The following is a 111770-nucleotide window of genomic DNA, read 5'->3' as shown; positions in this document are numbered from 1 at the left end:
TCAACTCGGCATGGTGACGCCCGAGGCGCCGCTCTTGGTGCACGCTGATGCGCGCGCGGTGAGGCGCATACTGATCAACACGGTAGGCAATGCGATTAAGTTCACACCGGAGGGCGGGCGCGTGATGGTGGTGGCCGAAGCGCGTGATGGTGCGCTGGTGCTGGACACGATCGATAATGGGCCGGGGATTCCGGAGGAAGATCGCGAGAAGCTTGGGCAGGCTTATGAGCGCGGTTCAGGCGGCGCGCGGGCGGAAGGCACGGGCCTTGGCCTAGCGCTGGTGCGGGCGCTGGCGACTTTGCATCGCGGCACGCTGAGCTTTCACGATGCGCCGGGCGGCGGCGCCTTGGTGCGGGTAACGCTGCCTGTGCTGCGCTCTAGCGGCGAAGCGTAAGGAATGCGCGCGCGGCGGCGATATCGCCGACTTCCACCAGCAAACGCTGCGTGGCGCGGCCGTTTTGAACTTCAATCGCTACGGTTTCGCGCGGATCAAGCGTAAGCAGGTCGCGAAAGGCTTCGTCGGGGAACGAAAACGCCGCTTGGCTGCGATTGGCGTCGAGGCGCTCGATGCTGCGTGTCGATGGGATTTCTCGTTGCGCTGTTTCCGGCGCTTCGCCTGCTGACAATCCATAGGCGACGCGCTGCGGCAAGCTGATCTCGGTGGCGCGGGCGCGTGATTGGTCGCGCATGATGAGGCGCGCGGACGTTGGCGCCGGCGCGCCACGTGCGACGGGGATGGTAAGCGTAAGGCGCTGCGCGGCGGCTTGCTGGCGTACGCCGAAGGTGGCGGCGAGCGGTGCGTCGATGCTTTGGCTGATGCGCCAGCCTTCATTGCCACGGCGCGCGGTCCAGTCGCGCTGCCAGCCGGGGAATTGCATCGTGCCCGCATTGGCCCAGGAGGCGAAGGAGCGGTTGGCGTTCGCGACCGCTTCGCGCGAGCGCGCGTCGTTGCACTGGCGCGATTGCGCGGCGGCGACAACGCTCTGCTCAAGCTGTCGGACTTGCGCCGTCGACCAGCCCTCGCGCAGCAACGAGCCGCGCGCTTGGGTGAGGCCGACTTGCAACGCATCGCGGATAGAGCGCTCCAGTACGCGGCATTGATTGTCGATCTCGATCAGGCCGCGGCGCTCAACATAAGCTTCGCGTGCGTTCGGCCCCGTCTGCGCCGAGGCGGCGGCGGTGAGCGTGGCCGTTAAGGCGGCGGCAAGAAGCAGGGCGCGCATGAGAGTGAAAGAGGTTAAAGGAAGCTCGTTGCGTTCGAGTGAACGAGGTGCCGCATGGACGAGCTAAAGACGGACTTTTGGGCCAGCGCGCTCATCCGTCGCGCCCAAATTGGCGGCGCGTTCGCGGGCGTGGTGCGCAAGGGCGACACGGACGCGGGCGCTGTGATGGTCAAAGTGGCGACAATGGACGGTAAAGCGCGGCTCTATGGGCCGGCGCGCAATGGCGAGGGCGAGCGGATTTGGCTCGATCTCTCGGCCGGGCCGCTGGGAGATGTCGAGGCAGACGTGGACGCCCATATCCGCAAGCGCGCCGATACCGATCCGGACCTCTGGGTGATCGAGGTCGAGGACAAGCACGGCCGGCATTTTCTGCAGGAGCCGGTGGATTCTAAGGCCTGACCTCGCCGGGTTGCCCCTCCCAGCCCTTCGGCGTAAACGCGCCGCTTCACTTTTAGACCGAGATTCATGTCCGCCGACCCCGCCACCGAGGCCGCCCGCCGCCGCACTTTCGCGATCATCTCGCACCCCGACGCCGGCAAAACGACGCTCACTGAAACGCTGCTGCTTGCAGGCGGGGCTATCCACTTGGCTGGCGCCGTGGCTGCGCGCGGTCAGGCTCGGCGCACGAAATCAGACTGGATGAAGATCGAGCGCGAGCGCGGCATCTCGGTATCGAGCTCGGTGATGATGTTCGAGCACGATGGCATGGTGTTCAACCTGCTCGACACGCCGGGCCACGAAGACTTTTCGGAAGACACCTATCGCACGCTGACCGCCGCTGACTCCGCGATCATGGTGCTGGACGCGGCGAAGGGCATCGAGCCGCAGACGCTGAAGCTGTTCGAAGTCTGCCGCCTGCGCGACATCCCGATCACAACCTTCATCAACAAGATGGACCGCGAAGCGCAGGATCCGTTCGCGTTGCTGGACGAAATCCACTCCAAGCTCGCGATGGATACGGCGCCGATGTATTGGCCGGCGGCGTCCGGTCAGCGTTTCGCCGGCATGCTCGATCTGACGACCGATGAGTTCGTGCCGTTCAAGCGATTGGAAGCGGGCGAGCAGGGTTTTGCGAGCCAAGAGCGACAAAAACGCGGCAGCGCGGATTTCCTTGAAGGCGTCAGTGACGACGTGCGCGTGGAACTGGCGGAGACAGCGGAGCTGGCGCGCGACGGTCTGCCAAAGTTCGATCTGCAGGCCTTCCGAGAAGGGCATCTGACGCCGGTGTATTTCGGTTCGGCGCTGCGCCGTTTTGGCGTGTTGGAATTGCTCGCCGGCATTGGCGCGCATGCACCGGCGCCTGCGGCGCAGAAGGCTATCGCGAAAGGCGTGGATACCGACATCGAGCCCGGCGACGATCGCGTGACGGGCTTTGTGTTCAAGATCCAAGCGAACATGGACCCGAAGCACCGCGACCGCGTGGGTTTCTTCCGCGTCGTCTCCGGACGCTTCAAGCGCGGCATGACGCTGAAGAGTGCCATCGGCAAATCGCTGAACGTGCACAATCCGCTGATGTTCATGGCGCAAGAGCGCGAAATCGCGGACGAAGCGTTTCCAGGCGATGTGATCGGCATCCCGAGTCATGGCGGCTTGCGCGTGGGGGATTCGCTTTCTGAAAACGGTGACGTGTCGTTCAAAGGCATTCCGAACTTTGCGCCGGAAATCCTAAAGCGGGTGCGCGTACGCGATCCGCTGAAGCAAAAGCATTTGCGCAAGGCGTTGGAGTCGCTGGGCGAAGAGGGCGTGACGCAGGTATTTAGACCTGTCACGGGTGGTGATCTGGTGGTTGGCGCCGTTGGTCAGCTGCAATTCGAAGTGCTCGATGAACGGATGAAGGCCGAATACGGTCTTGAAGTGATGTTCGAGACCTCGCCTTACCAGGCCGCGCGCTGGATCAGTGCGGATAGCCGCGCCGATCTCGATGCGTTCATGGAGAAATCCAAGATGCAGATGGCCGAAGATGTGGACGGCTCGCCGGTGTTTCTGGGCAAGAGCGATTGGGAAATCGGCTACGTGCTCGACAAGAACCCAAATATCCGTTTCGCCACGCGCAAAGAACGGACTTAGGCGGCGCGCGCGCCGTCTGCGCCCTTGCGGACCTTGAAGAAGCGCAATGCGCGCTGCGCGGCCTCGACCGGCACCGAATTATACATTTTGCCGAATTCCTCGGCCTTGGCCATGGCTTCATCGCCGCCGCAGGTCAGCACCGCGAGGGTCACGAAGAGCGGACGCTCGATGTTCGAGGCGCGGCAGATCATGGCGAGCCCGTCGATGTCTTTGCGCTCAAGCAGATCGGCGATGGTCTGGTGGTCGATGCTGGTGATCTCGGCCAGACCGTAGAGGAAGTGCATCTGCTTGGCCTCGCGATAGAGCGAAACCAAAAGGCGCGCATTGAGCTCGCCGGCGTTCTTCTTCGACATAATGAAGTTCATCGCGTTCTTGGCTTCGGCGCTCAAATCGGCAGCGCTCGTGCGCATACGCTCGCGCGCTTTGGCAAGGGCCGCATCGAGCGTCGCGGGATCGACCTTGGCGTTGCGCTCCATGATTTGATCGCGCAGACGGGTCTCGACCACGAAATACATTTCGTTGAGCAGATCGAGCGGCATGTCGGCGCGTCTCACGACGCCTTCATGCAAGCGCTCGTTCTTGCGCGCGCGATCAACGGCTGCTTCCATGCTGGTGCGGGAAATGCGGGCGCTGTCGTTGCGGATGAGCGTGTCGAGCGCATTGTCATCGCCAAAGCGGACGATCGCGTCGGAGATTTTTTCGCTGACTCCCTCGCGTTGGGCGACGGCTTTGATGTGGTTCTGGCTCTGATAATTGACCACATGCAGAAGCGTCTGCTCGTCGAGCGCTTTGCTGTTGCGCAGAACCGGCCCTGCAATCTCATAAGAATGGTTGGCGAGATCGCGCATGAGACCGGTCGGGGCGTCGTCGGCGTTGGCGAAACGCTGCGAGAGTTCGGCCAGCACTTCGTCCTGCATCTCGGCGGCGACCAGCTGCATCACATCGTCGAAGAGGGCGGATTCGCGATCCGTCCGCGTATCCGAGGTCGCAAAAAAGAGGTCGGTGACCTCGCGCAGAAGCTCGCGACGTTGATTACTGTCCGGCGTCTTGGCCAGATCGATCAATTTGGCGAACCGCGATTGCGTCATGGGTCGAAAGTCCTGAATCGCGGGCACCATAAGGCGCTAGCGTAAACAAACCTTACTGAGGCGATTAACGTCGGACAGTTGTGTCGAATTTTTCGTCCGGCCCGCCGAGGAGAAGCATTGCCGTTTCAACGGGTTCAGCGGCGCGCGGCGATGGCGGCGAAGCGGACAAGACGGCAGGCGCAGCCGGAATTGGCTCGCTCGGCGCGGAGGTGACGGCTTGGCGCAGAATCTGCGGCGCGCGGGCGCTTAGGCCCGAAACAGGCGACATATTTTGCGGGACGTTGGCGCGGAGCGCGCAGAGATTTTCCGCGTAGGACCACGACATACAGAGCGTATCGGCCGCGCACATGCGGGCGCAGGCTTCGCCATTTGCTGTCGGAAGCGACGAATAGGCGCCCGCCGCGCGTGGCGCGTCGAAGGCGGCGAGGGTGAGGGCGGCCGCCATCGCGGCGACAATTGATACAAGGCGCATGGCGCAATGTTCGCGCCGCTTTGGTTAACAGAGGATTCACTCCTCAGCTGAAAGCGCCTCGCGCTTGAGCTCAATTTCGAGCCATTCGGCCTCGATGGCGTCCCGCTGGGTGCGGGTCGCCTCGATGCGGGCGATCGTTTGCTCGAATTTTTTCGGGTCGCGTGCGAATAGCTCGGGATCGGCCATTTGCTGTTCGAGGGTTTCGATTTCTTGGCTGAGCTTAGGCAGCAACGCATCGATCTCCGCGGCGCGACGCTCGTCTTTGTAGCTGAGTTTGGTTTGGCGCTTGGGCTGTGCTGGCGCGGCGGCTTGCGGTTTGGCTGCGGGGGCTTGGCGCTTGGGCGTGACGCCGCCGTATTCGCGCTCGAAATCAGCCCAGCCGCCCGGCGTCTCCGCCCAACGGCCATTGCCGAGCGGACCGATCACTTGGGTGGCGACCCCGTCGAGGAAGGCGCGGTCGTGGCTGACGAGGATCACAGTGCCGTCGTAGCCGGCAAGCATGTCCTCCAACGCGTCGAGCGTATCCATGTCGAGATCGTTGGTCGGTTCGTCGAGCACCAGAACGTTGGCGGGCTGCGCCAGCGCGACGGCCAAGGCGACGCGATTGCGTTCGCCGCCCGAAAGCGCAGAGACGGGCTGGCGTAATTGTTCGGGGCCGAAGAGAAAGTCTTTGGCGTAAGCGGCGACGTGGCGCGGTTTGGTGTGCACTATCACTTGGTCGCCGCCTTGCGGCACGAGCGTATCCCAAAGTGTGGCGTTGTTATCGATCAGTGCGCGCGCTTGATCGACGTACGCGATGCGCAAATTCTCGCCGAGTTTCACGCTGCCGCTGTCAGGCTCGCGACGGCCAAGAAGAATTTCTAGCAGCGTCGTCTTGCCGGCGCCGTTCGGGCCGACGACGCCGAGGCGATCGCCGCGCATAAGGCGTAAACTGAGATCGCTGATGACGACCTTCTCGCCGTAGGTCTTGCTGATCTTCTTCATATCGATCACGAGACGCGCAGATTCGCCGCCGCGTTCCGCTTGAATCGCGGCGGATGCGCCGCCGATTTCGGATTTGCGTTCACGGCGCTCGGCGCGCATCGCCAGGAGCTTGCGGCGACGGCCTTCGTTGCGCGAGCGGCGCGCGGTGACGCCGCGCTGCAGCCAATGCTCCTCGGCGCGCAAGTGCGTTTCGAGCCGCGCCAAAGCGCGCGCTTCTTCTTGTTCTACGGCCTCGGCCCATTGTTCGAACGCGGTATAGCCACGATCAAGCTTGATGAGGCGGCGTTGGCGCAGCCAGAGGGTTGCTGTCGAGACGCGTTCGAGGAAGCGGCGATCGTGGCTGATGATGAGGGCCGCGCCTCGGAATTGCGCGATACGTTTTTCGAGGTCTTCGATCGCTGCGATGTCGAGGTGGTTGGTGGGCTCGTCCAGCAGCAGCACGTCGGGATCTGCGGCAAGCGCGCGGGCGAGTGTGGCGCGGCGGGCTTCGCCGCCGGACAGGCGAGTGGGCGCTCGGTCTGGATCAAGACCGAAGCTTTCGAGTGCGGATTCGGCGGCGTGCGCCGGCGTCGGCAGTGTGCTGCCGCGTAAGCTTACCGACGGCGCGCACGCATAGTCGCGCAACGTGGTGAAGCCGTCGAACTTGGAGTCCTGCGGCGCCATCGCAAGCTTGACGCCTGATGCGTAGCCAATTTCGCCAGCGTCCGGTTCGGCAACGCCCGCGAGCATCCGCATCAACGTAGATTTGCCCGCGCCATTCGCGCCGATGAATGCGACGCGCTCGCCCTTGTGCAGCACGAATTCCGCACCGTCGAACAACGGCGCTGCGCCGAGGCTTAGGCGCAAGTCTTTGACGTGCGCGAGCGCTGGTCCTGTAGCGGCCATGGTGTTTAGTTGAAGATGTCTTCAAGGCTAGGAAAGTCGACGCCGGAATCGCCGAACGCGCTGGCCAGATCATCGAAGAAGCTGGACATCTCCACTTCACGGGGCGAACGCACGGGTTGTTCTATGCCGGGGAGCGGGTGGTCTTCGACGCCGTTGTGCGCAACACGCATCGTGTCGGACCAAATCTGCGCCGGCAGCGTGCCGCCTGTGGTGCGGCCCATCGACGTGAAATCGTCGTGGCCGACCCAGACGCCGGCGGTGAAGTCGGCGCTGTAGCCGACGAACCAGGCGTCGCGCCAATCCGAGCTGGTGCCGGTTTTGCCGGCAATGTCGCGATCGCCGATGCGCGCGCCTGTGCCCGTACCGCGTAGCACGACGGCGCCCATCATCGAATTCATCTGATGCACGATCGCTGCATCGAGCACGCGTTGGCCTTCGTAGGCGGGGCGCACGTAAAGTTCTTGGCCCGACGAGTTCGTTACGCGTGTGATGATGTGCGGGTCGATGCGCACGCCATTGTTCATGAACACAGCGAAGGCTGACGTCATATCCCACAGCGTCGTCTCAACTGAGCCGAGCGCGATTGAGGGCGGCACGAAGGCGTTGCGCTCCGGCATGCCGCGCACGCCGAGGCGGCGGGCGACATCGGCAACACGTTGGGGGCCCACTTCGTAGCCGACTTCGGCTGCAACCGTGTTGATCGATTGCGCGAAAGCGGTGCGGAGTGTCACGGCGCCGCGATATCCTTCGTCGTAATTGCGAGGCCGCCAGCCATCGATGACGACGGGTTCGTCGTAGCGCACGTCCTCGGTGCTGAGCCCGCTTTCGAGCGCCGCTGTGTAAACGAACGTCTTGAAGGTCGAGCCCGGCTGACGTTCAGCCTGCGTAACGCGATTGAACTTCGACGCGCTGTAGTCGGTGCCGCCGACGAGAGCGACGATGCCGCCTTGGCGATCGACGGCCATGTAGGAGGCCTGCAGCGGGCGGCGGCCGAAAGCGCGATTGCCGAGGCGACGGCGGATCGAATCCGAAGCGGCGGTCTGCACCTCGTTGTTGATCGTCATCTGGATGACGAGGTCGGGCACTTCGCGGCCGACAGCGGCGCGGGCTTCTTCGACGGCAAGGTCGAACGCGTAGCCCATCGTGCGTTCGAAGTTCGGGCGGTCGATGATGCGGATACGCGCTTCGCGCGCTTCGTCGCGCTGCGCCTCGGTGATGAAGCCGGCATCGACCATCGCTTGCAGAACAACGTGCTGACGCGCGATGGCGTCTTCGAGGTGTGATGAGGGCGCAAGATCCGAGGGCGCTTTCGGCAAGCCAGCCAGCAACGCCGCTTCAGCGAGCGTGAGTTCGGTCGCGGGATGGCCGAAATAGCGGCGCGAGGCAGCATCAACGCCGTAGGCCTGATCGCCGAGATAGACGCGGTTCAGATAGAGTTCGAGAATCTCGTCTTTCGTCAGCCGCCGCTCGATGCGCGACGCGAGCACCATTTCGCGGAGCTTGCGATTGATCGTTTGGCGCTGCGTGAGGAAAAGATTGCGCGCGAGCTGCTGCGAGATCGTCGAGCCGCCCTGCACGGTTTCGCCCGCCTGTACGTTGGCGAGCAGTGCGCGGATCACCGCCATACGGTCCACGCCCTCGTGCGAATAGAAACGGCGGTCCTCGATGGCGAGGAAAGCTTGCGGCACGTGCTCGGGCATTTCGCTGAGCGGCGTGCGCCGCGCGTAGTACGGCCCGCGCATGCCGAGAATGTCGCCTTCGCGATCGACGAACATGATCGAGTTCTGGCGATTGAGCGCCCAGATCGATTCTGCGTCCGGCACACGGGGCAGGCCCCAATAGATCCAAACCCACAGGCCCAACACGAACGCCAACGCGCCGCCCGCGGCGATGCTCGCGACTGTGCGCCACGTGATCTTGCGCCGTCCGGCGACCATGTCCGCGATGTGCTGCTGCGCGGCGGCCGCGCGCAGCTTCGCCCAGTCGATGCCGCGGCGAAAATCTGGACCGTTTGGACCTGTGTCGGACAAGTGCGTCTCCGGAAGGGTGTGTCCAATAGAGGTATGGCCGAATTCTGGCCAGGGGGAATGGGGGATTTGGGCGCCCGCCATCCACGCGGATGGCGACCGCGCGCGTTGGAATCGTTCGTTTTTGCGAACTCTATTCGACCGACACGGCGCTGCGTTCGTTTTGGCCATCGTCGAGAAAATCGGGTTTGAGAACGGGACGCGGAACAATGGGCGGCGCACAGGCGCTGCGCGCGCTGCTGGATGAGGCCTACGCCGCGATGCGCGATGGCGAGGCGGCGGAGGCCGAGCGGCGCGCAGGCATTTGCGTTCTCGGCGGAAGATCCCGCGAGTTTGCGTGGGCCGCAATTCGACGCGGCGGGGTGTGATGAATTGTGCTTCTGGTCCTACCCGGAGCAAACTTTGGAGACATTGGAGCACGCGCTGCGGCTGGGTGAGCGTCCGCGTATGTTGGTGACGACGACGCCACGCCCGATCCAAGCGCTGAAGCGCTTGATCGTGGCGCCCGATACGGTCGTGACGCGCTCGAGCATTTGGGAGAACCAAGCGAATGTCGCGCCGGACTTTATCAACGCGCTGCGGCAGCGTTGGGCGGGCGCTGCGCGGCAGCGTCAGGAATTGGATGGCGAACTAATCGAGGATGTTGAGGGCGCCTTGTGGCGTCGCGCGGATTTGGAAGCGCTACGCGAGCGAAGTGACGGACCGTACGAGCATGTGGTGGCGGCAGCGTTCGCCGGTTCGAGCGCGACCCGGTGAGTGGTGGTGCGCCGATCTTTCATTTGAAAATCTTCAATCCAATGGATGCGCGGCCGCATCCGGCGTTTCCAGCGCGTGCGGATGTGTGGGCCGATGGCGCATCGTGGCGTTTGGGGCATTGGCTGAATGGTCGCGCAGGGCTTTCCGGCTTGGGCGAGGTCGTGCTGGATGTCTGCGCGCGCGCCGGCTTCACTGACGTGGATCTGACAACATTGCGGGGCGCCGTGAGCGGCTATGTGGTCGATGCACTGATGAGTGCGCGCGACGCGCTTGAGCCCTTGATGGCGGCGTATGATTTCACCGCGGCCGAGCGCGAAGGGCGCGTGAGTTTCTTTCATCGTGAAGCGCGCGATGCCGTTGAGATCGACGCTAACGATATGTCCGCGGCGAGCATCGGCGAGCCGTACGCCCAGCGTGGCGATGCGCAAGAGACAGCAGTGGAAGCGCGCGCACGAAGGGGGCGAGGCGCTGGAGATTGTGGCGCCGCCAGCCGGCGGTGCTTCGACACACAATCGCGCCGCGCGCTTTGCAGTGACGCTGCCGCACGCGGCGCTGCGCCCGTGGGCGCCCGCGCATGTGCGGGCGATATCGCGATCTCGTGGGTGCGGTGTGCGCGCGTTGGGGGCGATTCTTGGGGAGCGGGCGAGCCGCCGCTCGGGGAGCCCGCGGAAACGTACCTGCTGGAGGTTCTGGATGGCGGCGGCGCGGTCGTCCGCACCGCCGGGGCGTTAAGCTCTCCGTTTATTTATACAGCCGCCCAGCAGAGCGCCGATTTCGGTACGCCGCCCGCCTCGTTGCGGATTCGGATCGCTCAATTGGCGTCTTCCGGGGCGCCAGGGTTGAATAAGGAGTTAACCATACCCCTATAGTGCGGCAGGCCAGAAGGCCGGCACTCTGATTCCCTGCTTGGAATTGGCTGCGCCGCTGCCATCATTCTGCGGAAGCCGGAGCGCAGTCTGTCATCGTGAGTTGGGACCCGTACGCATCCCTGGGCGTCAGCCGAACCGCCACCGCCGACGAAATTCGTCGCGCGTACCGCTCGCTCGCCAAAGAATTGCACCCGGACGTGCGCCCGAACGACAAGGTCGCGGAAGACAAGTTCAAGCGCGCCACGGCGGCGTTTAATCTGCTTTCAGACCCGGTGACCAAGCAGCGTTTCGACCGCGGCGAGATCGACGCCGACGGCAACGAACGCATGGCGTTCAACTCGCGGCCAAGACAACAAGGCGCGCGGCAACACGCGGGCGCCGGCGCTGGTCCGGGGGCTGGCGCTGGGGCGGGACCCGGCGCGGATGCGTTCGATCTCGGCGATATCTTCTCTGATCTTTTTGGGCCCGGCTTTGGCGGCGCCGGCCGCGGCGGCTATGGCCGCATGCGCGGGCGCGACATGCGCTTCACGCTCGAAATCGATTTCCTCGACTCTATCAATGGCGCACGCCGGCGCATTTCGCTGGCGGAAGGCCGCACGCTCGACGTTGCTATTCCGGCTGGCGTCGAGACCGGGCAGGTGCTGCGTCTCAAGAACCAAGGTGGTCCCGGCGTCCAGGGTGGCCCTGCGGGTGACGCGCTGGTGGAACTCAACGTCCGCCCGCACGCCTTTTTCCGCCGCGAAGGGCAGGATGTTCACATGGATCTGAACATCTCGCTGACCGAGGCTGTCGAAGGCGCGAAGATCCAAGCGCCCACGCCGGGTGGCCCGGTGACGCTCACCATCCCAGCCGGCTCCAATACCGGCAAGACGCTTCGGCTGAAGGGAAAAGGTGTTGCAGGTCAAGGGGATCAGTTCGTCCGCCTGCAAGTCGTGCTGCCGGAGAATGTGGACGACGACCTGAAGAAGTTCGTCAAGAAGTGGCCCAAGCGGGACTACACGCCGACCCGGCCTGCTGGTTAATGTGAAGTACCCGTTACATTCAGGGGGCATTCAGTGCGGCTCCCGTACACGGGTCGCGCCATGTGGGCTAAATCACTCCTCCTTTCCGCGTTCGTCGCGACCGGCGCCATCGCTGCGCCCGTAAGCGCCCAGCATGCGCAATTCGTGCAGCCGCAAATGGTCATGCCCGTGCAACAGCGCGGCGGCGGCCAGCAAGATATTCGCTCTCTGCGCGAAGTCGTCGACGAAATCCGCTCCCAATATGGCGGTGAGTTGATCTCGGCTCGCCTTGAGGACGGCGGCCGGCCAATTTATGTGCTGCGTTGGCGAATGCCGGACGGCCAGGTGCGCGATTTCCGCGTGAACGCCGCCCGATAGGGAAAGACGCGCATGCGGTTGCTGGTGGTCGAGGACGACAAGAACCTGCGGGAGCAGCTTGCATCTGCGTTAGGTGACGCCGGCTATACGGTGGATACCGCGGACAATGGCGAAGACGGCCAGTTCCTCGGCGAAACCGAACCCTATGATTTGGCGATCCTCGATCTCGGCCTACCGAAGGTGGACGGGCTCACGGTGCTCAAGGCATGGCGCAAAGAGGGGCGCTCCATGCCGGTGCTGATCCTCTCCGCGCGCGATCGCTGGAGCGAGAAGGTCGAGGGCCTGGATCTCGGCGCCAATGATTATGTGACCAAGCCCTTCCATATGGCGGAGCTGCTGGCGCGCGTGCGCGCCAATGTGCGCCGCACGACGGATCATCAATCGGCCGTGCTTGAAGTCGGCGATCTGCGCCTCAACGCAGCGACGGGCCAAGTGACGGTGAACGGCGCGCCGGTGAAGCTCACCGCCTACCAGTACAAGGTGCTTGATTACCTGATGCACCACGCTGGCCGTATCGTCTCGCGTGCTGAACTCACTGAGAAAATCTACAGCCAGGATCACGAGCGCGACTCGAACACGATCGAAGTGTTCATCGGCATTCTGCGCCGCAAGATCGGCACCGATCGCATCATCACGGAAAAAGGTCTGGGCTACAGGCTGATCGATCCCGCGGACCAGCAGTGACGCAAAGCGCAAACTCCTCACCCGCTCGCGGGGGAGGTGGCGAGCGAAGCGAGCCGGAGGGGGAAAGTCTGTCACACGACGGCGCATCCCCCCTCAGCCAGCACGCTCCGCGTGCTGACAGCTCCCCCGCAAGCGGAGGAGCAGTTAGGCGCTTCCGCGAGCTGATCCGCCGATCGCTGGCGGCGCGGCTGATTACGATTGCTTTCGTCAGCGTGATCGGCCTCGTCGGCATGGGCTGGGTGGCGTACGCGCAATTCAATGCGCAGATGCTGCGGCTGCTGATTGATCCAGAGCTTGAGAGCGTCGCCAACAATCTCGTCGGCAATGCTGGGCCTGGTCTCGCCGGCGAATTGGCGTTGCAGGATTTGCCGTATGACCCGCGCTATCTTCAGCCGCTGAGCGGGCGCTATTACCAGGTCGCGCGCATCCACGATGACGGCTTGCTCGAAGTGCAGGTGATTTCGCCGTCGCTGTTTGACGTAGCGATCCCGCTCGATCCCAAAGTCCAAGCCAATCTCATCGCACCGGATGCGCCACGCACGGCGCAATTCCTCACCATTGAGGGCCCGGACCAAGAGAAGCTGCGCATCGTCGCGCGCGTGGAGCAAATCCCGCAGCTGGAAGGGCGCTATCTCTTTCTTGTCGGCGTGACGCCTGATGCGATCCTGGCGCCAGCGGCCGGCGTTGTGGGGTTTGCATTCGCGCTGTTCGTGGCGTTCTGCGCGATCATGGTTGCGGTGGTGTCGCTGATCCAAGTGCGCGTTGGGCTTGAGCCTTTGCACGCTTTGCAGCGCGACATCGCCAGTGTGCGGCGTGGGGATGCGGAGCGTCTCGGAAATAACTATCCCGCCGAACTCCAGCCTGTCGCCCAAGAACTCAACGCGCTGGTCGATCACAATCGTGAAGTCGTGGAGCGTGCGCGCCGCCACGTCGGCAATCTGGCGCATGCGCTGAAGACGCCGATCGCGGTGCTGAAGAACGCCGCGAGCGAAGGGCAATCGGCCGACGGCGTCATGCGCCAGTCGATCGAGGAGATGGAAGCGTTCGTAGAACGCCAACTTCGCCGTGCGCGTGTCGCGGCGCGGGCTGAGGCGCGGGCGGGCGCGCAGGCGCCGACGATCGCGTACCGCACGCCGGTCCTCCAAAACCTCGAAGACCTCGTCTTCATGATGGAGCAGAAATACGACCATCTGAAAGCGGTCGATATTTCCATCGAAGCCGAAGGCGACGTGACTTTCCGTGGCGAGCGCGAAGATTTGCTCGAAATGGTCGCCAACCTTGTCGATAACGCCTGCAAGTACGGCAAGAGCCAGGTGATCTTGCGTCTGCTGCCGGCGTTCGAAAGCAACGGCCTGTTCGAGATCGTGGTCGAGGACGATGGCCCTGGCCTATCGGACGAGGAGCTCGCGCGCGCGATGGCGCGGGGCGCGCGGCTGGATGAGGCCGCACCCGGACAGGGCCTCGGCCTCTCGATCCTCAAAGAAACCGTCGATCTCTATGCTGGGGAACTGCTTTTTGAGCGCGGGCAATTGGGCGGGCTCAAAGCGCGCCTGAGGTTGCCGGCTACAGACTAGGCTGAAGCAGCCTGCGGCGTCCGAACGGATTTCGCGCGCGGGCAAACAAGGCTAGTGACGCTCCTTGTGTGGACACAGATTGCAGTTCTGGCGATTGCAGCCGTGCTGACGGCTGGTGCGGCTTTTTGGGCGCTGCGCGCCTACCGCCGTGCGGGCGGCGGCGTGGCTTCGCCGATACCGGCCCTGGTGGTGTGCGGCGCGGTCGCAGTTGCTGCGCTCGGCACTTATCTTTTCCTCGGTCGCCCCGAACTACCCGACGCACCGTACGCGGCGCGCCTTGAAGCGCTGAAGGATCGCGACCCTCGCAGCTATACAGTCGATGAGGCGCTTGCGATCCTGAATGAGGCGTCGCGCGAAAACGCCAACGACCCACTTCCATATTTTTACACAGGCCAACTCTTGCTCGATCAGGGGCGCGCCGAAGAAGCGGCGCGCGCATTCGATATGGCGCTGCGGCGCGACCCTTTGATGGCCGAGGCGTTGCTCGGGCTTGGACGCGCGCTTGTCGGTATCGAAGGTCGCGTGACGCCGGAAGCGTTGGCGGCGTTTCAACAGGCTGGCGCGCTCACCAATGATCCAGCGCCCTGGATTTATCAGGCGATGGCGGCGATGGAAGAAGGTCGCGATGCGCGCACGTTTTGGAGCGAAGCGTACGTGCGCATGAATGAAGATGATCCGCGTCGCGAAATGGCGCGTCGCATGAGCAGCGGCGAGGGAGCGGAATAATGCGCCGTCGTGATCAACGCTTGATGATGATCGCCGCCGCAGGCGCTCTGCTGGTCGGCGCGATGACGCTGACGTTTGTGGGTTTGCGGGACTCTGTGACGTTCTTCGTAGCCCCCTCAGAGCTGGCGGAGCGCGCGCAGCCGGGCCAGCGCGTGCGCTTGGGTGGCTTAGTGGTGGAAGGCACGGTGCGCCGGGCGCCGGACGGAGCGAATATGTTCACCGTCACCGATGGCGGCGCCGCCGTTGAGGTGCGTTACGATGGCATCCTTCCTGATCTATTCCGCGAAGGCCAAGGCGTGGTTGCGGAAGGCACTTGGTCGCCGGGGCAGCCCTTCGAAGCCGAGCGTGTGCTGGCCAAGCACGACGAAACCTATATGCCGCGCGAAGTCGCCGAAGCGCTGAAAGAGCGCGGCGAGTGGAAAGGCGACACGCCGCAATGATCGCTGAGATTGGCGCATTCGCGGCGGCGCTGACGCTGGCGCTGAGCCTGGCGCAAGGCGCGCTGGGGCTGGTCTCGACCGGCCACAATGAACGCGGGGCTGCTGCGGCGGCGATCGCGCAAGCGGCCGCGTTCGCGTGCGCGCTGTCGTTTGCGTGCCTGATGTATGCGTTCGTGACGTCAGACTTTTCCGTCAGCGCCGTCGCCGCGAATTCGCACATCGATAAGCCGCTGATCTACAAAATCGCCGGCACCTGGGGAAACCACGAGGGCTCGATGCTCCTGTGGTGTTTCGTCTCCGCCTTGTTCGGCGCGATCCTGGCGATGCGCCGCGGCGAGCAGAGCTTTGGGCTTTGGTCGCGCGCGATTGGCGTGCAGGGCTTCGTCACCGCTGGCGCGCTCATCTACACGCTCTTCCTCTCAAACCCGTTCGCGCGGCTTGATCCGGCGCCCATGCAGGGCAGCGGGCTTAATCCGCTGCTGCAAGACCCCGCGCTCGCGGCGCACCCGCCACTTTTGTATCTCGGCTATGTCGGTTTGAGCGTGCCGTTCTCGCTGGCGATCGCGGCGTTGATTGAAGGCCGCGTGGATCAAGCCTGGGCGAAAGCGTTGCGCCCGTGGACGCTTGCGGCGTGGACGTTTCTGACGCTTGGCATCGGCTTGGGTTCGTACTGGGCCTATTATGAACTCGGCTGGGGCGGTTGGTGGTTCTGGGATCCCGTTGAGAACGCGAGCTTCATGCCGTGGCTCATCGCCTGCGCCTTAGTGCACTCCGCAATCGTGACCGAGCGCCGTGGTTCGATCGCGAGTTGGACGATCCTCCTTGCGATCATGGGCTTTGGCTTGGCGTTGCTCGGCACATTCCTCGTGCGCTCTGGCGTGCTGACCTCCGTGCACGCATTCGCCGTCGATCCGCGTCGCGGCATTGCCGTGCTCGTGTTGTTGGCGATCGCGCTGGGCATTGGATTCACGCTCTACGCCTGGCGCGCGCCGAAATTGGCGCAGCCCTCGGGTTTTGCGGCCGTGAGCCGCGAGAGCATGCTGGTTTGGAATAATTTCGGCCTCGCGGTGGCGGCGGGCGTGGTGCTGATTGGCACGCTTTATCCGCTGCTTGTGGAAGCAATGGGCGGCGGGCTGATCTCGGTCGGTCCGCCCTTCTTCAACTTGACGGTCGCGCCATTGCTCGGCGCATTGTTCTTACTGCTCCCGTTCGGGCCGATGCTGTCGTGGCGCGTTGGTGATTTCCGCGAGTCTGCAAAGAAGCTCGCGCCAGCGGCGATCCTTGCGATGCTCACGCTTGTCGGTGCGCTCGTGTTCGCGAGCGGTCGCGCCATTCCGGCTATTGGGTTGGCGCTCGGTGTGTGGCTGATCGCCGGTGGCTTGATCTATCTCTGGACGCGCGTGCAACGCGGCGAAGGGCAGGCGCTGCGCAAGCTGGCGCTGCTGCCGCTCGCCGTGTGGTCCATGAGCATCGCGCATGTTGGTGCGGGCGTACTCACGCTTGGCGCGATTGCAGAGACAGCGTTTCGCAAGGAGCAGGCGGCTGTGCTCAATCCGGGCGAGAGCGTGGATTTTATCGGCCGGCGCGTGACGCTTCTCGAAGTAGGTGAAATCGAGGGCGCGAACTATGCCGCCACGCGCGCGAATTTCCGCGTCGAACGCCCCGGCGAAGTGCAACGCATGTCAGCCGAGCGGCGCTTCTATCCGACCTCGCCGATGCCAACGTCGGAAGTCGGCATCCTAAGCGGCCTCGATGGCGATCTCTATGTGGCGCTCGGCGATGCAGGACGCGACAATTCCGGCTGGACGGTGCGGCTCTACTATAACCCGCTTGTGCATCTCATCTTCATTGGCGTGACCATGATGGGGATCGGCGGCGCGTTGAGCTTGCTCGCCTTGGCGCGGCGAAGGAAACTGATGCCGTCATGAGCTTCGCGGCCATCCTTTTTGCCATCGCTGCGCCTGTCGTTCTGGGGAACCCGGCGCAAGAGGCGCGGGCGCATGCGCTCGAAATGGAGATCCGCTGCGTCCAGTGTCAGAACGAGCCGATCGCGCAATCCACGTCCGAGATCGCCGCCGACATGCGTACGCTGGTGCGTGAGCGCGTCGCTGCTGGGGATAGCGACAGCGAAATCCGCGCATTCTTCCGTGAGCGCTACGGTGACTTTGTCCTCTTCCGCCCGCCTGTGGACGCGCGCACCTGGGCGCTTTGGGGGGCGCCGATCCTCCTTTTGCTCATCGGCCTGTGGGCAATTTTCTCGACCCGGAGCCGCGCGCAGCCAGACGCCGCGGTGCTGACGCCCGAAGAGGGTGAACGGTAAACGTCGTATTTGAGGGCGTGTTCGTCGCGCCCGGCGTCGTTCGGCCGCAAAAAAGGCGCCTGTCCTCGCCTCAATTGATCGCAACTTCGCCCAAAACCACCCTTACGGGACCGAGAGTTGAGCCTATGTTGAAGCTCGGAGCGGGCCTTGGGCCGGCTTTGGGCTAAGCTCTTTTGACGTCCTTTCGAGGGTCTCCATGATTGAAGCAGGTACCGTGAAGTTTCTCCGCCGCACACTGATCGCCGGCGGGAGCACTCTTGCTCTTTTCGCGGGCTTCGCCGCCGCGCCGATGGTTTTCTCCAACGGCGCCAACGCCCAAGAGATAAATCCCACCGCCATCGCCCCGCCCAACGGCGCGCCGATGAGCTTCGCCGACCTGATCGAACGCGTGCGCCCGGCGGTCGTCTCTATTTCCGTGCGCCAGCGCCCGGACGCCGCGACCGGCCCGCAGGTAGAAGGCCTGCCGCCGGGCTTTGAGGAATTCTTCCGTGGCCGGCCGGGTCGTCCGGGCGGCCCCGCGCCGACCGCGCTCGGCTCCGGTTTCTTCATCGACCAGAGCGGCGTAATCGTCACCAACCACCACGTCATCGAGGGCGCGGAAGAGATCACCATCCGCACCAGCGACGGCCGCGACATCCAGGCCGATATTGTCGGCTCCGACGAAGCCACCGACATCGCCGTGCTGCGCGTGCGCGGCGGCGGGCGCTTCCCGTATGTGACCTTCGACGACGCGCGCCATGTACGCGTGGGCGATTGGGTCGTCGCTGTCGGCAATCCATTCGGCCTCGATGGCACGGCCACGGCCGGTATCGTCTCGGCGATGGGCCGTCGCGACGCGGGTTCGTCCGCCTATGTCGATTACATGCAGATCGACGCGCCGATTAACCGGGGCAATTCGGGCGGCCCGACCTTCGATCTTGCCGGCAACGTCATCGGCGTGAACAGCGCGATCTTTTCACCGACGGGCGGCAACGTTGGGATTGGCTTTGCCATTCCGGCGCAAACCGCCAACAGCATCGTCCAGCAAATTCTGCAGAACGGCCGCGTCTCGCGCGGCTGGATCGGCGTCTCGATCCAACCGCTCGATGAAGACATCGCCCGCAGCCTCGGTCTCGACGAGCCGCGCGGCGCGCTGATCGCAAGCGTGGTGCCGGATGGCCCGGCGGCGCGCGCTGGCTTGCAGCAAGGCGACGTGATCCTGACCTTCAATGGTCAGCGCATCGAGGATAGCCGCGACCTCACACAACGCGTGGGCGCCACGGCCATCGGCAACAATTCGCGCGTAGAAATTCTGCGCGGCGGCAATCGTCGTACGCTGAATCTGCGTCTGCAGGAACGCCCATCCGAGCAAACGCTCGCCGCGGCAAACCCTGCGCCGAACGCGACACCGCCTGAAACGCCGGATGGCGCGCCAGGTGTGGCGCAAAGCTCGTTGGGTCTCTCTGTGCGCCCGGCGACCTCAGAAGATCGTACGCGCTATGAACTTGGCGCGAACGAAGCAGGCCTCGTCGTCACCGCTGTCGAGCCGGACAGTGATGCCGCGAGCAAGGGCATCCGCGTCGGGGATATCATTCTGCAGGCCGGTGGCCGCAGCGTGCGCACCGCTGCGGAGCTCTCCACTGCCGTCGACGCGGCGCGTCGCGCGAGCCGTCCGCTGCTCTTGCAGGTGGATGGTCGTGCGGGTCGTCGCTTCATCGCGGCGGAAGTCGCCGAGTAAAGGGTGAGGGAGAACGTATGCGGGTACTTCTCGTAGAAGACGACGCCGATATGGCGGCCAGCCTGAAGGCTTCGCTGACGGCCGATGAACATGATGTCGAAATCGCCGGCGACGGTGAACTCGGCGAGTCGATGGCGCTGAACGGCGGCTTCGACGTGATTGTGCTGGATCGCATGCTGCCGAAGAAAATCGGCACGGACGTGATCAAGGATCTGCGCGAACAAGGCTTGTCGACGCCGGTGCTGATGCTGTCGGCGTTGCATGACGAAGATCATCGTGTTGAAGGCCTTGAGGCTGGCGCCAATGATTATCTCGGCAAGCCGTATTCGACGCGCGAATTGCTGGCGCGCGTGAAGGCGCTCTGGAATGGCCGCGATCGCGATGCCCAAACGCGTTTGCAGGTCGGCGATCTCGAGATGGATTTGCTGGCGCGCACCGTGAAGCGTGGCGGCAAGAAGCTTGATCTTCAGCCGCGCGAGTTCCGCCTGCTTGAGTACCTCATGCGCAATTCCGGTCAGACGGTGACGCGCAAGATGCTGCTCGAAAACGTGTGGGATTATCATTTCGACCCGCAAACGAACGTGATCGACGTGCACATTTCGCGTTTGCGCTCGAAGATTGACCGCGATTTCGGGCAATCTCTGCTGCACACGGTGCGAGGTTCAGGTTATCGACTGGAGGCATGAGGCCAAGCCTCGCGCTTCTCCGGACCACGACCTTCCGGCTTGCCCTGGTGCAAGCCGGCATCGTGCTGCTGTTCGTGGTAGCGCTGCTGATTTACCTCTATGTGGCGACCATTGGTCAGCTCAACGCTGACTCTGATGTACTCGCCGAACAGGAATATGCAGCGCTTGAGAGCGCGTACGGCGAAGGCGGCATGCGCCGCTTGAACCAGGAAGTGGTGGAGCGCGCTGCCCGCCAGGGGCCGCTGCTCTACGTGCTGGCCGAAAGCAACGGCACGGTCATCACCGGCGACTTTCCGCAGCTTCCCACCGTGCCCGTGGGCGAAGCGATCGAACAGGTCGATTTCAGTTTCGAGCGCACCGATGAAGGCGGTGGCGGGGAGCGCGGTCGCGCGCGCGGGCAAGTGGGCCGTTTGCTCAACGGGCCGATCCTGCTCGTGGCGCGCGATCTCGGCGACACCGCGCTGATCGCGGGGCGGATCACGCGCGCGCTGTGGACGGTGGCGGCGCTTGGTCTGATTTCATCGCTGGCGATCGGCCTCATCGGCGCTTGGCTCGCGTCGCGCCGTGTCGAAGCGCTCACGAATACGACGCGGGACGTCATGGCCGGCGATCTCACGCGTCGCGCGCCGGTGCGCGGCGATGACGACGAATGGGATGAACTAGGGCACGCGATCAACGCCATGCTCGATCGGCTTGAGCGCTTGATGCATATCTCGCGCACGGCCGGCGATGCGATCGCGCACGATCTGCGTTCGCCGTTGACCCGCTTCCGCCATCGCCTCGAATCCGCGCTCGACGCTGAACCGGACACCGATGCCGATCGCGAAGCCTTGCGCAAAGCGTTGGAAGAGGCCGATCGCTTGCTCGATATGTTCGCGGCGGTGTTGAAGCTGGCGCGCGTGGAATCCAACCCGGATTGGCGCTTCCAGCGGATCGACGCGACCGAGCAATTGCGCGAGCTTGTCGACTTCTATGAGCCCGCCGCTGAGGAGCAAGGTCGCACCCTGCGTGGTGAGGTCGCGGACGGTTTGGTGCTGAATGGTGAACCGGGGCTCTTTGCGCAGGCGGTGTCGAATTTGATCGAGAATGCACTCAAATATACGCCAGAAGGCGGGCGAATCGAAATTCGCGCCGTGCGCCGCCAGGATGGCCGCATAGAGATCACGGTGTCGGATGACGGCCCAGGCATTCCGCTAGCGGATCGCGAGCGCGTGCTGGAGCGCTTCGTGCGGCTCGAAAGTGCGCGCTCCACGCCGGGCGCGGGCCTTGGCTTGAGCCTTGTCGCGGCAGTTGCGCGTCTGCATCGCGGCGGTCTGCATCTGCGCGATGGCCTGGGCGACGACAATCATCGCGGTCTAGGCGCAGCGCTCGTGCTGCCGGCCATCGACGCAGCGGCGGCGCGCTGATGCGTTCGGTGTCACCCGCTCTGGCGAACATCGCGCCGCCCACGCCATTCGCCGATACACCTTGGGCGCAAGCGGCGGCATCCGCTGCGCAAAATGCGCCCTATCTGCGCCGCATCATGGAGCGCCGCCCGGACTTGCTTGAAGGCGCCGATGCGGAATGGGCCGAACGCTTGCTTCGCGAAGCGCTTGCACAGGCGCATGAGATTGCGCTGGCGCCGCCACCGATCGAAGACGCAATGCGCATCCTGCGCCGCGCCAAGGATGCCGTGCACCTGGCGACGGCGCTCGCTGATCTCTCGCGCACGTGGCCGCTCATGCGAGTCACGGGCGCCATTACCGATTTCGCCGACGCCGCTTTGCGCGCGGCGCTCGCTGTGGCCGGTCGCGAAAGCGAGCAACGCGGCGACCTCACGCTCTCCAGCTTTGACGGCGACGAAGGCCCTGTGCCGGGGCTCATTCTTGTTGCGATGGGCAAGATGGGGGCGGGCGAGCTCAATTATTCAAGCGACATCGATTTTTCCGTTTTCTTCGATGCCGAATTGCTCCGCACCACCAATGCGCGCGAGCCACGCGTCGCGGCGGTGCGCTTGGTTGCGCCGCTGGTGCGCACGCTGGAGGAGGTGACGGTCGATGGTTACGTTTTCCGCACTGACCTACGCTTGCGGCCTGATCCGGGCTCAACGCCTGTCGCGGTGTCGGTCGCGTCCGCCGAACACTATTACCAGAATCTCGGACAAAACTGGGAGCGCGCGGCGTTCATCAAAGCGCGCGCCGCGGCTGGTGATCGCAAGTCCGGTCGCGATTTCCTTGCCTCGCTGGAGCCCTTCATCTGGCGCAAGCATCTGGATTTCGCCGCTGTCGAGGACGTCCATTCGATCAAGCGCCAGATCCTATCCGCGCATAAAAGCGCCGAGCTCGGCGAGCCGGTGTTCGATGTGAAGCTCGGGCGCGGCGGCATTCGTGACATCGAATTGTTCGCGCAGACACAGCAGCTCATTCTCGGCGGTCGCAATCGTAAACTCCGCGCGCAAGGCACGCTTGCGGCGCTGGATGCCTTAGTGGAGGCTGGGGCGATTGCACCTTCGGCGCGCGACGCGTTGCACGAGGCCTATATCTTCTATCGAGAGATCGAGCATCGCATCCAGATGCTGGAGGATGCGCAGACACATCACGTCCCACGTGATGAAGACGCGCGCGCGCGCGTGGCGGCTCTGGCGGGCTTCGAAACACTGGCCGCGTTCGAGATGGCATTGGTCGAGCGGCGCAAGATCGTCTCCGACATCGACCATCAATTGTTCGGCCGCGGCGAGAGCCTCGCCGATCCGATGGGCAGCCTCATCTTCACGGGCGTCGAGGATCATCCCGAAACGCTGAAGACGATTGAGAAGCTCGGCTTTAAGCGCCCCGATTATGTGAGCCAAACCATCCGTGGCTGGCACCACGGCCGCATCCGCGCGATGCGCTCGGAACGCGCGCGTGAGGTGTTGACGCGTCTCACGCCGCGCTTGTTGCGTGCGTTGGCCGCGTCCGGCGATCCAGATCAAACCTTCGCGCGGTTCGAGACCTTCTTCTCCGGGCTCATCGCCGGCGTCCAGGTGCTCTCTCTGCTGGAAGCGCGGCCGTCCTTCCTTGATCTGTTGGCGCGCATTCTCACGCTCGCGCCGCGTTTGGCGGAAGCGTTGGCGCGGCGCCCGGCTTTGCTCGATGCGCTGATCGAACCGCGTTTCGCAATTCCCTTGGCCCAGGACGAACCGGGCGCGCTGGCACGGCAGCTGCAGGATCGTTTGCACGACGCGGACAGTTTCGAGGCCAAGCTGAATGCCGCGCGTCGCTTCCAGCGCGAGGAGGCGTTCCGTATCGGTGTGCAGGTGCTGGAGAACATCGCCAACGCTCAGGATGCCGGTGCGGCTTACGCCGATCTGGCTGAGGCGTGCGTACGCGCGATGGCCGATGCGGCATTGAGCGAGGTGGAGCGCATGTACGGGCCGCAGCCGGGCGCGTTCGTTGTGCTGGCGCTTGGCAAGTTCGGTGGTCGCGAACTTGCCGAAGGCTCCGATCTCGACATCATGCTCGTCTATGATGCGCCGCAGGAGTCCGGCGACGCGAAGCTTACCGCCGGTGAGTTCTATGCGCGTCTCACGCAGCGCCTGATCAGCGCGCTGTCGGCGCCAACGGAAGAAGGTTCGCTCTACGAGATCGACACCAAGCTGCGCCCATCGGGATCGAAGGGCCCGGTGGCTGTGCGCTTCTCTTCGTTTGAGCGCTACTACGCAGAAGAGGCGTGGACCTGGGAATTGCAGGCGTTGACGCGACTGCGTGTCGTGGCCGGCGACGATGCGCTCGCCACGCGCGTGGTTACGGCGACGCAGAACACGCTGGCGCAAGAGCGGGATGCGGCCAAGGTGCGCGCCGATGTCGCCAATATGCGTGGATTGATGGAGCGCGAGCGCGCCGGGCGCAGCGTGTGGGATTTGAAGCTCGCTCCCGGCGGCTTCGTCGATATCGAGTTCATCGCCCAAGCGCTGCAACTCACGCACGCCGCCTTGCATCGTGAGGTGCTGGCCGCGAACACGGGTGATGCGCTGATCGGCTTGGCTAAGGCCGGCGTGCTTTCGGACAAAGCCTACAAAGACTTGATCGATTCCTGGCGGCTGTGGAGCGATTTACAGCAGGTGCTGCGCATCTGCGTCTCGGGCGAGTTCGAGGCAGAAGTCGCGCCGCGGCTCATGACAATCGTGGGCGTTAACGACCTCAATGCCTTGGAAGATGCCATTCGCACCACCCAGGCTGCGGTGCGTGCCGTCTTTGTGCAGATCGTGGGGCCGCTGGGCGACGGAAGCCAGCCGCTCAGCCGTTAGATCGGGCGAACGGAGTTTTTGATGCAGGTAAAGTACGTGCTCTTGGCCATCGGGCTCACGGCGAGCCCGGCCTATGCGCAAGCGGGCGGCATGGCCGAACGGCTATCGGCGCTTGATCTTAACCGCGACGGCTCGATCACGCGCGCGGAGGCGCGTGAGGCGCGTCTTGCGGCTTTCACACGGGCCGACGCTAACAACGATGGCTATCTCAGCGAGGCGGAACGTAACGCGGGCGGCAACAATGGGATGCGCCAAGGTTTGGGCGCCGCTGATACGAATAACGACGGTCGCGTCGGCCGCGACGAGGCGCTTGCCGCGCCCTATCGCGGCTTCGATCGACTCGATGCCAACAATGATGGCGTGATCAGCAGCCAGGAAATGCAGGCGGTGCGGCGCTTCGGCGGCTGATGGAGCGAAGGAGGGCTGATCGCGGATGATCGATCCGGACGCAGAACTCGTCCGGAACGCGGGGGCTGGAGACGCCCGGGCCGCGGAAGCGCTCGTGCGCCGTCATTTGCCGAGAATGGTTGGCCTTGCGCGGCGCATGTTGAACGACGGCGCCGAGGCCGAGGATGTGGCGCAAGAAGTTTTCTTGCGCGTGTGGCGCGAAGCGCCGCGCTGGAAGCCGGGTGCGGCAAAATTCGAAACTTGGATGCACCGCGTAGCACTCAATCTTTGCTACGATCGCTTGCGTCGCAAACGCGAAAAATCCGATCCGGACGCCGGACTCTACGTAGCCGACAATAAGCCGATGGCGAGCGATCTGTGGCTGGCGCGGCAGCGCGAAACCAAGGTGCATGCGGCCCTCGCGGATCTGCCGGAGCGGCAGCGCGCAGCGCTCGTGCTGGTGCATTTTCAGGAACTCAGCAACATTGCGGCGGCGGAAATGCTGGAGATCAGCGTTGAAGCTCTTGAATCGCTTCTGGCGCGCGGGCGACGCGCGCTGAAGGCGGCTCTGGCGGACGTCGCGGCGGATTTGATTGGCGACGCGGATGGCGTCTCGCGGATGTGACGAAGGATAGAGCGATGGACCGTACACGGTTCGAGGCATTGCTGGCGGCTTACGGCGCGGACGTGAGCCGCTGGCCGGAGAGCGAACGCGCGGATGCTCAGGCGTTCGTCGCAGCGCATGGGGGTGAGGTGAGCGACTTGCGCGAAGAGGCGCGTGAGATCGACGATATGCTTGCGCACGCTTCTGTGGCTCCGAACACTGATGCGCTCGCCGCGCGCATTCTCGCTGCAGCGCCCAGGCGCGCAGAGGTGTTTGATCGCCGCGCGCTTTTGGCCTTAGCGGCATGCGCGGTGTTTGGCGTTGTGCTTGGCTATGGTGGCGGCTTGCTGGCGCCTGCGCCGCTTGAGGACGATTCCTATTTCGCGATGGCGTTCGAAGCGCCGGGAGAGGAAGGATGAGCGAACAGCGTTTTCCTTGGCGCACGCTTCTGTTTGTTTCCGTCGCCGTGAACCTGCTGGTGATCGGCGGCATCGCCGGCGCGCTGGCGTCGGGCGTGCGGGTGCAACGCAACGATCCCGAAGCGATCGTTGCGCGCATGCCTGGACCGCGCGCGTTCATGGCGGCGTTGCCGGCGGAGACGCGTGTGAAGCTTCGTGCTGAGCTGGTGGATTCGTGGGTGGAGACCCGCCAGGCGCGCATTGAAGCGCGTGAAGCGCGGCGCGCGGCGTTTGCGGCTGCCGCCGAAGAGCCGTTCGATGGCGTGCGCGTGAAAGCTGCGTTCGCGCGGCTGCGTGCGGCGGATCAAGCCGCAATTGGCGTCTTCCATGACAACATGATCGATGCGTTCGCGGAGCTTTCTCCGGACGAGCGCGCCGCTGCTTTGGACGCATTGCGCAACGCCGCGCCTGCGACGCGCCAGTCGATTACGGACGATGATGACGCGACGCCCCGCCCCGCGCTTTCGCCCGAGACGCGTGAGCGCGTGCAGGAACTTCAGAACATGAGCCCGGAAGAGCGGCGCGAGCGCTTCCGCGATCGTATCCGCGAGCGGCGTGAAGAGCGCCGCCAGCAGCAGAACGCGACGCCGTAATTATTCGGCGGCGGTCGCTTCCGCTTCGCGCTGGCCGCCAAACGTGCGCGGCAGCGTTACCGTTACGATCGTGCCGCGGCCGACCTCGCTCTGGATCGCGAGCTTGCCGCCGTGCATTTCCGCGAGCGATTTGGTGAGCGCCAAGCCCAAGCCCGTACCGTGATTGTTGCGCGTGAGTTCTTCTTCGACCTGCTCAAACGGACGCGCGAGGCGCGGCAGGTGCTCGGGCGGGATGCCGCAGCCGGTGTCGACCACGCGCAGCGTCAGCCCCGTCGTCGTGCCGCGCGCATGCACCATGATCGCGCCTTGGTCGGTGAATTTCACGGCGTTGGAGAGCAAGTTCAGCAGGATCTGCTTAACCGCGCGATGGTCCGCTTCGATCTCGGGCAGGTCTTCGGCGTCGACGACGATGGAGAGGCCTTTTTCCTCGGCCTTGCGCTTGGTGAGGCGCACGGCTTGTTCGATGGCGACGCTTGGATCAAGCGGGCGTGGCGAGAGCGTCAACTTGTTCGCCTCGATCTTCGCCATGTCGAGGATGTCATTGATCAGATCGAGCAGGTGGTTGCCGCTCTCGAAGATGTCGGACGAATATTGCTTGTATTGATCGTTGCCGATCGGGCCGAACAATTCCTTCGACATGATCTCCGAGAAGCCGATCACGGCGTTGAGCGGCGTGCGCAGCTCGTGGCTCATGTTCGCGAGGAACGTGCTCTTGGCGCGGCTCGCTTCTTCGGCCTTCTGACGCTCTTCGTGCGCCTCGCGCGCCAACGCCTTTATCCGGTATTCTTGGCTTTCGGCGCGGGTCAGCGCATCGGACAAGCGCTTCTCGTTGCGCGCAAGTTCCAGCTCTTGGCGCTTGAGCGGCGTGATATCGACGCCCACGGTGATAAGGCCGCCATCGGCAGCGCGGCGCTCCACGATGTGCAGCCATTGGCCGCTTGCGAGTTCGATCACGCGCACGTCCGGACTTTCCGGCTCGTGCTTTTCACGGCGGATCGCCGGAATGGATGCGGCGGCGATCGCTTCGTACGATGCACGCTGACGCAGGATTTCCGGGCCGAGCTTGAAGGCTTCGGCGAAGCTCTGGTTCCAGAGCAGCAAGCGACGGCGCGTATCCCAGAGCGCGAACGGGCCAGAAAAGTTCTCAATGGCCGCGCGCAGTTGGCGTTCAAGGTGCGAGACGCGCTGTTCCGCTTCAAAGCGCTGTGTGGCGTCGATGATCGTGCCGAACACGCGCATCTCGGCGCGGCCGCTGGAATCTTCAACGGCGGCGCCGCGGACCTCGATCCAGGCCAAGCCGCCATTGCGCATGACGCGGAAGCGCGCGTCCAGCATGCCGGCTTCTCGCGTGCGGCGGAAATCTTCTTCAACGCCGAAGCGGTCTTCAGCAACCACGAGTTCCAGAATGTCGCGTAGGCTCAAGGTATCGCTCGGTGCGCCGAGGAGGCGCGCGGCTTGCTCCGAGAGTTGCACCTCGTCAGCGCCAGGGCGCCATTCGATCACGCCGACCTTTGCGCCGTCCGCGGCGATGCGGAAATGCGTCTCAGCGCGGGCGGCTTCGGCTTCGGCCAAACGCGCGCGCTGACCGTTTTGGCGCATCAGCAGATAGAGCACGGCGATTGCCGCCAATGGCGCCGCAGCCACGAGCGCAAAGCTAAGCAGCGCCCCCAGCCAGAGCTGCAAATTGTTCGGCGCCGGCGAGGCGACCATGACGCGGAAATTGCCGATCTGCGCCGAAGCTTCGGCGGCGGCCCAGGTTGCGCCGTCGCCCGCCTGGATCAGTGCGCCGCCTGCGTCACCGCGTGTTGCGCTCAAGATTTGCTGTTGGGTGCGCACGCCGGCGCTTTGCAGCGCCGGTGAGGCGTAAATCACTTGGCCCTCGGGCGAGGCGACCAGGACGCGCGCACTGGCGTCCAATTCCGGCAAGAGGCGCGCCGCGTCGATCACGGTCACCAGCGAACGCTCGCCGACACGCTGGACGAGCACGGGGGCTGTCGGCAATTCGCCCATCGTCGGCGCGCCGGCCCAGGCGCTGCCGCCAGCGGCTTGCGCGGCCTGCACGGCGGCAATGATGAGCGCGGTGTGGTTCGAATTGGTGAGCGCTTCGATGTCGCCGTTGCGTGACACGACAGCGGCGGCGGTGGCGGCGGGTGCGCTGGCCGCAGCGGTGGCGATTGCGTTCGCATCGCCGACGCCGCCATTTACGGCCAGCTCGGCTGCGCCGTTCGATGCGCCAGCTGTGAGCGCGATGTTGGCATTGACGCGTTCGGCGACGAGGCCGGCGGTTGAGGCTTGCGCGGCAATGATCGTTTCTGCAGCGGAGTCGTGGTGCGCTTTGATCTGCGCGCTCATCGCGGCGAAGAATGCCGTGACGAACACGAACACCAGCACAATAAAGGGCCGGCTGGCCTTGTCGGGCGAAGCGCCCGCGGCCGTTATAGTTTCAGCACTGGACACAAGACTTCCTTCGGCCGCCCCGAATCGCCGTTCGGAATTCTGAAGAGCGCAAATCGTATAGAAGGCGTAAACGTTCTGTCGAGCCGGCTGGGCGTTCTACTCCACCAGCTCGGAAAGTGTCGCCCGAAAGCGTCACATCGATTACGCCAGGGTGCGTTCCACCATTTCTCGCGTGTTCTTCGAGAGATTTGTTAACGCGGCGAGCTGTTCCAACGCGGCGCGCGCATGGCTTTGTCGTGGTGCGTCGAAGCGTTTCCATGATTCGAATGGTGTCAATAGGCGTGCTGCAAGCGCGGGGTTGAGCGGATCGATCTGTTCCACAAGCGACGCCAGGAAACGGTAACCGCCCCCATCAGAGCTGTGGAAAACGCGCGGGTTGCGCATCGCGAACGCCGCCGCCAGCGCGCGCACGCGGTTTGGATTCTTCAGATTGAAGTCCGGATGCGCACGCAGGCGCTCGGCGCGGGCCAACGCATCAGCACGTGGCGACGAAGCCTGGATAGCGAACCATTTGTCGATGACGAGCGGGTTGGCCTTCCAGCGCTCGTAGAAACGCGCGAGTGCGGCGTCGAACGCATCGCTGCCAGAGGCGCCAAGCGCCTCCAGTGCTGCCGCGCCTTCCGTCATGCTACGCGCAGTGTCGAAAACTTCGAGGAATGCATCGCCTTGTTCGGCGCCGAGCGAGGAAAGCATGTCGAGTGCGGCGGCTTTGAGTGAACGTCGGCCTGCGGCGTCTGCGCCCGGCGAGAAGGGCGTTTCGCTTGGCGCCGTGGCGAGCGGCGTGAGCTTGTCGCGGAGCGTGGTGGCGACGGTGCGTCGTAACGCTTCGCGTGCGGCAAAGAGCACTTCGGGATCGGGCTTCTGCGCGGTGAGCAAGAGCTCGTTCAGATCGGGCAGGCGCAGCGCGAGTGCGGCGAACGCTGGGTCTTCCTGCGCGCGATCCAGTTCGCGGCCGAGCGCGGTCGCCAGTGCGGGAGCTGCATTGGGCGCCTCGCCGAGCATGATCGCGCGCGCAATCGATTGTCCGGCCTCCCAGCGCGTGAATGGATCGGGATCGTGCGCCATTTGTGCGAGGCGCTCATCGATCGTGAGATCATCGTCTAGCGTGACCGGCGCCGAGAAACCCCGCAGCACCGCGGGGATTGGCGGCTCCAGAACGTCGGAAAATTTCAACGTCGTCTCTTCGCCTGTGATGACAAGCTTGTGTTCGACGCGTGAGATGGTGTCGCCCTCAAGCTTGGAAGCGATGATGGCGCCGTCCTTGGCGATGAAGCCGATCTGCAGCGGGATCGGCAGCGCTTGCTTGGTCGGTTGGCCTGGCGTGGGGGCCGTGCGTTGGCTGAGCTTGAGCGTGTAGGTGCGCGCCGCAGCGTCGTACGTCCCGCGCACCGTGAGCGACGGCGTGCCGGCTTGCTCGTACCAGCCCATGAAGTCCTTCAGGCTCTTGCCCGAAGCTTCCTCAAAGCAGGCGACGAAATCCTCTACAGTGGAGGCTGTGCCGTCGCGGCGCTCGAAATAGAGCTGCATGCCGCGTTCGAACGCTTCAGCGCCAATCACGCGCTTCAGCATGCGAATGACTTCGCCGCCTTTTTCATAGACTGTGGCCGTGTAGAAATTGTCGATCTTCTGATAGCTCGACGGGCGCACCGGGTGCGCGAGCGGGCCGGCGTCTTCGGAGAATTGGCGGCCGCGCAGGCGCTTTACGTCCTTGATGCGTTGCGTCGGGCGCGAGCGTTGGTCGGCGCTGAATTCCTGTTCGCGATAAACCGTGAGCCCTTCCTTCAAGCAGAGCTGGAACCAATCGCGGCAGGTGATGCGGTTGCCTGTCCAATTGTGGAAGTATTCGTGGCCGACGACGGCTTCGATCGCTTCGAAATCGGCATCGGTCGCAGTCTCGGCGTCAGCCAGGATCAGCGACGAATTGAAGATGTTGAGGCCCTTGTTTTCCATCGCGCCGAAATTGAAATCGCGGACAGCGACGATGTTGAACACGTCGAGATCGTATTCGCGCTGGAAGACTTGCTCGTCCCATTGCATCGAACGCTTCAGCGCATCCATCGCGTAACGTGCGCGTTCGGAATCGCCTGGATCGACATAGATGCCGAGCGCGACATTGCGGCCGCTCTTGGTGGTGAAGCTGTCGTGGATCGACTCGTATTTGCCGGCGCAGAGCGCAAATAGATACGAGGGCTTTGGGTGCGGATCGACCCAAACGGCGAAGTGGCGATCGCCGTCGAACTCACCGCTTTCGGTGAGGTTGCCGTTCGCCAGAAGTGTTGGGTAGGCGGCTTTGTTCGCTTCGATGCGCACGGCATAGCGTGCGAGCACGTCGGGGCGATCGAGCGCATAAGTAATGGCGCGGAAGCCTTCCGCTTCGCATTGCGTGCAGAAGCGGCCGCCGGACATATAGAGTCCTTCAAGGTGCGTGTTGCCGGCCGGATTGATGCGGGTGACGATGTCGAGCCGGAATTCCGGTGGCGGATCGAGGATGATCAGCTTGCCCGGCTCTTCGCGATATTGATCGGTGGTGAGCGGCGCGCCGTCGATAGCGATGCTCTGCAGCTCAAGCCGTTCGCCGTTGAGCACCAAAGGCGCAGGCGCTACGCCAGACCGGCGCACATGGCTGCGCGCGGCGACAAGCGTGGCTTCCGGTTCGAGCGAGAACACCAAAGCGATCTCATCGATCTGATACGCGGGCGGCGCATATTCAGACAGACGGATCGTTACAGGTTCGGCGTCGCGCATCGGGGAGGTCTCCTAACGGAAGACCTGACATGAGCCCCGCAACGGCGAAAATCAATGTTGCTCATTCAGCCGCGAGCACGGTCGTCGTACGCGGCGCGGTGTCCTTGTAGATCGCCGCCAGCACCATCTCGGCCTGCGTCGCAAGATCCTGCAATTGCGCGGGTGTCTCGTGCGGATGATCAGTCGCGAATTCCGTCAATTCACGGGCGACGCGCATCAAACGCTGCGCGTTGGCCATCACGCGGGCTTGGTGCTCGACGCGTGCTGGATCGCGGTCATATTCAGCCATCGGCACACGCCAGCCGCCCCAGTCTTTCTCATCGGTCACGACGACCGGGAAGGTGCCGGGCTCTGGGTGACGCGGGTCGCGGGAATCCGCCGAGAGGCGGTTCACGGCGCGCAGCACGCGCCAGTTTTCCGTGGCGATCAGATCGGGCTTGGAGGCCTCGCGCTCTTCGGCGGCCAATTCGTGCGCCTGGAATTCGCGACCGAGGCCGACTTCATAGGTCACGCGCAGAGGTTCCTCGACGCCTTTGACCCATTGCGGGTTGACGCGCTCAATCGCCGCCCAGGTGCCTACCGGACGCACAAACACGCGTTGGCCCTTATGAAAGACCGCCTTCGCCATTGGTTACTCACCCCGTAATTTTGGCCAATGCTACCGCAACGCGCTTTCGCCTTCGTGAACAGGGATTGACGCCAAGACACTCTTTCGTCGGACCTGACGGGCGCGTTAAGCTGGCGGCAACCAAGAAACGCCGTCCGCGGGAGGACATGACGTGAATTTTGACTTTTCCGACGACCAAAAGAGCCTGAAGGACGAGGCGCGAAAATTCCTCACCGACAAGGCCGGCGCCAAGGTCACACGCACCGTACTGAACGATGCGGCGATCTCGTATGACAAGGCCTTGTGGAAATCTGTCGCCGAGATGGGTTGGCTGGGCGCTGCGATCCCCGAGGAGCATGGCGGCCTCGGATTGGGTCGACTTGAACTCTGCGTGCTGGCTGAAGAGCTTGGCCGCGCGGTGGCGCCGATCCCGTTTTCTTCGACCGTTTATTTCTTCGCTGAAGCTTTGATGCTCGCGGGCAGCGATGCGCAGAAGGCGGCGCATCTGCCAAAGGTCGCGAGCGGCGAGACGATCGGCTGCTTTGCGCTGTCCGAAGGGCCAGGCGCGCCGACGGCGGCGAGCATTCAAGCCAAGTTCGATGGTTCGACGCTGAACGGCGTGAAGATCCCGGTGACGGATGGTGATGTTGCGGGCTGGGCTGTCGTCGTCGCCAAGGAAGGCTCGGGCGTTTCGCTGGTGCTGGTTGATCTCAACCAAGCGGGGGTGACGCGCGAAACGCTGAAGACGCTCGATCCCACGCGCGGCCACGCCAAGCTTGAGTTCAAGAACGCAAAGGCCGAGCGTTTGGGCGCGGCTGGTCAGGGCTGGGAGCTTTCGGAGGCGGTGCTGGATCGGGCGGCCGTGCTGCTCGCGTTCGAACAAGTCGGCGGCTCGCAAGCGTGCCTGGAAATGGCGACCGACTACGCGAAGAACCGCTACGCCTTCTCGCGTCAGATCGGTTCGTTCCAAGCGATCAAGCATAAGCTCGCAGACATGTACGTCGCTATCGAGGTCGCGCGCTCCAACGCCTATTACGGCGCCTGGGCTCTCTCGACCGAGGCGGCGGAATTGCCCTTCGCCGCTGCGGCCGCGCGCGCGGCTGGCAGCGATGCGTATTACCTCTGCGCCAAGGAAAACATCCAAACGCATGGCGGCATGGGCTTCACCTGGGAAGTCGACTGCCACCTCTTCTATCGCCGTGCCAAATTGCTCGCGCTGCAAGCGGGCGGTCCGGCGGCTTGGAAAGAAAAACTCGTGAAGCGTCTCGAACAGCGCAACGCAGCCTGAGGATTAGGACGATGGATTTCAACGATACCGCTGAAGAAGCCAAGTTCCGCGCCGAAGCGCGTGCGTTCCTGGCCGCCAATTGCGCGCCGAAGGGCTCCGACAAAGAACGCCTCTCGCGTCGCCTTTCGACGGATGAATATGTGAAGGCCGCCAAAGCCTACCAGAAGAAGAAGGCCGAAGCCGGTTTTGCTGGCATCACCTGGGCTAAGGAGCAGGGTGGCCGTGGCCTGCCGCCGATTTACGCCGTCATCTTCAATCAGGAAGAAGCCAAGTTCGACGCTCCCTCGCAGCCGTTCGCCATCGGTCTCGGCATGTGCGTGCCGACTGTGATCGCTTTCTCTGACGACGCTACGAAGGATCGCTACGTCGCGAAGGCGCTGCGTGGCGAAGAAATCTGGTGCCAGCTCTTCTCGGAGCCGGGTGCAGGCTCGGACGTTGCCGCGTCGAAGACCAAAGCCGTGCGCGATGGCGACGATTGGGTGATCAACGGCCAGAAGGTTTGGACGACTGGCGCGCATTTTTGCGATTTCGGCATCGTGCTCGTGCGCACGAACCCGGACGTGGAGAAGCACAAGGGCCTCACCATGTTCATCGTGGACATGAAAGCGCCCGGCGTTGAAGTGCGCCCGATCCACCAAGCATCGGGCGGGCGCGAATTCAACGAGGTTTATTTCACCGATGTGCGCGTGCCGGATAAAAATCGCCTCGGCGAACCGGGCATGGGCTGGAACGTCGCGCTCGTCACGTTGATGAACGAGCGCCTCGCCGTCGGTGGTTCAACTGGTCCGGACTACGCGGAAATTTTCGAACTCGCGCGCAACATGCCGGGGCCAACAGGCCAAGGCACGCTCGCGCAAGATGAGGCTTTCCGCCAAAAGCTCGCCGATTGGATCGTGAAGGCTGAGGGCTACAAGCTCTCGAAGTTCCGCACCATGACGGCGCTCTCGCGCGGCCAAACGCCAGGGCCGGAAAGTTCGATCGGCAAAGTGATCAACGCCAACCATCTGATGGATATCTGCAACACGGCCATCGAGTCGATGGACCATTACGGCATCATCAATGACGGTGAGTTGGCGCCGATGGAGGCTGCGTTTCACCAAGGCTATATGTGGGCGCCAGGCCTGCGTATCGCGGGCGGTACGGATGAGATCCTGAAGAACATCATCGCCGAACGCGTGCTTGGTCTGCCACAAGACGTGCGCGTCGACAAAGGCGTTGCGTTCAAGGATCTGCCGAGCGGGCGCTAGGATGTCGGGTTTCGACGCAGCCCTCGCGCTCGCAGGGCCGTTGCGCAAGCCGCGGCAAATGTTGGCTGATCAAGAATACGGCGGGCATAGCTCGCTGCACGATGATGCGATGGCGGAAAAGCTCGGGTTCAAGGCCGGGCCGATCGAAGGGCCCACGCATTTCAGCCAGTTCGCCCCATTGCTAGGCAAGCTCTGGGGCAAGGAATGGTTCGAGCGCGGGTGCTTCTCCGCGCATTATCAGAACATGGTGGTCGAAGGCGAAGCCGTGCGCGCCTTCGCCGCCGTTCCTGCTGATGGCGCAACATCCACCCGCGTATGGGCGGAGAAGGCGGATGGAACGCCTGTGCTTGAAGCGAGCGCGAGCGTCGGCCCTGGGCGCACATTGCTGGACGAGCGCATGGCCGCGCTGAAGCCGCCGGAGAAATTGGTCATCCTGTCGAAGCTGCACGTCGGCATGCGGGGCGCTGTCGAAGAACGCGTGCGTATGGACGCAGACCAGCACATGGGCGCGCTCTATCCGTTCAGTTTGAAGCAGAAACTGGCTGCCATCACCGAGAATTCGCCTTGGTATTCGGACGCCGCCGCATCGCCATGGGGCCGGCCGATCATTCCGCTCGAAATGGTCAGCGTGTTGGCCGAGTACACAAGCGCACAGGCAGCATTCCCGACGAAAGGGCCGGCTGTTGGCCTCTTCGCGGATCAAGAAATTCGCATGGTCGAGGGACCGCTCTTCGTCGGCGAGGATTACATCTTGCGCCGCGAGATCGTCGCTTTGTCGGAGAGCAAGCGCACGGAATCTTTCTGGGTGCGCACGCGCATCTTCGATGCGACAGGCAAGCGCCAAGTCGCGGAAATGCTTCTCAATCACGCGACGCTGAAGCATTCTTACGCGAATTATGATGCAGAGCGTGCCGCGATCTAAGCCAATTCTTCAAACAGCAGCTGCTCTTCCGCGCGCCAGCCCTCGATTTCCAAAAGCTTAAGCTTCGTCGCGATGCCGCCGCTGGCGGAGAATCCAACAAGCCGATCATTCGCCCCGACGACGCGGTGGCAGGGCACCACGATTGCGAACGGATTGCGACCTAGTGCTTGGCCGACAGCGCGCGCCGCACTTGGGTCGCCGATGGCGCGTGCGATCTCGCCATAGGTGCGTGTCTTGCCTGGCGCGATGGCGCGGGCGGTTTCATAGACGCGCGCGTTGAAGGCCGGCACGCGGCTCATATCGAGCTGTAGCGTGCGCAGGCCTTTCTTCTCGCCGCGCAGCAGACCAGCAATCTCCTCAATCGCACGCGCGATCTGTTTCGGTGGATCGACCTCGTCAGCGTTCGGGCAATGGCGCATCAGCCGCGTGCGCGTTGTGCCCTCGCTGCGTTCGGGCAATTGCACGCCGACAATCCCGCGTGGCCCCCAAGCAAGGCCGCAGCGGCCAATCGAAGTGTCGAACAGCGCATAGGCGTACATGGCGACCCTTGCCGAAAGCGACTCGAAGGATTAGAACATATAGAGAACATGAGTCCGCGTCCAGCCCTCCCGCATCTCGTTTCGGGTTCCACGCTCGAAACCGGCTTTGCCGCCCAGGCCGGGCGCATGGCCAAGGCGGCTTTGCACGAGATTGGCCCTGCCGGGCCTGGCGCTGAGGCTGCCGCGATGGGGTTTGCCCTCGCGCTCACCGCTTCCTGGAACCCGCCAGCGATCTTCTGGGCGGGTGAAGAGGCTGCCTTCTCTGAAGAAGGCGCGCCTTACCCGGTGGGGCTTGCCCAATACGGGATCGACCTTAGTCGGCTGATCGTGATCCGCGCTAAAAAACGCGAAGAGACATTGTGGGCGGCCGAACAGGGGCTCGCAGCGCCCGGCGCTGTCGTCCTCTGCGCGCTCGGCGCACGCGGCAAAGCGCTCGACCTTAAAGCCAGCCGCCGTCTCTTGCTGTTCGCCGAACGCAATCGTTCGCGCTGTTTGTTGCTGCAGCCCGAAGCCGGGCCAAGTGCTGCGTGGACGCGCTGGCGCATCGCATCGGCGGAAAGCGATGGAATTGACCACGAACTCGGGGCTCCTGCCTTCCGCGCTGAACTCGCACGCAGCCGCGCAGGCCCTTCCGGCCAAACTTTCCTTCTTGATTGGAATGCTCATGCCCGCGCTCTCGCAGAACGCGCGCTGGCTGGCGATTTATCTGCCGCGACTCGCGACGGATCGTTTGAAGCGGTCCGGGCGCGCGCCGGGCGATGATCGTCCGCTTGCGATCTATGCCAAGCAAGCCAACGCCTATCAGCTGACGGGCGTCGATAAGCGTGCGAGCGAGTTGGGCTTGCACTTGGCGATGTCGCTCGCTGATGCGCGTGCGATCCAACCGAAACTGGAAGCCGTTGAGGCCGAGCCAGAAGAAGACGCGCGCGCCTTGGATGCCATCGCGGCTTGGTGCGAACGCTTTACGCCGATTGTCGTGATCGATCCGCCGGAAGGGCTGTTTCTCGATATTACCGGCTGTGCGCATCTGTTTGGGGGTGAAGACGCGCTGCGCGATATGATCGTCGCACGTTTGTATGCGCAAGGCTTTGGCGCCCGCGCGGCTGTTGCGCCAAGTCCTGGCGCGGCGTGGGCCTTTGCGCGCTACGTTCGCAAGCCAAATGCCGATCTAGAAGCGCTCGCCGCTTTGCCTGTGGAAGCTCTGCGTCTCGATCCGCAAGCGGCCGCGCTGTTGCGCCGTCTCGGCATGAAAACGATCGGCCAATTGAAGGACGCGCCGCGCAGCGCCTTCACTGCACGCGCCGGCGAGCGCGCCATGTTGCGGCTCGATCAAGCATATGGTCGCGCGCGTGAAGCGCTGACGCCGCGCCGCCCGCCGCCGCCTGTTTTTGCACTGCGCCGCTTTCTTGAGCCGATTTTCACCACGGATGCGATCTTGCATGTCATGCAGGATCTGTGCGCGGACGTAGTCGAAAAACTCGACATTCGCGGCGCCGGCGCGCGACGTTTGGCATTGGTGCTGTTCGGTGTCGATGGTCGCGATCGGGTGATTTCGGTTGGCGTGTCGCGACCCGAGCGCGAGGTGAAGGCGCTGATCCGGCTTTTCCGTGAGAAGCTCAATGTCGTCGCCGAGAATATCGACGCGGAGTTCGGCATCGAAGCCGCGCGGCTCGATGTCGTCCATCTGGCGCCCATCGCTGAAGCCGCGCGCGAACTCGTTGTTAGCGAAGAAGGATGTGCGACGCCGGAGCAAATCAGCGGCATCGCCGACATTTTGAGCGTTCGCCTTGGCGCCAAGCGCGTGCTGCGACCGCAAGTGCATGAATTGCACGCGCCAGAGCGAGCAAGCGGTTGGCGCTCTGCGTTGAGTGAAACGAAGGATGCGCAAGCGCTGAAGCCGCCAGCAGACGGCGTGCAGCGCCGACCCATCCGTTTGTTCTCGCCCGCGCAACCGATCGAAGCGCTTGCCACTGTGCCTGATGGTCCGCCGATCCGTTTTCGTTGGCGGCGTGTGCTGCGCGAAGTCGCGCGCGCAGAAGGGCCGGAGCGGATTGGTGGCGATTGGACGGAAGGCGACGCCACGCGCGATTATTATCGCATCGAAGATCGCGAAGGGCGGCGCTATTGGCTCTACCGTGAAGGCCTCTATGGCGAAGCCGATACGCCGCGCTGGTATGTGCATGGGCTTTTCGCATGAGCTTCGCCGAACTCTGCGTCACCACGAACTTTTCCTTCCTTCGCTCAGGCTCGCACCCGGAGGAAATGGTGGAGCAGGCGTGCGCGCTGGGGCTTGTCGGCATTGGCGTCGCCGATCGCAACACGCTCGCGGGCGTCGTGCGCGCGCACGTGAAGGTAAAATCGCTGAAGGAAGAGGGAAAGGGCGATATCCGCCTAATCGTCGGCACGCGTTTGGTGTTTCGTGGTGGTACACCTGATCTGATCGTCTATCCCAAAGATCGCGCCGCCTATGCAAACCTCACGCGCTTGCTCACGATCGGCAATCGCCGCGCGCCGAAAGGCGAATGCTGGCTCGATTTCGCGGATTATCTGACGCACGCGGAGGGGCTGCAGACAATCCTGATCCCGGCATTTGATCTTGGCGAAACGCCTGAGGCGATGGCTGCATATCTCACCCAGATTAAACAAGCGACTGGCGCGGCATGGCTTGCCGCGTCCTTCCAATTCAACGGCGAAGATCGCCGCCGTATTCGTCGGCTTAAAGCACTCGCCATGCAAACCGGTGCGCGCCTCATCGCCACCACCGAGCCGCTCATGCATCACCCCGATCGGCGGCCGCTGCTCGATGTCGTGACCTGTATTCGCGAAAAGAAGCGCCTCACTGACGCTGGTGCGTTTTTGTCGAAGAACGCTGAGCGTTATCTAAAGCCCGAGCAGGAGATGTTGCGGCTTTACAGAGACGCCCCGGAAGCTGTCGCAGAAAGCGCGCGCTTTCTGGAAGGCGTGAGTTTCTCCATGGATCAGCTGCGCTATGAGTATCCAGAGGAGACGTCAGCGGGCTATGCTAACCCACAGCAAGCGCTTGAGGCGCGCACCTGGGCGGGTGCGGAGAAGCGCTATCCGGAAGGCGTTCCCCAGAAAGTACGCGATGCGCTCGTACGCGAACTCGGCATTGTTGGCCGTAAGCAATACGCACCATATTTTCTAACGGTGGCGGATATCGTTGAATTCGCGCGCTCTGGCTTCGACAAGGACGGGAGGCCGGTGAAGCCGATCCTCTGCCAAGGCCGAGGCTCCGCCGCCAATTCCGCGATCTGCTATTGCCTCGGTGTCACCTCAGTCGATCCCGCCAAGAACCAGCTCCTGTTCGATCGCTTCGTCTCCGAAGAGCGTAACGAACCGCCAGACATCGACGTCGATTTCGAACACGAACGCCGCGAAGAGGTGATCCAATATATCTACAAGAAATACACCCGCGAACGCGCTGGGCTTGCCGCCACCTTGATCTGCTATCGCGGCCGTAGCGCCGTGCGTGAGGTCGCCAAGGTGTTCGGCTATTCCGAGGACGCCATCACCTCGCTCTCAAAGATGCTGCATTGGTGGTCGCGCGGCGTAGATGAGAAGGATTTGCGCGAGAACGGCTTCGACGTAAACGATAAACGGCTCATGCAATGCATGGCGCTCTCGAACGAGTTACAAGGCTTTCCACGCCATCTTTCGCAGCATGTCGGCGGATTCGTCATCACGCGCGAACAACTGCACGACGTCGTGCCAATCCAAAATGCGGCGATGGATGATCGCACGGTCGTGGAATGGAATAAGGACGATCTGGAGGATTTGGGTATCCTAAAGGTCGACGTGCTCGGCCTCGGTATGCTCACCTGCTTGCAGAAGGCGTTCGATCTCTGCGCCAAGTATTATCCAGGTGAAGAGCACGTCACGCTGACGTCGCGAACAGACGACGAGCGCGTTTATAAAATGCTGCACCGCGCGGATTCGATCGGCGTATTCCAGGTGGAGAGCCGCGCGCAAATGTCGATGCTGCCGCGGCTTCAGCCGAAAGATTTCTACGATCTCGTGATCGAAGTCGCGATCGTGCGACCGGGGCCGATCCAAGGCGGTATGGTGCATCCTTATCTGAAGCGGCGCCAGGGTATCGAGAAGGTGACGTATCCATCAGAGGCGCTACGCGAGGTTTTGAAGCGGACGCTCGGTGTCCCGCTATTCCAAGAACAAGCCATGCAGATCGCCATCGTCGCCGCCGGGTTCAGTCCGCCCGAAGCCGACAAGCTCCGCCGCGCCATGGCGACGTTTCGGCGTGTCGGCACGATTGGGGCGCTCAAGGACAAGTTTATCAGCGGCATGATCGACAATGGCTATGAGCGCGCCTTCGCCGAAGCGTCGTTCTCGCAAATCGAAGGTTTCGGCGAATACGGCTTTCCCGAAAGCCATGCGGCGAGCTTCGCCATCCTCGTGTACGCCTCGTCTTGGCTGAAATGCTATTATCCCGACGTGTTCGCGGCGGCACTTCTCAATGCGCAGCCGATGGGCTTTTACGCGCCGGCGCAGATCATCCGCGACGCCGCCGATCATGGCGTGGAAATCCGCCCGATCGACATCAATCATTCCGATTGGGACAACACGCTTGAGCCTGGCCCTGAGGCGGCCAAGCGTGTGCATCGCAATCATACGGAGATGGTTGGCGACATTCGCACCACGCACGCAATGCGCATGGGGTTTCGTCAAGCCAAGGGGCTAGATCAGAGCGAGATCGAAGCGCTCGTCTCCAACAGGAGAGCCGGCTACGATTCAGTGCGCGATGTCTGGCTGCGTAGCGGCTTGTCGATCTCGACCATCGAACACCTCGCCGACATTGACGCATTCCGCTCGCTTGGTCTGGATCGCCGCGAAGCTCTGTGGGCGGCGCGCGGGCTTAATCGTGTGGGCGGACAGGAGGATTTGCCACTGTTTGCGCAGGCGCATGATCCAACGCGGGAGCCGGATTTTGATCTTCCGTCGATGCCGCTCGGAGAGCACGTGGTGGAAGATTATCGCACGCTCGGGCTTTCGCTGAAAACGCATCCAGTTGCTTTGATCCGAGATGATCTGACCGACCGCCGCGTGATCAAAGCAGAGACATTACGGCAGATGCCGAATGGTCAGCGCACACGTGTGGCCGGGCTCGTGCTTGTGCGCCAGCGCCCAGGCACGGCGTCTGGCGTGATCTTCATGACGCTTGAGGACGAAACCGGCATCGCCAATATCGTCGTCTGGCCCAAAGTGTTCGAGGAATTCCGCCGCCAAGTGCTGGCGGGCCGGCTCGTCGCGGTGGATGGGCCGGTGCAGAGCGAAAGCGGCGTGATCCATGTGGTCGCCGAGCGCATCTACGACTACACGCCCATGCTGGCCGCGCTCTCCAGCGCAGGCGCCAATATCGATCCACGCGGACCCACGGACGAACCGCGTCGCGGCACGGGCGACGATCCACGTCAACGCCACCCACGCAACGTGCGCATCAGCTTAGATGTGGCTCCCGCCGCGAACGTCATGCCGAAGGGGCGGAATTTTCACTAAGCCTTCTTGGGCGGCGAGAGAAATGCATCTGTAAACGCAAAACCATCGCAGAGTTCGCACTTAAGTTTCACCGGGCCGTCGCGTTCTTCTTTGCCTAAATCGTGCATGGCGTCTCGCCGCCCATGCAGCCAAGCTTCGCTCCAATCGACCGCATAATCGGAGTAGCCGATCTCGCAATGCGGGCACGAAAGGCTCTTCAATCCAGCGCGAAAGGCGAGGCGAATGTCTTCCGCGGAGACGGGCACTAGCCTCTCCAGCGCGCAAAGATCGCTGTCGGCAATAGCAAATCGCGGTTCGCATGCGGCAGCGCCATTTCGCCGGTCTGCCATTCGCCGCCGACGAACATCTGCTGCGCCGTCTGCGCCAATGCCAAATAGGAAAGCCGCACCGCGTATACCGTCGCGATCATGAAGCCCTTGGCGCTCGCGCGATCGTTGGAATCGGTGCGCAGCAACGTCTGGCAGGCGTCGAGCAATTCCGGCAGGTTTTCTTCCAGCCGCCAGGTCTCGCCATCCGGCCCACGACCGAATTTCGGCGGATCGAGGATCACGCCGTCATAACGACGCCCGCGCCTGATCTCGCGCTTCACGAAGCCCAACGCATCGTCGCAGATCCAACGGATCGGCGCATCGGCCAAGCCCGCGGCTGTCTGGTTCTCACGCGCAAAGCCAATCGCCTTCTTCGACGCATCCACGTGCGTGACCTTAGCGCCCGCTATCGCGCACGCGAGCGAAGCAAGCCCTGTATATCCGAATAGGTTCAGCACCTCCGGCTGCGGCCCGCGATACGCCTTCAAGCACTCGCGCGCGTAGCGCCAATGCACCGAGTGCTCTGGAAAGAAAGCCAAGTGCCGAAACGGCGTTGGGCGCGACACAAAGGAGAGATCGTCCCAGCGCAACGTCCAATTCTGCGGCAGCTCGCGATTGAAGCGCCAGCGACCAGCTTCATCGTCGTCCGCCGAGGAGGGCGAGAAAATCGCGTCCGCTGAATCCCATTCCGCAGCGCTCAGCGCCGGCGCCCACAGCGCTTGCGGTTCCGGTCGCACGAAGCGATAGGGGCCGACCTGTTCAAGCTTACCGCCATTGCCGGAATCCAGCACGCGGTAGTCTTGCCAATCGTCAGCGATCAAAATCTCAGGCGCGCGCGCCGTCATATCCGCGTCTCCGCCACACATCATACAGCATCACGCCAGTCGCGATCGCTAGATTCAAACTATCCGCCCGCCCGCGCATGGGCAGCTTCACCAACACATCGCAGGCCGCTTCCATATGCGGCGGCAGGCCCGATTGCTCGTTGCCCATCAGGATTATCGAACGCTTCGGCGCTGGCGCATTCGCGTCGGCCATCGCGCCCTTCAAGGACAAGCCAGACATTTCGGCGCCCCGCGCGATCTTGTAGCGCATCAAGTCTTCGAATGAAGCTCGCGCCAACGGCATTGCAAACAGCGAGCCCATGCTCGCGCGCACGGCCTCTACCGAAAACGGATCGCACGTCTCGCCGATCAGCACGACGCCGCCCGCGCCCGTCGAATCCGCCGTGCGCAAAATCGTACCCAGATTGCCCGGATCGCGAATACCTTCGAGCGCCACGATCGTCTCGCCTTCAAGCGAGTCTAGCGTTGCCAAATTCTGCTTGTAGGCGCCGATCACCGTCTGCGGATTGTCGCGCTTGCTGATCTGGCCGAGAATACTCTCATTGGTCTCGATCACGCGCACGCGGCGGTTCTCGGCCTCCGCAATCAGCGCACGCACCTGCGGCCGCTCCATAGCGGCCGGCGCATAAACCATGATGTCCGGCCAGACGCCCAGTTCGGACGCCTCGACCGCCAACCTTGCGCCTTCGGCAAGGAAGAGGCCGGTCTCGGCGCGACCCTTCTTCATATGCAGCGTTTTAAGCGTCTTGATCAGGGGATTGGACGCGCTGGTAATCTGGTGCGCCATAGGTCTCTTTCGGGCGTTCGCCCGCCGGGGTGTTTCAGGTTTTCGCCTAGATCGCCAGGCATTAGAAGGGCGTTAAGTGCGCTCTTGTGCGCGTGGCGCGAGAATTATGATCGGTCTGCTCTTGTCCCAGGTGATCTTGTTCGCGGCGGCGGGCCTGATTGGCTTCGCGCTGGGCTGGCGCCTGTATGCATTTCTGGCCAGCCAACGGCGTCGCACCGAACAACGCGAGATCGATCAGTTGCGCAGCGCGCTGAGCGAAGCCCAGGTGCGACGCGCCCGATGACCAGTTTCGATCCGGACAAGCCGAACAAGGATCGCCCGCTGCTGTGGGTTGGCCTCGCGGGCGCTGGCCTGGCCGCTTTGCTTGGCATGCTCTCGCCGCACGCGGGCGCCGTGTGGCGGATGCCTGGCGTGCTCGAAGAGCGAGTGGAGACGGCGCTGCTCGCGGCAGGTTATCCTGGGCTCGCTGTGCGCATGGAAGGTCAGCAAGCCGTGCTCAGCGGTATCGTTGAGGACGAAGCCGACATCGCAACCGCTGCACGCGCGGCGCTGACCTCCGCAGGTCACGGCGGCGCATGGAGCGGCGGCGTCACCAGTGTGGACACTTCGGAGGTTACGCTCGGCGCTTTCGAGCGGCCGTATGCGTGGAGCGTGCGCCGCGATGGCTCGCGTGTCGTGCTCTCCGGCGCCGCGCCCAGCGAAAACGCACGCGCCGATCTGCTGGCGGCCGCCGCGCAGGAATTCCCGACGGCTGAAGCGGTCGACGACATGCATGTTGCGGGCGGCGCGCCGTCGCCGGCGTTTACGTCCGTCGCGCGTGACGCCATTCGCTTATTAGCTGATATGAACACGGGCGAGGCGCGCATTGTGGACAATCAGCTTGTCGTCATCGGCGATGGCGGGCAGGCGGCGGTGGACGCATTGCGCGCCGCGTTCGACGAACCGCCCGCGCCATTCCGCTCGCGCTTGGCGGTGACGATCGATGGCCTAGACGTCGACCATCCTGAACTCCAAGGGCTCAATCTTTCAAACGGCGACGCTGAAACCTGTGAGCGCGCGTTCGATCGGTTGATGGAGCGCAATGTGATCAATTTCGCGCCGGGTTCATCGGCGATTGATCCCTCAAGTCGGCGAGTGCTGGACTCACTGGCGTCGGTGGCGCTGCGTTGCGATCGGTTCTCGATCGAAGTCGCCGGTCACACCGACAACACTGGCGCACGCGATCTCAATATGAGCTTGTCGCAGATGCGGTCGGACGCCGTCGCGAACTATCTCGCCGGCCAAGGTGTGGCGCGCTCGCGCTTGACCGCGCGGGGTTACGGACCCGACCGTCCGCGTGCGAGCAACGCGACGCCAGCGGGCCAAGCTTCCAACCGTCGCATCGAATTTTACGTGAGCGGGTGACGCGATGATCTATTTGATCGGACAATTGTCACTCTGGCTTTTCCTAACGGCCGCATTCTCCGCCCTGGCCGGATGGGCCTATGCCAGCCAGCGCGCTGCATCCGTGGATGCAAAGCTCCGCCGTGACCGCGAAGCTCTCGTGCGGGACCTTGCGCGCTTGGCCGCCGGTGAACCGAGCGCCAACGACGACATGGGCTTGAGCGTGGAACTGGATGCGCTCCGCCGCCAGCTCGAAGTGCGCAATAGCCGCATCGTTGAACTCGAAGGGCTTCTCGGCGACGCACGTAGTCGCGCGGACGAACACGCCGCCCAGTTCGCACAGATGCAGCGCGTCCTCACCGATCAGCGAGAGGACAATTCCGAAATGGAGCGCCTGCGCGCTCTGGTGGCGAGCCATGAAGAGGAGCGTTCGCGAGAAGTCGAAGTGATCGCCGAGTCGGTCGAGCCTATGATCGATGAAGAAACGCTGGCGCTGCAATCCTGGCGTCTGCGCTATTTCGAACAGCGGGTGAAATATCTTGAACGCCGCGCCACTGAGGCGCCGACCGCGCCTGCGATCCAGTCAGTGGCGGATGTCGTCGTTGCAGAAGAGCCCGCGCCAGCGCTCGCTGAATGGCGCGCGCGCGATGCCGAGGCGCGCGCGGCATATCTTGAGCAACACGTGCGTGAAATGTCCGAGCCGGTGCTCCCCGAGGAGACGCAGGAGCCGCCAGCCGAGGAGGCCGCGCCGTTCGCGGCCAATGCGGACGTAGATATTCTGCTGCGCTGGCGCTTGCTCTATCTCGAGCGCCGCGTCGGATATCTCCAAGCTGATGCAGCGCGCGCCGCCGAACTCGCAGCCATGCCTGCGCCGAAACCTGAACCGGAGCCCCAACCCGTACTTGAAGCGGGGCCCGATCCAGATCGCTGGAAATGGCGGGCGCGCTATCTTGAGGCGCGCCTACGCCACCTCGAACAACGGCCGCCGCAAGTCGTGGTGCAAACCATTGCAGCGCCGATCGCGGCCGATGTGGAAGAAGAACCGCCGCCGACTCCCGTCCCAACCACCACGCCGCGCAAGCCGCCCGTACTCACCGCTGCCCGCAACGGCGCGCCGGATGATTTCACATTGATCGAAAACGTCAGCGCGCTTCAGCAAAGCACGCTCAACGCAATTGGAATCTTCCACTTCGATCAAATCGCGGCCTGGGCGCCGGAGCACGTCGCCTGGATTGACCGCTATTTCCGACTGCGTGGCCGCATCGTGCAGGAAGAATGGGTCGAGCAGGCGGCTGAGCTTGCGCGCCACGGCGTAGCCGCAGCGCGCCGCATCCTGGAACATGAGGACGCCTGAGGCGCTTAATGCGGGCGCGGCGCGAGCCGCACCGTTTCGCGCGTGCCATCACGGCGCTCGATAAAGATCTGCCGGAAGTCCGGGCTCGCATACGCTTTCGAGCCGGCGGCTTGTGCGATGGCAACTTCGCGCGCGGCGCGTTCACGAAGTTTGGCTGTATTTTGGTCAGACATATGCGTCCTCCTGGCTTAAATCTGGAGCGCAGAAGCGGGAGGTCAACTTACGCTTTGCTCAGCAGCCTGCGATCACAACGGCGAGCACTTCGGCGCCGTATTTCTTGAGCTTTGCCTCGCCGATGCCTGGAACTTTTCCGAGCTCACCGAGGTCCGAAGGCTTCGCGCTCACAATCGCAGCCAATGTCGCGTCGTGTAGGATCACGTAAGGGGGCACGCCTTGCGTCTGCGCAGCATCGCGCCGCCACGAGCGCAGCGCTTCAAACAGCGTCGCGTCCGTCCCTGTGAAGCCAGATTTCGCGGCGCCTTTGGCGTCCCGCGAGGCGCGGCGCTCTTGCTTGCTGCGCCGTGTCGATTTCGCGGCTTCGCGAATGCGCACAATGCGTTTCTTGCGGAAGATTTCGCGTACCGCCTCATCATCGCCGATGCTCAAGGTTGGCCGCTCGTCTTCGCCTTCGCTCAGCACGCCTTCGAACAGCAGATGTTCGATCACATTGCGCCACACACTCTCGTGCTGATCCGCGCCAATGCCGAACGTGGTGCGGGAGGCATAGCGCTGATCGATCTCGTCGCCGGCCTTGCCAAGCAAATGGTTCACGACGCGCCCGCGCCCGACACGCTGATCCATCCGCATGACTGCCGAGATCGCTTTGGCGGCAAGTTCTGTCGCATCGATCGAGACCGGCGGATCGGTGCAGATATCGCATACACCGCACGGCTCGACGCCTTCTTCGCCGAAATAGCGCCGCACGCCCGCACGACGGCAGGTGAGGCCGTCGAGATATGCAAAGAGCTGGCGCGCTTTTTTCACCTGCACGGCTTTGACCTGCTCGCTCGCGCCCGATTGGCTCGCGAACATCACGGAGCGGCGTAGGTCCGACGCCGAATAAATGCAGAACCCCTCAGCCGTTTCGCCATCGCGCCCGCCGCGGCCGACTTCCTGCCAATACGCCTCGATGCTCTTCGGCGAATCCGCGTGGATCACGTAGCGCACGTCCGGCTTATCGACGCCCATGCCGAAGGCGATGGTCGCGACCATCACCACGTCGTCTTCTTCCTGGAACTTGTGCTGTCGCTCCGCGCGTAAGCTGGCGTCGAGGCCGGCATGGTAGGCGAGCGCTGGCACGTTGAGGTTTTGTAGCGACGCTGCGAGCTTATCGACGTTATCGCGCGTCGCCGCATAGATGATGCCGGACTTGCCACGCCGCGCGCGGACGAGATCAACAATGCGGTCTTGCGGCTTGGCTGATTTGCGCTCCGCCGACAGCACGAGGTTCGAACGATCGAATGAGGCGATGAAGCTCTTGGCGTGCTCCAGTCTGAGCTGTGTGCGAATATCGGCCTGCGTCTTCAAATCAGCTGTCGCCGTTACCGCCATACGCGGTACGTTGGGGAAGAGCTCAGCCAGCCGTCCCAGCGCGCGATAGTCCGGACGGAAATCGTGGCCCCATTGGCTAACGCAGTGCGCTTCGTCGATGGCGAACAGCGCGATGGGGCATTGTTCGAGAAAGTCGAGGAAGCCCTGCGCGAACAAGGCTTCGGGCGATACGTAGAGTAGATCAAGCTTCCCATCGCGCGCCGCATTCAGGCATTCGCGCCGCGCATCGCGATCGAGCGTTGAATCCAGCCGCCCCGCCGCGACGCCCGCTGCACGCAAGCTCGCCACTTGATCTTGCATCAGCGCAATGAGCGGCGAGACCACCAAGCCCACCCCAGGACGCAGCATCGCCGGTATCTGATAGCAAAAGCTTTTGCCCCCGCCCGTCGGCAGCACCGCCATCACATCGCGGCCTTCAAGCACTTCGGCGATCACATCCGCTTGCAACCCGCGAAAATCTTCATGGCCAAATACGTGACGCAGCGTTTCGCGGGCGGTGGTGAGGTCGACCACGTCAGTGAGACTGGCGCTGATTGCGGATCCACTGCGACAGAACCCATTTGCGCCCTGCGGTGGGCGCCAGTCCTGCGTGCAAAGTGCTCTTATCGGGCGCGCCGTTGGCGAGCACGTTCGAGAAAAGGATGGCGTCGCCTTTTCCACCCTTGAACTGAATGTCGAGCAGCGGAAAATCCGTCCAAGCGCCCTCGAAGTCGGTGTTCAGGTAGGTAACGATCGTGATCGTTCTCTGTCCTTTGGCGATCAGTTCAGTCAACGCACCCGGCTGATCCGGGTTGATGTAGTCGTAATGATGGTCGAACTTTTGGCCGACTTCATAGGAGAGATTGTCGGCGGTTCATGCTGCACCTTCGGAACGCGGGTTAGTCTTGCCGCACGCTCCTGCATGACTGCATTGATCATATCGACTTCGATAACGCTAGTGGTGTTGGTGCGTGAAGAATCCTCCTCCAGACGTCCTAGCTTGGCATTGTGGACGAGCGCGGGACGCAGGCGCGGCTGCGCACGCTGTATAAGCCAATCGCAAATGGCCGGTGGCGCGAAGCCTCGGCAGACAAACACGGATGATGAGTCGTGAATGCGCTCCATCTTGGGCGGCTGCAATAAGGTATCGAGGTCCCCGGAGAGTACATCGAGTTGCGCGCGGGCGTAGTCGTCGCCATCATTCGCGGCAGCGCCCATCACGGCGAATGCCTCGTCCCATCTATCAAGATAGGCGGCGGTGATGGCGGCGACGGGCGTCATGATGCTGTTCTAGCTGACGTCGGTCGGCTCGGCTACGTGTTGCGGCGAATGCGACGCGGGCGCGCGATGCAGACCCAAAGCGCCCCAGCAAATCCCGGCTTGGCCAGCCCAATAGATCATCCAGCCGGCGAAGTTGCGCCAATAGGCGAGCGTTGGGTCGGGATCGTGGTGGAACATGTTCCAGGCGACGAAGCCGTCCGAGATGAAGAAGATCACAGCGCCCGCCATCACCAGCCACCGCGTCGTCGCCAGCGTGAACGAGCAAAGCGCCATCAAAGTTAGCACGCCCGTGTAAACCGCGAGCGGCGCGAACATCGGATTGTCGCGCGGCACAAGCAGGTACGTCATCACTACACACGCCACGATCAGCGCCAGCGCGCCGAGCCGACGCGGCGGGCTCTTCAGTGCGGCGCCAACGCCCAAGCCGTTGCGCAGGAAGAGCGTGATGTAGAAGAGGTGGCCGATCAGAAACGCGAACGCGCCATAGAGGAACGTCTCCGGGCTCCACGCCAGCAACGCATCGCCCAGCGCGCCAAACGAAAGGCCCGCCGCCAGCAAGCGCGAGCGTGCGATGAGTGCGATAACGCCCAGAATGACAATGCTCGACGCCTTAAAGATCGTGCCGACCACATAAGGCGGTGCGCCCTCATAAAGACTCGACCCAAACGCGCCGTAGGCGATGGCGAGGAGAGTGGAGAGGGCGAGGAGAATTCTAGTCATGTGCCGCCAAGATCACCCTATTGTGGCGTACCGCAGACTCGTGAGCGCGATCATTGTACTCAGCTTCGCCAGGAAGGCTGACGTAGTCGATAGTATTCTCGATCATTCGCGCGCCCAAGCGCTCCTCATCGAGGGGCGTAGCGCCCGGCGCTGCGCATGAAAGTCCGCAGACGCCGACTAGATCATTATCGCCGCCCGCCAGCGCCGCGCGTGCGTCGCGCTGGCGTTCGCGGGATTGATGGCGAGCGGATTTGCGCAAGCGGAGAGCGCCGCCCGTAAGTGCGATAGCGGCAATGAGTCGTTTCATGCTTTCCGCGCCGGCTGCGCATAGCCCAGCTTCTCATTCAGCGCGCTCAGCAAATCCTGCGCGATATCCGCGATCACGCCGCCTGGCGGATAGACGGCCGCCGCGCCCATCTCCTTCAAAGTCGGCACGTCTTCCGGCGGGATGACGCCGCCGACGACGATCATGATGTCGCCGCGGCCGCGTTCGAGCAGCGCCGAGCGCAACGCGGGCGTCAGTGTCAAATGCCCGGCCGCGAGCGAGGACACGCCAACCACGTGTACGCCCTTCTCGATCGCTTGCTCTGCGACTTCCTCGGGCGTTGCAAACAATGGCCCGATCTCGACCTCGAAGCCGATATCCGAAAACGCGCTCGCGACAACCTTCTGCCCGCGATCGTGTCCATCCTGGCCCATCTTGGCGACGAGAATGCGCGGCCGGCTGCCTTCGGCTTCTTGAAACGCCGCCACGCTCTGGCGCGCGCGCTCCACAGCGACATCGCTGCCTGCTTCCCGCGAGAACACGCCCGTCACCAAACGGATCGGCGGTTGGTGACGATTGAATGCGCGCTCCAGCGCCGACGACATTTCACCCACCGTCGCCTTGGCGCGTGCGGCGTTTACGGCGAGTTCCAGCAGATTGCCTTTGCCGCGCGCCGCATTCGTCAGCGCTTCCAGCGCCGCGTCCACTTCAACTTGCTTCCGCTCCGCCTTCAAACGCGTCAGCTTATCAAGCTGCATTGCGCGCACCTTGGCGTTGTCGACTTTCAGCACCGGAATATCTTCGGCCTCGTCGAGCCTATACTTGTTCACGCCGACGATGGTTTGATGGCCGGTATCGATGCGCGCTTGCGTGCGCGCTGCGGCTTCCTCGATGCGCGCCTTCGGCAAGCCTTGGTCGATCGCTTGCGCCATGCCGCCGAGTTTCTCGACTTCCTCGATATGCGCCCACGCCTTTGCCGCGAGATCGGCGGTGAGGCGCTCCACGTAATACGAACCGCCCCACGGGTCGGCCGGGCGGCAAACACCGCCTTCGCTCTGCAGCAGGATTTGCGTGTTGCGGGCGATGCGCGCGGAGAAGTCCGTCGGCAGCGCCAAAGCTTCATCAAGCGAATTGGTGTGCAGCGATTGCGTGCCGCCATACGCCGCCGCCATCGCTTCGACGCAGGTGCGCACGGCGTTGTTGTAAACGTCCTGCGCCGTCAGCGACCAGCCGGAGGTTTGGCAGTGCGTGCGCAGCGCACGCGATTTATCGGCGGCGCCGAACTGGCCCACGAGCTTTGCCCACAGCAGGCGCGCGGCGCGCATCTTGGCGATTTCCATGAATGGGTTCATGCCGATCGCCCAGAAGAAGGAGAGACGCGGCGCGAATTTGTCGACGTCCAAGCCGCCGGCGATGCCTGCGCGAATATATTCGACGCCGTCAGCGAGCGTGTAGCCGAGCTCCAGGTCGGCCGTCGCGCCGGCTTCCTGCATGTGATAGCCGCTGATCGAGATCGAATTGAATTTCGGCATCTCATTCGCGGTGTAGGCGAAGATGTCGCCGACGATCCGCATCGACGGCTTGGGCGGATAGATGAACGTGTTCCGCACCATGAATTCTTTGAGGATGTCGTTCTGGATTGTGCCGCTGAGCTTGGCGTGCGGCACGTTTTGCTCTTCGCCGGCGACAATATAGAGGGCCATGATCGGCAACACCGCGCCGTTCATGGTCATCGACACGCTCATCTGATCGAGCGGAATGCCGCTGAACAAAGTGCGCATGTCGTAGATGGAATCGATCGCCACGCCGGCCATGCCGACATCACCCAGCACGCGCGGATGATCGGAATCGTAGCCGCGATGCGTCGCCAAATCGAACGCGACGGAGAGACCTTTCTGCCCGGCCGCCAGATTGCGGCGATAGAAGGCGTTGGATTCTTCGGCCGTCGAGAAGCCGGCGTACTGACGGATCGTCCACGGCTGCTGCACGTACATGGTCGGATACGGACCGCGTCCGAACGGCGCCATGCCGGGGAAGCCGTCCACGAAATCGAGCCTCGCGCGGTCGGCGGCGGTGTAGGCGCTCTTCACGGCGATGCCCTCCGGCGTTTGCCACGGTTCATCACTGAAACGCGGCGCCGCGGCGATGTCAGCGCTTAGCGCGAGCTTGGAAAAATCGGGCAAGCTCATTGTGCAACCCCCAACGCCGCGTGCAGCGTCTCAAGTTCTTTCAACACGTCCTGGCCGACGAACACGAATTGATCGACGCCCGCCGCGCGCCATTTCGCTTCGTTCTCGCCCGGCTTGCCTGCAAGCGTGACCCAGAGCGCACCCGCCGCTTTCAGGCGTTGCGCCGCGTTCTCCGCGTGATCGGCGTAATACGCATCCGTGCCCGTGAGCAGCGCGACTTTGGCGCCGGAAGCGCCGAATGCATCGATCAGTGCGTCGATGTTCGCATAGGATTCTTCCGGCGCGATGCTCGCGATGCCACCGACAGCGAGCAGATTGCACGAGAATTGTGAGCGCGGGCCAAACTCGGGCAGCGTCGCCAAGTTCGCGAAGAAGACGCTCGGCGCCTTGGCTTCGGCGCTATCGCGTAGCCTTTCGAACGGCTCGGCCCAGCGGATCGTGGGTAGTGCGTTTGGGGGCGCTTTGCCGGCTGGAAGCCGCCGGTCCGATGTGTCGACCTCCGGCGCTTTGGCGCCGAGGAGGGGAAAGTCGGTAACACCAGTGATAGTCTCGCGGCGCGTCGCGATTGCGCGTTGGCGCGCTGTGCGCGCTTCGCCGATCGCGTCTTGCAGCCAGCCGGATTGCAGCGCGGCGACAATGCCACCCTGCGCTTCGATCTGTTGCATCAGCGCCCAAGCTTTGTCCGCCAATTCGCGCGTGAGCTTCTCCACGAACCACGAACCGCCAGCCGGATCGGCGACGTGGCCGAGGCGGCATTCCTCCATCAGAACGTGCTGCGTGTTGCGCGCGACGCGGCGCGCGAACGGCGTCGGGCCGCCAAGCGCATCGGTGAAGTTCGACGTGGTGATCACATCCGCACCACCGATGGCTGCCGCGAAGGCCGCTGTCGTGATGCGCAGGATGTTGGTTTGCGCGTCGGCGCGCGTTAGCATGCGCGCGCCCGTGAAAGCATGGATGCGCGCCGCGCGCTGTGCGGGCGCCGCGCCGGAGGCTTCGAGCACACGCGCCCAGCATAGGCGCAGCGCGCGGAGTTTTGCAGTTTCGATCAACACATCCGGGCCGAGGCCAATGGCAAAGGCGACTGACGCCGCAGCGTCGCCGATGGTGAGCCCGACGTCCGTGAGCGCGCGCAAATAGACGATGCCGCCCGACAGCGCCGTCGCAATTTCTTGCGCCTCCGTGCCGCCAGCTTCGTGCACAGGTCGGGCGTCGATCCGGATCGCTGTCGCCGCCGGCAATTGCTTACGCGCTCGCGCTGCAAATTTGGCGGCGTTCGCGACATCCTCCGTTGAGATCGCACCATTGCGCATCAGCACGCCGATTGGATCGACATTGAACGCCGTGCCCGCCGCCGCGACGCCGCGCAGCTTCGCTTCGAGCAGCTCCGCCGCTGGCAAGGCGAACGCGCCTGCATCCAGCGAAATGGGCGCAGCCTCAAGGATCACGTTCGCCAACGCGATGTCGAGCGCAGCGGCATTGCCGATTGCAGCGCCACGCTCGCCATTCGGGTCGATCACGAGTTCGATCGCGGCGACGCCACCTGCGAGATCTGACAGGATCGCTGCGTTTGTCTTCTCTGGATCTGGGTGCGCGTAGGCTTGGCGGATCAACCATGCGCCATCGCGCGCGCCGCGCACGAAGGGTGCTGCGCCAGGGAAACCGGACGCATCGTTCGATGTCGCGACATCGGTCTCGCGATAGAGCGGCTCAAGCGTGATTCCGTCGCTGGTTTTGCCGACCAAGCGGTCCCATTTGGCGCCTTTGAGCCCTTGCTCGACCATCGCGCGCCAGGCAGCCTCATCAGCGGGCTCGCCCAGGTGCAGAGGCTCAGACATTTCCGCTCCAGTTTACGTTATGGAATGTATCGACGCGCTTTTGCCAAGAAGCTACGGCTAGGCGCAACAAGGGAGAGTGATGATGGCGCTGCCGCCAATTTTCGACAAGCTACGCCTGCCGGTTGTCGGCGCCCCGCAATTCATCATCGCCAATCCTGCTCTCGTGACGGCGCAGTGCAAGGCCGGCATCGTTGGCTCGTTCCCGGCGCTGAATGCGCGTCCGGTTGAGTTGCTGGAAGAATGGCTGACTGAGATCAAGGCAGATCTCGCCGCTTATGATGCAGCAAACCCCGATGCGCCGTCGGCGCCGTTTGCCGTCAACCAGATTGTGCACAAGACCAACGCCCGTTTGGAGCAGGACGTCGAGCTCTGCGTGAAACACAAAGTGCCGATCGTGATCACGTCGCTCGGCGCGCGGCCGGATGTGAATGACGCGATCCATTCCTATGGCGGCATCGTGCTGCACGACGTGATCAACGTCGCGTTCGCCAAGAAAGCGCTGGAGAAGGGCGCTGACGGCCTCATCGCGGTGTGCGCGGGCGCGGGCGGGCACGCGGGCGGTTTATCGCCGTTTGCTCTCATTTCGGAATTGCGCGAATTCTTCGATGGCCCGCTCCTCGTGTCCGGCGCGATCTCGACCGGTCGCGGCATCCTCGCCGCCCAAGCGATGGGCGCGGACCTCGCCTATATCGGCTCGGCCTTCATCGCGACGACCGAAGCCAACGCGCCGGATGCCTACAAGCAGATGATCGTCGACAGCACGGCAAACGACGTCGTTTACAGCAACCTTTTCACCGGCGTGCTCGGCAATTATCTCAAGGGTTCGATCAAAGCGGCCGGTCTCGATCCGGACAATCTGCCGCAGAGCGATCCGAGCAAGATGAACTTCGCGGTGGGCGCCGAGGGCTCCAAGGCGAAGGCCTGGAAGGACATCTGGGGCGCCGGCCAAGGCGTGGGCGGCGTGCACGAGATTATTCCGGCCGCCGAGCGTATCGCGCGCATGAAGCGCGAATACGACGAGGCAAAGCGGGCATTGTGCGCTAGCTAATCCCACACCTTTCGCAGAAAAATCTTAGACGGCGCGCGGGTTTGCACTCGCGCGCCGTCAATCTATCCGACCGAGTAGCGCGCGGCCGTAGGCTTCCTCAACAACAGAGGAATGCCGATGAGCACATCACCCCCACTCGAAAAATCCGCGCTTGAATCGCTCACGCTGCGAAGCGCGGCCGCAATCGCGATCGCCGCGGCGGCGGAACGCCTTGGCGTCATCTTGCCAGAAGGTGCGGCCCAAGAACGCGCCGCCGCGATCTTCGGTCTTGTCGTCACGCTTTGTCTGATCGACGTCGCCGTCGGCCGCGCGCGCACGCACCCCCATCGTCTGAAGGAGAACATCATGCGCCATCCCTTGCGCGCGCTTGCCCTTGCTTGCGCGCTCGCCGTAACGCCTGCCTGCGCTTCGACGCAGATCTGGCAAACACGGATCGAAAATTCCGTCGCCGCTGCACGCACGCTCGATCAACTCGCCTACGCGGTCCTGCACAGCTACGCCGCGATCGTCGAAGAGGCGACGGACATCGTTCGCGATCCGGCGGCGCCCGCTGGCTTCAAGCGTGCGCTCGGTCAAGCTGAGCAGGTGGCCACGCCGGCGGCCGAGACGCTGCAGATCGCAGTCGTCGCTTACGTGCAGGCCCGCGCGGACTTCGAAGCCGCCAGCGGCGAGACGCAACCGACGCTCGAACGCGCCGCCACGGCGCTCACGATCGCTGCGCGACGCTTGAGCGAGGCAGTCACCGCCGCCCAAGCGCCGATCTCCGAACTCGAAGACCTCGCGCGCGTCGCGGTTAACAGGAGCACCCCATGCTGAACTGGATCATGCAATTGCAGCTCTTGCTGGCGGCGCTCTCGGCGTTTTTTTGCCGTTGGCGCCCCAGCGAGTATCGCGAACGCATCGCCGAAGTGCTGGACGTGGCCGCCAAGCTCTCGCCGCCGGCGGGCGGTGGCGACCAATCTCGACGACCTCGCCGCTAAGCTCTCGGCCATCCGCGCCGAAGTCGAGGCGATGGCCGCCGCCGGCCGCGCGCTCACGGCCGATGAACTCGATGTCGCAATGGCCCGTGTCCGCGCTGCGTCGAGCGCATTTCGCGCAGCACTCAAGACCGCGGAGGCCGGCGCCTAAGCGCCGCCCGCGTAGGGGAGGCGCTGGTCTTTGGTTGACCTCGACGCCTCCCCGCCCTTTTCTGCGCGCATGAGCACGCACATCCTCGCCATCGATCAGGGCACGACCTCGACGCGCGCGATCGCATTCGATCTCGACTTCAATCCCGTCGCCACGTCGCAAATCGAACTCCAGCAGCACTATCCGGAGCAGGGCTGGGTCGAGCATGATGCGGAGGAGATTTGGGCGGCGACGCTCAATGTTTGCCGCGATGTCATCGCCAAGGTCGGCGGTCCCGCGAACATCGCCACGATCGGCATCACAAATCAGCGCGAAACGACTGTGGTGTGGGATCGCAAGACGGGCGCTCCAGTTCACAAGGCGATCGTCTGGCAGGACCGCCGCACGTCGGAAGTATGCGCAGGCTTGCGCGAGGCCGGGCACGAAGCGCGCGTCCAGCAGACGACCGGCTTGCTGCTGGATCCCTATTTTTCAGCGACGAAGATCGCTTGGGTTCTCGACCAAGACCCTGCGCTGCGCGCGCGGGCCGAGAAGGGCGAATTGGCGTTCGGCACCATCGAGTGTTTCCTCGTCTGGCGGCTGACCAATGGCGCATCGCACATGAGCGACGTCACCAACGCCGCACGCACGTTGCTGTTCGACATCTCCAAGCGCGCCTGGAGCGAGGAGATGTGTGCGCTCTTTAAAGTGCCGCCGACGCTTTTGCCAAAAACAGCCGCGTGCGACGCGCATTTTGGCGACTCGTCGGCGGAGCATCTTGGGCGCGTCATCTCAATACACGGCGTGGCTGGCGATCAGCACGCCGCGCTCGTCGGGCACGGATGCCTCAAGCCTGGTATGGCCAAAGTCACCTATGGCACAGGCGCATTTCTCGTCATGAACATGGGCGATACGCAGCCGTACTCGCGCAATCGTCTGCTGGCGACCATTGGCTACCAGGCGCAACAGGATTTCGCCTACGCGCTCGAAGGCTCGATCTTTTCCGCCGGCGCCACGATGCAATGGCTGCGCGATGGATTGAAGCTGATCAAGAATTCCGCGGAGTCAGAAGCCATCGCCGCGGCGTTGCCCGACAATGGCGGCGTCTATCTCGTGCCCGCATTCGCCGGCCTGGGCGCACCACAATGGAATGCTGAGGCGCGCGGCACGATCATCGGCCTCACGCGGGACTCGCGCTTAGAACATCTTGTCCGCGCGGGCCTTGAAGCGGTCGCGTATCAAACGGCAGATCTGCTCGATGCTCTGCGCGCAGACGGCGCGCCGCCGATCAAGTCATTGCTCATCGATGGCGGACTCACGGCGAACGCATGGGCGATGCAATACCTCGCCGATATTTGTGACGTCGAAGTCGCGCGTCCAAAATTCCAGGAAGTCACAGCGCTCGGCGCAGCCAAGCTTGCAGCTCTTGGCGCAGGGCTCATCACTTCGTTGGATGGCGCTGGCGCAACCACAAGCGCGCGCTGGACGCCACGCATGACGCAGCCTGCACGGGACGATGCGAGATCGGGCTGGAGTAAGGCCGTCGCCGCTGCTTTGGCGGCTGCAAACTGAGGTGCGCGAGTTGGGCGTGGTGAGCCCGGCGGGATTCGAACCCGCGACCCTCTGATTAAAAGTCAGATGCTCTACCGACTGAGCTACGGGCTCGCGCGCGAGGGCGTGCACTTAAGCCGATGCCCTCGCATGCGCAACCTATAGCCTGGATTTAGTCGCCCTATGGCGCATCAACCGGCGGCGGCGGGGCTGGCGTGCTGCTTGGTTCGATCGTCGTCGACGGCGGCGGAACAGGGTCTGCGGCCGGCGCCGGGGCGCTGGTGGGTGGCGTCGCTGCCGGTTGGGCGGGAGCCATCGGAGCGGGAGCACTCGTCGCCGGCTCAAGATTCGGCGTGTTCACACGATAGCTGCCGTCCGGCGCACGTGCTTCCGCAAAGCTTTGCTCTTCTACCGGCACGAGGGCGGTCTGCGGCGCATTTGCGAAGCTCATGTAGCCCCAGGCTACGCCCGCGAGCATCGCGGCCAAAAGCGCTACGCGCACCATCGCGCCGCTCTTGTTTTTATAGCGCGGCGGCGGGGCATAAGGGTCATGGGTTTGCGGGGTTTCAGCCATGTTCCGTTCTCCGTTTGATAGGTCAAAGAGCCAACCCACCGCCGCCGAGACAGTTCCGCTCACAGAACCGTGTGGTGCTGTCGCCACAGAAACTAAGAAATGGCCTGCGGAGGCGCCGAACAAGGTTGGCGAACCCGCCATGCGATGGTCACAGTGCGGCCACCTCCAGTTTCGGCGGGGGACGTTCTCTGGCTTCGGCCGTCGAGAATGCGCGCAGGGGCGATGAGGGGATGGGGCCGCGTCGGGAGGGGGCGCGGCCCCTTTTATGTGCTGAAGCGCGACCACCTGTCGCCGGAACGACACGCTGACGCGCTAAACATCTGGGAGCGGCGGAATATTGCTGCCTAATAAGGAGCCCGGCGTGGACTGCCGCGTTTGGGCGGTTACAGGTCACACTGTGAGGAGGGCCGGGAACCAAAGCGAATGTTTATCGTTCGGTAACGGGGCTTGGGCTCCTTAGGGACACGCTAAGTTTGCGAAGCTCGACGGATGAAATCCGGCGCGCGTTCGCGCAGGGGATTTCGGCAAGAGGGAAGATCATGAAATCACGTATCACGAAGACCGTCGCTATCGCGGCGGTAATGGCGGGTGCCTCAGGCGCCGCCCATGCGACCGAAGGCTGGTATGGCCGCGCGGACGTCGGCTACAGCCTTGAAAGCACCGTTGACGGCAACGTCGATGGCGAAGATTTCAGCGGCGATCTTGAAAACGATTGGATGGGCGCGCTCGGGCTCGGCTACGCGTTCGACAACGGCTTCCGCACGGAAGGTGAACTCGCCTATCGCTACAACGATTGGGAAGGCGAAATCGACGGCGGCGACGCGGCTGGTTATGCCCGCTCTTGGTCGGCGATGGCCAACCTGTTCTATGATTTTAACCGCGGCGCGTCGGTCGAGCCGTACCTCGGCATCGGCGTTGGTGCGGCGCGCATCGGCGGCGGCATCGACGGCATCGGCAGCGATCAAGACACTGTGCTGGCTTACCAAGCGCTTGCGGGTATCGCTTTCGGCATCACCGAACAACTCGATCTCGACGTGGGCTACCGCTATTTCGTAGCGCCGGACGTGGAGTTCGAAGCTGCCGGCCTCCCGATTGACGTGGATTACGAGCATCAGGCCGTAACGGTTGGCCTTCGCTATCAGTTCGCAGCGCCGGCTGCTGCTCCGGTTGTCACTCCGCCAGTCGTCACGCCGCCGGTTGTTACGCCGCCGGTCGTCGCGACGCCTGCGTGCCCGACGTCGGAATTTGTCGTGTATTTCGAGTGGGATCGCTCGAACCTGAACCAAGCCGCTTTGGAAACGATCGACGCCGCTGTGAACCGCGCACGTCAGTGCAACGTCTCGGGCGTTGTGGTCGTGGGCCACACGGATACGTCGGGCTCGCCGACCTACAACCAAGGCCTGTCGGAGCGTCGAGCTTCGGTGGTGCGCGACGCCCTTGTGGCGCGCGGCATCGCGGCCGGCTCGGTCACGAGCCAAGCGCGCGGCGAAAGCGACCTCGCCCGTGCGACGCGCGACGGCGTGCGCGAGCCTCTGAACCGCCGTACGGCGGTGACGATCAGCTTCCGCTAATCGCTCGCCTCAAAGGCTAAAACTAAAGCGCGGGCCCGGCCAAAAGCCGGGCCCGTTGCTTTTGGGGGTGGCGCCCCAGCAACTTGAAGGTCTTTTTTGCGGAGTGTGGCAAGAAAACGATTAACTCGGCGGGGCGAACGGTTGTAGAAATCTGAGAACGACCTGGCTGAGGAGCCAGGCCGGGGGCCCATTCACACACAAGGGGACGGCCAGATGATGAATAAAATGAAGCGTACGCTGGCGTTGGCCGCTCTGATGAGTGGCGCGGCGGGTGTCGCGCACGCCACGGAGGGCTGGTACGGCCGCGCCGACCTTGGCTACGGCTTTAACGGCGGCTTGGACGGCCAAATCGCCGACGGCAACGACACGGCGGATTTCCAACCGGATTTCGAGCGTGATTGGCTTGGCGCGCTTGGCCTCGGCTACGCATTCGACGGCGGCTACCGCCTCGAAGGTGAAGTTGCCTACCGCTATAATGATTTCGAGCCGATCTCGATTGATGACCCGATCGACAGCGATTTTGGCGGTTCGGCCCGTTCGTGGTCGGCGATGGCCAACTTGTTCTATGACTTCAACCGCGGCGGCTCAGTAGAGCCGTACGTTGGCGTTGGCGTTGGCGCTGCCCGCGTCGGCGTGGGCCTCGATGGCCTCGGCATGGACGAAGACACCGTGCTTGCCTGGCAAGCTATGGCTGGCCTCGCGTTTAGCCTGACTGAGCGCCTCGATCTCGATGTCGGCTATCGCTACTTCGCGGCGCCGGATGTTGAATTCTCCGAAGGCCTCGGCGCTGGCGTAACCGGCGAAGCTGATTACGAGCATCAAGCCGTGACGGTTGGTCTGCGTTGGCAGTTCGCCGGCGCCGCGCCGCCGCCGGTCGTTGTGGCGCCGCCGCCGCCGCCGCCGCCACCCCCGCCGCCGCCGGTTGCGGCTGCGTGCCCGACGTCGGAATTTGTCGTTTATTTCGAGTGGGATCGCTCGAACCTGAACCAAGCCGCTTTGGAAACGATCGACGCCGCTGTGAACCGCGCACGTCAGTGCAACGTCTCGGGCGTTGTGGTCGTGGGCCACACGGATACGTCGGGCTCGCCGACCTACAACCAAGGCCTGTCGGAGCGTCGAGCTTCGGTGGTGCGCGACGCCCTTGTGGCGCGCGGCATCGCGGCCGGCTCGGTCACGAGCCAAGCGCGCGGCGAAAGCGACCTCGCCCGTGCGACGCGCGACGGCGTGCGCGAGCCTCTGAACCGCCGTACGGCGGTGACGATCAGCTTCCGCTAATCGCTCGCCTCAAAGGCTAAAACTAAAGCGCGGGCCCGGCCAAAAGCCGGGCCCGTTGCTTTTGGGGGAAGCTTTGCCCTCTCGGGGGATAGGGATGGACATGGACATGCCGTCTGGGCAAGTTCCGGCATATGTCGGCCGATAAAATCAAAGCGCTGGCCTCCACCGAGTGGGGCGCCGGTGTAGAACAATTGCTGGACGATCTGGACGCGCAAACCGAAGCGCTCGCCGCCCGCACCGAGGCTTGGTCCTCGATCAATTCAGGCTCCTTCGAACTGGCAGGTCTCGCGCGAATGCGCGGGCGGTTGCTAGATGCCGTTTCGGTGCTACCCGGCGCCGTCGCGGAGGTGGCGCTGGCGCCATCGGAACGCATCCGACCCGATGGGGAAGTGGCGCACATCGAGCACGGCGCCTCGATCCGCCTGCGCGTGCGCCCAGAGGCGCCGATCCAGATCGCACTCACGGGTCATTACGACACTGTCTTTCCAGCCGCGCACGCCTTCCAGAAGCCGTGGCGCGAGGGTGATGTGATGCACGGGCCTGGCGTGGCCGACATGAAGGGCGGCATCGCCGTGATGCTGGCCGCTCTCCAAGCCTTTGAACGCCTGCCAGGCGACAAGCGGGTTGGCTACGAAGTCCTGCTCAGCCCCGACGAAGAGATCGGCTCGCTCGCCAGTGCGCCGCTGCTGGCAGAACTCGGCAAGCACGCGCATCTAGGCATGACTTATGAGCCGGCGATGGCCGATGGCGCACTCGTCGATGCACGCAAAGGCTCAGCCAATTACAGCCTCGCGATCAGCGGTCGCGCCGCGCATGTCGGGCGTGCCTTCCAAGATGGCCGCAACGCTGTGATCGCCGCGGCCGACGCAGCAGTCGCGCTCAATACGCTCAATGGACAACGCGATGGCGTGACGTTCAATATTGGGGCCATCGATGGCGGCAGCGCCGTCAACGTCGTCCCGGAACGCGCCGTGCTCCGCTTCAATGTCCGCGCGCCGGATTCGGAGAGCGCGTCATGGGGTGAGGCGCAGGTTCATCGCATTGTCGCAGATGTCAACGCGCGCGACGGCGTCAGCGCGCACCTGCATGGTGGTTTCACTCGCGCGCCCAAGCCGCTGAACGCCCAGCAACGCACAATGGTGAGTTGGACTCACAAAGCCGGCCAAGCGCTCGGCCTCGATCTGCAATTTCGACCATCGGGCGGTGTCTGCGAAGGCAACAACCTCGCGGCCGCGGGTTGCCCCAACATCGATACGCTCGGCCCCTGCGGCGGTGGTTTGCATAGCGATCAAGAATTCGCGCTGATCCCAAGCTTCACGGAGCGCGCCAAGCTGTCCTTCCTTCTCTTGACCGGCGTCGAACGCGGGCTCTTCGATGTGCGGAGCCTCAACGCATGAGCGGCCCGACTTATGTGATGCGTGCGGCCGGGCCGACCGACATCGAGGGTTTCAAACAATTGCGCGAGATCGCGGGCGCCGGCTTTACCAGCCTTATGCTCGACGACGCCGCGATGGCCGAGAAGCTTGCGCTCTCGGAGCGTAGTTTCGCGTCCTCAACTGAAACTGCCGGCGCTGAGCGCTACTTCATGACGCTCGAACACATCGAAACGGGCGAGATTGCCGGCTGTTGCGGCGTGAAGGCAACGATTGGGGAAACGCCGCCCTTCTTCAATTTCCGCATGATCACAGAGGCGCAATCGTCCGCCGTGGTCGGCAAGCGCTTCGACATGCGCGTGCTGATCGGCGTGAATGATTTCACCGGTTGTACCGAAGTGGGATCGCTGTTCGTGCGGCCTGAACACCGCGCCGGCGGCATTGGTCGTGCGTTGGCGCAGAATCGATATGTGTTGATGGCGGCGCAACCGCAGCGCTTCCGCGATCGGGTTGTTTCTGAGCTCCGCGGCGTAGTGTCTGAAGATGGCGTGTCGCCGTTCTGGGAGGCGGTGGGGCGCCATTTCTTCCACATGGATTTTGCTGAAGCCGATAAACTCAGCGCCACCACCGACAATCAATTCATCCTCGACCTGATGCCGCAGCATCCCGTTTATGTGGATCTACTGCCGCAAGACGCGCGCGACGTGATTGGCAAGTGCCACGCTGCAGGCGAGGGCGCCGAGCGTTTGCTGCAATGGGAGGGTTTTACCTTCTCCAACGTCATCGACATCTTTGATGGCGGCCCGCTGATGAGCGCACCGCGCGATCATATCCGTACGCTGCGCGAGACCAAGCGCGTGCGGCTTGAAGCGGCGCAACTCGGCCCCAATTCAAAGCGTGCGCTGATCGCCACGCCGCGCATCCAGGGCTATCGTTGCGTGTCCGCGCGCGCGTCGCTGGCGAACGGCGTGGCGCAAGTCGATGCGGCGACGCTTGCCGCGCTTAAGCTCGAGAACGGCGCTGAAGCTCTGATCTGGGTGGATGATGCGAACTGAACTCTTTATCGGCGGCCAATGGCGCGAGGGCTCCGGCCCGCTTTTCACCTCACATGATCCCGCCACCGGCGACAAAGTTTGGGAAGGCCGCGAGGCCAATGCCGATGATGTCGCTGAGGCGATGGCTGCAGCGCGCCTAGCGTTTCCCTCATGGTCGCGCCGCCCGCTCGACGAACGCCTCGCCATCGTCCGCGCATTCGCCAAAGCGATCGAGGAGCGCGCGGACGAGATCGCGCGCACGATCAGCCGCGAAATGGGCAAGGCGCTCTGGGATTCCAAGGGCGAAGTCCAAGCCATGATCGGCAAGATCGAAATTTCGATCCGCGCCCAGGCCGAGCGCGCTGGCGCCAAGGAAGAGAAGGCGGCCTTCGGCGCCATGACACTTTCGCACCATGCCCACGGCGTGCTCGCGGTGTTCGGCCCGTTCAATTTTCCTGGCCATCTGCCCAACGGCCACATCGTGCCCGCGCTACTCGCCGGCAATTGCGTGCTGTTCAAGCCTAGTGAGATCACCCCGGGCGTTGCCGCGCTGATGGTTGAAGCTTGGGACGGAGCGGGCCTGCCTGCTGGCGTGCTCAATTTGCTCCAAGGCGGACGAGATCCGGGTGCAGCGCTACTCGACTCGCACGGCCTCAACGGCGTGCTTTTCACCGGTTCGGCGCACACCGGCGCGTTCATCCACAAGAAATTTGCCGGTCGGCCAGACGTGATCCTCGCGCTCGAACTCGGCGGCAACAACCCGCTGATCGTGTGGCCGCCCGTTGATGCGAAAGCCGCGGCAAATCTGATCGTGCACTCCGCCTTCGCCACAAGCGGCCAACGCTGCTCCTGCGCGCGCCGTTTGATCGTGCCGCACGGCGCGGAAGGCGATGCGATCATCGCCGCACTCGCTGAACTCACGCCGCAAATCTCCGTGGGTCCCGCGACGCAAACCCCGGAACCGTTCCTCGGCCCGGTCGTAAATGCACAATCAGCCGAGCGCGCGGTGAAGGTGGAGCAGGGGCTGTTGGCTGCCGGCGGCAAATCCATCGTGCCGCTGAAGCGCGATGGCGCCTTTGTGTATCCCGGCATTGTCGATGTGAGCGGCCTCAATCCGCCTGACGAAGAATTGTTCGGACCGCTGCTGCAAGTCTATCGCGTCAATGATTTCGACCACGCGCTCGATGTCGCCAACGCCACGCGCTTTGGTCTCGCGGGCGGCCTCATCAGCGATGATCCAGCGCTCTGGGTGCGGGTGAAGAACGAAATGCGCGCGGGCATCCTCAATTGGAATCGCCCAACCACGGGTGCTTCCGGCGCGATGCCGTTCGGCGGGCCGGGGCTTTCTGGTTCGTTGCGTCCGAGTGCGTATTACGCGGCGGACTACGTGGCGTATCCTGTTGCGACGCAGCTTTCGGAGAAGGCCACGCCGATCCCAGCGCCTGGCCTACCATCGTGAGCGCGGAAGAAATCAATTTCGACGGCCTCGTCGGCCCCACGCACAATTACGCCGGGCTCTCTGAAGGCAATCTCGCCTCCGCCCGCAATCGCGATATGGTCGCGCGTCCGCGGGAAGCGGCGCTGCAAGGCATCGGCAAGATGCGCCGTTTGCGTGCGTTGGGTTTGAGCCAAGGCGTTCTGCCGCCGCACGAGCGGCCAAACATCTCCTGGCTGCGCTCGCTTGGCTTCGCTGGCGCGGATGGCGAGGTTTGGGAAAAAGCTTGGAAGAGCGAACCGAACATTGCTCGCGCTGCGCTTGCGGCGTCGGCGATGTGGGCGGCAAACGCCGGCGCCATTTCGCCGAGCATCGATTGCGCTGACGGCAAGCTCCACGCTTCCGTCGCCAATCTTCAAACCATGCTGCATCGCTTGCTCGAAGCGGAGCAGACTGAACGAACGCTGCGCCGCTTGCTGCCGGATCAACAGCGCTTCGCCGTGCATCCCGCGCTCTTCCCGCATGATGCGCTCTCCGACGAAGGCGCGGCCAACCACATGCGCATGGCGGCAAATGCTGGTGCGCCCGGCGTCGAAATCTTCATTTATGGCCGACGCGCCAGCGAACCACGGACCGGTTTTCCCGCGCGGCAAACGCTTGAAGCTTCACACGCCATCGCGCGCCGCCACACGCTCGATCTCGGCCGCACGGTGTTTGCCAAGCAGGCGGCGAAGGCCATCGACGCCGGCGCCTTTCACAACGATGTCGTCGCCGTTGCCCATGAGCATGTGCTCTTCCACCACGACGATGCGTTTGACGATAAAGCCGCGCTCTACGCCGAAATCCGCGCCAAGGCGCAGGGGTTCGAGCCTGTATTCGTGGAGGTCCCAACAGCCCGTGTTGGTCTTGAGGACGCTGTCACATCCTATCTCTTCAATTCGCAACTCGTTCGCCTGCCTGGCGCCAAATCGCTCACGCTTATCGCGCCGAGCGAAACGCGGGAGAATAACCGCACCGCCGAATTCGTTCGCGAAATGGTCGCTGCGCCAAACGCAGCGATCGGGCAGGTCGAATATGTTGAAGTCCGCGAAAGCATGCGCAATGGCGGCGGCCCAGCTTGCTTGCGGCTGCGCATCGTCATGACGCCCGAAGAGCGCGCCGCCGCGGCGCAAGGCTTCTTCCTTACGGATGTTCTTGCAGACGGGCTCGAGGCTTGGGTGAAGAAGCATTATCGCGAAGAATTGGCGCCAGCCGATCTCGGTGATCCTGCACTCGTCGGCGAAACGCAAACCGCGCTCGACGAACTCACCAGCATCCTGCCGCTGGGTGCGGACTTCTATCCGTTCCAGCGCGCATAAAAACAGGCGCTCGGCAGCCGCGGGTGACAGCTGCCGGCGCCCTTGATGGCGGGCCGATTAGTTGAGGCTTTCTGGCCTCAATTTGTAGCCGCCTTCGTCCGTCTCATCGAACAGAAGCTCGATCTGCGGGTGCTCGACCGGCTCGCCCGTATCGTCGGCGACGAGGTTCTGCTCGGAGACGTAAGCCACGTAATGGCTGTCAGAATTTTCGGCGAACAGGTGATAGAAGGGCTGATCACGCTTCGGCCGCACCGGTTCTGGAATGGCCTGCAGCCATTCTTCGGTGTTGGAAAATTCCGGGTCGACGTCGAACACTACGCCGCGAAACGGGAATAGCTTGTGACGTACAACTTGGCCGATGGAGAATTTGGCTTCGTTTTGCATTTTCTCCTCCTTCTAAACCTCCTCTGAAATCTCTCGCAGAGGTAACGTAGGTAGGAGTAACGCGGCCAACAAGGATTGGCGCCAGGCAGGCTCCCGAAACACGAATATGTGTGTCGAAACGGGCGCTAGGGCCGCCGAACGGGGCGAAAACCAGGCAAAACCAGTGTCGCGCGCGCCGGATTGGGTTACCATCGCGGCTGAAATGGCAATTCGCGGGCAGGTAACGCTGCGCCGCCGGAACGGTTAAAATGAACAAGGATAGGCGGGCGCAGCCGTCGCGAAGCGACAGGCGCCCCGGCCCACGATCGCGTGCGCCGCTTTATGCGGCGCTCGATCTGGGCACCAACAATTGTCGGCTGCTGATGGCCGCGCCTGATGGTGCGGGCGGCTTGCGCGTGGTCGACGGCTTCTCGCGCATTGTGCGCCTGGGCGAAGGCCTCGCACATACTGGTCGCCTGAGCGAAAGCGCTATGGCGCGCGCCTATCAAGCGTTGGTCGCGTGCGCAGAGCGCATCGAAGCGCGTTCGCCGGTGGCGATTGGCTGTGTGGCGACCCAGGCGTGCCGCGCAGCGGCGAACGGCGAAGTTTTTCTCAATCGCGTGCGCAAAGACCTCGGCCTCGATTTCCAGATCATCAGCGCGGAAGAGGAAGCCAAGCTCTCCGTGCTCGGCTGCGCCAGCTTGCTCGAGCACGAGGCCGAGCATGCGATGATCGTCGATATTGGCGGCGGCTCGACGGAGATATCTTGGGTCTCGCCGCAGGCCGTCCTGAAGGGCGGGCTGGAAGCGCCGATCCTCTCCTGGGGCACCTCGCCGATGGGGGTGGTCACGCTCGCGGAGGAGGAGCCCGAGCCCGATACGGATCAACACGCTTGGTACGACGCGCTCGTGGAGCGGCTTGCGGAGGCGGTGCTCAAAATCGGCGACGTGCAGCATCTGCGCCAAGCCTTTGCCGAAGGCCGCGGCCACATCATCGGCACGTCCGGCACGGTGACGAGCCTTGCAGGCGTTCATCTCGATCTGCCGCGCTATAGCCGTCAACGCGTGGACGGCATGTGGTTCGACGTCGCCGATTGTCGCGCCACCATAGCGAAGCTGCTTGCGCAGACGCGCGAAGAGCGCGCCGCCAACGCTTGCATTGGCAAGGACCGCGCTGACCTTGTGGTGATCGGCGGCGCCATTCTGGATGCCGTACTCCGCGTCTGGCCGGCGACTCGCATCCGCGTTGCAGACAGAGGCTTGCGCGAAGGCGTGCTGATGCGGCTCATGGCGCAGAAGGGCGCAGCATGAGCGACGAAGAAGAACCGAAGCGTCGTTGGACGGGCAAACCTGCTGGCGGCGGCGGCGACCGCCAGATGTTCACGCGCGTGAAAAACAAGAAGGTCAAGGAAAGCTCGCGCAATTGGCTGAAGCGGCAATTGAATGATCCCTATGTCGCTAAGGCGCGCGCCGAAGGTTATCGCGCCCGCGCCGCCTACAAGCTGATCGAACTCGACGAGCAATTTCATTTCATGAAGCGCGGCGCGCGCGTGATTGATCTGGGCGCGGCGCCGGGCGGCTGGCTGCAGGTCGCGGTTGCACGCGGCGCCTTAAAGGTCGTGGGCGTTGACCTCTTGCCGATCGAACCGTTGCCGGGCGCGATCCTGTTTCAAATGGATTTGCTCGCACCGGAAACGCCCGGCGTGCTCATGGGAGCGCTCGGCGGCCAGCCCGATATCGTGCTCTCCGACATGGCGGCCAACACGACGGGTCACCAGCGCACCGACCAAATCCGCACCGGCGCGCTCGCCGAAGCCGCCGCCGAATTCGCCATCGATCATTGCGCCCCCGGCGGCACGTTCGTGACGAAAGCCTTCCAAGGCGGCCTCGACAGCGCGCTGCTGGCGCGGCTGAAGCAGGCGTTCAGCACCGTGAAACACGCTAAGCCGCCCGCCAGCCGGGCGGAGAGCGCTGAAATCTATGTCGTGGCGCAGGGCCGCAAACCGCCTGCGTGACTGGACAAGGCTGATAAGAATCTCTACCAGCCGAACATGGAAATCCGTGATGCTTTGACTTTTGACGACGTGCTCCTTGAACCGGGCGCGTCCGAAGTGCTGCCTGCCGACGTGAATACGGCCACGCGCCTGACCCGCGGCATCACCCTCAATATCCCGCTCATTTCGGCCGCGATGGATACGGTCACCGAAGCGCGGCTCGCCATCGCGATGGCGCAGGCCGGCGGCTTGGGCGTGATTCACCGGAATATGACGCCTGAAGAACAGGCCGATCAGGTGAAGATGGTCAAGAAGTTCGAGAGCGGCATGGTGATCGATCCGGTCACGATCCATCCGGACATGACGATCGGCGACATCATCCTGATCAAGGAAGCACGCAGGATTTCGGGCTTCCCGGTTGTAGATCGCGATAGCCGTAAATTGGTCGGCATCCTCACCAATCGCGACATGCGCTTCGCCGACATGAAAGAGCGCGTTTCGGACGTGATGACGAAGGACAATCTCGTCACCGTGCGCGAAGGCGTGAACGAGGGCGAAGCGAAGAAGCTGCTGCACAAGCACCGCATCGAGCGCGTGATCGTGGTCGATGATGTGGGGCGTGTGGCGGGCCTGATCACGGTGAAGGATTTCGAGAAAGCGCAGGCGTTCCCGAACCGCGCGAAGGACGAGCAAGGCCGCTTGCTGGTCGGCGCCGCCTCCACGATTGGCGAGGCCGGCTTTGAGCGCTCGCTGGCGTTGATCGAAGCAGGTGCGGACGTTGTCGTGATCGACACGGCGCACGGCCATTCGAGCGCGGTGCTTGCGGCCGTAAACCGCATCAAGCGTGAATCGAACAAGACGCAAATCATCGCAGGCAATGTGGCGACAGCTGATGGCGCGAAGGCGCTGATCGATGCAGGCGCAGATGGCGTGAAGGTGGGTATCGGGCCGGGCTCGATCTGCACGACGCGGATCGTGGCGGGCGTCGGGGTGCCGCAGCTCACGGCCGTGGTGGATGCGGCAACGGCTGCGCGCAAAGCCGATGTGCCGGTGATCGCCGATGGCGGCATCAAATTCTCCGGCGATCTTGCGAAGGCTCTGGCTGGCGGCGCGGAAGCGGCGATGATCGGTTCGCTGCTCGCGGGTTCGGAAGAGGCGCCTGGCGAAGTGCATCTATTCCAAGGCCGTTCGTACAAGTCCTATCGCGGCATGGGCTCGCTTGGCGCGATGGCGCGCGGTTCGGCCGATCGCTATTTCCAAAAGGAAGTCACCGATCAGATGAAGCTCGTGCCGGAAGGCATCGAAGGTCGCGTGCCGTTCAAGGGCCCGGTGGCGAACATCGTGCACCAATTGATCGGCGGCCTGCGCGCGTCGATGGGCTATGTGGGCGCGGCGAATTTGAAAGAGATGCGTGAGAAGGCGCGGTTCGTGAAAATCACGAGCGCGGGCTTGCGCGAAAGCCACGTGCACGACGTCTCGATCACGCGCGAAGCGCCGAACTACCCGCTCGGCGGCTAAATGAGCGTCCGGGCGCTGACGCCTGGCGATTACGCCTGGGTGACTGCACTCGGAATGGCGAACGAAGTCGAGACTGGCCCAATCGATATCGCATGGCTGGACGTCATGTCGCGCGAATGGTTCGTGGGCGTGGCCGCAGGCGAGAACGACGCGTTCGCGATCATTTTTGATCAGAGCGCGAGCCATGGCAGTCCAAACTTCCATTGGTTTCGCGATCGCTACCCGCGCTTCACCTATGTGGATCGTATCGTCGTCAGCGAAAGCGCACGCGGCAAAGGCTTGGCGCGGGCGCTCTATGAATATGTGTTCGAGACGGCGCGCGCCGCCGGGCATGAACGCGTCGTATGTGAGATTAACTTTGATCCGCCCAATCCGGGCTCGGATGCGTTTCACGCCAAGCTTGGATTCAGTGAGATTGGCCGCGCCACTCTCGCCAATGGCAAGAGCGTGCGCTATCTGGAGCGCTTGATCGGCGCGGAATGACGCGCTTCCTTTGAGGGGTTCTCCCATGCGTCCCGGCGCTCGCCAGCAGGCGGCAATCGAAATTCTCACCTCACTCGAAAATCAACGCCAACCCGCCGCCGATGCGGTGAAAGCATGGATGTTGTCGCATCGCTTCGCCGGTTCGAAGGACCGCGCCGAGATTGGCGATCTCGTGTTCGGCGCGCTGCGCTGGAAGCAATCGAGCGCCTGGCGCATGGGCGAAGACGATCCGCGTGCCTGGGTGTGGGGCGCGCTGCGCTGGGGCTTTGGCTGGAGCGTCGAGCAGATCGAGCAAAGCACGTACAACGATCCCCACGCACCCTCGCCGCCGACGGAGAAGGAGCGCGCCGCACTGGAGAGCGCGACGCTCGATGGCGCGCCGGCTTTTGTGCGCGGCGACTATCCCGAATGGTTGGACGAAAGCTTCGCGCGCATGTTCGCCGACGCGCGCGCTGAAGAGGGCGCCGCGCTTGCTGCGCCTGCTTCGCTTGATCTGCGTGCCAACGCGCTGAAAAGCACGCGCGAGAAGGTGATCGAAGCTTTAAGCGAAAGCCCGAAGCTGAAAGAGCCGCCGCTTGCATCGCCCCACACGCGCGAAGGCGTGCGCATTCCGTGGTCGCAAGGGCGCAATTTTCCCTGGGCGACCGAGCAGGCCTTCGTCAAAGGCTGGTTCGAGGTGCAGGACGAAGGCAGCCAAATCGCGGCGCTAATGTCCGGCGCCAAGCCAGGCATGCAAGTCGCCGACGTGTGCGCTGGCGGCGGCGGCAAGACGTTGGCGCTCGCGGCGCTGATGCAGAACAAGGGCCAAGTGTTTGCGTACGACGTCGATGGCCGTCGCCTGGCGCCCGTGAAGGAGCGCGCCGATCGCGCTGGTGTGCGCAACGTCCAGATCCGCGCGCCGATGCGGACGAAAGATGCGTTGGAAGATCTGCGCGCCAAGATGGACGTCGTGTTCGTGGATGCGCCGTGCACCGGTTCGGGCACGTGGCGGCGCAACCCGGATTCGAAATGGCGCTTGCGGCCGAACGCGCTGGCGAAGCGGCTTGAGGAGCAGCGCGAAGCGTTGGCGCTGGGCGCTGGGCTCGTGAAACCCGGCGGCGTGCTGATCTATGTGACGTGTTCGGTGCTACCGGAAGAAAACGAAGACCAAGTGCGCGCGTTCGCCGGCAATGGCTTCGAGCCGACGAGCACCGCCGAACTCAGGGCGCGTGGCGTGGAAGCAGGGCTGAATGCGGATACGCCGATGCACGATCGTGGCGTGGGTGTGCAGATGACGCCGCTGACCACAGGCTGTGACGGCTTCTTCGTAGCGGGCCTGAAGCGCGCTTAGACCTCGACGTCGACCAGCAAGCCCTTGCGCTTGCCGCGCCGATAATCCTGCTGCTCGCGCGCGAAGCGCTCGCTGGCGCGTTTCTTGTCGCTGGCCGAACCTGGATCGACGCGATGACGCTCGCGCACGAGGTCGCGTTGCGTGATCGCGGCGCCGAATTCGGCAGCCGTGCGCTGGTTCGCGTCACGCTGATCGCGTGACGGCGCGCCTTGCGGCTGGGCGATTGCCTCGATGCCGGTTACCAGTGCCATGCTCACATAATTGCACATCTAGGTTAGTGCTTCGTTTACGCTTTGTGGAATTTTGCCGAGAATTGCGAGGCGCCATGTTCGATTTCATAGGCAGATTTCTAGGCCGCCTTTGGCGCATCTCGAATTTCTGGCGCATTCCGCCGTTTGAGCAGGCCTCCGCCGGCGTGCGCGTCGGCAGCCCGCTCGGCGGCTGCCTCATGTTTTTGTTCTTGTTGCTCTGTGTCGTTGGCGGGCTGCTGACGATCGCGGGCTTGGTGTTCGGCTTCACGTTGGACGACGTTGATCGCTGGCTCGACGGCCTGGCGCCGACTGCCGATTTCATCGGCACGGTGTTGATCCAAAAAGTGCTGATGGCGATCGTGCTGTTTATCTGCGTGGCCCTCGCCGGTGCACTCGTGTTTGCACGCGGCGACCCCGACACGCCTGGCTGGGGCAAGACGATCCTGATCCTGCTGCTGTGCCTGGCCGTCGGCTATTGCTCGACCGTGAACATGCTCGCACCGCTTGATGTGCGGGCGGGGTAGGGTCACCGGGGCAGTGTGTCTTCCCAAATGCCGACGCAGCCATCATCGCTGGCCGTCGCCAAATATCGACCTGATCCAGATATCGCCACATAGGTCAGTGGCGCGCTGTGATAGCCGCCGACGCCGATATCAACGCGCTCGGCGTCGTCATACGCGAACAATGCTGGACGATAGCCTGTGGCCACAGCCACAACAGGAGATTCCGGGTGAAGCGCCAAGCTTCGTAATGGAAATTCCGCGCGGATATCATTGCGATTGCGGCGGACATAATTGCCCGCCTCAAGCGTATAGACGTCAAGTCGTGGATCGGACGGGTTGGTGGAGGCGACGGTCATCAACTCGCCGACGGAATTCGATCGCGCGCTGATCCGACCGTGAGCCATGATCGCGCCAGGCGCCTTTCGCGGTGTGAGCGCATTTGCATCGAGGCGCCCATCTAGCCAGATCCTATGGATGCCGCCTTGCCTGTCCGTCACAAAGAAGCAGCCCGCCGCCGGCGAATAGGCGCAGTCAACGGAACGCCCGCGCGCCATTTGCGGAAGATAGACCTCCTTGATGAACGTTGGCGGTGCGCCGAGACGCCACATAATCGCGCGTCCGCCAGCAATCGTGAGCGCAATATTGTCCGGCGCGAGGGCCGTATCGATGACGCCGAGGTGAAATTGGTTGTTGGCGTTTCGTCGCGCGGTGGGATCGAAATTCTGCAAGCAATGCTTGAGCTGCTCAAGTTCGCAGAGCTTGTTGCCGAAACTCCGGCCACGAAAAACATGTGCGGAGCCACGCTCACTGGCGACAAATATTGTATCGCCGTCCGAGCTGAACCCGCCCTTCCAGAGCGTGCGACCGTCCAGTTCGCTGAAGCTAAAGTCGCCGCCCGGCGCAGCCGCTTCCTCGACGATATCATCGCCTTCTTCTTGTGAGCGCGTTTTCAATTCTGCGACGGCATCGACATTCCAAAGGATCGCGCGTCCATCACGCCCCGTTGAAAGGAGAGTTTTCTCCTCGAAGGGATGAAACTCAACGCACGTGGCGCCGTCCTTGTGCGCGATACCCCCGCCAAGCCAGCCGCGAAACTCGAAGCGTGGCAATCGTCGACGCTTGATATTGATTTCTCGGACAAGGTGCCCCCACGCCTCAGTTGAGGTGAAGCTTTTGAACACGGGGCGACGTAAGCGGCGGCACTGCAAATCCTTCGCCCACGATTGGCTCGCTGCGCCGATGTCTTCGAAGCTTGTGAGGATGAGCTTTTCTTGGCGCTGCGCGAGGATGGCCTCGTATGCAACCCACCAGCTCTTCTCGGCGCGCTTTGACCAGATCAGCAACACACAGCGCGCCCGCGCGACTTTCATCTCGATCGTCTTGCGCCAATCAGTGCCTGATTGAATGTCTTTGTCCCACCAGACTTTGAAGCCTTCAGCCTCAAGCGCGCGCGCAAGCTCCCCAGCGACTTTTGTATCGGTGCGCGAGTAGGAGAGGAAAATATCCGGCCGAGCGTCGAATATTTGATCCAGACTCGGCGCGAAAGCTGCGCTGTCGGCCATGCGACGTCTCCCACCTTAATGAACGAACCTTAACCATTGTGGATAAGTTCGCGCAACCGGGGCGGGTAGGGGCTAGGCCGCACTACTTGGCGCGGTGGTTGGCGCGGCGGCCTGTTTACGAGCTTCGATCCTCGCCCAAACCCGGTCGTGTATGAGAAAAGCCGCTGTCTGTACCGCCGGTTCGATCAGGCCGACGGCGAGGGCGGCGCGCCAATCGCGGGTGATCGTGTAGGTCACGGCGATCGCCACCACGAGGTGCATCAGCGAGTAAGAGCCGGTTTTGAGCGCGAGTTTCATGGGTGAATGCATTTTTTTGCGAATCATTCGCAATAAGTGGGCGCGACCAGGCCAGCGTCAAGGGGCGCCCGCAGCCCGCAGAGCCGATTTGCAGTGGCGGTGAATTGATTTCCCGCGCGACGCACTGCATTTCGGGACATGGTTCAGCCGGTTGCCAGCGCTCAGGCTCACGAGCGCGTTCTCATCATTGATTTCGGGTCACAGGTTACGCAGCTCATCGCGCGGCGCGTGCGCGAGAATGGCGTCTATTGCGAGATCCACCCGTACAACAAAGTCGATGTCGCGCTGCTCGCAAGCTTTGCGCCGAAGGCGATCATTTTCTCGGGTGGTCCGTCGAGCGTGCTTGATGATCCCAGCCCACGGGCGCCGAAAGAGGCGTTCGACATGGGCGTGCCGATCCTCGCCATTTGCTACGGCCAGCAGACGATGAGCGTGCAGCTCGGCGGCGTCGTCGAAGGCGGGCACGCGCGCGAGTTCGGCCGCGCTGATGTCGAAATCAAAAAAGCGTCGCCGTTGTTTGAAGGTTTGTGGGACGTGGGCGGGCGCTATCCAGTGTGGATGAGCCACGGCGACCGCGTGACGAAACTGCCGGAAGGCTTCGAGGTTGTCGGCGTCAGCGAGAACGCGCCGTTTGCGATCGCCGTGAACGAGCAGCGTCGCTTTTACACGACGATGTTTCACCCCGAAGTCGTGCACACGCCGGACGGCGGCCAGTTGTTGCGCAATTTCACGCATCGCATCGCCGGTCTCAAAGGCGATTGGACGATGGCGGCGTTCAAGGACGAAGCGATCGCGCGCATTCGTGCGCAAGTTGGCGACGGCAAAGTGATCTGCGGGCTTTCCGGCGGCGTGGATTCAAGCGTCGCGGCTGTGCTGATCCATGAAGCGATCGGCGATCGGCTGACGTGTGTGTACGTGGATCACGGCCTGATGCGGAAGGGTGAGTCCGAGCAGGTCGTGTCGCTGTTCCGCGATCATTACAACATTCCGCTGATCCATGCCGATGAGAGCGCGCGTTTCTTGGGCGCGCTGGAGGGCGTGAGTGATCCGGAGGTGAAGCGTAAAACCATTGGCAAGCTCTTCATCGATGTTTTCGAGGAGAAAGCGAAGTCGATCGGCGGCGCGGCATTCCTGGCGCAAGGCACGCTCTATCCGGACGTGATCGAAAGCGTGTCGGCGATTGGCGGCCCGTCGGTGACGATCAAATCGCACCACAATGTGGGTGGCCTGCCCGAGCGCATGAACATGAAGCTGGTCGAGCCGTTGCGCGATTTGTTCAAGGACGAAGTGCGCGCGCTTGGGCGTGAGTTGGGGCTGCCGGAGACTTTCGTGGGCCGTCATCCGTTCCCAGGGCCGGGTCTCGCGATCCGCGTGCCGGGCGAGATCACGCGCGAGAAGCTCGATATCCTGCGCGAGGCGGATGCGGTTTATCTCGATGAAATCCGCAAGGCGGGCTTGTACGACAAAATCTGGCAAGCGTTCGCCGTGCTGCTGCCCGTGAAAACGGTCGGCGTCATGGGCGACGGGCGCACCTACGAATACGTCTGCGGCCTCCGCGCCGTGTCGAGCACCGACGGCATGACCGCCGACTTCTTCCCGTACTCCATGGATTTCCTCGGCCGCACCGCCACCCGCATCATCAACGAAGTCCGGGGTGTGAATCGCGTCGTGTACGACGTGACGTCGAAGCCGCCGGGCACGATTGAGTGGGAATGATTGCCGTCGCTGACGACGCCCAAGTTGCTCTGTGTCGTTTGAGTTGCTGCGGCGCCTGCGAACAATTGCGCGGTTAAAGGTAAGTCATGCGCCCAACATGACTTAGCCAAGCGCAAGGACGTTGCGTCACGTACATCTGTGCGCATGCAGCATTAAGCATATCGGTGGTATTCATCGCTACGCTTTCCATACGCGCGTGCTTCGCGCGTTACTTGACAGCACGCTCATTCAAGCTTTGCATCAGGCCTCCTCCCCAATGCGCGCGACGAGGGTCAGCGTGCGGGCGACCGCGCCTTGTAGGCGACTGGGGAGGGAATACTCATGGCGAATAAGAAGTCTTTGTTGAAAGGCCTGTTGGCGTTTTCAGGCTCGATGGCTGCATTGGCCACGGCGACGCCAGCACTTGCGCAGGTCTCCGGGGAAGAGATCATCGTTACTGCGACGAAGCGCGAGCAAGACATTCAAGATGTGCCGATCGCGGTGACGGCGTTGAACGCCGATCAGTTGCAGAACGCCGGAATCGTCGATATCCGCGCGCTGCAAACCTTGTCGCCGAGTATCAACCTCAATTCGACGCAGACGGAGTCCGGCGGCACGACGATGCGAATTCGCGGCGTCGGCACGACGGGCAACAATGCCGGTCTCGAAAGCGCCGTCGGCGTATTCATCGATGGTGTGTACATCTCTCGGCCGGCCATCGCGTTGGGCGAATTGCTCGATGTGCAGCAGGTCGAAATTCTCCGCGGCCCGCAAGGCACGCTGTTTGGCCGCAACACTTCGGCCGGCGCGCTGACGATCACAACGCGGGCGCCTGACCTTCAGGATTTCGGCGCCTTCGGCAGCATGACGACTGGATCGATCGCCGACGGTGATGATCTAGGCCTGCTATCCGCCCAGGTCGGCGTGAATATTCCGATTGTGGAAGACCAGTTCGCTATTCGGATCGCCGCGGCTGGCCGCACGCGCGACGGTCTGTTGACCAGTACATTCGACGGCGCCGACGTGAATACGCGGGACCGCTATGTGGTGCGCGCCTCCGCACTCTGGCAGGCGACGCCAGACCTAAGCTTCCGGTTCATTGCTGACCATCAAGAAGGCCAAGATGATTGCTGTGACGCAGTCATTTTGCGGGAGTCGCCGATAGTTGCTGGTGGCGCGTACACCGCCGCGGGTCTGCCAGCGCATGGCGGCGCGCCAGCGAGCGGCTGGGATGCATTCAACAATCGTATATCGAACTCCGAGGGCTTCGCTGATCCGGGCGAGCAGACAGGTTATTCGCTCCAAGCGGACTGGGATTTGAACTTCGCGTCGCTCACCTACATCGGCAGCTATCGCGAATCAGAATCCGCGCCGAACGTGCAGAACAGTGACTTTACCGGTCTGAGTGTGTTCTCTGTCGGCGGCGCGACAGCGCCGGGCGATAACCCGAACGGCGGATCGACCGAGTACACCTCGCACGAATTACGTTTGGCCGGCGAACTTGGCCGGCTGGATTGGATGGTGGGCTATTACACGAGCACCGAAGATATCAGCGTGTTAGCTGAACTGACGCTCGGTTCGGCGTTCCAGGCCAACCTCAACGCCAATCTCATTGCGCTCTATCCGCTCGCCGGAGGCGCGGCTGCACTCCAGGCCGCCCTGACGCCGTCGCTAGGCGCTATGGGAGCCGCTGCGTTTATCGCCAATCCCGCATCCTTCTACTCAGGCGGTGCGCCGTCCACGGGTGCGTTTGCGCGAAATCTCTTCACGCAAGAGGGGGATTCGACCTCGTTCTTTACGCACAACACATTCGCGGTCACGGATCGTCTGGACTTGACGGTGGGCGCTCGTTACGTCGAGGAGACGAAAGACGGCAGCTACGATCAACTCGCGGCGTCCAACCCAGCGTGCCTCAATGCGCTCGTTAATCCCCTGGTGCCGGCCACGGGTGCATTGGGCCAGGTCGCAGTCGGTTACCTCTGTTTCCCATTTGCGGCGCCGGCGACCACGCCGATCGCGCCAGAATTCAGCAATACTTTTGAGGATGAGGAGGTCGTTTACACCGTGAACGCAAGCTACGCGTTTACGGATGACGTTCGCGCCTATGCGAGCTTCACGCACGGCTTCAAATCAGGCGGATTCAACCTCGATCCGACCGCGGCGGGCTTTGGCGCTGATCCACGGTTCGATTCGGAAATGGTGGATGCATACGAACTTGGCCTGAAGACGGAGCTGTTCGACAACCGTCTGCGCGCGAACTTCGCTCTCTTCCGCTCGGAGATGGAGGACTTCCAAGTCCTCGAATTCACTGGCGTGCAATTCGTCACCTTTAACGTGCCGAACGTCATCGCAGAAGGCGCCGAAATGGAATTGTTCGGGAGTTTGACCGACGATCTCAGTGCGTCGCTGGCTGTGACTTATTCTGATGCGCGTTATCCGGAGGACTGCGCTCCGGCGACGGCGCCAATCACTGTGCGGTCGCTATGCGGTTCTTCGCTTACGAACGCGCCTGAGTGGGTGAGTGTGCTCGGCTTCGACTACGATCGCGACGTCTTCGGCGATCTGCGGTTCTTCTTGAGCGGTTCTGTCCGTTATGAGTCAGATCGCCGGACATCGACACAGGCCTACAACGTGCCGACATCAGGGCCGGTACGGCAAAATCTGCTCGCCAACGATATCCAAGATGCGAACACGAAAGTGAATCTGCGCCTCGGGATCGGTGGCCAAGACCAGCGCTGGTCTTTCGAGCTGTGGGGCACCAATATCTTCGACGAGCAGACGCGCAACGTCACGTTCAACGTGCCGCTCCGCGGTTTGGACTCGCTTGGGACGGCGGCGCGCGGCGCATTCCTCGAAGAGCCGGCCATCTACGGCATTACGCTTCGCGCGAACTACTGAGCACTGTCGTCGCAGCCCTCCCAGACTGCAGCGACCTTCTTACCTCCCGGCCCAAAAGCCGGGAGGTTTTTATGTGGAGGCCCGTTGTTAAACCTCAAACGCCCCCGACGTCGGTTTCTGGGCGATTGATGTTGATTGGCAATTGGGCCCCTTCGTTCAAGCACTTGGCCTTAGGGCATGACCGGCGGGCGCCGGGTTGAGTTTTAGAACAGGCGCGCGAAAGTCCTCCCATCGAGGAGGAACGAGAAATGACGCAAGCCGGTAACGAAGTGCTCTACGAAGTGGTGGATGGCCACATCGCCGTGATCACGCTCAATCGCCCCGAGGTCCGCAACGCTGTGAACGGCGTTGTCGCCAATGCGCTTGAAGCGGCAGCCAAGCAGGCGGAGGCCGATCCCAATATTCGCGTCGGCATTTTGACGTCGTCGCTCGACAAAGTGTTCAGCGCTGGCGCCGACCTTGCCGAAATCTCAGCCGGCCGCGGTAATACGCTTTCCACCAAGGACGGCGGCTTTGCCGGATTCGTTGAATTGAAGCGCGACAAGCCGTGGATTGCGGCCGTGGAGGGCGCAGCCTTTGCCGGCGGCTGCGAGATCGTGTTGTCGTGCGATATGATCGTGGCGTCCGAGAATGCGCGCTTTGGCTTGCCCGAAGTGAAGCGCGGGCTCTTTGCGGGCGCAGCTGGCGTCTATCGCCTGCCACGCCGCCTGCCGCGCAATATCGGTATTGAACTCGTCGCAACGGGCGATGGGCTCGATGCGCAACGCGCGTACGCGCTTGGCTTCGCCAATCGCATGACGCCGCCCGGTGGCGCGCTCAACGCCGCTATCGAACTGGCCAAGGCGATCGCCGTCAATGCGCCGATGTCGGTGCGCGAGAGCATCGCGATCGCACGCCAATCGCAAGATCTGGATGAAGGCGAGTTGGCCAAGCTGTCGCGTTCGGCGGCCGGGCGCGTCTTTTCCAGTGAAGATTCCCGCGAGGGGCCGCGCGCGTTCCTCGAAAAGCGCGCGCCGGTTTGGAAGGGCCAATGAGAGAAGACATTCTGCTGATCCGGCGTGAGGGCGCTGTCGCGCACCTCACGCTCAACCGTCCGAACTCCGGCAATGCCATCGACGTGCCGTTGGCGCGCGCGCTGATGGAAGCATCGATCCAAGTGGATGAGGACGATGGCGTGCGTTGCGTGGTTATCACTGGCGCGGGGCGCATGTTCTGCGCCGGCGGCGATATCGGCAGCTTCGCCGCCGCGGGCGACAATTTTGCAGCGCTGACCAAGGAGATCACCTCGTATCTCCATGTCGCTGTGGCGCGTTTCGCACGGATGCTCAAACCGCTCGTCACCGCCGTGAACGGCCCCGCCGCCGGCGCGGGGCTTCCGCTCGCAGCGCTTGGCGACATCGCCATCGCCGCGCGTTCGTCGCATTTCACTTTGGCGTATTCCGCCATCGGCCTCACGCCAGACGGCGGCGCCACCTATCTCTTGCCGCGGCTCGTCGGCATGCGCCGCGCGCAGGAATTGGCGTTGCTGAACAAACGTCTCAATGTCGACGAGGCGGCCGCGATCGGGCTCATCACGCGCGTCGTGGATGATGACGCGCTCGTGGCTGAAGCGAACGCCGTGGCGCAACAACTCGCGGCCGGCCCAACCGGCGCGCTCGGGCGCACGCGCCAGCTCTTGTTGCAGAGCTACGGTGAGAGCTTGGAAACGCAAATGGAGTGGGAAGCCCGCACCATCGCCGAAGCCGCGCGTACGCAGCACGGCCGCGACGGCGTCGCCGCTTTCCTCGCCAAGCAGAAGCCAGTCTTCAAATAGAGCGATCGCGCCTTCAGAGCGTTCGTGCGATCAAAACTTTCATGATCTCGTTTGAGCCGCCGTAAATGCGTGAGACGCGGCTGTCGCGGAACATGCGGCCGATCGGGTACTCGTTCATATAACCATAGCCGCCGTGCAGCTGCAGGCAGCCGTCGATGATGCGGTTCTCGGTGTCGGTGCACCAATATTTGGCCATAGACGCTTTCGCCGTATCAAGCCGGCCGGCCATCAATTCTTCGAGGCAATGATTGACGAACACGCGCGCCAAGGTGGCTTCCGTCTTATACTCAGCCAGCTTGAATTGCGTGTTCTGGAATTCGATCAGGCGCTGGCCGAAAGCTTTGCGGTCCTTCACGTAGGCGATGGTCTCCTCGACCGCGAGTTCGGCATTGAGCGCCGCCTGAAGGGCGATGATCAGGCGCTCGCGCGGCAATTCCTTCATCAGTTGTTTGAAGCCCTGGCCTTCCTCCATGCCGAGCAGATTGTCGGCCGGCACGAACACGTCATCGAAGAAGAGCTCGGAGGTGTCGGCGGCGTCTTGGCCGACCTTGTCTAGTTTTCGGCCGCGGCGGAAGCCTTCGGCGCCCTCGGTTTCAACGACGAGCAGCGATACGCCTTTGGCGCCCAGTGTCGGATCGGTCTTGGCGACGACGATCACGAAATCCGCGAGTTGGCCGCTGGAGATGAACGTCTTTTGGCCGTTGATGCGATAGCCGTTGCCGTCCTTCTTCGCCGTGGTCTTGATGTTCTGCAGATCCGAGCCCGCGCCCGGTTCGCTCATCGCAATTGCTGCGACCAGATCGCCGGAGCACAACCGCGGCAGCCAGCGCTTCTTCTGCTCTTCCGTGCCGTGCGCGACCACGTAAGGCAGGATGATGCCGTTGTGCAGCGAAGCCGCGAAGCCATCGACGTCCTTGCGCGAAATCTGCTCGAACAGCGCCACGTCATAACGGAAGTCCGCACCGCCGCCGCCGTATTCCTCCGGCACGGAAACGCCGAGCAGGCCGGCTTGACCCGCCTCGCGCCAAAACTCGCGCTCGACCTGCTTATCCTCGCGCCATTTTGCGACGCGCTTTTCCGGCGCGTGTTGATCGAAGAAGCGCGCCGCGGAATCCGAGAAAGCCCGCAGGGATTCATCATCCATGAACGCAGGCGTAGGAACATCGATCGCGGGCATGTGCAGGTCCGTTCGGTTGAGCCGGTGAGGCGGCAATCAAACCAGAGCTTGACGCGCACGTCACCTCGTATCGCAACGTCAGTTCTGCACGTGCCGTGGCGGCAGCGTCAGCTGTCGATGTCGCGCTTGTAGGTTTCCGGCAGGAAAAGCAGGCCAATGAGCAAGGTCGCCAGCGCGATGATCACCGGATACCAGAGCCCATTATAGATGTTGCCGGTGGCCGCCACGATCGCGAAGGCGGTCGTCGGCAGGAAGCCGCCGAACCAGCCATTGCCGATATGGTAGGGCAGCGACATCGACGTGTAACGAATGCGCGTCGGGAAGAGCTCCACCAGCATTGCGGCGATGGGCCCGTACACCATCGTCACATAGATCACGAGCAACGCCAGGATCGCGATGACGAGTGGCGTGTTGATTGCGGCAGGATCGGCGGCGGTGGGATAGCCGACCCCCTCGAGCGCCGCGCGAGCCTCGGCTTGGAAGGTGGCGATAGCGTCGGCGCGGGCTTGGCCGGAGAGTTGCGCGGTGTCGGGCGCGCGCAACACGGTATCGCCTATGTGGATCTCGGCGACCGACCCTGCGGGCGCCGCTTCGTTCTCGTAACTCACGCTGGCGCGCGAGAGGAACGCGCGAGCAACGTCACAGGATTGGCTGTCGAACTTGTTGCGGCCCACGGGATCGAATTGGAACGAACAGGTGCTCTGATCCGCATAAACGAAGACAGGCGCATTGCGTTGCGCCGCCGCCAGCGCGGGGTTCGCGGCTTCGGTGAGCAGGTTAAAGAGCGGGAAATAAGTGAGTGCGGCAAGCGCGCAACCGGCCATGATGATCGGCCTCCGGCCGATCTTATCGGATAGCCAGCCGAAGAAGATGAAGAACGGCGTGCCGATCAGCAGGCCAATGGCGATCAGCGTGTTGGCGGTGAAGCCATCCACCTTGAGCGTCTTCTCGAGAAAGAAGAGCGCGTAGAATTGCCCCGTGTACCAGACCACGGCCTGACCGGCGACCGCACCGAGGAGCGCCAGGATCGCGATCTTTGCGTTGCTCCATTTGCCGAACGCTTCCGCCAACGGCGCTTTGGACGTCGCGCCTTCGTCCTTCATTTTCTGAAAGACGGGGCTCTCGTTGAGTTGCATCCGTATCCAGAGCGAGACGCCGAGCAGAATGATCGAAACTAGGAACGGCGCGCGCCAGCCCCACGCAGCGAACTCCTCCGCGGATAGATTCGCGCGCGTGATCATGATCACAAGCAGCGAGAGAAACAGTCCCATCGTCGCCGTGGTTTGAATCCACGCCGTGTAGAGCCCGCGCTTGTTGTTCGGCGCATGCTCGGCAACGTAAGTGGCCGCGCCGCCATATTCGCCGCCGAGCGCCAAGCCCTGGAGCAGGCGCATCAGAATAAGAATGATCGGCGCGGCCACGCCGATCTGGTCATAGCCGGGAAGCAGGCCGACCACGAAGGTCGAAAGCCCCATGATCGCCATCGTGACGAGGAACGTGTTCTTGCGTCCGACAATGTCGCCGATGCGGCCAAAGAAGAGCGCGCCAAACGGGCGGACGAAGAAGCCGGCGGCAAATGCGGCAAGCGCGAAGATAAACGCCGTCGTCTCGTTCACGCCCGAGAAGAAGTGGGCCGCGATATAGGTCGCGAGCGAGCCATAGAGATAAAAATCATACCATTCGAACACGGTGCCGAGGGACGAGGCGCCGATGACGAGTTTCTCGTTCGAGGTCGCCTTGTGATGTTTCGGCTCTACGTCCGCTTGGCTCATCTTCTCCCCCTCCGCGTGCTTTAGATGCGCCCATCCCTCAGGATCGCGTCAACGATGCGATCCGCCGCGTCTTCGGGTGCGGCTTTCATGGTCTCAATGTGAATCTCAGGCGCGAGTGGCGTTTCGTAGGGGCTGTCGATACCCGTGAAGTTCTTCAGTTCGCCAGCGCGGGCCTTTTTATAGAGACCCTTCACGTCGCGTTTCTCGGCTTCATCCAGCGGCGTGTCGATAAACACTTCGAAGAATTCGTCTTTGGGGATGAGATCGCGCGCCATTTGCCGTTCAGCACGGAAGGGCGAGATGAAGGACACGAGTACGATGAGCCCGGCGTCGGCCATCAGTTTCGACACCTCCGCCACGCGCCGGATATTCTCCACGCGGTCGGCCACGGTGAAGCCCAGGTCGCGGTTCAGCCCATGGCGCACGTTGTCGCCATCCAGCAGCACCGTGTGGCGGCCCAACGCCAGCAATTTGCGCTCGACAAGATTGGCGATGGTGGATTTGCCGGCGCCCGAGAGGCCCGTGAACCACAGCACCGCCGCGCGCTGCCCCTTGAGTTCCGCGCGGGCCTCGCGCGTCACATCCAACGCTTGCCAGTGCACGTTCTGGGCGCGCCGCAAAGCAAATTGGATTAGGCCTGCACCGACAGTCGCATTGCTTATCCTATCGATCAGGATGAAGCCGCCCATGTCTTGGTTCGCGGCATACGGATCGAACGCAATCGTTCGATCCAGGCTCACATTGCAGACGGCGATCTCGTTCAGCTCCAGCACCTTGCCCGCGAGGTGCTCGAGCGTGTTCACGTTCACTTTGTATTTTATGTCCGTGATCTGTGCCGCGACCTGCTTGGCGCCGATCTTCAGCCAATAGGAGCGGCCGGGGATGAGATCATCCTCCGCCATCCAAATGATCGTCGTCTCGAATTGATCTGAGGCTTCTGGCGGATCGTCCGCCGCCGCGATCACGTCGCCGCGCGAGCAATCGACTTGGTCCGCCAATGTCAGCGTCACAGATTGACCAGCAATGGCCTCATCGAGATCGCCACCCTTGGTGACGATGCGCGCGACCGAACTCATTTTGCCCGACGGAGCGACACGTACTTTGTCGCCGGGCTTCACGCGACCGCTGGCAATCATGCCGGCAAAGCCGCGGAAATCGAGGTTAGGGCGGTTCACCCATTGCACCGGCATCCGGAACGCCGCCGTCGCGCGGCGTTGATCATCCAGCGGCACGGATTCCAAATGGTCGAGCAACGCAGGGCCTGCGTACCAGGGCGCGGAATCGCTCTTGGTTGTAATGTTGTCGCCCTTCAGCCCCGACATCGGGATGGCGAGAAAATCGCGCACGCCAATCTGGCGTGCGAAAGTCGCGTACTCGGCCACGATCGTGTCGAAGGTTTCTTGCGACCAGCCGACCAGATCCATCTTGTTGACCGCCAGCACGAGGTGGCGAATGCCCATCAGCGAGACGAGATAGGAATGGCGCCGCGTCTGCGTCAGCACGCCTTTGCGCGCATCGATCAGGATTACGGCGAGGTCGGCCGTCGAAGCGCCCGTCACCATGTTACGCGTATATTGCTCGTGGCCGGGCGTGTCGGCGACGATGAATTTGCGCTTCTCTGTCGAGAAGAAGCGATAGGCGACGTCGATCGTGATGCCTTGTTCGCGCTCGGCCGCGAGGCCATCAACCAGCAGCGCAAAATCGATCTCGCCGCCCTGCGTGCCGATCTTCTTCGAATCCGCCTCAAGTGCGGCCATCTGATCTTCGAAGATCATCTTCGAATCGTAGAGCAGGCGCCCGATCAGGGTGGACTTGCCATCATCAACGCTGCCGCAGGTGATGAAGCGCAGCAGCGATTTGTGCTGGTGGCGGTGCAGATAGCCTTCGATGTCGGCGCCGATTTCAGCGCAAGCTTTGCGGTTGTGGGCCATCAGAAATAGCCCTCCTGCTTCTTCTTCTCCATGCTGGCGCTCTGATCGTGATCGATCACGCGGCCTTGGCGCTCGCTCGTCGTCGCGAGCAGCATTTCCTGAATGATCGCCGGTAGCGTGTCGGCGTCGCTCTCGATCGCGCCGGTCAGCGGGTAGCAGCCGAGGGTACGGAAGCGCACGCGCTTGATCTCCGGCTTTTCGCCCGGCTCCAGCGGCATGCGGCTGTCGTCCACCATGATCAACGAGCCGTCGCGCTTCACCACTGGCCGCGGCGCCGCGAAATAGAGCGGCACGATCGGAATGTTCTCCAGGTGGATGTATTGCCAGACATCCAGCTCGGTCCAATTCGAGAGCGGGAACACGCGGATGCTCTCGCCCTTGCGCTTGTGTGCGTTGTAGAGCCGCCAAAGCTCCGGCCGCTGGCTCTTCGGATCCCAGCGATGATTGGCGGACCGGAAAGAGAAGATGCGCTCCTTGGCGCGGCTCTTCTCTTCATCGCGCCGCGCGCCGCCGAAGGCCGCGTCGAACCCGTATTTGTCGAGCGCCTGACGCAGGCCCTCAGTCTTCCAAATCTGGGTATGGATCGCCGAGCCGTGATCGAACGGATTGATATTGCGCTCAAGCCCGTCCGGGTTGGTGTAAACGATCAGCTCCGCGCCCAGCTCCTCCGCCATACGCGTGCGCATCTCGTACATGGCCTGAAACTTCCAGGTCGTGTCGACATGCAGCAGCGGGAAAGGCGGCGGCGCAGGGTAAAACGCCTTCGCCGCCAGATGCAGCATGACGGCGCTGTCCTTGCCGATCGAATAGAGCATCACCGGCCGCTGCGCCTCGGCGACGACCTCGCGCATAATATGAATAGCCTCCGCCTCGAGCATCTGCAGATGCGTCAAGCGCGTGGCGGAAAGGCTGGCGGAGGCGGCCGCTGGCGTCATGCCTCCTGACTATACGCGGATGCAGCAGGAATCGAGACGCCGAACGCTGTTGGGGCGCTCAGGCGTGCGTTTTCGTGAGGCCCGCCGTTAACCTTTGGCCTAAGCCAGCACGCTTTTTGAGGCGATCGCGATGGGCGGGCGGTCGAAGGCGAGGAAGCTGGGCGCGACGTCGGTGTCGAAGGCGCCGCCCTTGCCAGCGATTTCCTGGGCGATGAGTGAGCCGATGGCGGGCGCCAGTTTGAAGCCGTGGCCGCTGCAGCCATTGGCGACATAGAAGCCGCGCACAGCCGTCCTACCGACGACCGGGTGCACGTCAGTCGCGTTGATGGTGTAGAGGCCGCTATAGCCCCGCACTTTGCCGCGAATGCTGAGCTCGGGGATTTTGTGCTGAAGCGCGTGCAGCTTTATTCGCGCGAAATCGTCTTCGACGAAGCGCGCATAATCGTCCGGACGCTCAATCGCCTCGCGCTCGTCTTCTTCGAGGATGGAGCCCACGATGATTTCTTGGCCGCGGCTCTGCGAGCGGAAATAGATCCCGCTCAACGGATCGACCGCCACGGGGATGTCGCCAATCACTTCGGCAGGGCGATCGAGATGCACAACCTGAATCCGCGTCGGCTTCAACGGCCAAGGGCAATCGAGGCCGACATGCGCGAAGATATCGTTGCACCAGGGGCCCGCCGCGTTGACGATCTGCCCGCATGCAATGCGCCCGCCGTCGGCCAAGCTCACGCCAAGCACAGCGCCGCCATGCGTTTCAATCCCCGTGACGCCTGCGCGGAAGCGCACGTCAACACCAAGCGCGCGGAGCGCTGTCAGTAGATCTTGCAGCGCATCGACGGGGTCCATGTAGCCGCCGTCCAGCTCAAGCAAATGAAGCCCGCCGGCGCCGCATGTGTGATCCGAGCCGCTTTCAAGATCCGGCGGGATCGCGCAGGGGTTCAGCGCGGGAAAGCGCTCCGTCAGCTGCTTGTCATCCATCACGGCCGCGCGAATGCCATGTGATGCAAGTCGCGCAACTTCTTGCGCCGGCCAATCGTTGCGGCCATCGGCGAACCAGAGCACGCCGTGGCGGTGGAATTGTGCGAGCGGCGCCTTAAGCCCCACAAACTCGGACCAATTCTGATACGCAGCGATGCCGTCGCGGGCGAGGTTCACCGTCTCCGGGCGCGTGTATTTGAAACGGCACACGGCCGATGACGCGCCGGTGGAGCCTTCGCCGGGCCCGGCGCCCTTGTCGAGCACGATGATCTTGGCGTCCGCGCGGCGCGCGAGTTGCAGCGCCGTGCACAGGCCAATGATCCCCGCGCCGACAATCACGATGTCGGCTGAGTCACGCATGCAATGAACCTTGTGTGCGCGTTAGCGCTTGGCGTTGGCGACGGCCGTTTCGATGTTGGTCACCAGCATGTCGATATTGCCTTTGGCCATAGCGCCGAGCGCGTCGATGTCAGAGCCCTCATAGCGTGCTTCATAGTCCAGGATCGTCTTGGCGCCGTCCGGAATGAATTTCATGAAGCCTTTATAGCTCGTCGCCGGCAGCGGCCCGAAATCGACCACTTCGTAATTCATGTGCATCTTTGCATTGTCGATCAGCGTGATCTTCTCCGCCACAACACCGCCGCCGAGTGCGGGCGTCAGATGCAGCGTGCGCAGCGGTACGCCATCGCGCGTGGAGATTTCGACGCGATCGGCCATGCCGGTTGCGACATCCATGTTGCCCAGATCATTGATCACGTCCCAGACCGCCTCAGCGGGGGCGGCGATGGTGGTTTTGGTGGTGTAGCAGCCTGACATATTCGCCTCACTTAATAAACTCGGCCGAAGGATGGGCGCGGGGGAAAGTCTTCATCATACGCAGATATCGCGCTAGCGTTTGATCGCTCCGCGTGAGCACGCCCGGCTTGAATTTCATCGTCAGCATGTTGTGGACGTCTTCGCTGACAACCTTAGTTTCGAGATCGATGACGAATTCGAGCCAGGCGTCGATCTCCTCGGCCGTGCCCATGTCCTTACGTGCACACACAACCATATAGAGCGATGACACCGATGGGCGCGGCAGGCCAAACGGCGACATAAAGCCGAACCATTTGTCGCCAAATTGGCTCGATTGCCAATAGAGCGTTGGCCCAAAGATGCCGATCTCATTGGTGAGCTTATCGCCGTTCGAATAGATGCCGGTGAATTTGTATTTGAGCGAGTGATCGGTCCATTCGACCGCATCGTGCTGATCTTCGCCTTCGATATTTATGCCGTGCAGGGTCTTGATGTGCTGCATATCCGGCGTGTTGGCGCAGATGATCCAGGGATCGACCGGGAGGTCCGGCAGCACGCGCACTTTGAAGACGAGTTCGTCGTCCGGGAACGGCATGTCCGGCAGATCGTAATGCGGGGTCTCGCCGTTGTAGGCCCACACCAAACCCCATCGCTCCTGCGTGGGAAAACGGAAGAGCTTCGCCGCTTCCGGCGCCGGATCGCCGATCGCTGTCGAACGGCAGCGCCCGTCGGCGCCGTATTTCCAATGGTGGAAGACGCAGCGGATTTGCCCGTCGACCATGTGGCCCGCCGCCAAGTCCGCGCCCATGTGCGGGCAATAGGCGGAGAGCACTTGCGCCTCACCTTGCTCATCTCGCACAACGATCACGCGCCCGTCGAGGAAATCGAAGCCGCGCACATTTGTGTTGGTCGCAGCGCTCGAAAGGCAGATCGGATACCACGCCTGCGTGAAGAGGCCGTCCTGGCCCTCCGCTGGAATGTCGTGGCTGATATGGCGCCGGGGCGGATTGGCGAGGCCCGCGCCCCGTTGATCGTCGGCCATGCAAAGTCTCCGGATCGGCGCGTGGAGTGCGCCGGCTCGGATCAAAGTCCGCTCAGAATGCGTCCGCTCCAACCTGTCCGAAGGGGTAGGCGGCGCGATCTTCCGGGCAGGTTGCGCCGCCGTTCGTTCTGCTAGCTGGCGCTTAAGGGCCGCCTCAGGTGCTTTGCCAGCACACAGGAGGCGCGCGCATGGCTCACAGAATTCTTCTCATCCTCACCTCGCATACCGAACTCGGCAGCACGGGCTCAAAGACCGGCTCCTGGCTCGAAGAGCTCGCGCAGCCCTATTACGCCTTCAAGGAAGCCGGTTGCGACGTCGCGATGGCGTCGATCAAGGGAGGCGCTGCGCCACTCGATCCCATGAGTCTGGGCGAAGGCTGGATTTCTCTGGTTGGCCAACGCTTCATGGACGATGCCGAGGCGCAGGCTGCGCTCGCCAATACAAAAGCGATCAAGGATGTGGCGGCCTCCGATTTCGACGCGTGCTTTGTGGTTGGCGGCGTCGGCGGCGCCTGGGATTTCCCTGGCAACGCGACGCTTCTCGCGTTCCTTGATGGGCTAGCCGCACGCAGCGCGATCATCGGCGCCGTATGCCACGGCGCGGTGGCGTTGGCCGACGTGAAAACGCCCGAAGGCTTAGCGCTGGTGCGCGGCCGTAACGTGACTTCTGTCAGCAATGCGGAAGAGATCGCAGTCGGCTTCGACAAGATCGTGCCGATTTTGCCGGAAGAAGCGTTGAAGCGGGCGTGCGGCTATTACAGCGCCGCACCGCCCTTCGCCGCGCATGTGGTGCAATCTGATTTCGTGTTCACCGGGCAAAACCCCGCATCGGCCCTGCCGTTGGCGCAAGCGATGCTGCGAAAACTCGGCGCCAGCGCCTAGCCCTAAACCTACAAGTTGCGAAACGCGCCGCACGCATGCGTGTGGCGCGAACGCGCGTGCGTAAGCTCGTGCCGCACGCGAACATCGACGCATGCAACACCTATCCCACTGGGCAGCTATGAATCCGACGGCGCCGCCGGGAAGCTTTGCGAAGCTATAAAGCTCTACGGGGGTTGCAGCATGTCCAAGCGCGAGAAAGCCACGGCCGCGACGATGCGGAATTTATTGTTCAGCGCGACGTCGCTGATCTCTCTGGGCTGGGCGGGCGCCACGCTTGCACAAACCACGCCGGCGGCGGAAGCCGATGACGGCGGCGTCGAGGAATTGGTCGTCACGGCGCGCTCACGCGCCGAACGCTTGATCGACGTGCCGGATGCGATCACTGCATTTTCCGCCGAACACATCGAACGCGCGGGCGTGAACGAACTCAATGATTTCGTCCGCCTTACGCCAGGTGTGGCGTTGGTCGAAGCCAGCCAATCGCCAGGCATCGCGCTCATCAACATTCGCGGCGTCGGTCAGCAATATCAAGGCGAAGCCCCGGTCGCTGTCGTGGTCGACGGCGTGCAAGTGATCAGCGTCAGCGCTATCAACCAGGGTCTGGTCGACGTCGAGCGTATCGAAGTGTTGCGTGGCCCGCAGGGCGCGCTCTACGGCCGGAACGCCATCGGCGGCGCGATCAATATCGTGACACGCGAACCAACGGATGAATTCGAGGGCGGCGTCACCGTCGGTTACGCCAATGGCGAAGACGAGATGATCGAAGGCGTGCTCTCGGGCCCGCTTGGCTCCGATCGTCTGCTCTTCCGCGTCACCGGTCACTACAATGATTTCAACGGCACGATCACCAATCCGATCACCGGCACGGAAACCAACGCGCTCATGAATTCCTACGGGCGCCTGCGCTTGCTGGCGCGACCGACCGATGATCTCACGCTCGATTTCCGTGCCTCGCACGATACGACGGAGAACGCAGGCTATAACGCTTCGATCCTCGCCACAGGCGATACAGATGATTTCTCTTTGCCGCCGGTTTCCGGCCGCGAGGGTTGGGGCCGACTCGAAGTGGACGAGGTCTCGTTCAAAGCCTCGCTTGACACGGACCTTGGCGTGCTGAGCGCCACCACTGGCTACGTGCAATCCTCGGATGAATCGAGCTACGACCTTGATATGTCGCCGGCCGATGTGCTTGAGCTCAACCTGCAAAGCACCGAGATCGAAGCGCTGAGCCAAGAGCTTCGTCTCACATCATCCAACGAAGGGCCGTTGCGCTACACGGCGGGCCTGTTTTATGTCGCGACCGAGCGCAATCGCTTCACCGATGTGGAAGTCGTGCCGTTCGCGTTGAATCTGCTCGCCGACGCGACGGACGACAATTCCGCCTGGGCCGCGTTCGCGCAGGTGAACTACGACATCACCGATCGCCTCGAACTCACGCTCGCCGGCCGCTACGACGAAGACGAGCGCGAACAAACCAACAATCTGGCCGCCCTTGGCGATCCCGATCGCGTGGTCAGCCACACCTTCACGATGTTCCAGCCGAAGCTCTCGCTGGCGTACACCTTGGCCCCCGACCTGACGCTCTACGCGACGGCCGCGCAGGGCTTCCGCAGCGGCGGCTTCAACACGCCGGGCCCAGTGTTTGATCGCATCTACGATTCCGAAGAGACGACAAATTTCGAAGTCGGCCTGAAATCCTATCTCTTCGACGGCCGCTTGCTGCTAAACGTGGCCGCGTACTCGATCCTTTACGAGAACCAGCAAGTGCAATTGCTGGATCTCGGCACCGGCCAACAGGGTATGGTCAACATTCCTGAGACTGAGAGCGTCGGCCTCGAAGCCGAGTTCTCCGCGCGTCTGACCTCGGCGCTGACGCTGAGCGGCGGCGTCGGCTATCTTGATAGCGAGATCAAGGATTTCCCGGCGCTCTCGATTGTGGAGGGCAATCGCCCGCCATTCTCGCCGGAATTCACTTACAATCTGGCGCTCGATTATACACAACCCGTCTCGGATGCGTGGGATCTGCAATTGCGCGCAGCACTCACTGGTCAATCGGGGCTCTATTACGAATATTACAGCCGCGAGGCCAATGGTGCGTTGCCGTATTATCTCGACAACCAGCCGACATATTCGCTGGTTGATCTCCGCGCCACGCTGCGCAGCGAGACGTGGACGCTGACGGCCTTCCTCGATAACGCGTTCGACGAAGAATATTATTCCGACGCCTCAAGCCGCATCATCACCTCATACGCTGAGGTCGGCGTACGCGGTCGCACGCAACGCTACGGCGTTCAACTCGGTTATCGATTCTAACAAAACGCGCCGCGCTCTCCCCAGAGAGCGCGGCGATCAGTCTGAACCACCCAAGCGCATCAGGGCCTGCACACGGTTGCGGGCCCTGAGTTTTTTATAGATGTTGCGCATGTGGAATTTGATCGTCGTCTCGGTCACACCGAGCTCGTATGCGATCTGCTTGTTCACCAAGCCCTTGGCGACAAGGTTCATCAATTCCTGCTCGCGTGGCGTAAGGGGTGAACCTTGGCGCGCTGCTGCGACAGCACCGGTCTCGCAGACCGGCTGCTGCTCGCATTCATCACAATCATCCGCGCAATCCGGCATCGGATCGATCTCGCCGGTTGCGATCATGTCGAGGAAGCGCGCGGCGAGCTTGCTCAGGCGCGGAATCTCGCGCTCGGCTGCGAAGGCTTGCAGGCGTTCCGCCAGCGCGCTGGCGCGCGCAAGGTCGCCTTGCGCTAAAGCCAGGCGTGCCGCGTTAACCCAGCCTTCCGTCACCTCGCGCCAAGTCAAAGGCTCGGCGCCAAGCGGCGCGCGCTGGAGATCAAACAGATCAAGCCGCCGCGCGTCCGACGTCGCAGCATCCAGGTCGCCCATCGCCGTCAGCAGCCGCACGCGCTCACTGCGCAGCGACCAGAGCAGGCGTGTAGCGCCACGCGCAGAGGCTTCACCAAGCCCGCGATCCAAGGCGCGCGCTGCGCCAACCAGATCGCCGCGCCGCATCGCTTGGCGGCTCGCCAACACGGTGCACATCCATAAGGCGTCGGCCCAGCCTTCGCCGCTGCACGTCGCCTCGAACGACGCCGCAACGTCCTCGGCGCGCAATTCCGCGCCTTGCTCGGACTCAATCCAGGCGGCCCACACCCAAACGAGGTTCATCAGGCGCGGGTCGTCCGGGAAGAAGAGCTTCGTCGCTTGCTCGGCCTCGTTCATGTGCAGCCGCGCGCGCTCGATATCGTCGAGGTAAAAGAGAATGTGCGCGGCGTGGAGATGAACGAACACGCCGGCGTAAGCCGCGTCGGCAAAGTCGAGATCGTCGCGCGAGAGCATGGCCCATTGCAGCGCATCCTGCAGACGCCCGTCGCGCAACGCCTCCCAGCAGAGATAGCAACGCGCTAACCCACGCGGCGCCAGATCGGACACATTATCCGTCATCGCGAGGTCGCGACAGACTTCGACCAATTCCGGCAGAGGTGCGATATCGGCGTAAGCGTCGATAAACGCATTGATCAGCGTCATTTCGGGATCGGTGCGGGGGTCGACGACTTCGGCTTTGACCAAATCGCTGTAGCGGCTCGGCGCCTCCTGCGCCAAAGTTAGCGCGCGTGCCTGCGTAATGATTGGCTCGTGCGTGTCGATGTCGCTCAGGCTGCTCAAGCTCAAACGCAGTTCGCGCACGCCCACGCGCGCGCTGAATGCCGCAGAACCCGCTTTCGACATGCACGCGGCCGCCAAGCTGTGATCGTTGGCGGCGATCGCGTGCAATGCTGCATAGGGCGCATGCCCGCGCTTGGCGAACCACGCGGCCGCGCGGCTGTGCAGCCGACGCAGCTCGTCTTCCTCAATCCATTCCAGCTCCGGCGCGAGCGCGGCGCGCAAACCTGGATCGACATGATAGATGCCGCCCGCGCCATGCCGGATCACGAGGCCACGCTCGCGATAGAGCTCAGCGACGAACTCACCCGCCGGCGCGCCGACGATGTCGCTCGCTAGCGGGATGTTGAAGAATTCGACCGCCGCCAAGCGAACCAGCGCGTTCCAGAGCGCCGGACTCAGATCGTGCCGGAGCTGCTCGCGATAATAATCCTGCAACATGCCGCGCCAGCTGCGCAGATAGACCGGCGGCCGCTCCAACATCGGCTCGCGCAACGCGCCAAGGGCGTGACACGCCACCACCGGTGCGCCGCCTGTCTCGCGCATGAGGCGGTCGATATAGATGGGCGAAACCTGTTCGCCCGCGAGCGCCATCAATTCATCGGTGTCGAGGGCAAGATCGCGCGCGGTGATGCTTTCGACGTCGCCTTGCGCGCGCGTGAGCGCCAGCGGTGCATCGGGCGCAACGCGGCTGGCCACGATGAGGCGTGTCGCGCTCACGCGCACCCAGGCGTCTATCAACGCCGCACTCGGCGCGCCGGCCACGATCTCGTAGCCATCGACGATCACGCACGCATCGGCGTTGGCGAGTTTCGGCCAATCGAGCAGACGACGCACCGCAAGCGCTGGCTCGTTCGCCGCGGCCTCGACCGCGTCATGACGCACGTCGTCTGGCGCTGGCCCAAGTGCTGCTTCCAGCGCACGCACGAGACCATTGAGCAGGAGGCGCGGATCGGTGTCGGCGTGATCGAGCGTCAGCCAAGCGATCGGCTCGCTCTGCGCGCGGGACGCTTGAAAGTGCTGCGCCAGCAAGATCGATTTTCCGCTGCCGGCTGGGCCCACGAGCGAGATCAGGCGCTTGTGCCGCGCGCCCTGAAGGCGATCCAGCAAGCGCACGCGTGTCACCCGATCGCGTTGCGTCCAAAGCTTCGGCTCAAGCTTGGAAAGAGGCGTCGCATCGCCATGCGTGGCGCGCGGAAGCAGAAGCGCCGCCGCGCTGCTTTCGGCAAAATCCTGCACTTCGCTCATGGGCCTTCGCTTTCGTGTTGGTTAGGCGACCTTTCGGTTCATCATCGGCGCCATCACGCGCCGCAGCGCGCCTGTCATCAAGCCGTGCATCGGTGCGGGCTTGGGCATCGTCACCGGAAACACCAAATCGTCGGCAGCGGCGCCCGCGCCGAGGCGCCCCAGGTCGTGCGCGACGGCCACACCCATCGAATGGCCCATACCATTGCAGCCTTGCGCGGCGTAGGCGTTCGGCCCGATCTGCAAGAGGTGCGGCACGCCATCGGCCGTCATCAGGAATTTTCCGCCCCAGAACTTTGTGAACGGTACGGACGCCAGCGCCGGCAATGCGCGCGCCAAACGCGGCCGTACAATGCGTTCCGCATCGGCCAAGCTCATCCGATCGCCCTGAAACAGCATCGACACGACCAGACAGTCACGCGCATCGATCATCGGGGCGAACACCGCCGCATCATCCAAATCCGCCATCGGCATGCCGCCCGGCATGATCTCGCGCGCGTTCGGCAACGGATCGGTGGCGACCACGGCGGAGCAGACCTCGTAGCTCTCTTTCTGCAGGCGCGGAACCAGCGCGCCGCCATAGGCGCCCATGCCGGCAAGTAGTGTCGTTGCGCGCACCACGCCGCCCGGCGTCCGCAAATTCCAAACGCCAGATTCATATTTCGCGCTCAGCACTGGCGAGCCGCAATGGATCGCAACGCCCGCATCCTGCGCCGCCGCGGCGAGCCCGCGCGAGAAGCTCAGCGGATTGAGGTAGCCCGCATCCGGCGCCCGCAACGCGCCCGCGTACGCCTCGGTGTGCACATGGCGCGTAAGCTCTTGCGCCGAGAGCAACTCGAAGTGACCGCCATAGACGACCCAAGCCTCATAGGCCGCTTTCGCCTTTGCCAGCGTGTCCGGCGTGCGCGCCGCCAGCAGATAGCCATCGAAATGCGCTTCGCACTCAACACCATACCTTGAGATGAAATCGCGCAGAAAGGCGCCGGATGTTGCGATGGCGCGATTCATGCGCGGTGCGTGCTGCGGGAAGGCCGCGGCGATCTGCGCCGGGGTCTTCTTCATGCCCCACATCATCGGCGCAACCGCGCCCGCATTGCGTCCTGACGCGGCAAAGCCCGGTTCGGGCGCCGCTTCCAGGACGACGATCCGTCGCCCATCGCCGGCCGCGCTCAATGCGGCGACGAGCCCAGTATAGCCAGCGCCAAGGATGACGATGTCAGCTTCCGTGTCGCCATCCAGCTTTGGGCACGCAGGCGCGGGCTGCGCGCTGTTCACCCAATGCACGTTCGCGAGCGGCTCCGTGCCAAGCGTGCGCGCATTGAGAATGGCCGTGCTTGTCATGCGCGCTCCCTCACACCTGGACTTGCCAGCGTGTGTTGAGTTTGTGAATCTTCACGTTGAGCGTGGTTTCGAGGTCGGAGAGCGCGTCGTTGCCGTAGCAATGGCGATTGAGAAACGCGCGATAATCTTCGATCGATTTGTGATAGGCGGCGATGCCGAGATCGAAGCGCCCGATCATCTGCACCACGTAAAACACTTCGGCGATGTCGCTGAACTGGGCCGCGACCTCATCGATGTTGGCGCTTGGATGCACCTTCAAAAACGTCACGGTGTTGACCGTGTAGCCAAAGGCGCCCGGCATCGCCTCGGCCTGGATCGAAATCACGTTGTCGTCGAGCAATTGGCGCACGCGATTGCGCACGGTGCCTTCAGACACCCCAAGCTGCGTGGCGATCGTGGAGAACGCCATCCGCCCGTCCTCCTGCAGCAGCAGGATGATGCGGGTCGTCAAATCCTCCGGGGCCACCGGCGCGGGCGCCGGAGCCTTGGATTTCGCGCGTGGCATCGGCCATCCGCCTACGAAAACCGGAGGAAAATCCTCCGAACTATACGAAAAGCTAGCTGTACGTTCGCCCGCTGTCCATATTTCGTAGCCCCTCCTTTCGGAGAGGGCGAAACTATGACTCGTCGCACGTTCCATTTTCGCCGCGAAGGCGAGCAGGCCTTCGGCTACGCGCAGGCCGTGCAGAGCGGCCAAACGCTGCACGTCTCAGGCACGTTAGCCGTCACTGACGCGTTTCAGACCATCGGCGCGGGCAATATGCGCGCGCAATTGATTGCCGTGTACGACGCGCTGCGCCAAACGCTCGAAGCGTTCGACGCCACATTCGCGCACGTGGTGAAAGAAACGATCTTCGTCACCGATATGGACGCCTTCATCGAGGCCAACGACATCCGCCTCGCCATCTATGCGGGCCTCGATCTGCCCGCCGTCACCGCCGTGGAGGTGCGGCGGCTGGCGTTCCCAGGCAATATGATCGAGATCGAACTGATCGCAGCGCTCTGACCCTTTCGGGCCTACCTTAGCGCCATTCTGCGAACTCGATCGTGCGTCCTCGCGCTAGCCTCCGGGCGAGCACAAGGAACGACCATGACTCAACAAATCCCACTCAGCGAACTTCCCAATTGGATGGGGCGGGAATTTGTTTCGGAATGGCTGACGATTGATCAGTCTTTGATCGATGATTTCGCGCGCGTGACGGGCGATAACGAATGGATTCACGTCGATGTGCCGCGCGCGACTGAAGCCTTTGGCGGCACCATCGCGCACGGCCTCCTGACGCTCACGCTGCTGCCGCGCTTTGGCTATACGCTCTATACAGTCACCGATATCGATCACGGCATGAATTACGGCATCAACAATGTCCGCTTTCCCGCGACCGTGCCGACTGGCAGCCGCGTGCGTTTGCGGCTCACGCTAAAAAGCTTGGAGCCCCGCGGTGACCGCGTGATGTTGAAGCAGGATTTCGCGTTTGAACGCGAAGGCGGCGATAAGCCCGTCTGCGTTGGCGAACAGCTCGCGATCTACGCGCCAGCGCGCCGCTAAATCGGCAACGCTGCCGTATTCTTCACTTCCTCGAGCACGGCATACGTCCGCGTCTCGCGAACGCCCGGCATCTTCACCAGGATATCGCCCAAGAAGCTGCGATAGGCGGCCATGTCTTTCACCCGCGCCTTGATCAGATAATCGAACCCGCCCGCCACCATGTGGCATTCAAGAATATCCGGCTGCACAGCGACGGCGCGTGCGAATTCATCGAACACATCGCCGGTCGTGCGATCGAGCAACACCTCGATGAAGATGAGCAGCGCACGATCGAGCTTGGCCGGGTCGAGCACGGCCATCGTGCCGAGGATATAGCCGCGCGTCCGCAGGCGCTTCACGCGGTCGAAGCAGGCGGCGGGCGAGATGTGACACGCCTCGGCTAGCGCTTGGTTCGTGATTCTGCCGTCCTCCTGGAGTGCGCGGAGGATGCGCTTGTCGATCTCGTCCAACATGAAGATCATTCGCCCGAATGACGCTAATGTGGGGATTATTCGGATGGTGCGGCCAAGATAACAAGCACATTCGCTGAAATCGCTGATACATCCGGGCGAAACTTCAGTTCGGGGAATTTGACCGATGAGCACTCGTATGGACGGCGCGCGCGCCGCGATGGCCGCCCTCTACCGCGCCCCGGAGCAAGACGTGTTGAAAGCGCTTCTGCCGAGCGCCACGCTCGCCGCCAGCACACGCGGCCGGGTCGTCACGCGCGCCAAGGCCATCATCGCCGATCTCCGCGCCGCCCAATCCTCCGGCTGGGTCAATCGCTTCCTCCAGGAATATCGCCTCAACACCGAAGAGGGCGTCGCCCTTCTGGCGCTGGCGGAAGCCTTCCTGCGTGTGCCCGATCCCGAAACGGCGGACATGCTCATCCGCGACAAGCTCGGCGGCGCCGATTGGGCCGCCCATGCGGGTCAATCGGAATCGCTGATGGTCAATTCCGCAACGTTCGGCCTCGTGCTGACGCGCGCGCTGGTCGGCGAGTCGCGCGAAGCGGGTGCGTTGAAGCGCCTCGTGGCGCGTGCTGGCGAACCCTTCGTACGCACGGCGGTGGGCACGGCGATGCGCATGATGGGGCAGGTCTTCGTCATGGGCCGCACCATCGACGAAGCAATGAAGCGCGCCGCCGACGAAGACAATCGCGGCTTCACCGCGAGCTTCGACATGCTCGGCGAAGGCGCGCGCACCTATGGCGATGCGGAAAAGTATTTCGCTGCCTATGAGGCCGCGATCGATTCCGTCGCCAGCTCCAAGCTTGGCCGCGGTCACTCGATCTCGGTAAAGCTCTCGGCGCTGCACCCGCGCTACGAAACCAGCCACGCTGACACATGCGTGTCCGAATTGATCGAGATGACGCGCGCGCTCGCGCGCAAGGCCGCAGCCGCCAATGTTGGCTTCACCATCGACGCCGAAGAGTGCGACCGCCTGATGATGTCGCTCGACATCATCGAAGGCGTGGCCCGCGATCCCGCTTTGAAAGATTGGGACGGTCTCGGCATGGCCGTGCAGGCCTATGGCAAGCGCGCCCGCGCCGTCATCGCCTGGGCCGATGCGCTGGGCGAAGACATTCAGCGCAAATTTATGGTGCGCCTGGTGAAGGGCGCCTATTGGGATAGCGAGATCAAACGCGCACAGATCGAGAGCTTGAGCGATTATCCGCTGTTCACACGCAAAGCCGCGACGGACGTCTCATACCTCGCCTGCGCCAGCGACATGCTCGCCAGCCGCAATCTTTTCCCAGCCTTCGCCAGCCACAATGCGCTCACTGTCGCCACCATTCTCGAATGGGTTGGCGATCGCCGCGACTTCGAATTCCAGCGTCTGCACGGCATGGGTGAGGGCCTCTACGAGCGCCTCGTGCGCGAGCAGGGCTATGCCTGCCGCACCTACGCGCCTGTCGGTGGCCACCGCGAATTGCTCGCCTACCTTGTGCGTCGCTTGTTGGAGAACGGCGCGAACTCATCCTTCGTGCACCAACTCGCCGACCCGGATGTCACCGAGGACGATTTGCTTGCTGACCCTGCCGAGCGCATTGCAAAAGTTGGCGGCAAGCCACATCCCTCGATCCCACTGCCGCGCGACATCTTTCCTGGCCGCGTCAACTCCAGCGGCGTCGATCTGCACGACGCGGCTCTACTGGAAAAACTCGCAGCCGAAATCAAAGCGATGCCGACCACGCTGCAAGCAGCGCCGCTTATCTCGGGCGTACGTAGCGAAGGCGCCGCAAAGTCTGTGCGGTGCCCAGCCGATCGCGCGCGCAACGCTGGCGCGGTGATCGACGCGACGGGCGATGACGTCACGCGCGCTATCGCTGCAGCGAAAGCCGCCGCCGATAGCTGGAACGCCACGCCCGTCGAAGAACGCGCGCAATGTCTTGAGCGCTTGGCCGATCTCATGGAGGCCAACCGCACCGAACTGATGGCGCTCGCCGTGCACGAAGCCGGCAAATCGATCCCGGACGCGTTAGCGGAAATCCGCGAAGCGATCGATTTCTGCCGCTATTACGCCGTCCAAGCGCGCACCCAATTTGCGCCGGAGCGTCTGCCTGGCCCAACGGGCGAGCTGAACGAAATCCGTCTTGCCGGCCGTGGCGTATTCGCGTGCATCGCGCCGTGGAATTTCCCGCTGGCCATCTTTCTCGGCCAAGTCGCCGCCGCACTCGTCGCGGGCAACACCGTGCTCGCCAAGCCCGCGCCGCAAACGCCGCTCATCGCCTATCGCGCCGTACAACTTGCCTACGAAGCCGGCGTGCCGGAGGATGTGCTGCACTTCCTCCCCGGCGGTCCGGAGGTGGGCCGCCTGTTCACAAGCGATCCGCGCATTGCCGGCGTCGCCTTCACCGGCTCCACCGGCACGGCGCGCGCCATCGCGCGGTCCCTGTTGGAAAACCAACAACGCGGCATCGTGCCTCTGATCGCCGAGACGGGAGGCCTCAACGCCATGATCGTGGATTCCACGGCGCTGCCGGAGCAAGTCGTCGGCGACGTCGTCACCTCCGCCTTCCGTTCCGCCGGTCAGCGTTGCTCCGCGCTGCGTTTGCTCGTGGTGCAAGAAGACATCGCCGATCGCATTCTCGATATGTTGAAAGGCGCGATGGATGCGCTGATCCTGGGTGATCCGCTCGACATCCGCACCGATGTCGGCCCGGTCATCGACGAAGCTGCACGCGATAAGCTCGAAGCCTATCGCCAATCGATGAAAGCGCGCTGGGTGCACGCGCTTAATGCGCCACAAGGCGGCGGGCTTTTCGTGCCGCCGACCGTCATCAAGCTCGATCAGATCGAAGATCTGAAACAAGAATGGTTCGGCCCGATCCTGCACGTCGCGACGTGGAAAGCCGGCGAACTCGATCAAACCATCGCGCGCGTGAATGCGAGCGGTTACGGCCTGACGATGGGGCTTCACAGCCGCATTGCCGGCGTCTCGGAGCGCGTGCGCCAAGCAGCGAAGGTCGGCAATCTCTACGTCAATCGCTCGATGATTGGCGCTGTCGTCGGCAGCCAGCCCTTCGGCGGCGAAGGCTTCTCCGGCACCGGCCCCAAGGCCGGCGGCCCACGTTACGTCGCCCGCTTCGCCACCGAGCGCGTGGTGTCGATCGACACCACCTCCGCCGGCGGCAACGCAAGCCTGCTCTCGATCGAAGACGTTGGGTTCTGATTATTCGCCGAGATGTTTGGCGAGCGCGTTGAGCAATTCGGTCCAGCCCATTTCGCGCATCTTGGGGCCGTCGCCGCCGTCGAAGAACGCGCCTTGCTCGGTGAAAATGAGCCGTGTGCCGACGCCGTCGGGGCGCACGTCGATGGTGGCGAGCGACACCGAATGGCGCACGCCGTTCATCAGCATCGAATAGGAAAAGATGATGCGCTGGTTGGCGACGATGTCGTGAAACACGGTCTCGTTCGCGTGCTCGACGCCATCGGGCGCCGCAAAGCGGCTGGTCTCCGTGCCGCCTTCGCGAAAATCGAGTGCGAAATTCAGTACTTTCCAGCCTTCGCCCTCGGCAAACCAAGAGCGTTTGGCGGTTTGGCTGGACCATGCGGCGAAGACGCGTGCAGGCGGCGCCTTGAACGGGCGTTCGATGATAATGGTGGCGTGTTGGGCGGTGGGCATGGGGACGCTCCGGGTCAGGTGTCGAGGAAGGCGGCGAGCTGATCGAACAGTTCTTGCGTGCCGCGTTCGCGACCGCCCGCATCGTCAAAACCGTCGAGAAAGGCGCCCTGTTCGGTGTAAACAAGCCGCGTGCCGCCGCCTTTTGCGTAAAATTCGGTGGTGCCGAGCGAGACGGAAATACGCGTCTCGTCCAGATGCATTTCGTAGGCGATGATCAGGCGTTCGTTCTCGACGATGTCCATGATCAGCGCGTCGTAATAATGCACCGTGCCGCCTGGCGGGCCGCCGCTGACGCTTTCGCGTCCGCCGACGCGGAAATCGAGTTTATAGTTCGATTTCTCCCAGTCGTCCGGTCCGCCAAACCATCGGATTTTTGATTCCGGGTTCGAGAACGCCGCAAACACTTTTGCGGGCGCGGCTTTGTATTCACGTTCGATCACGAACGTGGCGTGTGTCGTTGAGCTTGGCATTGCTTTGTCCTTCAGAATTCCGAAGCGAGATTGTCGAGTGCGGCTGTCCAGCCTTCGTCGTAACCGGCAATCATGCCGGGTCCGTCGAATGAGGCGATCTGCATGGTGAGCAGAAGCCGCGTGCCGCTTCCGGCCGGAAAGAGTTCGACGCTGATCTGCGCATGCGATTTGCGTTCGCCGCGATAGGACACCGTCTCGGTGAACACGATCAGCGCATTCGCCTCGATGCTGAGATAAGTGACGCGCGCGGTGTAATCCAATTCGCCGTCGCGGCCGCAATGCGAGATGTCGAGACCGCCTTCGCGGAAGTCCTGCGCTTCGTAGACGAGCTTGTCGGCGGGCGTCGGCGCGGACCAGCGCGTGCGGGCTTCGACGTCGCCCCACGCGTTGAACACGCGCGCCGGTGAAGCGTTGTAGGTGCGCTCCATCACCATGGTGCCGTGGGCAAGTGCGCTCATGGGTTAAGCTCCCGGATAGATGTGGAAGAACGGCTCGGATTCTTTCACCGCGCGCGCGAACGATGGCCGGGCTTTCAAACACTCAAGATAGGCGGCGATGCGCGGGTATTTGTTCCTAAGCGGGACGTTGCGCGTCGCATACCAAAGCGCCGGCGCCGCGGCGCAATCGGCCATCGTGAAACTATCGCCGACCGCGAATTCGCGATCGCCGAGCTGCGTTTCCACGACTGCGTAGGCGGCATGAACGACACGCTTGGCTTCTTCCACGCCAAAGGGATCGCGCTGTCCCTCGGGTCGGATGTTATCGACCACCACTTTCGACATCGTCGTATTGATGTGATCGAACACGCGATCCCAGCGGCGCACCTCAAGTGCTGCGTCGATGTTCTGGGGGATGAAACGCTGTGTGCCCGGATAATAGGTGTCGAGATATTCGATGATCACGGAGGTTTCCGTGGTCATCGATTTGCGGTCGCTATCGAGGAGCACCGGAAACTTGCCCATCGGCCATTTGGCGATGAAGTCCGCATAGGTGTTCTGATCGACCGTTACGAAGTCGAACGGCGTGTCGTTCTCGTAGAGCGCCATCAGCACTTTCCACGTGAACGACGAGATCGGGTGGCCATAGAGTGTGAGCATCAGTCGTTATCCGTTTCGTCGAGAAATTGACCCAGACGATCGAGGCGGCGCTCCCAGAGGGCGCGGCGTTCGGCGATCCATTGTTCAGCTTGGCTGAGGGCTTTCGGCTCAATGCGGCAGGTCCGCACGCGGCCAACCTTCTCCGACACGACCAGCCCGCTCGCTTCAAGCACCTGCAAATGCTGCATCACCGCCGGCAGCGACATCGCCAACGGCTTGGCCAATTCGCTGACCGAGGCGGGACCTTGGGTCAGGCGATCCACCATCGCGCGGCGGCTGGGATCAGCCAGGGCCTGAAAGGCCAGATCGAGCGTCGTATCTCTGAACATAACACTTAAGTATATGCCTAAGTATCTACTGGCAAGAGGACGCATCCAAAAAGCGGGGGCGTGGCTACAAAGGTGCGAAACGGAGACTTGGCATGGAAAACTCGAGTGTGGCGGCGCTGATTGCGGCGGCAATATTCGTGGGCGTTGGTCTGCAGGCCTGGATGTCATGGCTTGAGCACAAGCGGCGCACACAGGCGCTCGATGTGATCAGAGCGGCGATCGAGGCGGGCCGCGAACCGCCGCAACAAGTCTATGATCAGCTTGAGCCCGAGCCTTACGCCAATCTCGGCCTCTCGAAGCGACCGTGGGGTGAAGCGCTGATGTTTGCAACGCTCGCGATCGGCTTTTGGATCGCTTTCGGCGTGGCGGACGCCGGCGATCAGCGTGATCGCTTCATGCTCGTTGCCGCTGTAATGAGTGCAGCGGCGCTTGGATGCGCAGCGCTTGCGATTTTCCGTCCTGGCCAGCGCAAGCACGATGACCGCCCATGACGACGCGCGCCTCATCGCGGCCGCACGCAAGGGGGACGCCCGCGCGTTCGCTGCGTTGGTCGATGCGCATCAACAGAAAATACGAGGTTTTATGAGGCGTTTCGCAGGGCATTGGGCCGATGCAGACGATCTCGCGCAGGAGGCGTTCGTGACCGCGTGGCGCAAACTTGATCGCTTTGAAGGCCGCTCAAGCTTTGCCTCGTGGGTGTGCGGTATCGGCTATCGCATCGCGCGCGATGCCCGTCGCGGCCACGATCGCGGCGCTCAGCGCGACTATGAGTGGCTCTCTCGGCAAGACGAGGGCGAAGCCGGCGCGCCGCTCGAAGATCGCATTGCTGTCGCGCGCGCGATGGCGGATTTGCCGGACGATGAGCGCGCTGCGGTGGCGCTGTGTTTATGCGAGGGCTTTTCTCACAGCGAAGCCGCCGCAATCTTGAACCAGCCGCTTGGCACAGTGAAATCGCATGTGGCGCGCGGGCGCGAACGCCTGCTCAAAGCGTTGGAGACGCATGATGAATAGCGAAGAGCGTCTGAACCGCGCGCTCGGTGCGCCGGCCGCACCCGCCAAGGACATGCACTTCACCCTGCTCGTCATGCGCCGGGCCGAGGAAGAGCGGTTCCGCGCCGCCATGGGCCGGCGGGTCATTTGGGGCGGCGTTCTGGGAACTTTAGTCGTGGCGGCGGCCCTGCCTCTGGCAGGGTTGCTGGCGGCGAACCCTGGCGCGACCGAGGACGTGGCCTTGGCTTTGGGGGCCGTGGCGGCAGTTTGGGCGCTCAGCGGTGCGCGGCGGACTGCCTTCGGTCGGGCGCGCTAATAAGTCTCTTGCATCCAATGGCCCGGATCAGCGCATCTATATGTCAACGGGCGCAGACCCTGGGCTATGGAGCACGATAAAATGGATGCGGATGTCTTTGTTCCGTTTGTGTTTTTTGGATTTCTGGCGGCGATTATCCTGGTGCCGATCTGGCTGAAGGAGCGCACCAAGCAGTCCGCGCACCAGCTGCTTTCGCAGGCGTTGGAAAAAGGACAGACCCTCGATCCCACGGTTTTGCGTCAGCTGACAGAAGGCACAACCAAGCCTAAACCAGATAAGGCGCGGTCTTCGCTCGGCAGCGGCGTGGTGCTGATTGCCTTGGCGCTGGGCTTCGTGATGGCCGGCTTCGCCATCAATGGTTTTGAACCTTCAGGCAGCGCGCTGGGCGGTATGCTTGTGCCGGCGGCGATCCTGGGTTCGCTCGGTTTGGCCTTCCTACTTCTGGCTATCGTGGATTATTCGACCAAGCAGAAGGGTGAGTGAGATTTGCTAGGTGGCGTCACGGGGGCTCCTCAATCTGGCTCAGGCCACGGAAGCTGCGCTGATTATAGCAGCACAGGCCAAGGACCAGGCAGCGTTCGGGGAGCTTGTGAAACGTCGCCAAGGCTGGGCGCGAAGCCTGCTCCGGCGGATGTGCCAAAGCCACGCAGAAGCGGACGATCTGGCCCAGGACGCGTTCGTTAAGGCTTGGGAAAGATTGCGGGATCTGGAAACCCCCGCCGCTTTTCCGGGTTGGTTTAGGAGGATTGCGGTGACCACGTTCCTGATGGCGAAGCGTCGCCAGAAGGCCGTGTTCGAGGAAATCGACGACGCATCGCCCATCGCGTCAGAGGATTCCACGCCGGAGGCCGCGGCCGGCGCGAAGATTGACCTGGAGAAGGCTCTTGCCAGGTTGTCTGATGCGGAGAGACTATGTGTGACGCTGAACCACGGAGAAGGGTTAAGCCACGCTGAAATTGTAGAAATCACCGGTCTTCCCCTCGGCACGGTGAAATCCCACGTTCTAAGGGGAACGGATAAACTGAGACGGCTATTGGAACCGGCGACATGAGTGACTTCAACGCCTTGCTGAAAAGCTCCTTCGCGGAGATCGAAGAACCGGCTGACGCTGGCTTCAGCGTTAACGTCAGTCACAGTGTCGCGCGCGTCGAACGCGCGGCGAAGGTTCGGTCTTGGACTCAAACCGTCGGCGTCATGGCTGGCGCTGCCGCCACGGCCTGGGGCCTTTATTCCGTAATTGGCGTGTTCGCCCCAGACCTCATCGCGTCGGCGAGTATCGAAGCCGCTCGCCTGCAAGGCGCGATCAGCAATGGCCCGCAAATCTCCGCCGCCGCCGAAACGGCTGGCGTTGGACTGATGCAATCGATCGGCCTCGGCATGACGCAAATCCTGCTGGCGACGGGCGCTTTGATCGGTGGTGCGGTGGCCTACAAGGCCGCCCAGGACTAAAAGCTCAGCCCCAGCAGGCGACTAAGCTGGCGTAACAGCCTCCGGCCCATTATGTGCAGCGCAACAAAGGATCATGGGAGGTCCGCATGTCGCGCCATTCTGAAGCTCCACGTCGCATCACCGCCCCGGACATCCGCGCCCGTAAGGGCGGCGATCCGATCGTCTGCCTGACTGCCTACACGGCGCCGATGGCCGAAATCCTCGACGACCATTGCGACCTGCTGCTCGTGGGGGATTCCCTTGGCATGGTGGTGCACGGCCTGCCGAGCACGGTCGGCGTCACCATGGAAATGATGATCCTTCACGGTCAGGCCGTGATGCGGACGGCCAAGAAGGCCATGGTGGTCGTGGACATGCCGTTCGGTTCCTATGAGGCCAGCCCCGAGCTCGCCTACGCCAATGCCGCGCGGATTCTGAAGGAAACCGGCGCGCAGGCGGTCAAAGTCGAAGCCGGCGCCACCGTTGCGCCGACCGTGAAATTCCTGGTCGATCGCGGCATCCCGGTGATGAGCCATGTCGGCCTCTTGCCGCAGGCCGTGAATATCGACGGTAAGTTCAAGGCCAAAGGCCGGGACGAAGCCGAGCGCGCCGCCATCCTCGAAGCCGCCCGCGCCTCGGATGAAGCCGGCGCCTTCGCCATTGTGGTGGAAGGCGTGGATGAGACGCTTGCCCCCGAAATCACCGCCGCCGTCAAAGCCCCCACGATAGGCATTGGCGCGTCTGCGGACTGCGACGGCCAGATACTAGTTGTGGATGACATGCTGGGGCTCTTCGGTTGGACCCCGAAATTCGTCCGCCGCTACGCCAATCTGAAGGACGAAATCGACAAAGCGGCCTCTGGATATGCCGCCGATGTTCGCGCCCGCCGTTTTCCTGCCGCAGCCGAGACCTATTCCCTCAGCAAGGCAAGGCAAGCCCGCGTTGCCCAGGGCGACAAGCGCGGCTAGCTTGCCGGCGATTTTAGGGGGGCGGTTCGCGGATTCGCGAGCTTGGCCAGGAAGCAGGCGTGACCAACGAAACCGATTCATTTGTCCAGGAAGTCGACGAGAGTCTACGCCAGGACCGGGTACTTCAGTTTTTCAGGAACAACGGCATTTGGATTGGCGGCGCGCTGCTGGCCATCGTGCTGGGCGTCGCCGCTTGGCAGGGTTGGCGCTGGTATTCGGTGAGCACCGCACGCGAACATTCCGACCAATATCTCGCCGCCCAGCAAATGCTGACCTCCGGCAATCTCGACGGCGCCAAGGCTGAGTTCGAGCGGCTTCGCGATGAAGGTCCGCAACACTTCCGCACCATGGCGCGCCTGGAGCACGGCGCTGTGTTGCAGGCGCAAGGCGACCTCGAAGCAGCACTCGCCGAATTTGACGCCGCCGCCGAAGCTGCGCGCGATCCGGTGATGCGCGAGACCGCGCAATTGCGCGCCGCCTACATCGCCGCAGAGACGCAAGACCTCGCCGCGATGCAAACGCGTCTGCAGCCGTTGATCGAAGGCGAAGGCCGCATCTCCTATCTCGCGCGCGAATTGCTCGCGATCGAAGCCTGGGAAGGCGGCAATCTCGATCTCGCGCGTCAAACGCTGGAGAGCCTCGCACTCGCGTTCGACGCACCCGAAGCGGTGCGTCAGCGCGCGCAAATCGCGCTTGCGGTTGTGGGCCCCGCGCCCGCATCAAGTTCAACGGAAGGCGCTGCCGCGCCGGCGCCATCCGAAGGAGAAACAGAATGAGCCGCATCACCCGTAGCTTGGGTCCCATCGCTGCGCTTGCCGCTGCGGCGGCTCTCTCCGCATGCTCGACTGTCAGCCGGGTCGGCGACGCGGTGTGGCCGTTCAACGGCGGCGATGACGCCCCACGCCAAACCGCTCCCGAAGACGGCCGCATCTCGATCCTCGCGTTTGAGCAGGAGCTCTCCGCCGATCCTGCGCTTGCGTCGCAGACCATCGTTGTGCCGCCGCCTATGCAGGTCGTGGAGTGGAGCCAACCGGGCGGCACGGCCGACAATTCGCCGCCGCCTTCGACGGGCTCGGCGGTGCTGCAACGCGCCTGGCGCGCCAATCTCGGCCAAGGCTCCAACAACAACGCACAGATCGCAGCGCCGCCTGTGATCGCTGGCGGAAATCTTTTCTTCCTTGATGCGGATCATCGCCTGCACGCGCTCAGCGCCACTGACGGTTCGCGTCTGTGGAGCGAGAATTTGCGCCCGCGTGACTCGCGCGATCGCGTCGCCCGCGGCGGTGGCGTTGCGGCCGCTGGCGGCCGCGTCTTTGTGACCACCGGTTTCGGCTTCATCGCGGCGCTTGACGCGAACACGGGCGAAGAAGTCTGGCGCCGCCAAGCCGACGCGCCGTTCCAATCGGCGCCGACCGTGCTTGGCTCGCGCGTGTACGCGATCACCAACGACAGTGAATTGCTCGCGATCGACGCGGGTAGTGGCGAAGTGCTGTGGAATTACCAAGCGATCGCGGAGCCGGCGCGCATTCTTTCTGCGACCAGTGTTGCCGTTGATGGCGACACGGTGGTGGCGCCGTTTGCCTCGGGCGAATTGGTGGCGCTGCTCGGCGGCAACGGTCGTCGCTTGTGGTCAGATGCGCTTTCGCGTTCGGGCCAGCTGACGTCGCTCTCCGCCATTAACGACATCGCAGGCCGTCCGGTGCTCGACAATGGCATTGTCTTCGCTGCAAGCCATTCCGGCGTGCTCGCCGCGATCGACGTGCGCTCCGGCCAACGCGGCTGGGCGCGTGCGTTCGCCTCCACGCAAACCCCGCTCATCGCCGGCAACGTGCTCTATGCTGTCAGCACTGACGGCGCGCTGGCCGCGTTCGACCGCAACACCGGCAACGCGTATTGGGTTCAGCAGCTGCGCCGCTTCGAGAATGAGAGCGGCCGCGAAGGACGTGTCTCATGGACGGGCCCGGTGATGATCGGGGGCCGTCTCGTGCTGGCGAACTCGCTCGGCGAGGTCATCGCCGTGACGCCGGAGAGCGGCCAGACGGTGGCGACAGCCGACGTCGGCAAGCCTGTCTTCATTCCGCCGATCGTTGCCAACGATCAGATTTACATCGTGACTGACGAGGCCAACCTCGTCGTCCTGCGTTGATGTTGGCCGTCCATGACGATCAAGCTCGCGATCGTCGGGCGGCCGAATGTCGGCAAGTCAACGCTCTTTAATCGTCTCGCGGGCAGGAAGCTCGCGATCGTCGATGACACGCCGGGCGTTACGCGCGACCGGCGTGAAGCGCCAGGGCGTCTGGGCGATCTCGATTTTACGCTGATCGATACCGCTGGCTTCGAGGACGCGACGGATTCCTCGCTCGAAAGCCGCATGCGCGAGCAGACGGAAACGGCGATTCGTGAAGCCGATGTGATCCTCTTCCTCGTCGATGCGCGCGCAGGCGTGCTGCCGCTTGATGAATCGTTCGCGGCCATGCTGCGGCGATCGAACAAGCCGGTGATCCTCGCGGCGAACAAAGCCGAAGGCCGCGCGGGCGTGGGCGGCGTGAACGAAGCGTATGCGTTGGGCTTGGGCGAACCGATTGCACTTTCGGCCGAGCATGGCGAAGGCATGGCCGAGCTGTTCAGCGCCATCGCCGCGCACGCGCCTGTCCCCGGCGGCGATGAAGAGGAAGCCGCCAACAAGCCCAAGCGCCCGGTGCACATCGCCATCGTCGGCCGGCCCAACGCGGGCAAATCCACGCTGGTGAACGCGCTGATCGGTGAGGACCGCCTGCTCGTTGGCCCAGAAGCCGGCATCACGCGCGACTCGATCTCCATCGATTGGACCTGGAACGGCAAACCCTATCGCTTGATCGACACCGCCGGCATGCGCAAGAAGGCGAAGGTGCAGGCCAAGCTCGAGCGCATGTCCGTTGGTGAGACGTTGCACGCGATCCGCTTCGCCGATGTGTGCGTGCTGGTGATGGACGCGCGCGAGGCGTTCGAGAAACAAGATCTCACCATCGCTGATCTCGTCATTCGCGAAGGCCGCTCACTCGTGTTCGTGCTGGCCAAATGGGATCAGATCGAGGACAGCCGCGCGCACTTTGAAGAGATGAAGCTGGTCGCGCGTGAAAGCTTGCCGCAAGCGCGTGGCGCGCCGCTCGTCACCGTGGCCGCACTCTCCGGCGTCGGCCTCGACCGCGTGATGAGTGCTGTCGAAGAAGCGCACGACGATTGGACCGCGCGGATCAAAACCAAAGATTTGAACGACTGGCTCTACGCCACGATCGCGCGCCACCCGCCGCCGGCGGTGCATGGCAAGCGCATCAAGCCTCGCTATCTCACGCAAATCAAAGCACGCCCGCCGACCTTCGTGCTCATCTGCTCGCGCGCGGAAGACATGCCGGAAAGCTACAAGCGCTATCTCGTCAACGGTCTGCGTGACGCGTTCGACATGCACGCCGCCCCGATCCGTCTGATCGTCAAAGCTGGTAAGAACCCGTTCGACGAAGACAAGTCCTAGGCGTTCGTCGCAAATGAATTGGCTGGTCTCCGCACTGGGCGCTTAGCTCGGCGCGGGAGGATCACATGGCCAAGCCGTTCACCGCGACTTTGCTCGGCGGGCTCGTCGCCGGCGCGCTCGACATCACCTATGCCTGCGCACATTGGAACATCGCCCATGACGTGGCCCCGCAG

Annotated in this window: 109 protein-coding genes and 1 tRNA gene (2 of these 110 running past the window's edge); 68 read left to right on the top strand and 42 right to left on the bottom strand. The window is 63.1% G+C overall.

Translation table 11 applies throughout. The annotated features are described in order from the left end of the window. Positions 1-394, top strand: partial view of a sensor histidine kinase gene (locus EPJ54_RS06120; RefSeq protein WP_239590817.1) — the 3' portion only. The gene continues 524 nt to the left of window position 1, outside the view; 394 of the gene's 918 nt are visible here — the last part of the coding sequence; its start codon lies beyond the left edge, outside the window; the stop codon is at positions 392-394. Here the strand turns inward: EPJ54_RS06120 and EPJ54_RS06115 are convergent. After that, entirely contained in the window at positions 378-1223 is an 846-nt protein-coding gene (locus EPJ54_RS06115) for a hypothetical protein (RefSeq protein ID WP_135210760.1), read from the bottom strand. The genes EPJ54_RS06120 and EPJ54_RS06115 overlap by 17 nt on opposite strands. Positions 1224-1277: 54 nt before the next feature. Between EPJ54_RS06115 and EPJ54_RS06110 the strand changes: the two genes are divergently transcribed. Beyond that, complete coding sequence (locus EPJ54_RS06110; RefSeq protein ID WP_135210759.1) at positions 1278-1622, top strand: DUF1491 family protein; 345 nt, start codon at positions 1278-1280, stop codon at positions 1620-1622. Positions 1623-1688: 66 nt separating this feature from the next. Further along, on the top strand, positions 1689-3290 hold the full coding sequence (locus tag EPJ54_RS06105) for a peptide chain release factor 3 (protein ID WP_135210758.1): 1602 nt from the start codon (positions 1689-1691) through the stop codon (positions 3288-3290). Here EPJ54_RS06105 and EPJ54_RS06100 read toward each other — a convergent pair. From EPJ54_RS06100 to EPJ54_RS06085, 4 genes are all read right to left on the bottom strand, one after another. Beyond that, positions 3287-4378, bottom strand: a complete 1092-nt coding sequence (locus tag EPJ54_RS06100) for a DUF2336 domain-containing protein (protein WP_167755599.1) — start codon at positions 4376-4378, stop codon at positions 3287-3289. The genes EPJ54_RS06105 and EPJ54_RS06100 overlap by 4 nt on opposite strands. Positions 4379-4442: 64 nt before the next feature. Next, on the bottom strand, positions 4443-4850 hold the full coding sequence (locus EPJ54_RS06095; RefSeq protein WP_135210756.1) for a PAN/Apple domain-containing protein: 408 nt from the start codon (positions 4848-4850) through the stop codon (positions 4443-4445). A gap of 36 nt (positions 4851-4886) precedes the next feature. Next, the gene (locus tag EPJ54_RS06090; protein ID WP_135210755.1) at positions 4887-6719 is read right to left on the bottom strand and encodes an ABC-F family ATP-binding cassette domain-containing protein; all 1833 of its coding nucleotides are present in this window, start codon (positions 6717-6719) and stop codon (positions 4887-4889) included. 5 nt (positions 6720-6724) lie between these two features. Further along, positions 6725-8749 (bottom strand): transglycosylase domain-containing protein, encoded by a 2025-nt coding sequence (locus EPJ54_RS06085; protein WP_167755598.1) that lies wholly within the window; start codon positions 8747-8749, stop codon positions 6725-6727. Positions 8750-8838: 89 nt separating this feature from the next. Between EPJ54_RS06085 and EPJ54_RS19765 the strand changes: the two genes are divergently transcribed. The 19 genes from EPJ54_RS19765 (at position 8839) to EPJ54_RS05995 (ending at position 26203) form a co-directional block, all read left to right on the top strand. Further along, the gene (locus tag EPJ54_RS19765) at positions 8839-9114 is read left to right on the top strand and encodes a hypothetical protein (RefSeq protein ID WP_167755492.1); all 276 of its coding nucleotides are present in this window, start codon (positions 8839-8841) and stop codon (positions 9112-9114) included. After that, positions 9080-9502 (top strand): terminase large subunit domain-containing protein, encoded by a 423-nt coding sequence (locus tag EPJ54_RS06080; protein ID WP_239590777.1) that lies wholly within the window; start codon positions 9080-9082, stop codon positions 9500-9502. The genes EPJ54_RS19765 and EPJ54_RS06080 overlap by 35 nt, the downstream gene beginning before the upstream one ends. Then, complete coding sequence (locus tag EPJ54_RS06075; RefSeq protein ID WP_135210752.1) at positions 9499-10371, top strand: phage tail protein; 873 nt, start codon at positions 9499-9501, stop codon at positions 10369-10371. Before EPJ54_RS06080 ends, EPJ54_RS06075 begins: the two co-directional genes overlap by 4 nt. A 95-nt stretch (positions 10372-10466) precedes the next feature. Continuing rightward, positions 10467-11393 carry a DnaJ C-terminal domain-containing protein gene (locus tag EPJ54_RS06070; protein WP_135210751.1) on the top strand — a complete coding sequence of 309 codons (927 nt, stop codon included), beginning with the start codon at positions 10467-10469 and terminating at the stop codon, positions 11391-11393. A gap of 60 nt (positions 11394-11453) precedes the next feature. Continuing rightward, positions 11454-11750, top strand: a complete 297-nt coding sequence (locus EPJ54_RS06065) for a PepSY domain-containing protein (RefSeq protein ID WP_135210750.1) — start codon at positions 11454-11456, stop codon at positions 11748-11750. A 12-nt stretch (positions 11751-11762) separates the two neighbouring features. Then, complete coding sequence (locus tag EPJ54_RS06060) at positions 11763-12434, top strand: response regulator (RefSeq protein WP_135210749.1); 672 nt, start codon at positions 11763-11765, stop codon at positions 12432-12434. A gap of 212 nt (positions 12435-12646) precedes the next feature. Beyond that, a complete protein-coding gene (locus tag EPJ54_RS06055; RefSeq protein WP_135210748.1) occupies positions 12647-14008 on the top strand; it encodes a sensor histidine kinase in 1362 nt (453 codons plus the stop codon). Between the two features lie 54 nt (positions 14009-14062). Beyond that, positions 14063-14734, top strand: coding sequence for a tetratricopeptide repeat protein (locus EPJ54_RS06050; RefSeq protein ID WP_135210747.1), 672 nt, complete (start codon positions 14063-14065; stop codon positions 14732-14734). Then, a complete protein-coding gene (gene ccmE / locus EPJ54_RS06045; RefSeq protein ID WP_135210746.1) occupies positions 14734-15174 on the top strand; it encodes a cytochrome c maturation protein CcmE in 441 nt (146 codons plus the stop codon). The genes EPJ54_RS06050 and ccmE overlap by 1 nt, the downstream gene beginning before the upstream one ends. Further along, a complete protein-coding gene (locus EPJ54_RS06040; protein WP_135210745.1) occupies positions 15171-17102 on the top strand; it encodes a heme lyase CcmF/NrfE family subunit in 1932 nt (643 codons plus the stop codon). Before ccmE ends, EPJ54_RS06040 begins: the two co-directional genes overlap by 4 nt. Further along, positions 17099-17494 (top strand): cytochrome c-type biogenesis protein, encoded by a 396-nt coding sequence (locus tag EPJ54_RS06035; RefSeq protein ID WP_135210744.1) that lies wholly within the window; start codon positions 17099-17101, stop codon positions 17492-17494. Before EPJ54_RS06040 ends, EPJ54_RS06035 begins: the two co-directional genes overlap by 4 nt. Before the next feature lie 196 nt (positions 17495-17690). Continuing rightward, positions 17691-19211, top strand: coding sequence for a Do family serine endopeptidase (locus tag EPJ54_RS06030; protein ID WP_135210743.1), 1521 nt, complete (start codon positions 17691-17693; stop codon positions 19209-19211). Positions 19212-19228: 17 nt separating this feature from the next. Further along, positions 19229-19897: a response regulator transcription factor gene (locus EPJ54_RS06025; RefSeq protein ID WP_135210742.1), complete on the top strand. Its 669-nt coding sequence runs from the start codon at positions 19229-19231 to the stop codon at positions 19895-19897. Then, positions 19894-21303 (top strand): sensor histidine kinase, encoded by a 1410-nt coding sequence (locus EPJ54_RS06020; protein ID WP_135210741.1) that lies wholly within the window; start codon positions 19894-19896, stop codon positions 21301-21303. The genes EPJ54_RS06025 and EPJ54_RS06020 overlap by 4 nt, the downstream gene beginning before the upstream one ends. Beyond that, positions 21303-24161, top strand: coding sequence for a bifunctional [glutamine synthetase] adenylyltransferase/[glutamine synthetase]-adenylyl-L-tyrosine phosphorylase (locus tag EPJ54_RS06015; RefSeq protein WP_135210740.1), 2859 nt, complete (start codon positions 21303-21305; stop codon positions 24159-24161). Before EPJ54_RS06020 ends, EPJ54_RS06015 begins: the two co-directional genes overlap by 1 nt. A gap of 21 nt (positions 24162-24182) precedes the next feature. Further along, positions 24183-24569: an EF-hand domain-containing protein gene (locus EPJ54_RS06010; RefSeq protein ID WP_135210739.1), complete on the top strand. Its 387-nt coding sequence runs from the start codon at positions 24183-24185 to the stop codon at positions 24567-24569. 25 nt (positions 24570-24594) lie between these two features. Then, positions 24595-25173, top strand: a complete 579-nt coding sequence (locus tag EPJ54_RS06005) for an RNA polymerase sigma factor (RefSeq protein ID WP_135210738.1) — start codon at positions 24595-24597, stop codon at positions 25171-25173. A 14-nt stretch (positions 25174-25187) separates the two neighbouring features. Then, entirely contained in the window at positions 25188-25571 is a 384-nt protein-coding gene (locus EPJ54_RS06000; RefSeq protein ID WP_135210737.1) for a hypothetical protein, read from the top strand. After that, positions 25568-26203 (top strand): periplasmic heavy metal sensor, encoded by a 636-nt coding sequence (locus EPJ54_RS05995; RefSeq protein ID WP_135210736.1) that lies wholly within the window; start codon positions 25568-25570, stop codon positions 26201-26203. Before EPJ54_RS06000 ends, EPJ54_RS05995 begins: the two co-directional genes overlap by 4 nt. Here EPJ54_RS05995 and EPJ54_RS05990 read toward each other — a convergent pair whose 3' ends face one another. The 3 genes from EPJ54_RS05990 to EPJ54_RS05980 form a co-directional block, all read right to left on the bottom strand. Continuing rightward, positions 26204-28660 carry a PAS domain-containing sensor histidine kinase gene (locus EPJ54_RS05990; RefSeq protein WP_135210735.1) on the bottom strand — a complete coding sequence of 819 codons (2457 nt, stop codon included), beginning with the start codon at positions 28658-28660 and terminating at the stop codon, positions 26204-26206. 141 nt (positions 28661-28801) lie between these two features. Then, entirely contained in the window at positions 28802-31405 is a 2604-nt protein-coding gene (pepN, locus tag EPJ54_RS05985) for an aminopeptidase N (RefSeq protein WP_135210734.1), read from the bottom strand. A 61-nt stretch (positions 31406-31466) separates the two neighbouring features. Further along, entirely contained in the window at positions 31467-32033 is a 567-nt protein-coding gene (locus EPJ54_RS05980; protein WP_135210733.1) for a hypothetical protein, read from the bottom strand. 151 nt (positions 32034-32184) lie between these two features. On the opposite strand from EPJ54_RS05980, the gene EPJ54_RS05975 reads away from it, so the two are divergent. From EPJ54_RS05975 to EPJ54_RS05965, 3 genes are read left to right on the top strand one after another with little or no spacing between them, the layout of a single operon-like run. Further along, positions 32185-33300, top strand: a complete 1116-nt coding sequence (locus EPJ54_RS05975; protein ID WP_135210732.1) for an acyl-CoA dehydrogenase family protein — start codon at positions 32185-32187, stop codon at positions 33298-33300. An 11-nt stretch (positions 33301-33311) separates the two neighbouring features. Then, entirely contained in the window at positions 33312-34547 is a 1236-nt protein-coding gene (locus EPJ54_RS05970; RefSeq protein WP_135210731.1) for an acyl-CoA dehydrogenase family protein, read from the top strand. Between the two features lies 1 nt (position 34548). Next, a complete protein-coding gene (locus tag EPJ54_RS05965) occupies positions 34549-35469 on the top strand; it encodes a hypothetical protein (RefSeq protein WP_135210730.1) in 921 nt (306 codons plus the stop codon). Here EPJ54_RS05965 and EPJ54_RS05960 read toward each other — a convergent pair. Then, the gene (locus EPJ54_RS05960; RefSeq protein WP_135210729.1) at positions 35466-36008 is read right to left on the bottom strand and encodes a methylated-DNA--[protein]-cysteine S-methyltransferase; all 543 of its coding nucleotides are present in this window, start codon (positions 36006-36008) and stop codon (positions 35466-35468) included. The two genes, EPJ54_RS05965 and EPJ54_RS05960, sit on opposite strands and share 4 nt — an antisense overlap. A gap of 48 nt (positions 36009-36056) precedes the next feature. On the opposite strand from EPJ54_RS05960, the gene EPJ54_RS19760 reads away from it, so the two are divergent. Genes EPJ54_RS19760 through EPJ54_RS05950 form a run of 3 tightly spaced genes read left to right on the top strand, consistent with a single transcriptional unit; the run spans position 36057 to position 41540 of the window. Then, a complete protein-coding gene (locus EPJ54_RS19760) occupies positions 36057-36770 on the top strand; it encodes an ImuA family protein (RefSeq protein WP_167755596.1) in 714 nt (237 codons plus the stop codon). Continuing rightward, a complete protein-coding gene (locus EPJ54_RS05955) occupies positions 36673-38205 on the top strand; it encodes a Y-family DNA polymerase (protein WP_167755595.1) in 1533 nt (510 codons plus the stop codon). Before EPJ54_RS19760 ends, EPJ54_RS05955 begins: the two co-directional genes overlap by 98 nt. Continuing rightward, positions 38202-41540, top strand: a complete 3339-nt coding sequence (locus EPJ54_RS05950; RefSeq protein WP_135210727.1) for an error-prone DNA polymerase — start codon at positions 38202-38204, stop codon at positions 41538-41540. The genes EPJ54_RS05955 and EPJ54_RS05950 overlap by 4 nt, the downstream gene beginning before the upstream one ends. Here the strand turns inward: EPJ54_RS05950 and EPJ54_RS05945 are convergent. The 3 genes from EPJ54_RS05945 to EPJ54_RS05935 are packed head-to-tail and all read right to left on the bottom strand — an operon-like array spanning position 41537 to position 43480. Beyond that, positions 41537-41785 (bottom strand): hypothetical protein, encoded by a 249-nt coding sequence (locus EPJ54_RS05945; protein ID WP_135210726.1) that lies wholly within the window; start codon positions 41783-41785, stop codon positions 41537-41539. The genes EPJ54_RS05950 and EPJ54_RS05945 overlap by 4 nt on opposite strands. Then, the gene (locus EPJ54_RS05940; protein WP_135210725.1) at positions 41785-42693 is read right to left on the bottom strand and encodes a class I SAM-dependent methyltransferase; all 909 of its coding nucleotides are present in this window, start codon (positions 42691-42693) and stop codon (positions 41785-41787) included. The genes EPJ54_RS05945 and EPJ54_RS05940 overlap by 1 nt, the downstream gene beginning before the upstream one ends. Further along, a complete protein-coding gene (locus tag EPJ54_RS05935) occupies positions 42674-43480 on the bottom strand; it encodes a TrmH family RNA methyltransferase (protein WP_135210724.1) in 807 nt (268 codons plus the stop codon). The genes EPJ54_RS05940 and EPJ54_RS05935 overlap by 20 nt, the downstream gene beginning before the upstream one ends. 106 nt (positions 43481-43586) lie before the next feature. Between EPJ54_RS05935 and EPJ54_RS19755 the strand changes: the two genes are divergently transcribed. The 3 genes from EPJ54_RS19755 to EPJ54_RS05925 are packed head-to-tail and all read left to right on the top strand — an operon-like array spanning position 43587 to position 46217. Beyond that, the gene (locus EPJ54_RS19755) at positions 43587-43763 is read left to right on the top strand and encodes a hypothetical protein (RefSeq protein ID WP_167755594.1); all 177 of its coding nucleotides are present in this window, start codon (positions 43587-43589) and stop codon (positions 43761-43763) included. Continuing rightward, positions 43760-44884 (top strand): OmpA family protein, encoded by a 1125-nt coding sequence (locus EPJ54_RS05930; protein ID WP_167755593.1) that lies wholly within the window; start codon positions 43760-43762, stop codon positions 44882-44884. Before EPJ54_RS19755 ends, EPJ54_RS05930 begins: the two co-directional genes overlap by 4 nt. 4 nt (positions 44885-44888) lie before the next feature. Next, complete coding sequence (locus tag EPJ54_RS05925) at positions 44889-46217, top strand: hypothetical protein (protein WP_135210722.1); 1329 nt, start codon at positions 44889-44891, stop codon at positions 46215-46217. A gap of 5 nt (positions 46218-46222) precedes the next feature. Here the strand turns inward: EPJ54_RS05925 and EPJ54_RS19750 are convergent, their stop codons facing one another. Genes EPJ54_RS19750 through EPJ54_RS05890 form a run of 8 tightly spaced genes read right to left on the bottom strand, consistent with a single transcriptional unit; the run spans position 46223 to position 54037 of the window. Continuing rightward, a complete protein-coding gene (locus EPJ54_RS19750; RefSeq protein ID WP_167755592.1) occupies positions 46223-46390 on the bottom strand; it encodes a hypothetical protein in 168 nt (55 codons plus the stop codon). A gap of 58 nt (positions 46391-46448) precedes the next feature. Continuing rightward, positions 46449-48281, bottom strand: a complete 1833-nt coding sequence (gene recQ, locus EPJ54_RS05920) for a DNA helicase RecQ (protein ID WP_239590776.1) — start codon at positions 48279-48281, stop codon at positions 46449-46451. 1 nt (position 48282) lies between these two features. Then, positions 48283-48564, bottom strand: a complete 282-nt coding sequence (locus tag EPJ54_RS05915; protein ID WP_135211199.1) for a 2OG-Fe(II) oxygenase family protein — start codon at positions 48562-48564, stop codon at positions 48283-48285. Further along, the gene (locus EPJ54_RS05910) at positions 48537-49028 is read right to left on the bottom strand and encodes a hypothetical protein (protein ID WP_135210721.1); all 492 of its coding nucleotides are present in this window, start codon (positions 49026-49028) and stop codon (positions 48537-48539) included. The genes EPJ54_RS05915 and EPJ54_RS05910 overlap by 28 nt, the downstream gene beginning before the upstream one ends. A gap of 9 nt (positions 49029-49037) precedes the next feature. Next, positions 49038-49748 (bottom strand): lysoplasmalogenase, encoded by a 711-nt coding sequence (locus EPJ54_RS05905; RefSeq protein ID WP_135210720.1) that lies wholly within the window; start codon positions 49746-49748, stop codon positions 49038-49040. Further along, positions 49741-50055: a hypothetical protein gene (locus EPJ54_RS05900; protein WP_135210719.1), complete on the bottom strand. Its 315-nt coding sequence runs from the start codon at positions 50053-50055 to the stop codon at positions 49741-49743. The genes EPJ54_RS05905 and EPJ54_RS05900 overlap by 8 nt, the downstream gene beginning before the upstream one ends. Beyond that, positions 50052-52202, bottom strand: coding sequence for a methylmalonyl-CoA mutase (gene scpA / locus EPJ54_RS05895; protein WP_135210718.1), 2151 nt, complete (start codon positions 52200-52202; stop codon positions 50052-50054). The genes EPJ54_RS05900 and scpA overlap by 4 nt, the downstream gene beginning before the upstream one ends. Further along, positions 52199-54037 (bottom strand): methylmalonyl-CoA mutase family protein, encoded by a 1839-nt coding sequence (locus EPJ54_RS05890; protein WP_135210717.1) that lies wholly within the window; start codon positions 54035-54037, stop codon positions 52199-52201. Before EPJ54_RS05890 ends, scpA begins: the two co-directional genes overlap by 4 nt. Positions 54038-54119: 82 nt before the next feature. Here EPJ54_RS05890 and EPJ54_RS05885 point away from each other — a divergent pair, with 82 nt between their 5' ends. From EPJ54_RS05885 to glpK, 5 genes are all read left to right on the top strand, one after another. Continuing rightward, complete coding sequence (locus EPJ54_RS05885; RefSeq protein WP_135211198.1) at positions 54120-55085, top strand: NAD(P)H-dependent flavin oxidoreductase; 966 nt, start codon at positions 54120-54122, stop codon at positions 55083-55085. A 117-nt stretch (positions 55086-55202) separates the two neighbouring features. Further along, on the top strand, positions 55203-55901 hold the full coding sequence (locus EPJ54_RS05880) for a hypothetical protein (RefSeq protein WP_135210716.1): 699 nt from the start codon (positions 55203-55205) through the stop codon (positions 55899-55901). Beyond that, a complete protein-coding gene (locus EPJ54_RS19745; RefSeq protein WP_167755591.1) occupies positions 55895-56065 on the top strand; it encodes a hypothetical protein in 171 nt (56 codons plus the stop codon). Before EPJ54_RS05880 ends, EPJ54_RS19745 begins: the two co-directional genes overlap by 7 nt. After that, positions 56034-56213, top strand: a complete 180-nt coding sequence (locus tag EPJ54_RS05875; protein WP_135210715.1) for a hypothetical protein — start codon at positions 56034-56036, stop codon at positions 56211-56213. Before EPJ54_RS19745 ends, EPJ54_RS05875 begins: the two co-directional genes overlap by 32 nt. Positions 56214-56282: 69 nt before the next feature. Next, complete coding sequence (gene glpK / locus EPJ54_RS05870) at positions 56283-57764, top strand: glycerol kinase GlpK (protein ID WP_135210714.1); 1482 nt, start codon at positions 56283-56285, stop codon at positions 57762-57764. A gap of 17 nt (positions 57765-57781) precedes the next feature. Here glpK and EPJ54_RS05865 read toward each other — a convergent pair. Then, positions 57782-57857, bottom strand: a tRNA-Lys gene (locus EPJ54_RS05865). A 67-nt stretch (positions 57858-57924) separates the two neighbouring features. Beyond that, complete coding sequence (locus EPJ54_RS05860; protein ID WP_135210713.1) at positions 57925-58317, bottom strand: hypothetical protein; 393 nt, start codon at positions 58315-58317, stop codon at positions 57925-57927. A 539-nt stretch (positions 58318-58856) separates the two neighbouring features. Here EPJ54_RS05860 and EPJ54_RS05855 point away from each other — a divergent pair. From EPJ54_RS05855 to EPJ54_RS05830, 6 genes are all read left to right on the top strand, one after another. Next, positions 58857-59888, top strand: coding sequence for an OmpA family protein (locus EPJ54_RS05855; protein ID WP_135210712.1), 1032 nt, complete (start codon positions 58857-58859; stop codon positions 59886-59888). Between the two features lie 213 nt (positions 59889-60101). Further along, positions 60102-61163 (top strand): OmpA family protein, encoded by a 1062-nt coding sequence (locus tag EPJ54_RS05850; protein WP_239590775.1) that lies wholly within the window; start codon positions 60102-60104, stop codon positions 61161-61163. A 131-nt stretch (positions 61164-61294) separates the two neighbouring features. After that, the gene (locus tag EPJ54_RS05845) at positions 61295-62560 is read left to right on the top strand and encodes a hydrolase (protein WP_135210711.1); all 1266 of its coding nucleotides are present in this window, start codon (positions 61295-61297) and stop codon (positions 62558-62560) included. Beyond that, positions 62557-63591, top strand: coding sequence for an arginine N-succinyltransferase (locus EPJ54_RS05840; RefSeq protein ID WP_135210710.1), 1035 nt, complete (start codon positions 62557-62559; stop codon positions 63589-63591). Before EPJ54_RS05845 ends, EPJ54_RS05840 begins: the two co-directional genes overlap by 4 nt. Beyond that, positions 63578-65029, top strand: a complete 1452-nt coding sequence (astD, locus tag EPJ54_RS05835) for a succinylglutamate-semialdehyde dehydrogenase (RefSeq protein ID WP_239590774.1) — start codon at positions 63578-63580, stop codon at positions 65027-65029. The genes EPJ54_RS05840 and astD overlap by 14 nt, the downstream gene beginning before the upstream one ends. Next, complete coding sequence (locus tag EPJ54_RS05830) at positions 65023-66363, top strand: N-succinylarginine dihydrolase (protein ID WP_135211196.1); 1341 nt, start codon at positions 65023-65025, stop codon at positions 66361-66363. Before astD ends, EPJ54_RS05830 begins: the two co-directional genes overlap by 7 nt. Positions 66364-66420: 57 nt before the next feature. On the opposite strand, the gene hspQ is transcribed toward EPJ54_RS05830, so the two are convergent. Next, complete coding sequence (gene hspQ, locus EPJ54_RS05825) at positions 66421-66747, bottom strand: heat shock protein HspQ (RefSeq protein WP_135210709.1); 327 nt, start codon at positions 66745-66747, stop codon at positions 66421-66423. A gap of 248 nt (positions 66748-66995) precedes the next feature. Between hspQ and EPJ54_RS05820 the strand changes: the two genes are divergently transcribed. From EPJ54_RS05820 to EPJ54_RS05800, 5 genes are read left to right on the top strand one after another with little or no spacing between them, the layout of a single operon-like run. Beyond that, entirely contained in the window at positions 66996-68036 is a 1041-nt protein-coding gene (locus EPJ54_RS05820) for a Ppx/GppA phosphatase family protein (protein ID WP_135210708.1), read from the top strand. Further along, entirely contained in the window at positions 68033-68740 is a 708-nt protein-coding gene (locus EPJ54_RS05815; RefSeq protein WP_135210707.1) for an RlmE family RNA methyltransferase, read from the top strand. The genes EPJ54_RS05820 and EPJ54_RS05815 overlap by 4 nt, the downstream gene beginning before the upstream one ends. A gap of 36 nt (positions 68741-68776) precedes the next feature. After that, positions 68777-70237, top strand: a complete 1461-nt coding sequence (gene guaB / locus EPJ54_RS05810; RefSeq protein WP_135210706.1) for an IMP dehydrogenase — start codon at positions 68777-68779, stop codon at positions 70235-70237. Continuing rightward, on the top strand, positions 70238-70720 hold the full coding sequence (locus EPJ54_RS05805) for a GNAT family N-acetyltransferase (RefSeq protein ID WP_135210705.1): 483 nt from the start codon (positions 70238-70240) through the stop codon (positions 70718-70720). Between the two features lie 25 nt (positions 70721-70745). Further along, on the top strand, positions 70746-72050 hold the full coding sequence (locus EPJ54_RS05800) for an RsmB/NOP family class I SAM-dependent RNA methyltransferase (protein ID WP_135210704.1): 1305 nt from the start codon (positions 70746-70748) through the stop codon (positions 72048-72050). On the opposite strand, the gene EPJ54_RS05795 is transcribed toward EPJ54_RS05800, so the two are convergent. Continuing rightward, positions 72047-72301, bottom strand: a complete 255-nt coding sequence (locus EPJ54_RS05795; protein WP_135210703.1) for a hypothetical protein — start codon at positions 72299-72301, stop codon at positions 72047-72049. The genes EPJ54_RS05800 and EPJ54_RS05795 overlap by 4 nt on opposite strands. 74 nt (positions 72302-72375) lie before the next feature. Here EPJ54_RS05795 and EPJ54_RS05790 point away from each other — a divergent pair, with 74 nt between their 5' ends. After that, entirely contained in the window at positions 72376-72825 is a 450-nt protein-coding gene (locus EPJ54_RS05790) for a hypothetical protein (protein ID WP_135210702.1), read from the top strand. 2 nt (positions 72826-72827) lie between these two features. Here EPJ54_RS05790 and EPJ54_RS05785 read toward each other — a convergent pair whose 3' ends face one another. Both EPJ54_RS05785 and EPJ54_RS05780 read right to left on the bottom strand, forming a co-directional pair. Next, positions 72828-74366, bottom strand: a complete 1539-nt coding sequence (locus EPJ54_RS05785; protein ID WP_135210701.1) for a toll/interleukin-1 receptor domain-containing protein — start codon at positions 74364-74366, stop codon at positions 72828-72830. 72 nt (positions 74367-74438) lie between these two features. Further along, complete coding sequence (locus tag EPJ54_RS05780) at positions 74439-74663, bottom strand: DUF2061 domain-containing protein (protein WP_135210700.1); 225 nt, start codon at positions 74661-74663, stop codon at positions 74439-74441. A 138-nt stretch (positions 74664-74801) separates the two neighbouring features. On the opposite strand from EPJ54_RS05780, the gene guaA reads away from it, so the two are divergent. The 4 genes from guaA (at position 74802) to EPJ54_RS05760 (ending at position 81069) form a co-directional block, all read left to right on the top strand. Continuing rightward, positions 74802-76379, top strand: a complete 1578-nt coding sequence (gene guaA, locus EPJ54_RS05775; RefSeq protein ID WP_135210699.1) for a glutamine-hydrolyzing GMP synthase — start codon at positions 74802-74804, stop codon at positions 76377-76379. A 321-nt stretch (positions 76380-76700) separates the two neighbouring features. Beyond that, on the top strand, positions 76701-79256 hold the full coding sequence (locus EPJ54_RS05770) for a TonB-dependent receptor (RefSeq protein WP_135210698.1): 2556 nt from the start codon (positions 76701-76703) through the stop codon (positions 79254-79256). 248 nt (positions 79257-79504) lie between these two features. Continuing rightward, positions 79505-80290 carry an enoyl-CoA hydratase-related protein gene (locus tag EPJ54_RS05765; RefSeq protein ID WP_135210697.1) on the top strand — a complete coding sequence of 262 codons (786 nt, stop codon included), beginning with the start codon at positions 79505-79507 and terminating at the stop codon, positions 80288-80290. Beyond that, complete coding sequence (locus tag EPJ54_RS05760; RefSeq protein ID WP_135210696.1) at positions 80287-81069, top strand: enoyl-CoA hydratase/isomerase family protein; 783 nt, start codon at positions 80287-80289, stop codon at positions 81067-81069. Before EPJ54_RS05765 ends, EPJ54_RS05760 begins: the two co-directional genes overlap by 4 nt. Before the next feature lie 13 nt (positions 81070-81082). Here EPJ54_RS05760 and EPJ54_RS05755 read toward each other — a convergent pair whose 3' ends face one another. The 7 genes from EPJ54_RS05755 to EPJ54_RS05725 form a co-directional block, all read right to left on the bottom strand. Further along, a complete protein-coding gene (locus tag EPJ54_RS05755; RefSeq protein ID WP_135210695.1) occupies positions 81083-82246 on the bottom strand; it encodes an acyl-CoA dehydrogenase family protein in 1164 nt (387 codons plus the stop codon). 107 nt (positions 82247-82353) lie between these two features. Further along, positions 82354-84018, bottom strand: coding sequence for an MFS transporter (locus EPJ54_RS05750; RefSeq protein ID WP_135210694.1), 1665 nt, complete (start codon positions 84016-84018; stop codon positions 82354-82356). Between the two features lie 20 nt (positions 84019-84038). Then, a complete protein-coding gene (cysN, locus tag EPJ54_RS05745) occupies positions 84039-85949 on the bottom strand; it encodes a sulfate adenylyltransferase subunit CysN (protein ID WP_135210693.1) in 1911 nt (636 codons plus the stop codon). Continuing rightward, positions 85949-86884 (bottom strand): sulfate adenylyltransferase subunit CysD, encoded by a 936-nt coding sequence (gene cysD, locus EPJ54_RS05740; protein WP_135210692.1) that lies wholly within the window; start codon positions 86882-86884, stop codon positions 85949-85951. The genes cysN and cysD overlap by 1 nt, the downstream gene beginning before the upstream one ends. 99 nt (positions 86885-86983) lie before the next feature. Continuing rightward, positions 86984-88225 carry an NAD(P)/FAD-dependent oxidoreductase gene (locus tag EPJ54_RS05735; RefSeq protein ID WP_135210691.1) on the bottom strand — a complete coding sequence of 414 codons (1242 nt, stop codon included), beginning with the start codon at positions 88223-88225 and terminating at the stop codon, positions 86984-86986. 21 nt (positions 88226-88246) lie between these two features. Beyond that, positions 88247-88681, bottom strand: a complete 435-nt coding sequence (locus EPJ54_RS05730) for an SRPBCC family protein (RefSeq protein ID WP_135210690.1) — start codon at positions 88679-88681, stop codon at positions 88247-88249. A 7-nt stretch (positions 88682-88688) separates the two neighbouring features. Next, positions 88689-89702 carry an aromatic ring-hydroxylating oxygenase subunit alpha gene (locus EPJ54_RS05725; RefSeq protein ID WP_135210689.1) on the bottom strand — a complete coding sequence of 338 codons (1014 nt, stop codon included), beginning with the start codon at positions 89700-89702 and terminating at the stop codon, positions 88689-88691. 188 nt (positions 89703-89890) lie between these two features. Here EPJ54_RS05725 and EPJ54_RS05720 point away from each other — a divergent pair, with 188 nt between their 5' ends. Together EPJ54_RS05720 and EPJ54_RS05715 are read left to right on the top strand one after the other, a co-directional pair. Continuing rightward, positions 89891-90583 (top strand): type 1 glutamine amidotransferase domain-containing protein, encoded by a 693-nt coding sequence (locus EPJ54_RS05720; protein WP_135210688.1) that lies wholly within the window; start codon positions 89891-89893, stop codon positions 90581-90583. Between the two features lie 180 nt (positions 90584-90763). Then, the gene (locus EPJ54_RS05715) at positions 90764-92896 is read left to right on the top strand and encodes a TonB-dependent receptor (protein WP_135210687.1); all 2133 of its coding nucleotides are present in this window, start codon (positions 90764-90766) and stop codon (positions 92894-92896) included. Positions 92897-92932: 36 nt separating this feature from the next. Here the strand turns inward: EPJ54_RS05715 and EPJ54_RS05710 are convergent, their stop codons facing one another. Genes EPJ54_RS05710 through EPJ54_RS05700 form a run of 3 tightly spaced genes read right to left on the bottom strand, consistent with a single transcriptional unit; the run spans position 92933 to position 97343 of the window. Next, a complete protein-coding gene (locus tag EPJ54_RS05710) occupies positions 92933-95500 on the bottom strand; it encodes a LuxR C-terminal-related transcriptional regulator (protein ID WP_135210686.1) in 2568 nt (855 codons plus the stop codon). A gap of 21 nt (positions 95501-95521) precedes the next feature. Next, positions 95522-96838: an NAD(P)/FAD-dependent oxidoreductase gene (locus EPJ54_RS05705; RefSeq protein ID WP_135210685.1), complete on the bottom strand. Its 1317-nt coding sequence runs from the start codon at positions 96836-96838 to the stop codon at positions 95522-95524. Between the two features lie 10 nt (positions 96839-96848). Continuing rightward, positions 96849-97343: an Lrp/AsnC family transcriptional regulator gene (locus EPJ54_RS05700; protein ID WP_135210684.1), complete on the bottom strand. Its 495-nt coding sequence runs from the start codon at positions 97341-97343 to the stop codon at positions 96849-96851. 114 nt (positions 97344-97457) lie between these two features. On the opposite strand from EPJ54_RS05700, the gene EPJ54_RS05695 reads away from it, so the two are divergent. Then, a complete protein-coding gene (locus tag EPJ54_RS05695; protein ID WP_135210683.1) occupies positions 97458-97844 on the top strand; it encodes a RidA family protein in 387 nt (128 codons plus the stop codon). An 84-nt stretch (positions 97845-97928) separates the two neighbouring features. Next, a complete protein-coding gene (locus EPJ54_RS05690) occupies positions 97929-98384 on the top strand; it encodes a MaoC family dehydratase (RefSeq protein ID WP_135210682.1) in 456 nt (151 codons plus the stop codon). On the opposite strand, the gene EPJ54_RS05685 is transcribed toward EPJ54_RS05690, so the two are convergent. After that, positions 98381-98836: an Lrp/AsnC ligand binding domain-containing protein gene (locus tag EPJ54_RS05685; protein ID WP_135211194.1), complete on the bottom strand. Its 456-nt coding sequence runs from the start codon at positions 98834-98836 to the stop codon at positions 98381-98383. The genes EPJ54_RS05690 and EPJ54_RS05685 overlap by 4 nt on opposite strands. A 124-nt stretch (positions 98837-98960) precedes the next feature. Here EPJ54_RS05685 and putA point away from each other — a divergent pair, with 124 nt between their 5' ends. Beyond that, positions 98961-102038: a bifunctional proline dehydrogenase/L-glutamate gamma-semialdehyde dehydrogenase PutA gene (gene putA, locus EPJ54_RS05680; protein WP_135210681.1), complete on the top strand. Its 3078-nt coding sequence runs from the start codon at positions 98961-98963 to the stop codon at positions 102036-102038. Here the strand turns inward: putA and EPJ54_RS05675 are convergent, their stop codons facing one another. Genes EPJ54_RS05675 through EPJ54_RS05655 form a run of 5 tightly spaced genes read right to left on the bottom strand, consistent with a single transcriptional unit; the run spans position 102039 to position 104387 of the window. After that, positions 102039-102491 (bottom strand): SRPBCC family protein, encoded by a 453-nt coding sequence (locus EPJ54_RS05675; protein ID WP_135210680.1) that lies wholly within the window; start codon positions 102489-102491, stop codon positions 102039-102041. It lies immediately after the preceding gene. Between the two features lie 14 nt (positions 102492-102505). After that, positions 102506-102961 carry an SRPBCC family protein gene (locus tag EPJ54_RS05670; RefSeq protein ID WP_135210679.1) on the bottom strand — a complete coding sequence of 152 codons (456 nt, stop codon included), beginning with the start codon at positions 102959-102961 and terminating at the stop codon, positions 102506-102508. Between the two features lie 11 nt (positions 102962-102972). Continuing rightward, a complete protein-coding gene (locus EPJ54_RS05665; protein WP_135210678.1) occupies positions 102973-103419 on the bottom strand; it encodes an SRPBCC domain-containing protein in 447 nt (148 codons plus the stop codon). A 3-nt stretch (positions 103420-103422) separates the two neighbouring features. After that, a complete protein-coding gene (locus EPJ54_RS05660) occupies positions 103423-104061 on the bottom strand; it encodes a glutathione S-transferase family protein (RefSeq protein WP_420823035.1) in 639 nt (212 codons plus the stop codon). After that, positions 104058-104387, bottom strand: coding sequence for an ArsR/SmtB family transcription factor (locus EPJ54_RS05655; RefSeq protein WP_239590771.1), 330 nt, complete (start codon positions 104385-104387; stop codon positions 104058-104060). Before EPJ54_RS05655 ends, EPJ54_RS05660 begins: the two co-directional genes overlap by 4 nt. Before the next feature lie 92 nt (positions 104388-104479). On the opposite strand from EPJ54_RS05655, the gene EPJ54_RS05650 reads away from it, so the two are divergent. From EPJ54_RS05650 to EPJ54_RS05600, 11 genes are all read left to right on the top strand, one after another. Continuing rightward, complete coding sequence (locus EPJ54_RS05650; protein ID WP_135210675.1) at positions 104480-104878, top strand: hypothetical protein; 399 nt, start codon at positions 104480-104482, stop codon at positions 104876-104878. Next, entirely contained in the window at positions 104865-105398 is a 534-nt protein-coding gene (locus EPJ54_RS05645) for an RNA polymerase sigma factor (protein ID WP_135210674.1), read from the top strand. Before EPJ54_RS05650 ends, EPJ54_RS05645 begins: the two co-directional genes overlap by 14 nt. Next, a complete protein-coding gene (locus EPJ54_RS05640; RefSeq protein WP_135210673.1) occupies positions 105388-105693 on the top strand; it encodes a hypothetical protein in 306 nt (101 codons plus the stop codon). The genes EPJ54_RS05645 and EPJ54_RS05640 overlap by 11 nt, the downstream gene beginning before the upstream one ends. An 81-nt stretch (positions 105694-105774) precedes the next feature. Further along, complete coding sequence (locus EPJ54_RS05635) at positions 105775-106176, top strand: DUF6249 domain-containing protein (RefSeq protein WP_135210672.1); 402 nt, start codon at positions 105775-105777, stop codon at positions 106174-106176. Between the two features lie 10 nt (positions 106177-106186). Continuing rightward, entirely contained in the window at positions 106187-106744 is a 558-nt protein-coding gene (locus tag EPJ54_RS05630) for an RNA polymerase sigma factor (RefSeq protein WP_135210671.1), read from the top strand. Beyond that, entirely contained in the window at positions 106741-107142 is a 402-nt protein-coding gene (locus tag EPJ54_RS05625) for a hypothetical protein (protein ID WP_135210670.1), read from the top strand. Before EPJ54_RS05630 ends, EPJ54_RS05625 begins: the two co-directional genes overlap by 4 nt. 86 nt (positions 107143-107228) lie before the next feature. Then, positions 107229-108089 (top strand): 3-methyl-2-oxobutanoate hydroxymethyltransferase, encoded by an 861-nt coding sequence (panB, locus tag EPJ54_RS05620; RefSeq protein WP_135210669.1) that lies wholly within the window; start codon positions 107229-107231, stop codon positions 108087-108089. 59 nt (positions 108090-108148) lie between these two features. Next, the gene (locus EPJ54_RS05615; RefSeq protein WP_167755589.1) at positions 108149-108865 is read left to right on the top strand and encodes a tetratricopeptide repeat protein; all 717 of its coding nucleotides are present in this window, start codon (positions 108149-108151) and stop codon (positions 108863-108865) included. Further along, positions 108862-110235 carry an outer membrane protein assembly factor BamB family protein gene (locus EPJ54_RS05610; protein WP_135210667.1) on the top strand — a complete coding sequence of 458 codons (1374 nt, stop codon included), beginning with the start codon at positions 108862-108864 and terminating at the stop codon, positions 110233-110235. The genes EPJ54_RS05615 and EPJ54_RS05610 overlap by 4 nt, the downstream gene beginning before the upstream one ends. A 12-nt stretch (positions 110236-110247) precedes the next feature. After that, positions 110248-111597, top strand: coding sequence for a ribosome biogenesis GTPase Der (der, locus tag EPJ54_RS05605; RefSeq protein ID WP_135210666.1), 1350 nt, complete (start codon positions 110248-110250; stop codon positions 111595-111597). Between the two features lie 65 nt (positions 111598-111662). Beyond that, on the top strand, positions 111663-111770 hold the 5' end (the start) of the coding sequence (locus EPJ54_RS05600) for a hypothetical protein (RefSeq protein ID WP_135210665.1). Its footprint extends 360 nt past the window's final position; 108 of the gene's 468 nt are visible here — the first part of the coding sequence; it begins with the start codon at positions 111663-111665; its stop codon lies beyond the right edge, outside the window.

Source organism: Vitreimonas flagellata (assembly GCF_004634425.1).
GTDB lineage: Bacteria > Pseudomonadota > Alphaproteobacteria > Caulobacterales > Aquidulcibacteraceae > Vitreimonas > Vitreimonas flagellata.
This window is presented reverse-complemented; position numbering and strand designations above follow the sequence as displayed.

Excerpts from the sequence above, each read along its gene's own strand:
- EPJ54_RS06110 (WP_135210759.1), top strand. The coding sequence starts at position 1,278 with ATGGACGAGCTAAAGACGGACTTTTGGGCCAGCGCGCTCATCCGTCGC.
- putA (WP_135210681.1), top strand. The coding sequence starts at position 98,961 with ATGAGCACTCGTATGGACGGCGCGCGCGCCGCGATGGCCGCCCTCTAC.
- EPJ54_RS05860 (WP_135210713.1), bottom strand. The coding sequence starts at position 58,317 with ATGGCTGAAACCCCGCAAACCCATGACCCTTATGCCCCGCCGCCGCGC.
- EPJ54_RS19750 (WP_167755592.1), bottom strand. The coding sequence starts at position 46,390 with ATGTCTGACCAAAATACAGCCAAACTTCGTGAACGCGCCGCGCGCGAA.
- EPJ54_RS05800 (WP_135210704.1), top strand. The coding sequence starts at position 70,746 with ATGCGTCCCGGCGCTCGCCAGCAGGCGGCAATCGAAATTCTCACCTCA.
- EPJ54_RS05925 (WP_135210722.1), top strand. The coding sequence starts at position 44,889 with ATGATCTATTTGATCGGACAATTGTCACTCTGGCTTTTCCTAACGGCC.
- EPJ54_RS05820 (WP_135210708.1), top strand. The coding sequence starts at position 66,996 with ATGAACAAGGATAGGCGGGCGCAGCCGTCGCGAAGCGACAGGCGCCCC.
- EPJ54_RS05890 (WP_135210717.1), bottom strand. The coding sequence starts at position 54,037 with ATGTCTGAGCCTCTGCACCTGGGCGAGCCCGCTGATGAGGCTGCCTGG.
- pepN (WP_135210734.1), bottom strand. The coding sequence starts at position 31,405 with ATGCGCGACGCCGAACCTGTAACGATCCGTCTGTCTGAATATGCGCCG.
- EPJ54_RS05995 (WP_135210736.1), top strand. The coding sequence starts at position 25,568 with ATGAGCGAACAGCGTTTTCCTTGGCGCACGCTTCTGTTTGTTTCCGTC.
- EPJ54_RS06105 (WP_135210758.1), top strand. The coding sequence starts at position 1,689 with ATGTCCGCCGACCCCGCCACCGAGGCCGCCCGCCGCCGCACTTTCGCG.
- EPJ54_RS05695 (WP_135210683.1), top strand. The coding sequence starts at position 97,458 with ATGACTCGTCGCACGTTCCATTTTCGCCGCGAAGGCGAGCAGGCCTTC.
- EPJ54_RS05900 (WP_135210719.1), bottom strand. The coding sequence starts at position 50,055 with ATGAAACGACTCATTGCCGCTATCGCACTTACGGGCGGCGCTCTCCGC.
- EPJ54_RS05645 (WP_135210674.1), top strand. The coding sequence starts at position 104,865 with ATGACCGCCCATGACGACGCGCGCCTCATCGCGGCCGCACGCAAGGGG.
- EPJ54_RS05950 (WP_135210727.1), top strand. The coding sequence starts at position 38,202 with ATGAGCTTCGCCGAACTCTGCGTCACCACGAACTTTTCCTTCCTTCGC.
- EPJ54_RS05655 (WP_239590771.1), bottom strand. The coding sequence starts at position 104,387 with ATGTTCAGAGATACGACGCTCGATCTGGCCTTTCAGGCCCTGGCTGAT.
- EPJ54_RS05640 (WP_135210673.1), top strand. The coding sequence starts at position 105,388 with ATGATGAATAGCGAAGAGCGTCTGAACCGCGCGCTCGGTGCGCCGGCC.
- EPJ54_RS05840 (WP_135210710.1), top strand. The coding sequence starts at position 62,557 with ATGAGCGGCCCGACTTATGTGATGCGTGCGGCCGGGCCGACCGACATC.
- EPJ54_RS05685 (WP_135211194.1), bottom strand. The coding sequence starts at position 98,836 with ATGTTGGACGAGATCGACAAGCGCATCCTCCGCGCACTCCAGGAGGAC.
- EPJ54_RS05785 (WP_135210701.1), bottom strand. The coding sequence starts at position 74,366 with ATGGCCGACAGCGCAGCTTTCGCGCCGAGTCTGGATCAAATATTCGAC.
- EPJ54_RS05805 (WP_135210705.1), top strand. The coding sequence starts at position 70,238 with ATGAGCGTCCGGGCGCTGACGCCTGGCGATTACGCCTGGGTGACTGCA.
- EPJ54_RS05665 (WP_135210678.1), bottom strand. The coding sequence starts at position 103,419 with ATGAGCGCACTTGCCCACGGCACCATGGTGATGGAGCGCACCTACAAC.
- EPJ54_RS06040 (WP_135210745.1), top strand. The coding sequence starts at position 15,171 with ATGATCGCTGAGATTGGCGCATTCGCGGCGGCGCTGACGCTGGCGCTG.
- EPJ54_RS05610 (WP_135210667.1), top strand. The coding sequence starts at position 108,862 with ATGAGCCGCATCACCCGTAGCTTGGGTCCCATCGCTGCGCTTGCCGCT.
- EPJ54_RS05885 (WP_135211198.1), top strand. The coding sequence starts at position 54,120 with ATGGCGCTGCCGCCAATTTTCGACAAGCTACGCCTGCCGGTTGTCGGC.
- scpA (WP_135210718.1), bottom strand. The coding sequence starts at position 52,202 with ATGAGCTTGCCCGATTTTTCCAAGCTCGCGCTAAGCGCTGACATCGCC.
- EPJ54_RS19755 (WP_167755594.1), top strand. The coding sequence starts at position 43,587 with ATGATCGGTCTGCTCTTGTCCCAGGTGATCTTGTTCGCGGCGGCGGGC.
- EPJ54_RS05980 (WP_135210733.1), bottom strand. The coding sequence starts at position 32,033 with ATGGCGAAGGCGGTCTTTCATAAGGGCCAACGCGTGTTTGTGCGTCCG.
- EPJ54_RS06095 (WP_135210756.1), bottom strand. The coding sequence starts at position 4,850 with ATGCGCCTTGTATCAATTGTCGCCGCGATGGCGGCCGCCCTCACCCTC.
- EPJ54_RS05735 (WP_135210691.1), bottom strand. The coding sequence starts at position 88,225 with ATGCGTGACTCAGCCGACATCGTGATTGTCGGCGCGGGGATCATTGGC.
- EPJ54_RS05720 (WP_135210688.1), top strand. The coding sequence starts at position 89,891 with ATGGCTCACAGAATTCTTCTCATCCTCACCTCGCATACCGAACTCGGC.
- EPJ54_RS05750 (WP_135210694.1), bottom strand. The coding sequence starts at position 84,018 with ATGAGCCAAGCGGACGTAGAGCCGAAACATCACAAGGCGACCTCGAAC.
- EPJ54_RS05935 (WP_135210724.1), bottom strand. The coding sequence starts at position 43,480 with ATGGCGCACCAGATTACCAGCGCGTCCAATCCCCTGATCAAGACGCTT.
- EPJ54_RS06060 (WP_135210749.1), top strand. The coding sequence starts at position 11,763 with ATGCGGTTGCTGGTGGTCGAGGACGACAAGAACCTGCGGGAGCAGCTT.
- EPJ54_RS05780 (WP_135210700.1), bottom strand. The coding sequence starts at position 74,663 with ATGAAACTCGCGCTCAAAACCGGCTCTTACTCGCTGATGCACCTCGTG.
- EPJ54_RS05700 (WP_135210684.1), bottom strand. The coding sequence starts at position 97,343 with ATGCCACGCGCGAAATCCAAGGCTCCGGCGCCCGCGCCGGTGGCCCCG.
- EPJ54_RS05790 (WP_135210702.1), top strand. The coding sequence starts at position 72,376 with ATGTTCGATTTCATAGGCAGATTTCTAGGCCGCCTTTGGCGCATCTCG.
- EPJ54_RS19760 (WP_167755596.1), top strand. The coding sequence starts at position 36,057 with ATGAGTCCGCGTCCAGCCCTCCCGCATCTCGTTTCGGGTTCCACGCTC.
- EPJ54_RS06015 (WP_135210740.1), top strand. The coding sequence starts at position 21,303 with ATGCGTTCGGTGTCACCCGCTCTGGCGAACATCGCGCCGCCCACGCCA.
- EPJ54_RS06035 (WP_135210744.1), top strand. The coding sequence starts at position 17,099 with ATGAGCTTCGCGGCCATCCTTTTTGCCATCGCTGCGCCTGTCGTTCTG.
- EPJ54_RS05965 (WP_135210730.1), top strand. The coding sequence starts at position 34,549 with ATGTCGGGTTTCGACGCAGCCCTCGCGCTCGCAGGGCCGTTGCGCAAG.
- EPJ54_RS06115 (WP_135210760.1), bottom strand. The coding sequence starts at position 1,223 with ATGCGCGCCCTGCTTCTTGCCGCCGCCTTAACGGCCACGCTCACCGCC.
- EPJ54_RS19745 (WP_167755591.1), top strand. The coding sequence starts at position 55,895 with ATGCTGAACTGGATCATGCAATTGCAGCTCTTGCTGGCGGCGCTCTCG.
- panB (WP_135210669.1), top strand. The coding sequence starts at position 107,229 with ATGTCGCGCCATTCTGAAGCTCCACGTCGCATCACCGCCCCGGACATC.
- astD (WP_239590774.1), top strand. The coding sequence starts at position 63,578 with ATGATGCGAACTGAACTCTTTATCGGCGGCCAATGGCGCGAGGGCTCC.
- EPJ54_RS05960 (WP_135210729.1), bottom strand. The coding sequence starts at position 36,008 with ATGTACGCCTATGCGCTGTTCGACACTTCGATTGGCCGCTGCGGCCTT.
- EPJ54_RS06025 (WP_135210742.1), top strand. The coding sequence starts at position 19,229 with ATGCGGGTACTTCTCGTAGAAGACGACGCCGATATGGCGGCCAGCCTG.
- EPJ54_RS06020 (WP_135210741.1), top strand. The coding sequence starts at position 19,894 with ATGAGGCCAAGCCTCGCGCTTCTCCGGACCACGACCTTCCGGCTTGCC.
- der (WP_135210666.1), top strand. The coding sequence starts at position 110,248 with ATGACGATCAAGCTCGCGATCGTCGGGCGGCCGAATGTCGGCAAGTCA.
- EPJ54_RS19765 (WP_167755492.1), top strand. The coding sequence starts at position 8,839 with ATGGCGACCGCGCGCGTTGGAATCGTTCGTTTTTGCGAACTCTATTCG.
- EPJ54_RS05955 (WP_167755595.1), top strand. The coding sequence starts at position 36,673 with ATGCCCGCGCTCTCGCAGAACGCGCGCTGGCTGGCGATTTATCTGCCG.
- EPJ54_RS06030 (WP_135210743.1), top strand. The coding sequence starts at position 17,691 with ATGATTGAAGCAGGTACCGTGAAGTTTCTCCGCCGCACACTGATCGCC.
- EPJ54_RS05765 (WP_135210697.1), top strand. The coding sequence starts at position 79,505 with ATGACGCAAGCCGGTAACGAAGTGCTCTACGAAGTGGTGGATGGCCAC.
- EPJ54_RS05715 (WP_135210687.1), top strand. The coding sequence starts at position 90,764 with ATGTCCAAGCGCGAGAAAGCCACGGCCGCGACGATGCGGAATTTATTG.
- guaA (WP_135210699.1), top strand. The coding sequence starts at position 74,802 with ATGGTTCAGCCGGTTGCCAGCGCTCAGGCTCACGAGCGCGTTCTCATC.
- EPJ54_RS05625 (WP_135210670.1), top strand. The coding sequence starts at position 106,741 with ATGAGTGACTTCAACGCCTTGCTGAAAAGCTCCTTCGCGGAGATCGAA.
- EPJ54_RS05940 (WP_135210725.1), bottom strand. The coding sequence starts at position 42,693 with ATGACGGCGCGCGCGCCTGAGATTTTGATCGCTGACGATTGGCAAGAC.
- EPJ54_RS05930 (WP_167755593.1), top strand. The coding sequence starts at position 43,760 with ATGACCAGTTTCGATCCGGACAAGCCGAACAAGGATCGCCCGCTGCTG.
- cysD (WP_135210692.1), bottom strand. The coding sequence starts at position 86,884 with ATGACGCCAGCGGCCGCCTCCGCCAGCCTTTCCGCCACGCGCTTGACG.
- EPJ54_RS05670 (WP_135210679.1), bottom strand. The coding sequence starts at position 102,961 with ATGCCAAGCTCAACGACACACGCCACGTTCGTGATCGAACGTGAATAC.
- EPJ54_RS05725 (WP_135210689.1), bottom strand. The coding sequence starts at position 89,702 with ATGGCCGACGATCAACGGGGCGCGGGCCTCGCCAATCCGCCCCGGCGC.
- EPJ54_RS06000 (WP_135210737.1), top strand. The coding sequence starts at position 25,188 with ATGGACCGTACACGGTTCGAGGCATTGCTGGCGGCTTACGGCGCGGAC.
- EPJ54_RS05845 (WP_135210711.1), top strand. The coding sequence starts at position 61,295 with ATGTCGGCCGATAAAATCAAAGCGCTGGCCTCCACCGAGTGGGGCGCC.
- ccmE (WP_135210746.1), top strand. The coding sequence starts at position 14,734 with ATGCGCCGTCGTGATCAACGCTTGATGATGATCGCCGCCGCAGGCGCT.
- EPJ54_RS05970 (WP_135210731.1), top strand. The coding sequence starts at position 33,312 with ATGGATTTCAACGATACCGCTGAAGAAGCCAAGTTCCGCGCCGAAGCG.
- EPJ54_RS05795 (WP_135210703.1), bottom strand. The coding sequence starts at position 72,301 with ATGGCACTGGTAACCGGCATCGAGGCAATCGCCCAGCCGCAAGGCGCG.
- EPJ54_RS06005 (WP_135210738.1), top strand. The coding sequence starts at position 24,595 with ATGATCGATCCGGACGCAGAACTCGTCCGGAACGCGGGGGCTGGAGAC.
- EPJ54_RS05710 (WP_135210686.1), bottom strand. The coding sequence starts at position 95,500 with ATGAGCGAAGTGCAGGATTTTGCCGAAAGCAGCGCGGCGGCGCTTCTG.
- EPJ54_RS05760 (WP_135210696.1), top strand. The coding sequence starts at position 80,287 with ATGAGAGAAGACATTCTGCTGATCCGGCGTGAGGGCGCTGTCGCGCAC.
- EPJ54_RS05880 (WP_135210716.1), top strand. The coding sequence starts at position 55,203 with ATGAGCACATCACCCCCACTCGAAAAATCCGCGCTTGAATCGCTCACG.
- EPJ54_RS05675 (WP_135210680.1), bottom strand. The coding sequence starts at position 102,491 with ATGCCCACCGCCCAACACGCCACCATTATCATCGAACGCCCGTTCAAG.
- EPJ54_RS05755 (WP_135210695.1), bottom strand. The coding sequence starts at position 82,246 with ATGCCCGCGATCGATGTTCCTACGCCTGCGTTCATGGATGATGAATCC.
- EPJ54_RS05705 (WP_135210685.1), bottom strand. The coding sequence starts at position 96,838 with ATGACAAGCACGGCCATTCTCAATGCGCGCACGCTTGGCACGGAGCCG.
- EPJ54_RS06065 (WP_135210750.1), top strand. The coding sequence starts at position 11,454 with ATGTGGGCTAAATCACTCCTCCTTTCCGCGTTCGTCGCGACCGGCGCC.
- EPJ54_RS05770 (WP_135210698.1), top strand. The coding sequence starts at position 76,701 with ATGGCGAATAAGAAGTCTTTGTTGAAAGGCCTGTTGGCGTTTTCAGGC.
- EPJ54_RS06010 (WP_135210739.1), top strand. The coding sequence starts at position 24,183 with ATGCAGGTAAAGTACGTGCTCTTGGCCATCGGGCTCACGGCGAGCCCG.
- EPJ54_RS05850 (WP_239590775.1), top strand. The coding sequence starts at position 60,102 with ATGATGAATAAAATGAAGCGTACGCTGGCGTTGGCCGCTCTGATGAGT.
- EPJ54_RS06100 (WP_167755599.1), bottom strand. The coding sequence starts at position 4,378 with ATGACGCAATCGCGGTTCGCCAAATTGATCGATCTGGCCAAGACGCCG.
- hspQ (WP_135210709.1), bottom strand. The coding sequence starts at position 66,747 with ATGCAAAACGAAGCCAAATTCTCCATCGGCCAAGTTGTACGTCACAAG.
- EPJ54_RS06090 (WP_135210755.1), bottom strand. The coding sequence starts at position 6,719 with ATGGCCGCTACAGGACCAGCGCTCGCGCACGTCAAAGACTTGCGCCTA.
- EPJ54_RS05635 (WP_135210672.1), top strand. The coding sequence starts at position 105,775 with ATGGATGCGGATGTCTTTGTTCCGTTTGTGTTTTTTGGATTTCTGGCG.
- EPJ54_RS05650 (WP_135210675.1), top strand. The coding sequence starts at position 104,480 with ATGGAAAACTCGAGTGTGGCGGCGCTGATTGCGGCGGCAATATTCGTG.
- EPJ54_RS05690 (WP_135210682.1), top strand. The coding sequence starts at position 97,929 with ATGACTCAACAAATCCCACTCAGCGAACTTCCCAATTGGATGGGGCGG.
- guaB (WP_135210706.1), top strand. The coding sequence starts at position 68,777 with ATGGAAATCCGTGATGCTTTGACTTTTGACGACGTGCTCCTTGAACCG.
- EPJ54_RS05730 (WP_135210690.1), bottom strand. The coding sequence starts at position 88,681 with ATGTCAGGCTGCTACACCACCAAAACCACCATCGCCGCCCCCGCTGAG.
- EPJ54_RS05815 (WP_135210707.1), top strand. The coding sequence starts at position 68,033 with ATGAGCGACGAAGAAGAACCGAAGCGTCGTTGGACGGGCAAACCTGCT.
- EPJ54_RS05905 (WP_135210720.1), bottom strand. The coding sequence starts at position 49,748 with ATGACTAGAATTCTCCTCGCCCTCTCCACTCTCCTCGCCATCGCCTAC.
- EPJ54_RS05910 (WP_135210721.1), bottom strand. The coding sequence starts at position 49,028 with ATGACGCCCGTCGCCGCCATCACCGCCGCCTATCTTGATAGATGGGAC.
- glpK (WP_135210714.1), top strand. The coding sequence starts at position 56,283 with ATGAGCACGCACATCCTCGCCATCGATCAGGGCACGACCTCGACGCGC.
- EPJ54_RS05855 (WP_135210712.1), top strand. The coding sequence starts at position 58,857 with ATGAAATCACGTATCACGAAGACCGTCGCTATCGCGGCGGTAATGGCG.
- cysN (WP_135210693.1), bottom strand. The coding sequence starts at position 85,949 with ATGGCCCACAACCGCAAAGCTTGCGCTGAAATCGGCGCCGACATCGAA.